This is a genomic window from Mannheimia sp. ZY171111, assembly GCF_017750945.1.
GTDB lineage: Bacteria > Pseudomonadota > Gammaproteobacteria > Enterobacterales > Pasteurellaceae > Mannheimia > Mannheimia pernigra.
Genome location: NZ_CP046532.1, coordinates 519,042 through 634,384 on the forward strand (window position 1 = coordinate 519,042; position 115,343 = coordinate 634,384).

103 protein-coding genes, 12 tRNA genes, 3 rRNA genes, 1 pseudogene and 2 riboswitches (2 of these 121 cut by a window edge) are annotated in these 115,343 nt (G+C 40.0%); of the genes and pseudogenes, 39 read left to right on the forward strand and 80 right to left on the reverse strand.

Features of this window, described 5'->3' with window-relative positions:
- The 3 genes from GM698_RS02405 to focA all read right to left on the reverse strand — a co-directional run.
- Positions 1-479: the beginning of a virulence RhuM family protein gene (locus GM698_RS02405; RefSeq protein WP_209289603.1), read on the reverse strand. Its footprint begins 547 nt before the window's first position; 479 of the gene's 1,026 nt are visible here — the first part of the coding sequence; it begins with the start codon at positions 477-479; its stop codon lies beyond the left edge, outside the window.
- A 152-nt stretch (positions 480-631) separates the two neighbouring features.
- On the reverse strand, positions 632-2,956 hold the full coding sequence (pflB, locus tag GM698_RS02410) for a formate C-acetyltransferase (protein WP_209289604.1): 2,325 nt from the start codon (positions 2,954-2,956) through the stop codon (positions 632-634).
- 85 nt (positions 2,957-3,041) lie between these two features.
- Positions 3,042-3,866 carry a formate transporter FocA gene (gene focA / locus GM698_RS02415; RefSeq protein ID WP_176807984.1) on the reverse strand — a complete coding sequence of 275 codons (825 nt, stop codon included), beginning with the start codon at positions 3,864-3,866 and terminating at the stop codon, positions 3,042-3,044.
- A 198-nt stretch (positions 3,867-4,064) separates the two neighbouring features.
- Here focA and GM698_RS02420 point away from each other — a divergent pair, with 198 nt between their 5' ends.
- The gene (locus GM698_RS02420; protein WP_176809677.1) at positions 4,065-4,559 is read left to right on the forward strand and encodes a YqaA family protein; all 495 of its coding nucleotides are present in this window, start codon (positions 4,065-4,067) and stop codon (positions 4,557-4,559) included.
- A 52-nt stretch (positions 4,560-4,611) separates the two neighbouring features.
- Here the strand turns inward: GM698_RS02420 and htpX are convergent, their stop codons facing one another.
- The gene (gene htpX, locus GM698_RS02425) at positions 4,612-5,481 is read right to left on the reverse strand and encodes a protease HtpX (RefSeq protein WP_176809676.1); all 870 of its coding nucleotides are present in this window, start codon (positions 5,479-5,481) and stop codon (positions 4,612-4,614) included.
- 296 nt (positions 5,482-5,777) lie between these two features.
- On the opposite strand from htpX, the gene GM698_RS02430 reads away from it, so the two are divergent.
- Together GM698_RS02430 and aspS are read left to right on the forward strand one after the other, a co-directional pair.
- The gene (locus tag GM698_RS02430; protein WP_176807982.1) at positions 5,778-6,689 is read left to right on the forward strand and encodes a lysine exporter LysO family protein; all 912 of its coding nucleotides are present in this window, start codon (positions 5,778-5,780) and stop codon (positions 6,687-6,689) included.
- A gap of 152 nt (positions 6,690-6,841) precedes the next feature.
- Entirely contained in the window at positions 6,842-8,617 is a 1,776-nt protein-coding gene (gene aspS / locus GM698_RS02435) for an aspartate--tRNA ligase (protein WP_209289605.1), read from the forward strand.
- A gap of 83 nt (positions 8,618-8,700) precedes the next feature.
- Here the strand turns inward: aspS and GM698_RS02440 are convergent, their stop codons facing one another.
- The gene (locus GM698_RS02440; RefSeq protein ID WP_209289774.1) at positions 8,701-9,540 is read right to left on the reverse strand and encodes a DUF72 domain-containing protein; all 840 of its coding nucleotides are present in this window, start codon (positions 9,538-9,540) and stop codon (positions 8,701-8,703) included.
- A gap of 79 nt (positions 9,541-9,619) precedes the next feature.
- Here GM698_RS02440 and GM698_RS02445 point away from each other — a divergent pair, with 79 nt between their 5' ends.
- From GM698_RS02445 to GM698_RS02455, 3 genes are read left to right on the forward strand one after another with little or no spacing between them, the layout of a single operon-like run.
- Positions 9,620-10,525 (forward strand): DMT family transporter, encoded by a 906-nt coding sequence (locus GM698_RS02445; RefSeq protein ID WP_236650880.1) that lies wholly within the window; start codon positions 9,620-9,622, stop codon positions 10,523-10,525.
- A gap of 39 nt (positions 10,526-10,564) precedes the next feature.
- Positions 10,565-11,023, forward strand: a complete 459-nt coding sequence (gene nudB, locus GM698_RS02450; protein WP_159631233.1) for a dihydroneopterin triphosphate diphosphatase — start codon at positions 10,565-10,567, stop codon at positions 11,021-11,023.
- 10 nt (positions 11,024-11,033) lie between these two features.
- Positions 11,034-11,774, forward strand: a complete 741-nt coding sequence (locus GM698_RS02455) for a YebC/PmpR family DNA-binding transcriptional regulator (protein WP_176807980.1) — start codon at positions 11,034-11,036, stop codon at positions 11,772-11,774.
- A gap of 49 nt (positions 11,775-11,823) precedes the next feature.
- On the opposite strand, the gene GM698_RS02460 is transcribed toward GM698_RS02455, so the two are convergent.
- The 5 genes from GM698_RS02460 to ugpB all read right to left on the reverse strand — a co-directional run bounded on the left by GM698_RS02460 (position 11,824) and on the right by ugpB (position 16,810).
- Complete coding sequence (locus GM698_RS02460; protein WP_176812294.1) at positions 11,824-12,573, reverse strand: glycerophosphodiester phosphodiesterase family protein; 750 nt, start codon at positions 12,571-12,573, stop codon at positions 11,824-11,826.
- A 19-nt stretch (positions 12,574-12,592) separates the two neighbouring features.
- On the reverse strand, positions 12,593-13,693 hold the full coding sequence (locus GM698_RS02465; protein WP_209289606.1) for an ABC transporter ATP-binding protein: 1,101 nt from the start codon (positions 13,691-13,693) through the stop codon (positions 12,593-12,595).
- Positions 13,694-13,710: 17 nt separating this feature from the next.
- The gene (ugpE, locus tag GM698_RS02470; protein ID WP_176812292.1) at positions 13,711-14,559 is read right to left on the reverse strand and encodes a sn-glycerol-3-phosphate ABC transporter permease UgpE; all 849 of its coding nucleotides are present in this window, start codon (positions 14,557-14,559) and stop codon (positions 13,711-13,713) included.
- A 2-nt stretch (positions 14,560-14,561) separates the two neighbouring features.
- The gene (gene ugpA, locus GM698_RS02475) at positions 14,562-15,437 is read right to left on the reverse strand and encodes a sn-glycerol-3-phosphate ABC transporter permease UgpA (RefSeq protein WP_209289607.1); all 876 of its coding nucleotides are present in this window, start codon (positions 15,435-15,437) and stop codon (positions 14,562-14,564) included.
- A 65-nt stretch (positions 15,438-15,502) separates the two neighbouring features.
- Complete coding sequence (gene ugpB / locus GM698_RS02480) at positions 15,503-16,810, reverse strand: sn-glycerol-3-phosphate ABC transporter substrate-binding protein UgpB (RefSeq protein ID WP_209289608.1); 1,308 nt, start codon at positions 16,808-16,810, stop codon at positions 15,503-15,505.
- A gap of 368 nt (positions 16,811-17,178) precedes the next feature.
- On the opposite strand from ugpB, the gene GM698_RS02485 reads away from it, so the two are divergent.
- Together GM698_RS02485 and ruvC are read left to right on the forward strand one after the other, a co-directional pair.
- Positions 17,179-17,712 carry a hypothetical protein gene (locus tag GM698_RS02485; protein WP_176807979.1) on the forward strand — a complete coding sequence of 178 codons (534 nt, stop codon included), beginning with the start codon at positions 17,179-17,181 and terminating at the stop codon, positions 17,710-17,712.
- 64 nt (positions 17,713-17,776) lie between these two features.
- On the forward strand, positions 17,777-18,355 hold the full coding sequence (ruvC, locus tag GM698_RS02490; protein ID WP_159629200.1) for a crossover junction endodeoxyribonuclease RuvC: 579 nt from the start codon (positions 17,777-17,779) through the stop codon (positions 18,353-18,355).
- 57 nt (positions 18,356-18,412) lie between these two features.
- Here the strand turns inward: ruvC and murA are convergent, their stop codons facing one another.
- The 7 genes from murA to mlaF all read right to left on the reverse strand — a co-directional run bounded on the left by murA (position 18,413) and on the right by mlaF (position 23,218).
- A complete protein-coding gene (murA, locus tag GM698_RS02495) occupies positions 18,413-19,690 on the reverse strand; it encodes a UDP-N-acetylglucosamine 1-carboxyvinyltransferase (RefSeq protein WP_176807978.1) in 1,278 nt (425 codons plus the stop codon).
- Positions 19,691-19,803: 113 nt separating this feature from the next.
- Positions 19,804-20,064: a BolA family protein gene (locus GM698_RS02500; protein WP_159629198.1), complete on the reverse strand. Its 261-nt coding sequence runs from the start codon at positions 20,062-20,064 to the stop codon at positions 19,804-19,806.
- Positions 20,065-20,088: 24 nt separating this feature from the next.
- Positions 20,089-20,412: a lipid asymmetry maintenance protein MlaB gene (locus GM698_RS02505; protein WP_176807976.1), complete on the reverse strand. Its 324-nt coding sequence runs from the start codon at positions 20,410-20,412 to the stop codon at positions 20,089-20,091.
- An 11-nt stretch (positions 20,413-20,423) separates the two neighbouring features.
- The gene (gene mlaC / locus GM698_RS02510; protein ID WP_176809673.1) at positions 20,424-21,059 is read right to left on the reverse strand and encodes a phospholipid-binding protein MlaC; all 636 of its coding nucleotides are present in this window, start codon (positions 21,057-21,059) and stop codon (positions 20,424-20,426) included.
- Between the two features lie 49 nt (positions 21,060-21,108).
- Positions 21,109-21,627, reverse strand: a complete 519-nt coding sequence (mlaD, locus tag GM698_RS02515; RefSeq protein ID WP_159629195.1) for an outer membrane lipid asymmetry maintenance protein MlaD — start codon at positions 21,625-21,627, stop codon at positions 21,109-21,111.
- Between the two features lie 21 nt (positions 21,628-21,648).
- The gene (gene mlaE, locus GM698_RS02520) at positions 21,649-22,425 is read right to left on the reverse strand and encodes a lipid asymmetry maintenance ABC transporter permease subunit MlaE (protein WP_209289609.1); all 777 of its coding nucleotides are present in this window, start codon (positions 22,423-22,425) and stop codon (positions 21,649-21,651) included.
- Complete coding sequence (mlaF, locus tag GM698_RS02525) at positions 22,418-23,218, reverse strand: phospholipid ABC transporter ATP-binding protein MlaF (protein ID WP_371739910.1); 801 nt, start codon at positions 23,216-23,218, stop codon at positions 22,418-22,420. Before mlaF ends, mlaE begins: the two co-directional genes overlap by 8 nt.
- 227 nt (positions 23,219-23,445) lie before the next feature.
- Here mlaF and GM698_RS02530 point away from each other — a divergent pair, with 227 nt between their 5' ends.
- Positions 23,446-24,840 (forward strand): Do family serine endopeptidase, encoded by a 1,395-nt coding sequence (locus GM698_RS02530; RefSeq protein ID WP_176807972.1) that lies wholly within the window; start codon positions 23,446-23,448, stop codon positions 24,838-24,840.
- A 131-nt stretch (positions 24,841-24,971) separates the two neighbouring features.
- On the opposite strand, the gene GM698_RS02535 is transcribed toward GM698_RS02530, so the two are convergent.
- Positions 24,972-25,130, reverse strand: coding sequence for a hypothetical protein (locus GM698_RS02535; RefSeq protein WP_176807971.1), 159 nt, complete (start codon positions 25,128-25,130; stop codon positions 24,972-24,974).
- A gap of 644 nt (positions 25,131-25,774) precedes the next feature.
- Between GM698_RS02535 and GM698_RS02540 the strand changes: the two genes are divergently transcribed.
- Positions 25,775-27,271 carry a SulP family inorganic anion transporter gene (locus GM698_RS02540; protein ID WP_176812835.1) on the forward strand — a complete coding sequence of 499 codons (1,497 nt, stop codon included), beginning with the start codon at positions 25,775-25,777 and terminating at the stop codon, positions 27,269-27,271.
- A gap of 72 nt (positions 27,272-27,343) precedes the next feature.
- Here the strand turns inward: GM698_RS02540 and GM698_RS02545 are convergent, their stop codons facing one another.
- Positions 27,344-28,213, reverse strand: coding sequence for a LysR family transcriptional regulator (locus GM698_RS02545; RefSeq protein WP_209289610.1), 870 nt, complete (start codon positions 28,211-28,213; stop codon positions 27,344-27,346).
- A gap of 148 nt (positions 28,214-28,361) precedes the next feature.
- Here GM698_RS02545 and GM698_RS02550 point away from each other — a divergent pair, with 148 nt between their 5' ends.
- The 4 genes from GM698_RS02550 (at position 28,362) to GM698_RS02565 (ending at position 32,224) form a co-directional block, all read left to right on the forward strand.
- A complete protein-coding gene (locus GM698_RS02550) occupies positions 28,362-28,664 on the forward strand; it encodes a hypothetical protein (protein ID WP_209289611.1) in 303 nt (100 codons plus the stop codon).
- Between the two features lie 117 nt (positions 28,665-28,781).
- The gene (locus tag GM698_RS02555; protein WP_209289612.1) at positions 28,782-30,344 is read left to right on the forward strand and encodes an Eco57I restriction-modification methylase domain-containing protein; all 1,563 of its coding nucleotides are present in this window, start codon (positions 28,782-28,784) and stop codon (positions 30,342-30,344) included.
- A 2-nt stretch (positions 30,345-30,346) separates the two neighbouring features.
- Complete coding sequence (locus GM698_RS02560; protein WP_209289613.1) at positions 30,347-31,114, forward strand: HincII family type II restriction endonuclease; 768 nt, start codon at positions 30,347-30,349, stop codon at positions 31,112-31,114.
- 162 nt (positions 31,115-31,276) lie between these two features.
- Positions 31,277-32,224, forward strand: coding sequence for a nitronate monooxygenase family protein (locus GM698_RS02565; protein ID WP_209289614.1), 948 nt, complete (start codon positions 31,277-31,279; stop codon positions 32,222-32,224).
- A 113-nt stretch (positions 32,225-32,337) separates the two neighbouring features.
- Here the strand turns inward: GM698_RS02565 and GM698_RS02570 are convergent, their stop codons facing one another.
- The 8 genes from GM698_RS02570 to nrfA form a co-directional block, all read right to left on the reverse strand.
- Complete coding sequence (locus GM698_RS02570; RefSeq protein WP_176809667.1) at positions 32,338-33,105, reverse strand: cytochrome C biogenesis protein; 768 nt, start codon at positions 33,103-33,105, stop codon at positions 32,338-32,340.
- 16 nt (positions 33,106-33,121) lie between these two features.
- Positions 33,122-33,535 carry a heme lyase NrfEFG subunit NrfF gene (nrfF, locus tag GM698_RS02575; protein WP_209289615.1) on the reverse strand — a complete coding sequence of 138 codons (414 nt, stop codon included), beginning with the start codon at positions 33,533-33,535 and terminating at the stop codon, positions 33,122-33,124.
- Positions 33,525-34,058 (reverse strand): redoxin family protein, encoded by a 534-nt coding sequence (locus GM698_RS02580; RefSeq protein WP_209289616.1) that lies wholly within the window; start codon positions 34,056-34,058, stop codon positions 33,525-33,527. Before GM698_RS02580 ends, nrfF begins: the two co-directional genes overlap by 11 nt.
- Positions 34,059-34,061: 3 nt before the next feature.
- The gene (nrfE, locus tag GM698_RS02585; protein ID WP_209289617.1) at positions 34,062-35,975 is read right to left on the reverse strand and encodes a heme lyase NrfEFG subunit NrfE; all 1,914 of its coding nucleotides are present in this window, start codon (positions 35,973-35,975) and stop codon (positions 34,062-34,064) included.
- A 147-nt stretch (positions 35,976-36,122) separates the two neighbouring features.
- The gene (gene nrfD, locus GM698_RS02590) at positions 36,123-37,091 is read right to left on the reverse strand and encodes a cytochrome c nitrite reductase subunit NrfD (protein ID WP_209289618.1); all 969 of its coding nucleotides are present in this window, start codon (positions 37,089-37,091) and stop codon (positions 36,123-36,125) included.
- Positions 37,091-37,768: a cytochrome c nitrite reductase Fe-S protein gene (gene nrfC / locus GM698_RS02595; protein WP_209289619.1), complete on the reverse strand. Its 678-nt coding sequence runs from the start codon at positions 37,766-37,768 to the stop codon at positions 37,091-37,093. Before nrfC ends, nrfD begins: the two co-directional genes overlap by 1 nt.
- Positions 37,768-38,424 carry a cytochrome c nitrite reductase pentaheme subunit gene (gene nrfB, locus GM698_RS02600; RefSeq protein WP_176812275.1) on the reverse strand — a complete coding sequence of 219 codons (657 nt, stop codon included), beginning with the start codon at positions 38,422-38,424 and terminating at the stop codon, positions 37,768-37,770. Before nrfB ends, nrfC begins: the two co-directional genes overlap by 1 nt.
- An 18-nt stretch (positions 38,425-38,442) precedes the next feature.
- The gene (gene nrfA, locus GM698_RS02605; RefSeq protein ID WP_176809662.1) at positions 38,443-39,927 is read right to left on the reverse strand and encodes an ammonia-forming nitrite reductase cytochrome c552 subunit; all 1,485 of its coding nucleotides are present in this window, start codon (positions 39,925-39,927) and stop codon (positions 38,443-38,445) included.
- Between the two features lie 301 nt (positions 39,928-40,228).
- On the opposite strand from nrfA, the gene ilvG reads away from it, so the two are divergent.
- The 4 genes and pseudogenes from ilvG (at position 40,229) to GM698_RS02625 (ending at position 44,564) form a co-directional block, all read left to right on the forward strand.
- Positions 40,229-41,881: an acetolactate synthase 2 catalytic subunit gene (gene ilvG, locus GM698_RS02610; RefSeq protein WP_209289620.1), complete on the forward strand. Its 1,653-nt coding sequence runs from the start codon at positions 40,229-40,231 to the stop codon at positions 41,879-41,881.
- A gap of 9 nt (positions 41,882-41,890) precedes the next feature.
- On the forward strand, positions 41,891-42,109 hold the full coding sequence (gene ilvM, locus GM698_RS02615) for an acetolactate synthase 2 small subunit (RefSeq protein ID WP_159629179.1): 219 nt from the start codon (positions 41,891-41,893) through the stop codon (positions 42,107-42,109).
- Positions 42,110-42,269: 160 nt separating this feature from the next.
- Positions 42,270-42,374, forward strand: a riboswitch (TPP riboswitch).
- Between the two features lie 63 nt (positions 42,375-42,437).
- Positions 42,438-43,249 (forward strand): annotated as a pseudogene (gene thiM, locus GM698_RS02620) (hydroxyethylthiazole kinase).
- Positions 43,242-44,564, forward strand: a complete 1,323-nt coding sequence (locus GM698_RS02625) for an MFS transporter (RefSeq protein WP_209289621.1) — start codon at positions 43,242-43,244, stop codon at positions 44,562-44,564. The pseudogene thiM and the gene GM698_RS02625 overlap by 8 nt, the downstream one beginning before the upstream one ends.
- 78 nt (positions 44,565-44,642) lie before the next feature.
- Here the strand turns inward: GM698_RS02625 and cytX are convergent, their stop codons facing one another.
- The 3 genes from cytX to sppA all read right to left on the reverse strand — a co-directional run bounded on the left by cytX (position 44,643) and on the right by sppA (position 49,430).
- Positions 44,643-45,815 carry a putative hydroxymethylpyrimidine transporter CytX gene (gene cytX / locus GM698_RS02630; RefSeq protein ID WP_209289622.1) on the reverse strand — a complete coding sequence of 391 codons (1,173 nt, stop codon included), beginning with the start codon at positions 45,813-45,815 and terminating at the stop codon, positions 44,643-44,645.
- A complete protein-coding gene (gene thiE / locus GM698_RS02635) occupies positions 45,808-47,337 on the reverse strand; it encodes a thiamine phosphate synthase (RefSeq protein WP_209289623.1) in 1,530 nt (509 codons plus the stop codon). Before thiE ends, cytX begins: the two co-directional genes overlap by 8 nt.
- A 60-nt stretch (positions 47,338-47,397) precedes the next feature.
- Positions 47,398-47,494, reverse strand: a riboswitch (TPP riboswitch).
- A gap of 79 nt (positions 47,495-47,573) precedes the next feature.
- Positions 47,574-49,430 carry a signal peptide peptidase SppA gene (sppA, locus tag GM698_RS02640; RefSeq protein ID WP_176812271.1) on the reverse strand — a complete coding sequence of 619 codons (1,857 nt, stop codon included), beginning with the start codon at positions 49,428-49,430 and terminating at the stop codon, positions 47,574-47,576.
- Between the two features lie 103 nt (positions 49,431-49,533).
- On the opposite strand from sppA, the gene GM698_RS02645 reads away from it, so the two are divergent.
- Both GM698_RS02645 and GM698_RS02650 read left to right on the forward strand, forming a co-directional pair.
- Positions 49,534-50,097 carry a nitroreductase family protein gene (locus tag GM698_RS02645; RefSeq protein ID WP_209289624.1) on the forward strand — a complete coding sequence of 188 codons (564 nt, stop codon included), beginning with the start codon at positions 49,534-49,536 and terminating at the stop codon, positions 50,095-50,097.
- Between the two features lies 1 nt (position 50,098).
- Positions 50,099-50,920 (forward strand): SDR family NAD(P)-dependent oxidoreductase, encoded by an 822-nt coding sequence (locus GM698_RS02650; RefSeq protein ID WP_176812269.1) that lies wholly within the window; start codon positions 50,099-50,101, stop codon positions 50,918-50,920.
- A gap of 40 nt (positions 50,921-50,960) precedes the next feature.
- On the opposite strand, the gene GM698_RS02655 is transcribed toward GM698_RS02650, so the two are convergent.
- The 3 genes from GM698_RS02655 to GM698_RS02665 form a co-directional block, all read right to left on the reverse strand.
- Positions 50,961-53,294 (reverse strand): Tex family protein, encoded by a 2,334-nt coding sequence (locus GM698_RS02655; RefSeq protein WP_209289625.1) that lies wholly within the window; start codon positions 53,292-53,294, stop codon positions 50,961-50,963.
- Positions 53,295-53,849: a type IV pilus biogenesis/stability protein PilW gene (gene pilW / locus GM698_RS02660; RefSeq protein ID WP_209289626.1), complete on the reverse strand. Its 555-nt coding sequence runs from the start codon at positions 53,847-53,849 to the stop codon at positions 53,295-53,297. It abuts the gene before it with no gap.
- A gap of 156 nt (positions 53,850-54,005) precedes the next feature.
- On the reverse strand, positions 54,006-55,166 hold the full coding sequence (locus GM698_RS02665) for a bifunctional tRNA (adenosine(37)-C2)-methyltransferase TrmG/ribosomal RNA large subunit methyltransferase RlmN (RefSeq protein ID WP_159629169.1): 1,161 nt from the start codon (positions 55,164-55,166) through the stop codon (positions 54,006-54,008).
- A gap of 253 nt (positions 55,167-55,419) precedes the next feature.
- Between GM698_RS02665 and GM698_RS02670 the strand changes: the two genes are divergently transcribed.
- Together GM698_RS02670 and GM698_RS02675 are read left to right on the forward strand one after the other, a co-directional pair.
- On the forward strand, positions 55,420-56,319 hold the full coding sequence (locus GM698_RS02670; protein WP_176807953.1) for a metal ABC transporter substrate-binding protein: 900 nt from the start codon (positions 55,420-55,422) through the stop codon (positions 56,317-56,319).
- Between the two features lie 7 nt (positions 56,320-56,326).
- On the forward strand, positions 56,327-57,070 hold the full coding sequence (locus GM698_RS02675; RefSeq protein WP_176807952.1) for a metal ABC transporter ATP-binding protein: 744 nt from the start codon (positions 56,327-56,329) through the stop codon (positions 57,068-57,070).
- Positions 57,071-57,143: 73 nt separating this feature from the next.
- On the opposite strand, the gene GM698_RS02680 is transcribed toward GM698_RS02675, so the two are convergent.
- From GM698_RS02680 to GM698_RS02690, 3 genes are all read right to left on the reverse strand, one after another.
- Positions 57,144-57,968 carry a metal ABC transporter permease gene (locus GM698_RS02680; protein ID WP_176807951.1) on the reverse strand — a complete coding sequence of 275 codons (825 nt, stop codon included), beginning with the start codon at positions 57,966-57,968 and terminating at the stop codon, positions 57,144-57,146.
- Positions 57,961-58,821 carry a metal ABC transporter permease gene (locus tag GM698_RS02685; protein WP_159629165.1) on the reverse strand — a complete coding sequence of 287 codons (861 nt, stop codon included), beginning with the start codon at positions 58,819-58,821 and terminating at the stop codon, positions 57,961-57,963. The genes GM698_RS02680 and GM698_RS02685 overlap by 8 nt, the downstream gene beginning before the upstream one ends.
- Positions 58,822-58,890: 69 nt before the next feature.
- Positions 58,891-59,676, reverse strand: a complete 786-nt coding sequence (locus tag GM698_RS02690) for a GDP-L-fucose synthase (RefSeq protein WP_176807950.1) — start codon at positions 59,674-59,676, stop codon at positions 58,891-58,893.
- 180 nt (positions 59,677-59,856) lie between these two features.
- Between GM698_RS02690 and GM698_RS02695 the strand changes: the two genes are divergently transcribed.
- The gene (locus GM698_RS02695) at positions 59,857-60,147 is read left to right on the forward strand and encodes a hypothetical protein (RefSeq protein ID WP_159629163.1); all 291 of its coding nucleotides are present in this window, start codon (positions 59,857-59,859) and stop codon (positions 60,145-60,147) included.
- 100 nt (positions 60,148-60,247) lie between these two features.
- Here GM698_RS02695 and GM698_RS02700 read toward each other — a convergent pair.
- The 7 genes from GM698_RS02700 to mfd all read right to left on the reverse strand — a co-directional run bounded on the left by GM698_RS02700 (position 60,248) and on the right by mfd (position 64,651).
- A tRNA-Gly gene (locus tag GM698_RS02700) sits at positions 60,248-60,323 on the reverse strand.
- A 19-nt stretch (positions 60,324-60,342) separates the two neighbouring features.
- A tRNA-Leu gene (locus GM698_RS02705) sits at positions 60,343-60,429 on the reverse strand.
- 38 nt (positions 60,430-60,467) lie between these two features.
- A tRNA-Leu gene (locus GM698_RS02710) sits at positions 60,468-60,554 on the reverse strand.
- An 18-nt stretch (positions 60,555-60,572) separates the two neighbouring features.
- Positions 60,573-60,648: transfer RNA gene (locus GM698_RS02715), tRNA-Gly, on the reverse strand.
- A gap of 30 nt (positions 60,649-60,678) precedes the next feature.
- Positions 60,679-60,765 (reverse strand) — tRNA-Leu (locus tag GM698_RS02720).
- An 18-nt stretch (positions 60,766-60,783) separates the two neighbouring features.
- Positions 60,784-60,859: transfer RNA gene (locus GM698_RS02725), tRNA-Gly, on the reverse strand.
- Between the two features lie 345 nt (positions 60,860-61,204).
- Positions 61,205-64,651, reverse strand: a complete 3,447-nt coding sequence (gene mfd / locus GM698_RS02730; RefSeq protein WP_209289627.1) for a transcription-repair coupling factor — start codon at positions 64,649-64,651, stop codon at positions 61,205-61,207.
- 162 nt (positions 64,652-64,813) lie between these two features.
- Here mfd and GM698_RS02735 point away from each other — a divergent pair, with 162 nt between their 5' ends.
- Positions 64,814-66,031, forward strand: coding sequence for an aromatic amino acid transport family protein (locus GM698_RS02735; RefSeq protein WP_176812833.1), 1,218 nt, complete (start codon positions 64,814-64,816; stop codon positions 66,029-66,031).
- A gap of 75 nt (positions 66,032-66,106) precedes the next feature.
- Here GM698_RS02735 and hutX read toward each other — a convergent pair whose 3' ends face one another.
- Together hutX and GM698_RS02745 are read right to left on the reverse strand one after the other, a co-directional pair.
- Positions 66,107-66,613, reverse strand: a complete 507-nt coding sequence (gene hutX / locus GM698_RS02740; protein ID WP_176807948.1) for a heme utilization cystosolic carrier protein HutX — start codon at positions 66,611-66,613, stop codon at positions 66,107-66,109.
- A 57-nt stretch (positions 66,614-66,670) separates the two neighbouring features.
- Positions 66,671-69,091 carry a TonB-dependent hemoglobin/transferrin/lactoferrin family receptor gene (locus GM698_RS02745; protein ID WP_238348741.1) on the reverse strand — a complete coding sequence of 807 codons (2,421 nt, stop codon included), beginning with the start codon at positions 69,089-69,091 and terminating at the stop codon, positions 66,671-66,673.
- Positions 69,092-69,249: 158 nt separating this feature from the next.
- Here GM698_RS02745 and hutZ point away from each other — a divergent pair, with 158 nt between their 5' ends.
- The 4 genes from hutZ (at position 69,250) to leuD (ending at position 74,958) form a co-directional block, all read left to right on the forward strand.
- Positions 69,250-69,768, forward strand: a complete 519-nt coding sequence (gene hutZ, locus GM698_RS02750) for a heme utilization protein HutZ (protein ID WP_176807946.1) — start codon at positions 69,250-69,252, stop codon at positions 69,766-69,768.
- A 150-nt stretch (positions 69,769-69,918) separates the two neighbouring features.
- Entirely contained in the window at positions 69,919-72,531 is a 2,613-nt protein-coding gene (gene pepN, locus GM698_RS02755; protein WP_176812264.1) for an aminopeptidase N, read from the forward strand.
- A 392-nt stretch (positions 72,532-72,923) separates the two neighbouring features.
- On the forward strand, positions 72,924-74,342 hold the full coding sequence (gene leuC / locus GM698_RS02760) for a 3-isopropylmalate dehydratase large subunit (protein WP_159630920.1): 1,419 nt from the start codon (positions 72,924-72,926) through the stop codon (positions 74,340-74,342).
- A gap of 13 nt (positions 74,343-74,355) precedes the next feature.
- A complete protein-coding gene (gene leuD / locus GM698_RS02765; RefSeq protein WP_159630922.1) occupies positions 74,356-74,958 on the forward strand; it encodes a 3-isopropylmalate dehydratase small subunit in 603 nt (200 codons plus the stop codon).
- 61 nt (positions 74,959-75,019) lie between these two features.
- Here the strand turns inward: leuD and GM698_RS02770 are convergent, their stop codons facing one another.
- From GM698_RS02770 to dusA, 3 genes are read right to left on the reverse strand one after another with little or no spacing between them, the layout of a single operon-like run.
- Positions 75,020-75,484, reverse strand: a complete 465-nt coding sequence (locus GM698_RS02770) for a hypothetical protein (protein ID WP_176807944.1) — start codon at positions 75,482-75,484, stop codon at positions 75,020-75,022.
- A gap of 28 nt (positions 75,485-75,512) precedes the next feature.
- Complete coding sequence (locus GM698_RS02775) at positions 75,513-76,019, reverse strand: DUF2301 domain-containing membrane protein (RefSeq protein WP_176809647.1); 507 nt, start codon at positions 76,017-76,019, stop codon at positions 75,513-75,515.
- Between the two features lie 18 nt (positions 76,020-76,037).
- Positions 76,038-77,015, reverse strand: coding sequence for a tRNA dihydrouridine(20/20a) synthase DusA (dusA, locus tag GM698_RS02780; protein WP_209289775.1), 978 nt, complete (start codon positions 77,013-77,015; stop codon positions 76,038-76,040).
- 354 nt (positions 77,016-77,369) lie between these two features.
- Between dusA and GM698_RS02785 the strand changes: the two genes are divergently transcribed.
- Together GM698_RS02785 and GM698_RS02790 are read left to right on the forward strand one after the other, a co-directional pair.
- Positions 77,370-78,347, forward strand: a complete 978-nt coding sequence (locus GM698_RS02785; protein WP_176807942.1) for a ribonucleotide-diphosphate reductase subunit beta — start codon at positions 77,370-77,372, stop codon at positions 78,345-78,347.
- Entirely contained in the window at positions 78,334-80,001 is a 1,668-nt protein-coding gene (locus tag GM698_RS02790) for a ribonucleoside-diphosphate reductase subunit alpha (protein ID WP_176807941.1), read from the forward strand. Before GM698_RS02785 ends, GM698_RS02790 begins: the two co-directional genes overlap by 14 nt.
- An 81-nt stretch (positions 80,002-80,082) precedes the next feature.
- Here GM698_RS02790 and nudC read toward each other — a convergent pair whose 3' ends face one another.
- The 5 genes from nudC to pepQ are packed head-to-tail and all read right to left on the reverse strand — an operon-like array spanning position 80,083 to position 84,171.
- Entirely contained in the window at positions 80,083-80,841 is a 759-nt protein-coding gene (gene nudC, locus GM698_RS02795) for an NAD(+) diphosphatase (RefSeq protein ID WP_176812261.1), read from the reverse strand.
- Positions 80,834-81,517 carry a pseudouridine synthase gene (locus GM698_RS02800; RefSeq protein WP_209289628.1) on the reverse strand — a complete coding sequence of 228 codons (684 nt, stop codon included), beginning with the start codon at positions 81,515-81,517 and terminating at the stop codon, positions 80,834-80,836. Before GM698_RS02800 ends, nudC begins: the two co-directional genes overlap by 8 nt.
- Positions 81,514-82,362, reverse strand: a complete 849-nt coding sequence (locus GM698_RS02805; protein ID WP_176809644.1) for a DMT family transporter — start codon at positions 82,360-82,362, stop codon at positions 81,514-81,516. The genes GM698_RS02800 and GM698_RS02805 overlap by 4 nt, the downstream gene beginning before the upstream one ends.
- Complete coding sequence (locus tag GM698_RS02810; protein ID WP_176807937.1) at positions 82,362-82,847, reverse strand: FxsA family protein; 486 nt, start codon at positions 82,845-82,847, stop codon at positions 82,362-82,364. The genes GM698_RS02805 and GM698_RS02810 overlap by 1 nt, the downstream gene beginning before the upstream one ends.
- A gap of 7 nt (positions 82,848-82,854) precedes the next feature.
- The gene (gene pepQ, locus GM698_RS02815) at positions 82,855-84,171 is read right to left on the reverse strand and encodes a Xaa-Pro dipeptidase (protein ID WP_209289629.1); all 1,317 of its coding nucleotides are present in this window, start codon (positions 84,169-84,171) and stop codon (positions 82,855-82,857) included.
- A 10-nt stretch (positions 84,172-84,181) separates the two neighbouring features.
- On the opposite strand from pepQ, the gene tusA reads away from it, so the two are divergent.
- Entirely contained in the window at positions 84,182-84,424 is a 243-nt protein-coding gene (gene tusA, locus GM698_RS02820) for a sulfurtransferase TusA (RefSeq protein WP_176807935.1), read from the forward strand.
- 56 nt (positions 84,425-84,480) lie between these two features.
- Here the strand turns inward: tusA and rraB are convergent, their stop codons facing one another.
- The 8 genes from rraB to GM698_RS02860 form a co-directional block, all read right to left on the reverse strand.
- Positions 84,481-84,903, reverse strand: coding sequence for a ribonuclease E inhibitor RraB (rraB, locus tag GM698_RS02825; RefSeq protein ID WP_209289630.1), 423 nt, complete (start codon positions 84,901-84,903; stop codon positions 84,481-84,483).
- Between the two features lie 14 nt (positions 84,904-84,917).
- Positions 84,918-85,529, reverse strand: a complete 612-nt coding sequence (gene yihA, locus GM698_RS02830) for a ribosome biogenesis GTP-binding protein YihA/YsxC (RefSeq protein WP_176807934.1) — start codon at positions 85,527-85,529, stop codon at positions 84,918-84,920.
- A gap of 1 nt (position 85,530) precedes the next feature.
- Positions 85,531-85,950: a DUF805 domain-containing protein gene (locus GM698_RS02835; protein ID WP_176809641.1), complete on the reverse strand. Its 420-nt coding sequence runs from the start codon at positions 85,948-85,950 to the stop codon at positions 85,531-85,533.
- Between the two features lie 299 nt (positions 85,951-86,249).
- A 5S ribosomal RNA gene (gene rrf / locus GM698_RS02840) occupies positions 86,250-86,365 on the reverse strand.
- A 181-nt stretch (positions 86,366-86,546) separates the two neighbouring features.
- Positions 86,547-89,447 (reverse strand): 23S ribosomal RNA (locus GM698_RS02845).
- Between the two features lie 217 nt (positions 89,448-89,664).
- Positions 89,665-89,740: transfer RNA gene (locus GM698_RS02850), tRNA-Glu, on the reverse strand.
- Between the two features lie 199 nt (positions 89,741-89,939).
- Positions 89,940-91,480 (reverse strand): 16S ribosomal RNA (locus tag GM698_RS02855).
- The 16S, 23S and 5S rRNA genes sit together here with 1 tRNA gene alongside, the layout of an rRNA operon.
- Positions 91,481-91,862: 382 nt before the next feature.
- Positions 91,863-93,266, reverse strand: a complete 1,404-nt coding sequence (locus GM698_RS02860) for a PLP-dependent aminotransferase family protein (protein WP_209289776.1) — start codon at positions 93,264-93,266, stop codon at positions 91,863-91,865.
- A gap of 235 nt (positions 93,267-93,501) precedes the next feature.
- Here GM698_RS02860 and pdxS point away from each other — a divergent pair, with 235 nt between their 5' ends.
- The 3 genes from pdxS (at position 93,502) to tal (ending at position 96,042) form a co-directional block, all read left to right on the forward strand.
- Positions 93,502-94,374, forward strand: coding sequence for a pyridoxal 5'-phosphate synthase lyase subunit PdxS (gene pdxS, locus GM698_RS02865; RefSeq protein WP_209289631.1), 873 nt, complete (start codon positions 93,502-93,504; stop codon positions 94,372-94,374).
- On the forward strand, positions 94,374-94,946 hold the full coding sequence (pdxT, locus tag GM698_RS02870) for a pyridoxal 5'-phosphate synthase glutaminase subunit PdxT (RefSeq protein ID WP_006248501.1): 573 nt from the start codon (positions 94,374-94,376) through the stop codon (positions 94,944-94,946). Before pdxS ends, pdxT begins: the two co-directional genes overlap by 1 nt.
- Positions 94,947-95,094: 148 nt before the next feature.
- Positions 95,095-96,042, forward strand: a complete 948-nt coding sequence (gene tal / locus GM698_RS02875) for a transaldolase (RefSeq protein WP_159629135.1) — start codon at positions 95,095-95,097, stop codon at positions 96,040-96,042.
- 54 nt (positions 96,043-96,096) lie between these two features.
- Here tal and GM698_RS02880 read toward each other — a convergent pair whose 3' ends face one another.
- The 5 genes from GM698_RS02880 to rlmKL form a co-directional block, all read right to left on the reverse strand.
- Positions 96,097-96,420 (reverse strand): DUF2322 family protein, encoded by a 324-nt coding sequence (locus GM698_RS02880; RefSeq protein WP_176812254.1) that lies wholly within the window; start codon positions 96,418-96,420, stop codon positions 96,097-96,099.
- Positions 96,421-96,581: 161 nt separating this feature from the next.
- Positions 96,582-97,724 (reverse strand): N-acetylglucosamine-6-phosphate deacetylase, encoded by a 1,143-nt coding sequence (nagA, locus tag GM698_RS02885; RefSeq protein ID WP_209289632.1) that lies wholly within the window; start codon positions 97,722-97,724, stop codon positions 96,582-96,584.
- 76 nt (positions 97,725-97,800) lie between these two features.
- Positions 97,801-98,595: a glucosamine-6-phosphate deaminase gene (gene nagB, locus GM698_RS02890; RefSeq protein ID WP_159629132.1), complete on the reverse strand. Its 795-nt coding sequence runs from the start codon at positions 98,593-98,595 to the stop codon at positions 97,801-97,803.
- Positions 98,596-98,756: 161 nt separating this feature from the next.
- Positions 98,757-99,236: a tRNA (uridine(34)/cytosine(34)/5-carboxymethylaminomethyluridine(34)-2'-O)-methyltransferase TrmL gene (gene trmL, locus GM698_RS02895; RefSeq protein WP_159629131.1), complete on the reverse strand. Its 480-nt coding sequence runs from the start codon at positions 99,234-99,236 to the stop codon at positions 98,757-98,759.
- A gap of 13 nt (positions 99,237-99,249) precedes the next feature.
- Positions 99,250-101,385, reverse strand: coding sequence for a bifunctional 23S rRNA (guanine(2069)-N(7))-methyltransferase RlmK/23S rRNA (guanine(2445)-N(2))-methyltransferase RlmL (gene rlmKL, locus GM698_RS02900; RefSeq protein WP_209289633.1), 2,136 nt, complete (start codon positions 101,383-101,385; stop codon positions 99,250-99,252).
- A gap of 193 nt (positions 101,386-101,578) precedes the next feature.
- Here rlmKL and narL point away from each other — a divergent pair, with 193 nt between their 5' ends.
- Positions 101,579-102,208, forward strand: coding sequence for a two-component system response regulator NarL (narL, locus tag GM698_RS02905; RefSeq protein ID WP_176807463.1), 630 nt, complete (start codon positions 101,579-101,581; stop codon positions 102,206-102,208).
- Between the two features lie 31 nt (positions 102,209-102,239).
- Here the strand turns inward: narL and GM698_RS02910 are convergent, their stop codons facing one another.
- From GM698_RS02910 to rbsD, 6 genes are all read right to left on the reverse strand, one after another.
- Positions 102,240-103,250, reverse strand: a complete 1,011-nt coding sequence (locus GM698_RS02910; protein WP_176812250.1) for a substrate-binding domain-containing protein — start codon at positions 103,248-103,250, stop codon at positions 102,240-102,242.
- Between the two features lie 32 nt (positions 103,251-103,282).
- Positions 103,283-104,203 carry a ribokinase gene (rbsK, locus tag GM698_RS02915; RefSeq protein ID WP_176812249.1) on the reverse strand — a complete coding sequence of 307 codons (921 nt, stop codon included), beginning with the start codon at positions 104,201-104,203 and terminating at the stop codon, positions 103,283-103,285.
- A gap of 84 nt (positions 104,204-104,287) precedes the next feature.
- Positions 104,288-105,166, reverse strand: coding sequence for a ribose ABC transporter substrate-binding protein RbsB (gene rbsB, locus GM698_RS02920; protein ID WP_176807466.1), 879 nt, complete (start codon positions 105,164-105,166; stop codon positions 104,288-104,290).
- A 21-nt stretch (positions 105,167-105,187) separates the two neighbouring features.
- Positions 105,188-106,156, reverse strand: a complete 969-nt coding sequence (gene rbsC / locus GM698_RS02925; RefSeq protein ID WP_176807467.1) for a ribose ABC transporter permease — start codon at positions 106,154-106,156, stop codon at positions 105,188-105,190.
- Positions 106,157-106,165: 9 nt separating this feature from the next.
- A complete protein-coding gene (gene rbsA, locus GM698_RS02930) occupies positions 106,166-107,662 on the reverse strand; it encodes a ribose ABC transporter ATP-binding protein RbsA (protein WP_176812832.1) in 1,497 nt (498 codons plus the stop codon).
- Positions 107,663-107,671: 9 nt separating this feature from the next.
- On the reverse strand, positions 107,672-108,091 hold the full coding sequence (gene rbsD / locus GM698_RS02935; protein ID WP_176807468.1) for a D-ribose pyranase: 420 nt from the start codon (positions 108,089-108,091) through the stop codon (positions 107,672-107,674).
- 293 nt (positions 108,092-108,384) lie between these two features.
- Between rbsD and GM698_RS02940 the strand changes: the two genes are divergently transcribed.
- Positions 108,385-108,645 carry a YfhL family 4Fe-4S dicluster ferredoxin gene (locus GM698_RS02940; protein WP_159629122.1) on the forward strand — a complete coding sequence of 87 codons (261 nt, stop codon included), beginning with the start codon at positions 108,385-108,387 and terminating at the stop codon, positions 108,643-108,645.
- 28 nt (positions 108,646-108,673) lie between these two features.
- On the opposite strand, the gene GM698_RS02945 is transcribed toward GM698_RS02940, so the two are convergent.
- Positions 108,674-109,564 carry a folate-binding protein gene (locus GM698_RS02945; RefSeq protein ID WP_209289634.1) on the reverse strand — a complete coding sequence of 297 codons (891 nt, stop codon included), beginning with the start codon at positions 109,562-109,564 and terminating at the stop codon, positions 108,674-108,676.
- A gap of 8 nt (positions 109,565-109,572) precedes the next feature.
- Positions 109,573-110,436, reverse strand: a complete 864-nt coding sequence (locus GM698_RS02950; RefSeq protein WP_176809632.1) for a YicC/YloC family endoribonuclease — start codon at positions 110,434-110,436, stop codon at positions 109,573-109,575.
- 281 nt (positions 110,437-110,717) lie between these two features.
- Between GM698_RS02950 and rph the strand changes: the two genes are divergently transcribed.
- The gene (rph, locus tag GM698_RS02955; RefSeq protein WP_176809631.1) at positions 110,718-111,434 is read left to right on the forward strand and encodes a ribonuclease PH; all 717 of its coding nucleotides are present in this window, start codon (positions 110,718-110,720) and stop codon (positions 111,432-111,434) included.
- A gap of 90 nt (positions 111,435-111,524) precedes the next feature.
- Here rph and GM698_RS02960 read toward each other — a convergent pair whose 3' ends face one another.
- From GM698_RS02960 to GM698_RS02985, 5 genes are all read right to left on the reverse strand, one after another.
- Positions 111,525-112,013, reverse strand: a complete 489-nt coding sequence (locus GM698_RS02960) for a transposase (RefSeq protein WP_176812248.1) — start codon at positions 112,011-112,013, stop codon at positions 111,525-111,527.
- Between the two features lie 668 nt (positions 112,014-112,681).
- Positions 112,682-112,757, reverse strand: a tRNA-Val gene (locus GM698_RS02970).
- 47 nt (positions 112,758-112,804) lie between these two features.
- Positions 112,805-112,880 (reverse strand) — tRNA-Val (locus GM698_RS02975).
- Between the two features lie 77 nt (positions 112,881-112,957).
- Positions 112,958-113,033, reverse strand: a tRNA-Val gene (locus tag GM698_RS02980).
- Between the two features lie 48 nt (positions 113,034-113,081).
- Positions 113,082-113,157, reverse strand: a tRNA-Val gene (locus tag GM698_RS02985).
- Positions 113,158-113,339: 182 nt separating this feature from the next.
- Between GM698_RS02985 and gltX the strand changes: the two genes are divergently transcribed.
- A complete protein-coding gene (gene gltX, locus GM698_RS02990; protein ID WP_176812246.1) occupies positions 113,340-114,779 on the forward strand; it encodes a glutamate--tRNA ligase in 1,440 nt (479 codons plus the stop codon).
- 77 nt (positions 114,780-114,856) lie between these two features.
- A tRNA-Ala gene (locus GM698_RS02995) sits at positions 114,857-114,932 on the forward strand.
- A gap of 242 nt (positions 114,933-115,174) precedes the next feature.
- On the opposite strand, the gene recN is transcribed toward GM698_RS02995, so the two are convergent.
- Positions 115,175-115,343 carry the 3' portion of a DNA repair protein RecN gene (recN, locus tag GM698_RS03000; RefSeq protein WP_209289635.1) on the reverse strand. Its footprint extends 1,511 nt past the window's final position, so only the last 169 of its 1,680 coding nucleotides appear in the window; its start codon lies off the right edge, out of view; its stop codon occupies positions 115,175-115,177.

The window sequence follows — 115,343 nt, forward strand, 5'->3', positions numbered from 1 at the left end:
CGTTCGGATAATCGAATTTCCCGAATGCGGGCGAGCTGTTCTTCAAAGTATTTTTTGCCTAAAATAGTGCCGTCATTTTTTAGCCGTTCATCGTCCATCGCAAAGCCTTTAATCGCAAAGCTCTGTACAATTTCAGTCGCCCATTTACGAAACTGTACTGCTCGCTCGGAATTAACTTTATAACCTACTGCGATAATGGCAGATAAATTATAGTGCTTCGTCTGGTAGTTTTTTCCGTCTTGGGCAGTTACTCGAAATTTTCGAGTAACTGAATTTTCATCTAATTCCTTATCAAAAAATATTTTTTGTAAATGGTAAGTAATAGTATGAGACTCTACCTCATAAAGTACTCCCATCATTTTTTGGCTTAGCCAAACATTTTCATCAGAGTAAATAGCATCAACTTGGCTTTCCCCTGTTGCCGTGATAAAGGTCAGATATTCTGCCACAGAGGAACGAATTAAATCTTGCTTAGACATCTCTTTCTCCCATATAGAACACTGTAATTATAAACAATATTTCTAAAGCTGTGTAAATGAATAACTATTTTTTCGAGCGAGATCACAAAAAAACCGCTTGTGGCATAAATGCCACAAGCGGTTGATTTTTCTAAAAGTTTTGCAAATTGCTATTACATACTTTCAGTAAAGGTACGGGTAATTACGTCCATTTGTTGCTCTTTAGTTAAAGAGTTGAAACGTACCGCGTAACCTGATACACGAATGGTTAATTGTGGGTATTTCTCTGGGTGTTCTACCGCATCTAATAATGTATCGCGATTTAATACGTTCACATTTAAGTGCTGACCACCTTCTACTGTTGCTTCGTGGTGGAAGTAGCCGTCCATTAAGCCTGCAAGGTTACGTTTTTGGGCTTCATAATCTTTGCCCAAGGCATTTGGTACGATTGAGAAGGTATAAGAGATACCATCTTTCGCATACGCAAATGGCAATTTAGCCACAGAAGTAAGTGAAGCAACCGCACCTTTTTGGTCACGTCCGTGCATTGGATTCGCACCTGGTCCAAATGGTGCACCGCTACGACGACCATCTGGGGTATTACCTGTTTTCTTACCATAAACCACATTAGACGTGATAGTAAGTACAGATTGAGTTGGCGTTGCATTGCGGTATGTGTTGAGTTTTTGAATTTTCTTCATAAAACGCTCAACTAAATCGACAGCAATTTCGTCTACACGGTTATCATTGTTACCAAATTGTGGATATTCGCCTTCAATTTCAAAGTCAGTCGCCACGTTTTTCGTCACACCAACCACTTCACCCGCTTTGTTTTTAATTTCAATATCACTGCGAATTGGTTTGACTTTCGCATATTTAATCGCTGAAAGTGAGTCTGCCGCAACCGATAATCCAGCAATACCACACGCCATCGTACGGAATACATCACGATCGTGAAGCGCCATTAATGCTGCTTCGTATGCATATTTATCGTGCATAAAGTGAATGATATTTAACGCCGTCACATATTGGGTTGCTAACCAGTCCATAAAGCTGTCTAGACGAGTCATCACGTCATCATAATCTAAATATTCACTTGTAATTGCTTCCGATTTCGGACCAATTTGTTCACCCGATTTCTCATCAATACCGCCATTGATTGCATATAGCAATGTTTTCGCTAAGTTTGCTCGTGCACCGAAAAATTGCATCATTTTACCCACAATCATTGGGCTTACACAGCACGCAATTGCATAGTCGTCATTTTGAAAATCCGGACGCATTAAATCATCATTTTCATATTGCACCGATGAGGTATCAATAGACACTTTCGCACAATAGCGTTTGAACCCTTCAGGTAATTGCTCAGACCAAAGAATGGTTAAATTTGGCTCTGGTGAAGGCCCCATTGTGTAAAGGGTGTGTAATATACGGAAGCTATTTTTCGTGACTAATGTACGGCCATCTAAGCCCATACCAGCTAACGTTTCCGTTGCCCACATAGGATCGCCTGAGAATAGTTGATCATATTCAGGAGTACGTAAGAAACGCACCATACGCAATTTCATCACTAAGTGATCAATTAATTCTTGAGCTTCTTGTTCGGTGATTTTGCCTGCTTTTAAATCACGCTCAATGAAAATATCTAAGAACGAAGATACACGACCGAACGACATTGCCGCACCGTTTTGCGACTTCACCGCTGCAAGGTACGCAAAATATGTCCATTGCACCGCTTCTTTTGCATTCGTTGCAGGGCCTGAAATATCAAAACCATAGCTTGCCGCCATTTCTTTCATTTTGCCTAATGCACGATGTTGTTCAGCAATTTCTTCACGAAGTTGAATGGTTGCTTGAATATCTTCGCCCGCTTCTAGGCGAGCTTGTAATGATGCAAACTGACGCTGTTTATCTTTCATTAAGAAATCTGCACCGTAAAGTGCCATACGACGATAGTCACCAATGATACGACCACGACCATAAGCATCAGGTAAACCAGTAATTACACCTGATTTACGGCAGCGTAAAATATCTGGAGTGTAAACATCAAATACGCCTTGGTTATGGGTTTTACGATACTCAGTAAAAATTTTCTCTACTTCTGGCTTTAATTCACGACGATAAACTTTGCACGAGCCTTTCACCATATTGATACCACCAAATGGCATAATCGCACGCTTTAAAGGAGCATCTGTTTGAAGACCCACGATTTTCTCTAAATCTTTGTCGATATAACCTGCTGCGTGAGAAGTAATGGTAGAGGGTGTATCGCAGTCAATGTCATACGGTTCGTGTGTTTTGTTTTCAACTTTGATCATTTCCATTACATCTGCCCACAATTTCTCAGTTGCGGGCGTTACTTCTGCAAGAAAAGATTCATCGCCTTCATAAGGCGTATAGTTTTTTTGGATAAAATCACGAACGTTTACTTCAGTTTGCCAATCGCCACCCGTAAAACCTTCCCAGGCTTTTTGTTGAGCGTCTGTTAATTGAGTCATTTTAAGTCCTCTTATTAGTAAGTAAAAATGGGTAACGGCTGATTTGCAAATTTTTCTCCAAAATCAACCGCTTGATTCTAAAATCCTAGTGTTTTCTAATGTACAAAAACCATTGCATTAAACCGATAAAGCATACACCACCAACAATATTACCTAACGTGGCAGGAATGAGATTTTTAAATACAAAGTGGTGCCAATCCAAATCAGCAAATTGTACTGGATCAACATTAATTGCCGCCCAAAACTCTGGGCTTGCAAAGTGAGAAATCGCCATTCCCATTGGAATCATAAACATATTCGCCACACAATGCTCAAAGCCTGAGGCCACGAACATTGCAATTGGCAACATCATAATAAAGGCTTTATCGGTTAGGCTTTTACCTGCATAAGACATCCATACCGCAATACACACCATAATGTTACAGAAAACACCCAAACAAAATGTTTCAAACCATAAATGATGAATTTTATGCTGTGCGGTATTTAAAATTACCAATCCCCATTGCCCTTTCGCCACCATAATCTGGCCGCTAAACCAAATAAGCAAGACAATAGAAATAGCACCAATAAAGTTACCAAAATAAACAACTACCCAATTTTTGAACATTTGCAGCCAATTGATTCTTTTACTTGCTCTCGCCACAATGGTAAGTGTTGAGGAGGTAAATAATTCTGCTCCAAATACTACGCACATAATCACACCAAGTGAAAACACCAAACCACCAATCAGTTTAGCCATACCCCACGGCATTTCACTCGCACCTACTTGGGTTGTGGTATAAAATACAAAAGCTATTGCAATAAAACCGCCTGCGGTAATCGCAGAAAGAAAGGAATATAATTGATTTTTTGTTGCTTTATAAACCGCACCATCTTCTGCGATTTTTGCCATTTCAGCAGGAGAAAACATCAGACAACCTTAAATACGAGAATTAAAAACGGATATATTTTGCAAGAATTATAGACGTCTTCAGTTGTTCTTTAAATAAAATCTTACGCAATCAGAGGTATTTCCACCTCTTTTTTTGATATAGAACAAAATCCTTTAAAAGTACAACATTTAATCAATTTTAAACAAACAATTTCTTAACAAATTAACAATAAATTTATGACAGGATACTTAACTTCATTTTTTAGTTTCTTTTTTTCTGAGCAAAATCAGTTAATCACAATGTTTTTCAGCGGATTACTTAGCTCAACACTCTTACCAGGAAACTCTGAAATTATTTTTACGACTATTGCAAGCCAGCACATTTTAGCAAATCAAACTATTTATTCATCTTCACTATTTGCTCTATTGAGTGTTGCAACAGTAGGAAATAGCTTAGGCAGCCTAATTACTTATGTAATGGGATTGCAACTTCCCTATCCGAAAAAAGCAGACAATTTTTATACACAATGGGCATTAGAAAAATGCAAGAAATATGGTGTTTTAGTTCTGCTTTTTAGTTGGCTTCCGATTGTAGGCGATATTTTCTGTGGCATTGCAGGTTGGCTACGGTTTAACCTCTGGCAAAGCATCATTTTGATTACGATGGGTAAACTACTGCGTTATCTGTTTCTACTGGCAACGCTTCGCCATATTTTGACGTATGTTTTATAAAGCAAAAGCGGTTGTTTTTTGCAAAAATTTTACTAAAAACAACCGCTTGTATTTATAAGCCTCTTAACGCTTCAATACGTTTTTCTAATGGTGGGTGGCTCATAAATAATTCTTTACCACGCACGCCATTAATCATAAACGCTGCGAGAGAACCCTGTAATTCTTGTGGCTCGTGAATACGTTGCAAGCGTTGTAAAGCAGCAATCATTTTCTCTTTACCCACTAATTGTGCAGAACCTGCATCTGCTCGGAATTCACGATAGCGAGAGAACCACATCGCAATCATTGTTGCAAGTACACCAAACACCATCTGTAATGCAATATCTACCACCCAAAACACTAGAGTGTTGGTACTTGAGTTGCCATTTTCATCACGAGAGCTTGCCGCAGCAGTGGAAATAATACGCGCTAAAAAAATCACGAATGTATTTAACACGCCTTGTAACAGCGTCATTGTTACCATATCGCCGTTCGCAATATGTGCCACCTCGTGTGCCACCACTGCTTCTGCTTCGTCTTGGGTCATTGAATTAAGCAAGCCAGTACTGACTGCAACTAATGAGCTCTTTTTTGTCGCACCTGTTGCGAATGCGTTTACATCTAAGGAATGGTAAATCGCAATATCTGGCATCGGAATATTCACTTGTTGTGCTTGACGTTGAACAGTATTGAATAACCATTGCTCTGCTTCATTACGAGGCTGTGTAATCACCTCAGCCCCAACTGAACGCAATGCCATTGATTTAGACAGAAATAACGAAATTAAAGACCCACTAAAACCAAAGACTAGAGAAAGCACTAAAATCCCAGCAATGCTTTGCCCTTGAATGCCTGTAGCATTAAAAATAATATTTAACACAATCCCTAAAACTAAGGTAATTGCTAAGTTAGTTAATAAAAATAGAATGACACGTTTTGCCATAATGTGTTAAATCTCCGAAATAATTAAATATATGATGCAATATTGCCTAACTAAGATAATGATTTTGTCAGCAATTTCAAGCAATTGTTCATAATTTTCCTCATCTTTAACGTTAGTTAATGAAATTTAACACTAATATTTAGTTCAATTCTAAATACCGATTTATCAAAAAGTATTGGTAAAAATTTCTGCAAAAATAACCGCTTGCAGCCTAAGTGTTGTATATAAAAACAGTTTTATTTTATGGTCTTATTGTTACAATTCCGAGCTTTCAATTTAAAAATAAGGATAAAAAAATGCTCTACGGTTTAGCGATTGTGCTGATTCCACTTTTCCTTGGTTACCTGGTTACACTTAAAAATCCTAGCTATTTAACTTTCGTCAATAAAGTGGTAAATATCTGTCTTTACCTTATTTTATTGGTAATGGGCATCTCGCTCGGTCAAATAGATAACATATTAACCGAACTCCCACAAATTGGCACAATAGCATTTAGTTTAGTCGCAATATTACTATTTTCAAACATCGTCGGTTTAGTGATTTATGACAAACTTCAACCAATGCAAAGAGTGCAAGTCAATCAGGATCAACTTCCATCTCGCCTGCATTTATTATTCGACTCCTTTAAATTAATTGGCGTCACCTTATTAGGCGGCATTATTGGCTATTTCACAAAAGGCTTAGTCAATTTTCCTTTATATGCAAGTACTTACGTTTTAGAAGTGATGATTTTCGGGGTAGGGATTCAGCTCCGTAACAGTGGCATTCCACTGCGTGAAGTATTTTTCAACAAACGCGGCATTTACACTTCAATGGTGATGATCCTAAGCTCTATCATTGGTGGGGTTATTGCCTCATTTTTACTCAATATTTCACTCGCGAAAGGCTTAACCTTTGCTTCTGCATTTGGCTGGTATTCCCTTTCAAGCGTATTAGTCAATGATGCTTGGGGCCCGATTTACGGCAGTATCGCCTTTTTTAACGATATTTCGCGTGAGATTTTATGCCTGTTTTTAGTGCCACTTTTTATGCGACAATTCCCCTCCACGGCAGTTGGCATTGGCGGTGCAACCTCGCTGGATTGTATGCTCCCAATTATTCAAAAATCAGGCGGCATTCAAATTGTGCCATTGGCGATTAGCTTTGGGTTTATTGTGAATCTTGCTGCACCGCTCCTACTGGCGATTTTTATCGGGCTGGAAGGATAGCAACAAGCGGTTGTTTTTCACTAAAAAATTGCAAAATTTCTATGAAAAATCACCGCTTGTATGTTTTTATTTCTCCTTTTCACACTAATTTCCGCTATAATTCTCAGGTTTTCTCCGATATTCGGGCAACCATTTTCAAAAGGATAATTTATATGATGCGTTCTCACTACTGCGGCAACCTAAACCGCACTCACGTTGGGCAAGCCGTAACATTAAGCGGTTGGGTTCACCGTGTTCGTAACCTTGGTCGTTTTATTTTTATGCAAATTCGTGATCGTGAAGGCATTGTGCAGGTATTTTTCGATGAGAAAGACGAGGCACTTTTCAAACAAGCCTCAGCGTTACGGTCAGAGGCTTGCGTACAAATTCAAGGTGAAGTGATCGCTCGTGATGAATCGCAAATTAACAAAGAAATGGCGACGGGTGAAATTGAAGTCTTGGTGAAAAATTTAGTAGTGTATAACAACGCTGAAGTGTTACCGCTTGACTTCAACCAAACCAATACCGAAGAACAGCGTTTGAAATACCGCTATTTGGATTTACGTCGCCCTGAAATGGCAGAAAAACTCAAAACCCGTGCCAAAATCACGAGTTTCGTTCGCCGCTTTATGGACGACCACAGTTTCTTAGATATAGAAACCCCAATGCTCACCAAAGCCACCCCTGAAGGTGCGAGAGATTACCTTGTGCCAAGCCGTGTGCATAAAGGCAAATTCTATGCCTTGCCACAATCGCCACAGCTTTTCAAACAGTTGCTGATGATGTCAGGCTTTGACCGCTACTACCAAATCGTAAAATGTTTCCGTGACGAAGATTTGCGTGCAGACCGCCAGCCGGAATTTACCCAAATCGATGTGGAAACCTCATTCCTCACAGCCGAAGAAGTGCGTGAATTAATGGAAGAGATGATTCGTGGCTTGTGGTTAGACCGCTTGAACGTGGATTTAGGCAAATTCCCAATGATGACGTGGGCGGAAGCGATGCAGCGTTTCGGTTCAGACAAACCAGATTTGCGTAACCCATTAGAAATGGTCGATGTGGCGGATATTTTAAAATCGGTCGATTTCAAAGTATTTAGCGGCCCAGCGAACGATCCGAAAGGGCGTGTTGTCGCTCTTCGTGTACCAAATGGGGCATCGCTTACGCGTAAAAACATTGATGATTACACCCAATTTGTTGGCATTTACGGGGCAAAAGGCTTGGCGTGGTTGAAAGTGAATGACGTAAACGCTGGCTTAGAAGGCATTCAAAGCCCGGTTGCGAAATTCTTAAACGAAGAGGTGTTAAAAGCCTTATTTGAACGTTTAAATCTGCAAAAAGATGACATCGTGTTCTTCGGTGCAGACAGCTGGAACGTGGCAACCAACGCCATCGGGGCATTACGTTTGAAAGTGGGCAACGACTTAGGCTTAACCGACACCAAAGCGTGGAAACCGTTGTGGGTAGTTGATTTCCCAATGTTTGAGCGTGATGACGAAGGCAATTTATCTGCAATGCACCACCCATTCACCTCGCCGAAAGATTTAAGCCCAGAAGAACTGGTAAAAGATCCTGAAAATGCAGTGGCAAATGCGTACGATATGGTGATCAACGGCTACGAAGTGGGCGGTGGCTCAGTGCGTATTTTCAGCCAACAAATGCAACAAACCGTGTTCAACATTTTAGGCATTAACGAAGAAGAGCAACAAGAGAAATTCGGCTTCTTATTAGATGCGTTAAAATTCGGCACCCCGCCACACGCAGGTTTAGCGTTCGGTTTAGACCGTTTAACAATGCTAATTACCAGCACCGACAACATTCGTGATGTGATCGCTTTCCCGAAAACCACCGCAGCAGCGTGCTTAATGACCGAAGCGCCAAGCTATGCAAATCCGAAAGCGTTGGAAGAGTTGGCAATTAAGGTAAAAGCGGTCGAAAAAGCACAATAATTTGCAAATTGTTTATTACCCAGCACGAGCCGTGCTGGGTTACGCATCATTGAGCAGCTTTGCTGCTCTTTTTTCTTTTTGGGTTAAAACAAACTCTGTTGTCCTAGCAAATGTTCCGGCACAGGTTTTATCTGAAATCCTTTCTCCGCCAAAAAGCCTTTTAGCGTTTGGATATTATAAAATGCGTGGCTTTTAGTGGTGTTTTCAAAGTAGAGATAGAGCCTGTCGAACTCGGCTTTTCGATGAAACAGCAAATCCGCCAAACCGTTCAACTCTTCGTCCGAATAACGATAATCGTGGCGTTCTGCCGCACTTTGCCCTTTCCACCAATCAGGGTTGCGTCCGTGTAGCCGTAAATAAGCAATGCGTTGGTTGGCGAAAAAATGAAACGCAGGCAAGCCAATATTCTGCGGATAATCCACATTGCACCAAATCAGATTTGAGCTGTTTGCGAAAGTGTCAAACACAGGCGAAATATGCCAACTTGGGTGTCGGAACTCAATTGCAAGCGGTTGATTTTCAAACCATTTTATCAATTCGACCAAATAACGGCGATTGGGTGGCGTGCGTTCAAATTGGGCGGGGAATTGAATAAACAAATTCGCCAGCACATTTTGCTCCATAAGCGGTTGCAACGCATTCAAAAAGGCTTGAGCCTGCTCTAAAGTTGCCGTGCGTTGGTGGCTGAAATCTTGGTGTAATTTCGCTGAAAAATTCAGCCGCCCTTCCGCTTTTTGCACCATTCCCTCAAAGGCTTTCTGCCCGATAGGAGCGTGGAAGGTGCTATTGATTTCAAGCGTATCGTAATGCTGGCTGTAAACCGCCAGAAAATCCTCTTTTTTCGTGCCGAAAGGATAAAGCGTGCCAAGCAGATCGGTGTCGGCATAGCCGCCTGTGCCGATGTAAATATGAGGTAAAGTCATCATTATTCTTGCCAAAATTGTTTTGGCAAATTTTAGAGCTTTTTAGACCGCTTGCAAACCGCTAATAAAGGAGTAAGATTTGGCTATCTGTTCTTATTTTATCATTGTTATGTGGATTTGCTTTACCTTACTGGCAGCTATCGCACAAGCGGTTCGCAATGCTTTTCAAAAGCAACTTAGCCTAAATGTGCCTGTATTGGGCGTCACGCTGGCTCGTTTTTTCTATGCCGTGCCTTTAGCAAGTGGCTATTTATATTTTTTGTACCAATATGATGAAACGCTCAATATTCCTGACTTTCCGCCACTGTTTTTTGTGTATGCGATAGCCGCAGGGCTAGCCCAAATTATGGCAACCTCTCTAATGGTTAAGCTCTTTCACTTAAAAAATTATGCTATCGGTGTTGGGCTTGCGAAAAGTGAGGCAGTTTGGGCAGCCTTACTTGGCGTAATATTTTTTGGCGTCACAATCAGTGGTATTGGGTGGTTTGGCGTCATTCTCGGCGGTGTCGCAATCTTTTTAATGACAGGCAGTAGCAATTTACGCCAGCTTTCGTGGAAAACGCCGTTGCTCGGCATTGGTAGCGGTTTATGCTTTGCCCTCACCTCCCTTTGGGTACGAGAAGCTAGCTTACAACTTCATAGCCACTATTTATTTTCTGCCGCTTGGGTACTTTTTGCTGTTATTACGTTTGAGGCGGTGGTACTTGTGATCTATTTAGCACTTTTCCAACGAGATACTCTCGCTAAATTTTTCCGCTTGCCTAAACTGGGCATACTCACGAGCCTATTTTCCTTTCTGGGATCTTTCGGCTGGTTTAATGCAATGAGCTTAAACCACGTTGCCTTTGTAAAAACCCTCGGGCAAGTGGAAATTTTCTTTATTTTAGGCATTTCCTACTTTATTTTTAAAGAGCGGCTGAAAATTCAAGATTTTGTAGGGCTGGTGCTAGTCGTTTTCGCGGCGGTTCTTGTTGTTCTTGGGTAATATTACAAGCGGTTAAAATCACTAAATATTTTGCAAATGATGAATTATAAAAATCCTAATAGCGTGTTAGTTGTCGTTTATGCTAAAAATACTCATCAAGTATTGATGCTACAACGTAAAGACGATCCTGAATTTTGGCAATCCGTAACAGGCTCTATCGAAATAGGCGAAAAACCGATTGAAGCCGCCGAACGTGAAGTGTTTGAAGAGATTGGCTTGCCAGTTTCCCATTTGCAAAATTCAGAGAAAAAACAACCGCTTGTTGATTGCCAAAAGCAGATAGAATTTGAAATTTTTCCGCATTTTCGGTATAAATACGCACCGAATATCACACATTGTGTCGAGCATTGGTTTTTGTTACCGCTTGAAAGTGAACAAGAGCCGATTTTAAGCGAGCATTTGGCTTACCGTTGGGTTTCGGTTGAGGAAGCGGTCGAAATGACGAAATCCCCGAACAACGCACAGGCGATCAAACAATATCTAACAACATTAAAATAAGGAAAACAAAATGGCAGGCCATAGTAAGTGGGCAAATATTAAACACCGCAAAGCAGCACAAGATGCACAACGCGGTAAAATTTTCACAAAATTAATTCGTGAATTAGTAACAGCTGCAAAATTAGGCGGAGGTGATGTGAATGCAAACCCTCGCTTACGTTCAGCCGTTGATAAAGCGTTATCAAGCAATATGACGCGTGATACCATCAACCGTGCAATTGAACGTGGTGTAGGCGGTGGCGATGACACCAATATGGAAACCAAAATCTACGAAGGTTACGGCCCAGGCGGTACAGCGGTGATGGTGGAATGTTTAAGCGATAACGCCAACCGCACCATTTCACAAGTTCGCCCAAGTTTTACCAAGTGCGGCGGCAACTTAGGCACCGAAGGTTCTGTAGGTTATCTGTTCAGCAAAAAAGGCTTAATTTTAATTGCTTCTGGCGATGAAGATGCTTTAACGGAAGCGGCAATCGAATCTGGAGCTGATGATATTCAAGTTCAAGAAGACGGTTCATTTGAAATCTACACCGCTTGGGAAGATTTAGGCGATGTGCGTGATGGCATTGAGCAAGCAGGTTTTAAAATTGAATCTGCAGAAGTCACAATGATTCCATCAACCACTGTTGAACTTGATGCGGAAACTGCCCCAAAACTACTTGATTTAATCAATCGCCTTGAAGATTGCGATGACGTGCAAAACGTATACCACAACGGCGAAATCAGCGATGAAGTAGCGGCGTTGCTTTAATCAAATATAAAAAATAAGGGCTAATCTAGATTAGCCCTTATTTTTCAAACTAATTTTTATCGAGATATAATTTCGCCAATTGCATATTATCCGTAATAATACTATCTACCCCGTTTTCAAATAATGTTGCCACTTCTTTCTCTTCATTTGCCGTATAAACCATTACAAACCGTTGAATTTTATGGCATTTTTCAACAAGCTCTTTGGTCACAATTTTATAATTTAGCACAAAACCACTACACGCCAATTCACTTACCGTTTCCCAAGCAGAATCTCGCCACTTCTCCAATAGCAATGCTCTTGGAATAGAAGTGTGTGCATCATAAGCCCCTTTGAGGGCATCTTCACTAAATGAGGAGAGCAAAAGCGGGCAATGTTCTTTGCTTTCAGCATTTACAAATTGCTCAAGAAATTTGGCACACGCCATACCTGTTTTATAATCTTGGTTAGGATTTGGCTTAATTTCTACATTCAAAAAACAGTTATTTTCCAATACAAATGGCACTATTTTCTCTAATAATGGGATTGATTCTTGCTGAAATTCACGGCTAAACCAACTGCCAGCATCAAGCTGATTTAAGGTTTGCCACTCAATTTTTGCACTGCCTTTTCCTGAAGTAGTTCTGTCTAAAGTATCGTCGTGTAATAAAAATAGCTGTTCATCTGCAGATAATTTGGCATCGCATTCAAACATCTTATAGCCGTGTTGCAAGCCAAGTTGGAAAGCAGCGAGTGTATTTTCAGGTGCTTGGTTGCCACCACCTCGATGGGCAATCAGTTTTGGATATGGGTATGACATAAAATCCTTCTCTATTTTTTTATTCTTGGCGTAAACCCGTTATCGAATTAAACCAATGTAGTTGTGATAAATCAGCTTCAATATGGAATGTGTCAGAAATTTCGTGATGTAATAAATCTGTACGAATTTGATTGTAGCGAATAATTATCGGCTGCTGCCCTAATTTGCCGTAAATTAACTGCTCAGAACCTAATAATTCACTAATAGAAATTAAAGCGTCCCAACTATGTTCTGTTTTGTTTTCCACCAAAGTAATATACTCTGGTCGAATGCCTAAAATCCAATTCCCGCCACCTTGTGCTTTAATACTACTTGGCGCAGATACACCTTTTAGTAATTGCCCATCACAGTAAACATCGTTGCTTTTCACTTCAACATTTAATAAATTCATTGCAGGTAAACCAATAAAGTTAGCGACAAAAATTGAAGCTGGGCGAGAGAAGATATTTTCTGGTGTATCAAATTGCTCAATTTTGCCTTTATTCATCACAATAATGCGATCCGCCAGTGTCATTGCCTCTGTTTGATCGTGGGTAACATAGAGTGAGGTCACCCCAATTCGATTATGACGACGGCGAATTTCCAAACGGGTTGATGTGCGTAATTTCGCATCTAAATTTGAGAGTGGCTCATCAAATAAAAAGAGAATGGGTTTACGTACAATGGCTCGCCCCATTGCAACACGCTGTCTTTGACCACCGGATAACTCTTTCGGTTTTTTATCTAAATAAGCCTCGAGCTCTAACATTTTGGCAGCCTCGTTGATGCGTTGTTCAATTTCAGTGGTAGGCATTTTGGCAAGTTTAATGCCATAAGCCATATTTTCACGCACTGTCATATGTGGATAAAGGGCGTAGTTTTGAAACACCATTGCGATATTGCGTTGTGAAGGCTCTAATTGCGTAACATTGCAATTTCCAATCAAAATATCACCGCTTGTAGGCGTTTCTAAACCGGCAATAAGGCGTAATAGCGTAGATTTCCCACAGCCAGACGGACCAACCACGACAATAAATTCCCCTGCCTCTACTTCTATATTGATACCTTTTAAAATCAAATCTTGCGGTTTTTTTGCCGTTCCATAATGTTTGGTAATATTTTTTAATTCAAGTGTTGCCATAAAATTTCCTTAAATTATTATTTTTCTGAATCAATTAGTCCTTTCACTAACCATTTTTGCATCAATAAGATCACAAGGGTTGGTGGGATAAGCATCAATATCACGCTTGCCATCACTACATTCCAGCTAATAGGCCCGCCGCCTGTATCCAGCATTTTTCGCACGCCGATACCCAACGAGAACATATCTTCGCTGGTGGTCATTAATAGTGGCCATAAATATTGGTTCCAGCCATAAATAAATTGGATCACAAACAATGCTGCAATACTTGGAATAGAAAGTGGCACAAGAATATCTTTAAAGAATGTCATTGCCTTTGCTCCGTCCATTTTTGACGCTTCCAATAACTCTTGCGGCACGGTAGCAAAGAATTGGCGGAATAAAAATGTTGCGGTAGCAGAAGCAATTAACGGTATGGTTAAACCTGCATAACTATTAATTAAATGCAAATTCACCACCACTTCATAAGTTGGGATAATTCGAACCTCAACTGGTAACATCAGCGTGACGAAAATCAGGATAAAAATTAACCCTCTCAATGGGAAACGGAAGTAAACGATTGCAAAAGCAGAGAGCAAAGAAATCGTGATTTTCCCCACAGCGATGAGCATTGTCATCACAAAGGTGACCCAAAGCATTCGAGAAACCGGCAATGCGGTGGCTGAAAATTCGCTCCCCCAAAGGGCGGTCGTATAGTTCTGAATAATTTGATCGCCCGGCAGAAGTGAAATCGGTACGGAAATCACATCCGTTTCCGTATGCGTAGAAGCTACAAATGCCAAATAAATCGGAAAACAGATAAGTAATACCGCAATCCATAAACTGCAATGGGAAAAGAAATTCAACCAAGGACGATTTTCAACCATTTTTAATGCCCTCCCTTTTTATCCATATATTTAAATTGCACCAAGGTCAGCAATAATACAGCTGTCATTAAAATCACCGATTGTGCTGCGGAACTGCCGTAATCCATCGATTTAAAACCCTCTACATAAATACGATATACGAGTGTCGATGTGGATTTACCCGGTCCGCCTTCTGTTAAAGAATCAATAATGGCGAAAGTATCAAAGAACACATAAACAATATTAATGACACAAAGAAAAAAGGTTGTTGGCCAAAGTAGCGGAAATTGAATGGTAAAAAAGCGTCGCCAAGGGCCTGCACCGTCTATCGCAGCGGCTTCAATCAGTGATTTAGGAATCGCTTGTAAGCCTGCATAGAAGAATAGGAAATTATAAGAAATTTGTTTCCAGACTGAGGCTAAAATCACAAGCCACATCGCCTGTGAATCATTCATTTGGTGGTTCCACTCAATGCCGATTTGCTTTAATGCATAAGCAATCACACCAAAAGAGGGAGAAAACATAAATGCCCATAAAACACCCACAACAATAGGTGAAACCGCATAAGGTAAAATTAAAAAAGTGCGGTAATAAACAGCACCTGTTGTGATGCGATACATAAAAAAGGCGAGCAGCAAGGAAAGTACTAACGCAAGTAAGGTGACCCAAAAGGAAAAGTAAATGGTGGCATAAACTGATTCCCAATAGGTTGGATCATTCCATAAACGTTTGAAATTATCGAATCCTACCCAGTAACTGGTTATACCAAACATATCTTGCATTTGAAATGATTGGTATAACGCCTGTATTGCAGGCCAGTAGAAAAAAATGCCAATAATCAATAATTGGGGCAATAACAGTAACCACGATAAAAAACGATATCCTGTATATCTTGTCATAGTTATTATTCCTAGAAATAAATATACTCTCCCACCCAATATCGATGGAAGAGCAATAGTCGATATTATTTATTTACATTTCTAAATCTTTCTAGTAGCTCATTACCACGCTTAACGGCATTATCCAGTGCTTGTTGAGCGGTTTTCTTACCCGTCCAGACTTGTTCTAGCTCTTCATCAACAATCGTACGAATTTGCGGCATATTACCTAAACGGATACCACGAGTACGCTCAGTTGTTTTACGAACCATTTGTTCTACAGGCACATCTGTCCCTGGGTTTTGTGTGTAATACCCTGATTTTTCTGTGATTTCATAGGCTTTCAACGTAACTGGCAAATAACCTGTAGTCATATGGCTTTTGGCTTGTACTTCAGGTTTAGAAAGGAAGTCAAAGAATTGTGCAATACCTTTGTAGTTAGAGTCTGGCTTACCTGCCAATACCCACAAACTTGCACCACCAATCATTGTATTTTGAGGAGCGGCTGCAACATCATCGTAATATGGTAGAGTTGATTCACCGAAAGCAAATTTGGCATCACGTTTAATGCCTGAATAAGAGCCTGACGAACCGATGAAAATCGCACATTCGCCTGAAGCAAATGCAGGTTGAGAGCTACTTTCACGCCCTTTATAAATAAACAAGTTGTTTTTTGCCATATCCGCTAAGTTATCAATATGGCGAACGTGTAATTCAGAGTTAAAGGTTAATTCTGCATCTAAAGCGTCAAAACCATTATTTTTAGTTGCAAAAGGAACATCGTGCCACGCAGAGAAGTTTTCTAATTGCGTCCAGCCCATCCAAGACACGGTTAAAGGACAAGTGCTACCAGACTGTTTTAATTTTTCGGTGACCGCACGAACATCTTTCCACGTTTTTGGTGCTGTTTCAGGGTCTAACCCTGCTTTTTGGAAAGCATCTTTATTGTAATAAAGCACAGCTGTCGAACTGTTAAAAGGGAGAGAGAGCATTTCGCCATTTGGGGCAGTGTAATAGCTACTTATAGCTGGAATATAATCTGACGGGCTAAACTTCAGGTCGGCATCTTTCATAATTTGTGTAACAGATTTTGTCACCCCTTTTGCATAGATCATTGATGCAGTACCGACTTCATACACTTGTAGAATATCCGGTGCATTACCAGCTCTTACTGCAGCAATTCCCGCCGCCATCGCCTCAGGGTAAGAGCCTTTAAAAACAGGCACAACTTTATACTCTTTTTGGCTATCATTAAATTCTTGTGCTAAACCATTTACCCAATCATTTAATGCCCCTCCCATTGAATGCCACCATTGAATTTCTGTCGCAGCATACGCTGGGGTTCCTAATGTGATTGCAGTGATTAATGCTGTTTTAGTCAATAAGCGTTTCATTTAAACCTCGCTATGGTTGATAGGTTAATTAAGCATTGTGCATTTCGCACACCAGGAAAATAGCAAAGATTTATGACAGTTTTATGACAGTTTTATGACAATACAAAATATTCATTTATTTTTTTAATTGAAGATCTACAAGCGGTTAAAAAAGTAAAATTTTTTGCAAAAGAAATTATTTATAAATCCATAAAATAAAAATAATAAAATCAAATAGTTATAACTTATATGCGAAATTAGGTTTATGTTTAGCGATAAAATAAATGAACTTTTATAAAAAAATCTATACTAATTAAACGAAGCTGTTGCTTCTATATATTAAAATTACTTGTTGCTTCTATATATTAAAATTACTTAAGGAGAAAACTATGAAATTAGTCAAATTCGTTCCTGCTCTAGCAGCAACTTTAGTATTAGCCGCTTGCTCTAATGCGAATAACCAGGTAGTTCCTCAACCAACAGTAGATCCTGTAGCAAAAGTAGCAGATCAAGCAATTCAACAAGTAAATGATATTGCAGGTAATGTCACTCATGGAGTTGCAGCTGTTAAAGTAGAAAAAGCAACTGATTCCTCAAAATCAATTGTATATCGTTGCCAAAGTGGTAAATGGGTAACAGCAAATTATGTTTTCCAAGGCGAAGAAGCTAAAGCCGTAAACATTCTGTTACAGAACGGTCAAAAAATACAAAAAATCCCTACGTTAACACGTGATGTTGCAAATAAAGACTTTACATCATTTAAGTCTGATCGTTATATTTGGAATGTTTCAACTGGATTTATGCTATCAAATGCAACCGACGAAACTACTGGTATGCTCACGAAGCTAGGAAAAGAAACAGATGAAATCCTTGCAAAACTTTGCGATGTTGATAGCAAATTAACGAAAAAATTAAATAAATAAGAATTGATTAATTCAACCATAAGCGAGAAGATATACCTTCTCGCTTATTTTATTTATAACAGAAATGTCTATTATTTTAGGAATTGATCCTGGCTCTCGGGTAACAGGTTATGGTGTCATTCGCCAAAAGGGGCGGCATCTAGAATATCTTGGAAGCGGTGCAATTCGCACAACAGCTGACGATTTACCTACCCGCCTTAAACGTATTTATGCTGGCGTGAGCGAAATTATCACCCAATTTCACCCAGATATGTTTGCAATTGAGCAAGTCTTTATGGCGAAAAACCCCGATTCAGCTTTAAAACTTGGGCAAGCACGGGGCACTGCGATTGTAGCGGCAGTTAATCACGATTTGCCAGTCTTTGAATATGCAGCAAGACTCGTGAAACAAACAGTTACAGGGATTGGTTCAGCAGATAAAGTGCAGGTTCAAGATATGGTAACGCGAATGCTACAACTTTCTGCCCAGCCACAAGCTGATGCCGCTGATGCGTTAGCAATTGCTATTACTCACGCTCATTCTATACAGCACTCATTAATTGTGGCAAAACAAAGCCAACAACGTGTAAATAGTGAGAAAGAGCAAATTTTGGCTCTAATAAAAACTCGTTATAGTAGAGGAAGATTTAGGTTGAAAGCATAATTAAAAACCGCTTGAAAAAATACTAACAAGCGGTCTTCTTTTCAGGAAATGTTGCAATTACTCATCTTCAGATGGCGTGGAAAATCGTTCTATTCTTGCCCCAAGTCTGCGTAATTTTTCTTCAATATGTTCATAACCCCGATCGATATGATAAATGCGATCAACAATAGTTTCACCATTTGCAATACAACCTGCCAATACTAAACTAATTGAAGCACGAAGATCGGTTGCCATCACTTCTGCTGATTTTAATCGATCTACACCATAGCAAATCGCGGAGTTGCCTTCAATTTCAGCTTTAGCTCCCATACGAATAAGCTCTGGAATATGCATAAAACGGTTCTCAAAAATCGTTTCAGTAATACGACTTGTACCATCTGCTACCGCATTTAACAACGTAAATTGAGCTTGCATATCTGTTGGAAAACCTGGATGTGGCATTGTACGGATATTCACTGCTTTCGGGCGACGACCAAATGAATCTAGTGTGATGGTATCTTCAGTCACATCAATTTGCATACCCGCCTCACGTAATTTTTCAATTACTGCATCAAGCGTATCTGCTTTAGTACCGCGACAAGTAATGTGGCCGCCCGATACTGCTGCTGCCACTAAAAAAGTACCCGTTTCGATACGATCTGGCACTACGCTATGCTCACAGCCGCCTAAATGTTCAACGCCTTCAATCGTGATCATATCGCTACCTGCACCAGAAATTTTTGCACCCATTGCATTTAAGAAATCGGCAGTATCCACAATTTCTGGCTCACGTGCGGCATTTTCAATTACAGTAGTCCCTTTTGCAAGGGTTGCAGCCATCATCACTGATAAGGTTGCCCCTACGCTTACTTTATCCATATAAACTCTGGCACCGTTTAAACGCCCACGAGAGGTTGCTTTTACATAGCCTTCATCTAATTCAATTCTAGCGCCCATTTTCTCTAAGCCAGAAATGTGCATATCAACAGGTCTAGCACCAATAGTACAGCCACCTGGCAATGAAACTTGTCCAACTTGGAAACGTGCAACCAACGGTGCTAATGCCCAAATAGAAGCTCTCATTGTTTTGACTAATTCGTATGGTGCAACGTAGTTATTAATGTTACTTGCATCAATATATACAACGCCTTTTTCTGCTTTCTCAACCATCACGCCTAATTGGCGTAAAATTTTAAAAGTGGTATCAACGTCTTTTAAATCAGGTACATTTTTTAATGTCACCGGTTTTTCAGCTAAAATAGATGCAAATAAAATAGGCAGGGCTGCATTTTTGGCACCTGAAATATCTACCGTTCCACTCAGAGAGAATGGCCCGTACACACGAAATTTTTCCATTTGGGAGTCCTAAATTAAGAATATGTAAGTGGTAACGAAATACAAGCGGTCATTTTTGTCTAGAAATTTGCAAAAAAGATGAATTTTTTAACCGCTTGTCAAAATATTATCCATTATCCTACCATATTTAGTAAACGCTCAGTTTTCCATTTTTCTGTACTGAATACTTTGATCGTTAATGCGTGAATTTCATTTGTAGTGAAATAGTCTGATAATGGTGCATAAACAGCTTGCTGCTGTTTTACTTTTGAAAGTGAAGCGATGCTATCACTGACGACAATAACGCCAAAATGTGCATTTTCGCCTTGTGCATACACCTCCGCTACATCGGTTAAGCTTTGTTTTAAAATTTCTTCAATTTGTGATGGGGTCATTATTAAGTCCTAATTTCTAGTTCTCTAAATAATAAATTGCTCAAACCAATCGTTTAAATCGTACAGTTCTGCTAATGTTCTCACAGAATCTGGTGTATGGATTAAGCTATTTGGTATGATTTTATGATAGTGATTTAATAATTCAGCAAGTAATGTAAAACCAGCAGAATCAACACGCGTGATCTCTTTTAAATCCCAATACAATCTTTGAGTAGTTTTAGGAGATAAAAAAGAAGCACGTTGCTCCCACAATGGAAGCAACGTGTCACGAGTTAATTCGCCCGATAGTTTCACAAAAAGACTTTCATTGTTTTGCTGAACATCCCATTGTAATTTTTTTTGCGGCATAACTAAGCGACTTATTTTAAGATAATAGGCTGTTTTGCTGATTGAGCAACTTGAGCAGTTAAAGCATCAATACCTTTTTGACGAATAACACCTGCCCATTCATTTTGTTTAGTTGCAACCATACTCACGCCTTCAGCAGCCATATCGTATGCTTGCCATTCACCTGTTCTACTGTTTTTACGCCATTTAAAATCTAATTTAATTGGCTGTGCAGCACCTTTTCCTGCTACATTCACACGAATGCTTACAATTGATTTACCATCAACTGATTTTGGGCTTTCAATTTGTACATTTTGACCTTGATATTGAGTTAATACTTGTGCATAAGATTGCTCGACAAATTGACCAAATGCGTTAAAAAAGGCTTCTTTTTGTGCATCCGTTGCAGAAGATAAATTTTTACCTAATACTAACTGACCTGCATATTTAACGTGGACGTATGGCATTAAATCGTTACGCACGATAGTACGCAAATATTCAGGATTTGATTTAATTTTACTTTGATTGCTTTTGATATTACCAAATAGTTTATCTGCTGTTTGTTGCATTAATACATAAGGACTTGTTTCCGCAAATGCAGAAGTTGAGAATAAGGCAGAAACTGCCACTAAACCTGTTACGATAATTTTTTTAATGTTTTTTAACATTATTGATAATCTCCAAACTCTAAATTAGAGGTTATTGTTGTTAGGTTGATTATTCTGCCGTGACAGAATCAACCGCTTTTTCACCTTCAATTTTATCTGACTTTTTATCGCCATATAAAAACTGACCGATTAAATCTTCCAACACCATTGCAGAATTAGTATCCACAAAAGTATCACCCTCTTTCATTATTGCGGTTTCGCCTTCAATCATAAAGCCGACATTTAACGCAATATATTGTTCGCCTAATAAGCCAGAGGTTTTAATTGAAAGCGTGCTGGTATCTGGAATTTGGTTAAAATTCTCATTCACAGCTAAGGCAACTTTAGGCGTATAGCTTTTCTTGTCAAGAGAAATATCTGTAACTCTCCCTACTACTACACCACCCACTTTTATTGGCGAACGTACCTTTAGTCCACCAATATTGTCAAAAGTTGCATAAAGCGTGTAGGTTTTCTCACTAGCGAAACCTTGCACATTTGCCACTCTTAAACCTAAAAAGACAAGAGCTGCTAACCCTAGTAGCACAAATAACCCTACCCAGAATTCATATTTAATTGATTGACGCATTGTCTATTCCTTTTACTAAAATCAACCACCGAACATAATCGCAGTTAAAATAAAATCTAATCCTAAAATCACAAGTGATGCATTTACCACGGTTTTTGTTGTTGCTTGGCTAATACCTTCTGAAGTAGGTATACAATCATAACCATTAAATAAAGCAATCCACACTATAGCAAAGGCAAAAATAATACTTTTAATGAAACCATTAACTAAATCGCTAGCATTAACAGAACTTTGCATTACAGACCAAAAACTTCCACTATCAACACCTTTCCAGTCGACGCCAACAAGCGAGCTTCCCCAAATACCAATTGCGGTAAAAATGGCGGCCAAAATAGGCATTGAGATTACTCCAGCCCAAAAGCGAGGTGCAATAATTCTTCTTAATGGATCAACGGCCATCATTTCAAGGCTGGAAAGTTGCTCTGTCGCTTTCATTAAACCAATTTCTGCTGTTAATGCTGAGCCAGCTCGCCCTGCAAATAATAAAGCGGTAACTACAGGCCCTAATTCACGCAATAGCGAAAGCGATACTAACGTCCCCAAACTGCTTTCAGCGGCAAAATCTGTTAATACCACATAACCTTGCAAACCTAACACCATACCGATAAATAAACCCGAAAGCATAATAATTAAAAGCGATTGCACCCCTAGTGCATAAAGCTGCTTAATCAATAACGGTTTGTGTTTTCTAAATTCAGGCTTACCAATTAATGCCCCCCATAACATAAAAGCTGAACGCCCAAACGTACGGATAAAATTAATAACACAAATCCCAACAGAGCTAATAAAATTAACCATTAAATAGCTCCTCCGTATAATCTTTAGCCGGGTAGTGGAAACGCACGGGGCCGTCAGCTTTACCTGCTAAGAATTGCACTACTTGTGGATCCTGGCTTTCGAGTAACATTTCTGGTGTTCCTTCTGCAATAATGCGTTTATCCGCCACAATATAAGCATAATCCGCAATACTTAGCACCTCTTTTACATCGTGAGATACAACAATAGAGGTGAGATTTAATGCCTGATTTAACTCTTTAATTAACTCTACAATCACACCCATACTAATCGGATCCTGTCCTGCAAAGGGTTCATCATACATTATCAAATCAGGATCTAGTGCTATCGCACGAGCAAGTGCGACACGACGCGCCATACCACCAGATAATTCGGAAGGCATTAGACTTGCCGCGCCCCGAAGCCCAACGGCTTCTAGTTTCAACAGCACTAATTTTCTAATTAGCTCTTCGGGCAAACAAGTGTGCTCACGAATAGGGAAAGCCACATTATCAAATGTAGAAATATCGGTAAATAACGCACCTGATTGGAACAGCATTCCCATTCTCTGGCGAATTTCATAAAGCTCTTTATTATTTGCTTTACAAATATCTCTGCCATCAAACAATATTTCGCCTGATTCAGGTAAAATTTGACCGCTAATTAAGCGTAACAACGTAGTTTTACCTATTCCAGACGGCCCCATAATGGCAGTTACTTTACCTTTTTGCACTTGCAAATTGAGATTGTCATAAATCACTCGGCTCCCTCGTTTAAAGGTCAGATGCTTTACTTCAACCAAATTTTCTCTAGACATCAAAATAGGACTCAAATTAACAAAATTGGTGTATGGTCTATTAAATTTAACCGAATGTCAAAAAACTTTTAAATAAGCTTGCAAAATTATTCTGACAAGCGGTCGATTTTCATAAAAATTTTGCAAATTGATGAACTGAAAAAAAAAAGCTTTGTCTTAGTAAACACGAGCTATTTCACTCGTAAATTATAAAAACGCAATAAATAGATATGAGGAACATATACAATATGAATAACACTCTCAAAAATTCATTTTTCAGCGCCATAATTTTAGGTTCAAGTATTACCGCCATACCAATGGCTGCACAGGCTACATTACCAATACAAGTAAATGGACAAGCACTGCCTAGCCTTGCGCCAATGTTAGAAAAAGTTCGCCCTGCCGTGGTAAGCATTGCAGTTGAAGGTAAAACACAAGAAGATTCTCGCTACACACGTGAAATTCCACCCGAATTTGAATTTTTCTTCGGACCGAATGCCGATCTATTCGGTAACCGTTCATCTGCTCCTCGTCACTTTCGTGGTGTAGGCTCAGGTGTTATCATCAATGCAGAAAAAGGTTATATCATTACGAATAACCACGTTATTGATAACGCAGATAAAATGACCGTAAAACTCGAAGATGGTCGTGAATTTAACGCAAAATTAGTCGGCAGCGATCCACTTTCAGATGTCGCATTAGTTCAGATTGAAAATCCAAAATACCTCACTGAAATTAAATTTGCTGATTCTGACAAATTACAGGTGGGCGATTTTACTGTAGCCATTGGTAACCCATTTGGCTTAGGACAAACCGTAACATCAGGCATTGTTTCTGCACTGGGTCGCTCAACTGGCAAATCCGATGAAGGATATGAAAACTATATCCAAACTGATGCTGCAGTCAATCAAGGTAACTCAGGTGGTCCGCTCATTAACTTAAATGGTGAATTAATCGGTATCAACACGGCAATTATTTCGCCAAGTGGCGGTAATGCTGGTATTGCTTTCGCAATCCCTAGCAATATGGCAAGTAGTCTTGTGAGCCAAATTATCGAATTTGGTGAAGTGAAACGCGGTATGCTGGGTATTAAAGGCGGGGAGCTAAATGCGAATCTAGCGAAAGAGTTTAATATTTCAACGCAACAAGGTGCTTTCATTAGTGAAGTATTACCAGACTCTGCCGCAGCCAAAGCTGGCTTTAAAGCTGGCGATGTGATTACTGAAATTAACGGTCAAAAAATCCATAGCTTCAGCGAATTGCGGGCTAAAGTGGCAACCTCTGGTGTTGGCAAAGAACTCGAACTAACCTATTTACGTGACGGAAAACAAGCCAAAACAAAAGTTACCCTACAATCAGACTCAGAAGTGAAAACCACAGCAGAAAACATTATTCCTGCATTAAAAGGGGCTACGTTTAACAACTATAACTCAAAAGGGGTTAAAGGCGTTGAAATCTCAAGCGTAGAAAAAGGTTCTATTGCTGAAATGCGTAGCTTGAAAAAAGGTGACATTATCATTGGCGTAAACCGTCATTCAGTCGAAAACATCGCTGATTTACGTAAAATTTTAGATGCTAAACCATCCGTAGTTGCACTAAACATCTTGCGTGACGGTGGCAATTTCTATGTGATTTTACAATAAATCATAGTGAACTTATAAGGTGGGCTTATCCCACCTTATTTTTTGCTTAAAGTAATTTACTATTCATAAAATCCAAAAACTCCCACATAAATACCGATTGTTCGCGATCCTTGATAGACAGCAAACCACGTCTAAATTAGACGTGCCTCCTCTACCAAGCCATATTCACCAATCAAACAATGTTCCATTGAGCGTGAAAGCACGAAAGCCACTCCAATACCTCGTCCATTTTTACCGTATTTTTCAATGATATACACATCATTAATGACAAAAGTGTAATTTCTAACCACTTACAACTAACCTTATAATTTGGCTCGCCAATTAAAAACACTAAACAACTTATCCAAAGGGAGTATGGTCTGGAATACGGTTACCACAAGCACATCTGACACCGCCACATGCTGACAAAATACAAATTCACGCCATTAGCATTAGTGTGATTGGCGGGAGAAAATCGCTACTTTATACGGTCAATCACAATGTCTTTGAAAAAAATCATCCGTGTAACCATTGAGATTTTTTGAAGTGAATGCCAATGCTGCCACGCTGGCCATCACTTGACTAAGCAAACCACATTGCTATTTGCTATGGCGTATTTGAAAGTTTGCACTGGGCGGATGACAAGCTGTTAAGACAAATTATCACATCACCACCATCAACCCCGACAATTTGGCAGCAACACCCGTTTACTTAAGGCAAATATACGTAAGATTTGAGTGACGTCTCTACCGTATTGCATCGAGGTATGACTTATTTAAACTCTTTTTATCGCGATAAAATAGCATATTTTGAAGTAAAATAATGACGATTTAAAACATCATTTGCAAAAAGGTAAGTGGTGTTTTTTATCATTTAAATCAAACCAAAAGCTGTGTTACAATCGATTTTTTTGACAATTTGGACATCTATTTTGACAGCATTTTCTGCTTTTTCTATTAAACATTTCTCGCAAAACTGGCTTGCCAATCCTAGAGCAGATATTTTATCAGGACTTTCGGTGGCGTTGGCGTTGATTCCAGAAGCTATTGCTTTTTCTATCATTGCAGGGGTTTCGCCACAGGTGGGCTTGTATGCGTCTTTTTGCATTGCCATTGTGATTGCCTTTTTTGGCGGTCGCCCTGCGATGATTAGTGCCGCTACAGGGGCAATGGCATTAGTGCTGGCAAGTCTGGTTAAAAATCACGGTGTGGACTATATGCTTGCCGCTACACTTTTAACAGGCATGATTCAGATTGTAGCAGGCTGGATGAAACTAGGCAGTTTGATGCGGTTTATCTCGCAGGCGGTGATGATTGGTTTTATCAATGCTTTAGCGATTTTGATTTTTTTGGCACAGTTGCCCGAATTAAACCCCAATTTAGCAGGCGTGTCGTGGCAAACTTACGCCTTAACCGCCTTGGGGTTGTTAGTGGTGTATGGTTTTGGTTATTTACCCAAAATTGGCAAATTAATACCGTCGCCATTGGCAACGGTGGTGCTGGTTACTTTAGTGGCGGTAGGGCTTGGCTTTGATGTTCGCACGGTGGGCGATATGGGGCAGTTGCCAGACAGCTTGCCTGCGTTTTTGTTGCCGAATGTGCCGTTTAATTTGAACACTTTGTGGATTATTTTGCCCTATTCATTGAGCCTTGCAGCGGTGGGATTGTTAGAATCGTTATTGACCGCCAATTTGCTTGATGAAATGACCGAAAGCGACAGTAACAAAAACCAAGAATGCCAAGGGCAAGGCATCGCCAACATTGTCAGCGGTCTGTTTGGCGGTATGGCAGGCTGTGCGATGATTGGGCAATCGGTAATTAACATCAAATCTGGCGGACGCACCCGACTTTCTACGCTGATGGCAGGCATATTTTTGTTGATTTTGGTGGTGTTTTTGGGTGATTGGATTAAAATTATTCCAATGCCTGCACTAGTTGCCATTATGATTATGGTGGCTCTTAGCACCTTTAAATGGCAGTCCATCAAAGAGCTAAAAACGCACCCTTTGGGCTTTAATGTGGTGATGATAACCACCGTTGCTATTGTGGTGTACAGTCATAATTTGGCTTTGGGGGTGTTTTTTGGGGTGTTGTTGTCGGCGTTGTTTTTTGCCAATAAAATTGGGCGTTACATGAAGGTGCTAAATTTGCCTACCGCAGATGAGAGCGATTTGGCGTATGGGGTAACAGGGCAGGTGTTTTTTGCATCAACCGATGATTTTATCGCCAGTTTTGATTTTGATAAAAAAACCGTCAAAACCGTGAGCATTGATGTCAGTCTCGCCCATTTTTGGGACATTTCGGCGGTCAGTGCCTTGGATAAAGTGGTAACACGCTACAAAAAACAAGGGGCAAGCGTGCAAGTTTTTGGCTTAAACGAAGCCAGCAAAACGCTGGTGGATAATTTTGGCAAATCAGACAAAGACGATGTGGATATTTTAGATACGCATTAATGCCTATTTTGATGATGGGTTGCTTTAAAAAATAAATACCGCCCAAACTTTCATTTGGATGGTATTTTATGTTCAGTCAGTCTGAATTTCATCCAATACAAATTCCACAAAGGCTTTGACAATGGCAGAGCGATAACGATGGGCGGCGTACAACATAAACACTTCAAAAGCAGGGGCATCAAATTGGGGTAAAATCTCCACCAAATGCTTTTTGGCTATCCATTCATCAGCGGTAATAGCAGACATTTGTCCGATATATGAGCCTTGCAAAATCATATATTCCACCGCATAGCTGTCATTGCTGGCAAATGCTATCGGCAAGGCAATTTTTGCTTTGTTCATTTGAATGACCATTTCGCTTTCGCCATTTTTTGCCCAACTGGCAATGGGATAATTTGCCAAATCGGATATAGTTTTTGGTGTGCCAAGTCGTGCCAACAAATCAGGACTTGCCACCCATTTGGTGCCAAGCGTCAATACTTTTTTGGCAATAAAATCATCACCGTGCAAGTCGCCAATGCGAAACGCCACATCAATACCGTCATTTGCCAAATCCAAATAGCGTTCGGTCAGCGTACAATGAATGTGAATGTGGGCAAATTGCTGTTGAAACTTGCCAATCCACCAAAGCACAGGCTCAAAAGCAGGCGGTGCTGAAATGCGTAACACGCCTTTTAAATTCTGTTCATCATCAAGAAGCACTTGTTTGGCATTTAACAAATTGTCAATAGGCAAATGCACTTCGTCATACAGTTTTTGCCCTGCCATTGTGGGCTTAACGCCTGATTTTTGGCGGTCAAACAGTTGAATTTGCAAGGATTTTTCAAGCTCACTGATTTGACGGCTGATAGTGGCAATCGGTACGCCTGTGCGTTCGGACGCTTTGGAAAGCGAGCCTGTTTGGACAATGGCGACAAATAGATGTAGGGTGTTGAGATTCATTGGTTTGACTGTTTAAACATTTGGGTTATTTTAGCAGGTTTTAATTTACATTTGCATTTTTAAAAACCACCTTTCCAAAAACCGCCATTCAATTCCCAATTTTAAAATTTTATAATACGCTCATTGTAATCAATTCAATGAGCGTAATATGATGAAAACAATCCTAAAATCAACAGCCCTTGCGTTGGCATTATCTTTATCTTTTGGCAATGTGGCAACCGCCAAAACGCCCAAACCGCTTGTTAAGGTCAGTCTATCAAAATCGCTTGTGCAAACAATCAAAACCCAAGACGGCTTTTCGCTTGCCCCTGACAGTCAAATGGGCGTGCGTGAATTTGTGGAAAAAGTCGTGCCGATTTTGCAGGAGCGGGGGATTTATCATACCGATTATGAAGGCGATACGCTAAGGGAGCATTTGGGCGTGCCGTATCAGTATGGATTGAAAGGTTAAGGGAAAAAGAGAAAACACCGTTTGGGGAAGGCAGGCGGTGTTTTTGGCTGATTGAAAATGGATTTTAGGCTTTAAAAATGTTATAATTTGGGTATATTTGTTGATTTTAAATAAATTATGAAAAACGCTTACGGTCAATACTTTACTCCCAAAATAATGGCAGATTTTATGGTGCGATTAAGTAATGCACCCAAAACCGCCCAAATACTAGAACCGTCTTGTGGTGAAGGGGTTTTTATAAATAGCTTAACAGAATCTGGATTTAAAAATATTACTGCTTATGAAATTGATGAAACTTTGAATAATATTTATCCAGTTTGTTACCATAGTTTTATTTCTACAAACATTCAGGACAAGTTTGATTTAATTATCGGCAATCCGCCATATATCCGTTGGAAAAACTTAGAAACGCATTTAAAAGATGAGTTATCACATAATGAATTGTGGCAAAAATATTGTAATTCTTTATGTGATTATCTTTATATTTTTATTATAAAATCAATTTTATTATTAAAAGAAAATGGTGAGCTTATTTTTATTTGCCCAGAATACTGGCTGAATACCAATCACGCTCAAAAAATGCGTGATTTTATGTTGGATAATGGTTATATTGAACAAATCATATCTTTTAATGAAAGCAAAATATTTGATAAAGTAACTTCATCAAATATTATTTTTAAATACATTAAGTCAGAAAATAAAAATAATCAAATCGTTAAAATTACAAGATTAACCAAAAACAAAAAAATTACGCCAAAATTTTTAGATGATATTCTTTATCAAAGAACGACAGAAAATGTGGTTTATTTTGAAATAGAACCATTTAAAAAAAATCAAATTTGGTCTTTAAAACCCAATAACATTAAACAACAACTTTCTAAGTTTGAAACAATGTGCCTTACAGAAAATTCAGCAAAGGATTTATTTGAAAAAAACATCCAACTTATCACCCTAAAAGATGTATGCGATATTGGTAATGGAATGGTAAGTGGACTAGATAAAGCATTCCAGTATTCATTATCGGAATTAAGTCATTCGGAAAGTAATAGCTTGATTCGTGTCATTAAAGCTAAGAATTTAATGCCTTTTATTGCGAGCAATGAAACGCCTTATATTTTTATTGATGCAAATATTAGTGAACAAGAATTTCAAGAAAATTATCCTAACTTTTATAGCCATTTACAAAATTATAAAGATGATTTAAATAATAGATACCAGTACAACAAGAACATTCCTTATTGGCAATGGGTGTTTTTGAGAAACTATAAATTATTTTCTCAAAAACAAAAACGCATTTTTGTGCCTTGTAAGGAACGAATTTCTCACAAAAATTATTTTCGTTTTGCATTGGTTGATGAATATTTTTATCCAACCCAAGATGTTACTGCTATTCTTAAAAAAGAAAGCACTCGTGAAAGTATAGAATACATTACTGCTTATCTTAATCAACCCATTATCTTTCAGTGGTTAAAGTACAATGGTGTATTAAAAGGAAATATTGTGGAATTCTCTGAAAAGCCATTAGCAAGTATTCCATTTAAAACAATAGATTGGCATAATGATAGTGAAGTTGAATTGCACGATGAAATTAGCCAATTAACTCGTAACTTGATTCAAAATAAAGACATTTCATTGTCCAATGTTATTCAATCTAAATTTCAGCAACTTTTGCAGGTTTAATAATGATTATTGATTTTAATGATTTAAAACCAAAATTGATTGGTTTATCTGTTCCAAGACCGCTAAGCGGAACATTATCTGGTCATTCTGCTGGCGAGCCTTTTGATAAATTAGTATATCAAAAGATTAAAGACAACTTTCCCAATAATACATTTAGACAATTTGAATATCTAAATGATTTATTCAGTAAAAATCCAATGGTCATTGGATTGGAAGCAAGATTAGCATTATTCCATTCTCCTACGATTATGTTTCTATTAAGTCGTGGTAAGGATGCAATGGATAAGTGGAGTATAGAATCGCCATTTGAAGAAAAACAAAATGACACAGCAGACATATTGTTGGTTAAAGATAATTTTTATCAAATTATTGATATTAAAACCAGAAATCTAAGTAAAAAAGCCCAAGCTCCTAATATCATATCTTCCTATAAATTGGCTCAGGTTTGTGCCAAAATGATTGATAATCAGGAATTTGATAATTTTACTATTAACTACCTTGAAATAGATTGGAATTTAGATAATGATAAATTAGTTTGTCAAAACGTGCATTTTATGGATTTATTTAAATCCGACCCCAGTTCATTGTATATTAATTGGGCAGCTGCAATGCAAATTCAATTTCACACTTGTGATATGGAGCAAGGCTTTTCGGATACAAAAGAGCAATGGGCAAAATCTTATTTAAAACATTTTGTTGAACAAGCCAAACGCCGCGCCAATGAAATGATAAATAAATTTGTTACGCCATTTGAAAAATATCTTGACTGAATAATTTATGCACCGTTTGAATTTTCAAGCGGTGTTTTTTATTGGAAAACTGACAAAATAATCTTTCCATTTTTAAAAACCAACTTTCCAAAAACCGCCATTCCATTGCCAATTCTAAAATTTTATAATACCCCATTCCATTTATTTTAAAGAGAAAATTTTATGAACCGTATCACCCAAATCCTAAACATCAAACACCCCATTGTCCAAGCCCCAATGTCGTGGCTGACGGACGCGCATTTGGTGGCAAGCGTGGCGAACGCAGGCGGACTGGGCTTTTTGGCCCCACACGCAGGGCAGACGACCAACCCAAGCTCCAACGAAGAAGTTTTAGAGCGTATGCGTAACGAAATCCGTAAGGTCAAAGCCTTGACCGACAAGCCCTTTGGCGTGCCGTTTATGCTGTCTTATGATTTGTCGCTCATTCCCTTGATGGTGGATTTGTTGATTGACGAGAGCGTGCCTGTGGTGCTGGACAACGGCTGGCTTGACCCTGCCATTTACGCCAAACTCAAAACTGCGGGCATCAAAATCATCTGCCGTCTGCCCAATCCCAATTTGACCGATGCCCTAAAAGCCCAAAAACTTGGGGCGGATATTTTGGTTTTGACAGGCTTTGACGAAGGTGGCACTTTGCCGATGAAAGAAGTGGGCAGTTTTAGCGTTTTGGCAGAGTTTGTCGGTAAGGTGGATTTGCCCATAATGCTTGCAGGGGGCATTGGCGACAAAAAAGCGGTGCAAGCAAGTTTGGCACTAGGGGCAGAAGGTGTGTGGGTTGGCACAGCGTTTATCGCCACAACCGAGTGCCGCAGCCACCAAAAAGTCAAAGAATGGATTGTGGGTGCAACCGCCAATGACCTGCTACTGTTTCGCACCGAGCCGTATTATTACCGCTCATTGCCAACCACACTTGCCCAAAAATGCTTTGAACTTAGTGAAAATGGGGCAAGTCGTAGCGAGATTGCAGTCGTTATGAACGCAGGCACGGGAATGCGTTTGGGTATGCTAGAAGGCGATTTTGATAATGGCTATGTGTCGGTGGGTACAGGCATATCACAAATTGACAAAATCAAAAGCGTACAAGAATTGATTGATGAATTGATGAATTGATGAATTGATGAATTGATGAATTGATTTTCAAAATAAAACATCGTTTAAATAGGAATTTAGACGCTGCTTTTTGTTCGTCATGTTCAACATCTCTAGAAAAATACCACTTATATTTATTTTCCTTGTTGCCCTTCCAAGATCTGCCTCGTCATCTCCATACTTTGAATGATGGCTCGGCGATTAATTGCATTATCGTTTCCATCTAACACTTTTCGCCAATAATCTAGTGCTTGTTGGTAGTTATTATTTAAAAAGCCATCTGAAGCTCGTAACAACAAACTGGCACTTTCATTTTTATCTAAGCTCAATGCTTCATCAATCATTGCACTGATTTCTTTGTTCATTTTCTGCCCATTATCATAATAACGAGCCGTTGCGACTGCACCTAAAATCGCCGCTTTTTTACCGAGTAGTTTTTGAGCATTGTCATAGCAAACTAAGGCTGAATCGAAGTCATTACTTAACACATAAGCCTGCCCTAGCTCATACCACAAGTCGCCATTATTGGGGTTCTCTCTTAACTGATTTTGTAGGCTGATAATGTAGCGTTCATTTTTTGACGTGCCGTGAGCTTCGTTCACTTGTTGCTGAAAATCTTTGTGGACGTTCAAGCCTTCTTGTACAACTTGATAACGCCCTGAGAAACTATAGTAAGCAACGCCTAACAATAAAATTGCAAGAAGTGAAAGTGTTGTCATTCTAGCAAGCGGCCGCTTTTTAGCATTATTTTGCAACTCACTTTGTTCAAATTGAGCTTTCTCGAACTGGTAACGCTGCTCTGCCTCACGCTCATATTCTTGCTTCACATCATCTGCAAACTGTTGAGCAAATTTGACCGCTTGTTGGTAATTTTCTCTGCTTAATTGATCGCGACTTTCCATTATATTTACTCTTATTTCATTTCTTTTTTCGGGTTCGCCATAAAATGGCAAGAAATAACAAACTAAATAGCCCAACAGGTAAACCCCAAAGTACCCAAGTTTGTGACGTAAGTGGTGGGTTATAATTTACAAAATTACCGAAGCGGTCCGTCATAATGCGGATAATTTCCTCATTGCTTTTCCCCTCACTCACCATTTCATAAACTTCAATCCGCAAGTTATAAGCTGCGGTCGCGTTCGATTCAACCAAATTTTGGTTTTGGCACTGTAAGCAGCGTAAAGCGCGAGCAAGTGAGATTGCCCTCACTCGGTCTGCCTCATTTTTAAATTGAAAGGTATCCACCATATCCGCTTGAACTATGGCAGTCATACCAAATACAAGCGGTAGAATTAGCCAAATTTTTTGCAAAAATGACCGCTTACTTTTCATTACGTAGCACCTCTAACTTTGGCAAAAAATCTTGGGCAAAATCCGGGTTGTAGCCTTTTTGCTGGTAACGCACCACGCCGTTGCGATCTATCAAATAAGTTGAAGGTGCTGAAGAAACCTTAAGCGTTTGAATTAAAACGCCTTTTTCGTAGTCATCAATAATTAGGCTAAACGGATTTCCCCAATTTTCTAACGCTTTCAGTGCATCATTTGGGCGATCGCTGTAGGTTAAGCCGACAATCGGTACGCCTCGCTGTTTTAGTTCTAACAACATTGGAAATTCTTTAATGCACCAAGTACACCAGCTCGCCCACACATTGAGAATATAAGGCTCTTTCGGTAGGCTGTTATTGTTCAAATGGGCGTTGCTATCGAGCAAATTCTTGCCCACAAATTCTGGAAATGGCTTGCCCTGCCAATCTTCCGTTGGAGAAAGGGCATCTTTATTTATGAGTGGAACAGAAAGAAAGCCTACAATGGCAATCAGGAGACACAGCGGAATCAGTAAAAATATTTTCTTCATTTTTTAGTCTTTATTTGAAAAAGAGGGTATGCAATACCCCAACAACGCCAGCAATGCACCTAAAATCATAATCAGCCCACCAAGCCACAGGGCTTGTACATAAGGCTTGTAGTGTAGGCGGAAAGCATATTCTAGGTGACCAAATTTATCGCCCATTACAATGTAAATGTCGTCCAAATAGTGGTGGTATAGCCCTACTTCTGCCATTGTCATCGTACGAACATCATAATATCGTCTTTCTGGCATCACATTAGCGAGAGTTTCACCTTCTTTACTAATCGAGAAAACGGCTTGCTCAGCCGTGTAGTTTGGACCAATTAAATCATTGTAATCTTCATATTTGAAAGTATAACCTGCTAATTCAGCCTGCTCACCTACTTTTAAGCGAACGCCGATTTCATCGCCGTAATAACTGTTCATCATTGCTCCAACCACGCATACTGCAAAGCCAATGTGAGCTAATCGCATTGCAAGCGGGCGGATTTTAAACATAAATCGCAAATAAGGAATGTGGGTTAGAATAATCCAGATCGCAAGGCTTATAAACACAATTGGCAATAACACCAACTCAAAATGCGGTCGGGTGGAAATAGAATGATAAATCAGCCCTATAGCGATAGCAACTGCCGCTGGAAATAGCCATAATTTCACTAAAATTTGTTTGATTGGGATCTGCTTCCAACGCAACGCAGCCGCCAAGCCCATTATCATCAGCAGCAATAAAGCAAGAGGGGCAAATACACTATTGAAATAAGGTGCTCCAACTGAAATTGCCCCCCAGTTCATCATAGTGAAGATCATCGGGTAGAATGTGCCCAATAACACGACGCAAGCAGCTACACTGAATAAACCGTTAATCATCAGAAAGGCGGTTTCTTTTGACAGCAAATTAAACTGAACTTTGCCTTGCCATAACGTTGCTCTAAATGCAAAAAGTGCTAAGGCGATAAAGCTGAGGCTGAAAAATAATATCAGCAACGCCATTCCACGATCAGGATCAATGGCAAATGCGTGAACAGACGTTAAAACACCAGAGCGAACAATAAATGTGCCTAATAAGCTCAATGCAAAGGCAAAAATAGCGAGTAAAATCGTCCAGTAATAGAACACCCCACGCTGCTGGCTTACAATTAAACTATGCACAAGGGCAGTACCTAACAACCAGGGCATTAATGAAGCATTTTCAACAGGATCCCAGAACCACCAGCCACCCCATCCTAGTTCATAATACGCCCACCAAGCCCCTAAAAGGATTCCCGCAGTAAGAAATCCCCACGAAATCATCGCCCACGGGCGAATCCAACGCATTATGGCAGCATCCATTCCACCTGAAATCAACGCTGCGACAATCATCGCAAAGCTCACTGCAAAGCCAACATAGCCTAAATAAAGCAACGGAGGGTGGAAAATCAAGCCAATATCTTGCAACATTGGGTTGAGATCTCGTCCTTCTGGCGGCGGTGGAAAGCCTCGTTCAAAAGGATTAGAGACAAATAAAATAAAAAGCAAAAAACCAAGTGAAATTAGCCCAAGCATTACTAAGGTTCGATGAGCAAACAAGCGGTCAATTTTTGCGGAAAATGTGCAAAATACGGCTGACCAAAGTACTAACGCCATAAGCCAAAACAGCATTGAACCTTCATGTCCACCCCAAGAGGCTGCAAATTTAAAAAAGTGAGGAAGTTGGCTATTAGAGTGAGCAGCAACATAAATCACGGAGAAATCATCAGTTAAAAAAGCATAAACTAAGGCAAAAAAGGAAATGCTTATGAAAGCAGCTTGCAAATAGGTAAACAAAGGCGATAACGCCAGCCAATCATATTGCTTACGAACTTCGCCCCATATCGCAAAACTGATTTGAAAAATGGCAGTAATCGCTGCCAATAAAAGTGAAAAATAGCCCAGTTCAGGTAGCATAAATTATCCAAAAAATAACCGCTTGTGAAGAAAAATTAGCAAAGAATATAATATACGCTCAAGTAGATTCCCCTCTTTAGCAAAGAGGGGAGCGAGATCTCAAAAAAGAACTAGCTCCCATAACAATGATTTTATTCAACGTTGCCTTTAGCTTGCCACAGTAAGCTGCCCTGCGTAAAGAATAAAGTAACGTAAACAGAGTACGCCGATTAAATCGAAAACAGAAATCAAGATAATAAATTTTACGTTATGCTTTAAGCGATGGCTGCCAAAAATATTGGCAATCAGCGGAATGGCAATACCGATGAGCATTACACCAATCCAGAACACAATGCCCCAAAAACCACTCAGTGCATTCGTTAAAGCAAGTGATTTATCTGCTCCACCAAAGTGTAATCCTACGAAGAACGCAACAATTAAGCCGAGTTCCGTTACCATAATAGGCACTTCAAATTTGTGCATAAAGTAAATTTCGTGGCTTTCACCTGATAATTTGCCAGCCAGTAGCACCATTAAGAATGTTGCTGCAATACCCGATGATGCACCAGAAGCTAAGAATAACGCTGGCAATACAGGGTTATTTAACATTGGGTAACTAATTAACGCTGAAAGTAGGAAACCTGTATACGCCCCGAGTACAGCGGCTAATACAAATAAGATAAATTCAATCGGTTTTAGGAGTTTTGCCTCAAGCGTATCAATCCAACCTAACAATAATTTTAATGATGGAAGATAACGATTGATAAAAACAGCCACCCAATCTTTAAACATAATAGCAATCCAAACAAGCAAGACGGCCATATAAAGTTGGAATAACATTACCCCCATAGACATTACCGATGTACCACTGTAGTTAAACATTAACTTCCAGAAGGTCCAAGGCTTTGTTAAATGAAAAATTAATAACGTTAAACCAATTAATGTTGGCAATATGCCAAGTATTGCGCCACTACGAATAATCCAGTTCTGGCTCGGTTTTTCCAGTTTGGCTCCGCTATTACGGTAAGCAATCGCTAACTGAACTGCTCCTGATGAAATACCCAGTAAGAACAAGTAAATAGCAATTGTGCCGTCCCAAACAAGATTTGGGGTTTGGAAAGGGACATATTCATTCATTATCTACGCTCTCCTTTACCAAATGGAATGTGATATAAGTTAGGCTCTGTGCCTAATGAGATCTTGGTACGATAAACAAAATTTTGTTTCACTTTATGGAAAATATCGCTATTTGGATCATTCATATCACCAAAAGTTAAGGCTTTAGTCGGACAAACCTCAACACAGGCTGGTTGTTTACCCTCTGCTAAGTTAGTATCACGGCAAAAGTTACATTTATCGGCAGATTTTTTCTCAGGATGAATAAAACGAACACGGTACGGGCAAACCGCAATACAATATTGACAACCTACGCACAAATCTGCATTTACATCAACAATCCCAGTTTCAGAATCAATGAATGATGCACCTGTTGGGCAAACACTCACACAAGGGGCATGAGTACAATGTTGGCAAGATTGACGGAAAAATTCATATTGTACATTTGGAAATTCACCAAATGGCTCGCTACGAATAATTTCTAAACGAGATACACCTTCAGGCACCTTATTCGTAGTACGGCAAGCGTCCATACAAGCGGTACAACCAATGCAAGCAGTTTCATCGTGTACCATCGCATAGCGAATTTTCTTTTGTTCTTTCTCAGTAGCAAGAGTTATAGAGGTGGCAAGCCCTGTGCTTGCCACAACTGCGATAGCACTAGCCCCTGAGATGAAATCTCTACGGGTGCAAGTCATTATTTCGCTCCTTTTGCTTCTCTAGCTTTCATTTCAGGATTTTTGAATTCGCCTGAATGAATTTTGGTATGACAATCCGTACAAAGTTTAATGCGATCTTTTTCAGGAATGCCTTTCATTGGATCTTTTTCTGGGTGAATCTCGTGACAGTTTGTACAAGTAATTTTAGTTGCGTGTGTGTCGTGAGCCCAGAATTTCTCACGTAATTTCTCTGGAGTATGACAAGCTACACAAACTTGGTTTTGTTCATTAATAGAACGCTCAAGATCTGCATTACTTGCTTTACCGTGAGGGTTAAAACGCATGACATCTTTTACTCCTTTACGGTGGCTTTCAGACATATTGCCGTGGCAGCTCACACAAGTAAGTTGCTCACCAGTATTCGGGCTTTTCACCTCTTTTTGGAAATGTTTTCCTGCGTGATGGAAAGGTTTACCCGTTGCATTAGCAGATTCGTGGCACTGAGTACAATATTTGTTTGGGTCACGTCTTGCATCAGTCGCAATTTGTGCATCATCCACTTTTTCTGATTGCCAAAGTGGCTTTGGTTGTTCAGGCATTACCGCATTTGCACTAGAAATTGCAAAAAAAACTGCAAATATGACCGCTTGTACTGGGGCAATTAATCGCCCCGTTTTTAAGATTACATTTTTCATAGTTCACCTCAAGCTACATTATTTTGTATCTGCTTTTGGTGCATCTTCTGCTGGCAACAAGCCTTTCGCACGAGCTTCTTTTTCCCATTGTGGAACAACAGTTTTTAAGAATTCATCTTTCGCGGCTTGATCTTTTGGAATATCTAAACCAATTGCTTTTTGAGCTTTCTCTTTAGTTGAGATATCAGGAATTGCAACAGGCGTTGCTACACCGTGTTTCGCTAGTACCACACCAAGTGCCGCACGCGCATCTGCTGCACGATCAATACCCGTTGCAATAGTGCGTAACATAACATCTGGTGCGTGGAAGTGATTACCGTGACCTGCAGCTGAATAGTCCCAACGCCATTGGGCATGACGAATTGCAGTTAAAATGTCTTTCATCTCATCTTGTGTTGCCCCTGCGTCCCAAGCTGCTTTCGCTTCAAAATGAGCTTTCACTAATTGATCTTCTAAACGGATCATTGTCTCTTTAACATCATGTTTATACTCTTTAACACGTTTTTGTAATGTTTCCTTACTTTGCTCGTGGCAAGTCTTACAGGTTGATTCAAAGTTATCAAATGGATTACCGATTTTATGATCAGTATAAACGTTACCCTCTTTATCTTTCACTTTAGGCATATGGCAGTCAATACAAGTTACGCCGTTTTTGCCGTGAGTACCTTGTGACCAAACTTCAAAATCTGGATGCTGTGTTTTTAACATCGGAGCTTTAGATAAAGCGTGAGTCCAGTCGGTAAAATTGATTTCATCATAATATTTCTCGATGCTATCCACATCTACGCCGTTTTTCCAAGGGAAAGTAACATCTTTCTTATCTTTAAAATAGTATTCCACGTGGCAGTTCGCACAGACTGCTGGGCGTTTGCCGTGTTTGTCTAACTCTTCAAATTTCCAGCCGATAGTATTTAAGGCACGCAATACGTGAGGACGAGCTACTTGTAACGCTGGTTTACCTTGTTTAAATTCTTCTGAGTTAGTATCGTGGCAGTCAGCACAGCCGATAGAATTCACGATTTCTGAACCATATTTTGCCCATTTAGGATCAAAATAACCACGCTCACCTTTCTCTTCAATTAAGCGGGCGACATCAGGGCCTTTACACGTCCAGCAAGCCATTGGCTGTGGACCATCATTTTCATCTTTTGGTGCACCAGTACGCAAAATATCACGCACATCAGTAATCGCATAATAGTGACCACGGGGTTTGTTATAGTCTTTAGAGAAGGCATAGCCTGCCCATAACACCACATAACGTGGATCTGCTGCTAATGCACTACCACGATCTGTTGATTCGGAAGTTGCTTTCCAAGAGTTATATTGCAACGGATATTTTTCTGCAAAAGTATGGTTTGCAGAATTAATTGTTACCCCTAATTTTTCGTGTTTAAGTGCTTTATCTGTTAAAGACTCTTTTTTTGCTTCTTCAGCTAAAGCTGGTTGTAAACACCCCAATATTGAAATTGTCACCGTTATTAGGCTTTTTGCTAAAAATTTCATTTTGGTTCTCCCACTCAGATAAAAATCATCAAAAATATAAATAAGGATTTTGCCTATTAAATTAATAAGGAAATCCTATAACTCATTTGGGAGAATATTCAATTTAAATCAACTCGACTATCTCAAAGTGAAGATTTATTGAATTAAATCAATAAAATCCTGAAAAAATACCTCTTAATGGTTAATTTAAAATCTAAAAAGCACTTTTATTTAGTGCAAAAATAGAGTTTAAAAAATGATAAATTTATGGTATCTATACAGCTCATTTTTACATAATAAAAAATCTCAAGGACACAACATAATGAATGGTGCAAGATTAATTACTGAAAGCCTAAAAGCTCACGCTGTGACCACGATTTTTGGCTACCCAGGTGGTGCAATTATGCCCACCTACGATGCCATCTACGACTCAGGTTTAGATCATCTGCTCTGTCGCAATGAACAAGGTGCAGCAATGGCGGCGATTGGTTACGCACGCTCAACTGGCAAAGTAGGCGTTTGTATTGCCACTTCAGGACCAGGTGCAACCAATCTAATTACTGGCTTAGGTGATGCAGCCTTAGACTCCATTCCTGTCGTTGCAATTACAGGGCAGGTTGCCAGCCACTTAATCGGTACCGACGCTTTCCAAGAAGCTGATGTGTTAGGCTTATCACTTGCTTGCACCAAACATAGCTTCATCGTACAGAATATTGAGGAGCTTCCTGAAATTTTAGCCCTTGCCTTTCAAATTGCCCAAAGTGGCAGACCTGGCCCAGTTCTAGTTGATGTACCACGTGATATACAATTAGCCACAACGAATGCTAAGCCTATTGTCTATGCCAAAGAAAAAGCCTCTGCACAAAATAAAACACAATTAGCACAAGCTAAGCAACTATTGCTAGAGGCAAAAAAACCTGTACTTTACGTTGGTGGTGGTGTGGGTATGGCAGAAGGCGTACAAGCGGTCAGAAATTTTGCAAAAATTGCAAATATCCCCTCTGTTTCCACCCTAAAAGGCTTAGGCACAATTGATCCAACCGATCCGCTTTATATGGGAATGATCGGAATGCACGGCACAAAAGCTGCAAACTATGCAGTACAAGAATGTGATTTACTGATTGCCTGCGGTGCACGTTTTGACGACCGTGTAACAGGTAAATTAGATACTTTTGCCCCACACGCAAAAGTCATTCATATTGATATTGATAATGCGGAAATCAATAAACTACGCCAAGCACAAATTGCGTTAAAAGGTGATCTAATTGAGGCTGTAAATAGCTTAGCTCAGCCATTAAACATTGATTTATGGCGTGACAATGTGCGTAATCTCAAGCAGCAGTTTGATTTCCAATATCAAGAAAATAGTGGTGAAGGACATATTGATTCTACGGCGTTGTTGCACACTCTTTCAGAGCGTAAATCTCCAAATAGTGTAGTCACAACAGACGTAGGGCAGCACCAAATGTGGTCGGCACAACACCTCACTTATAATGATCCGAAAAACTATATCACCTCAGCTGGTTTTGGTTCAATGGGATTTGGTTTACCTGCTGCAATTGGAGCCCAAGTTGCTCGCCCTAATGACCAAGTGATTGTCATTACAGGTGATGGCTCAATTATGATGAATATCCAAGAACTTGGTACAATCAAGCGAGCTAATTTACCTGTTAAAATTTTACTGTTAGATAACCAACGCTTAGGTATGGTTCGCCAATGGCAATCGCTCTTCTTCCTCGGTCGCCACAGCCAAACAATTTTAGACGACAATCCCGATTTCGTTATGCTCGCTAAAGCCTTTGATATTGAGGGCGAACGTATTGAAAAGGCTTGCGAAGTTTCGGACGGAATTGACCGCTTGTTAAATGCCAAAGGGGCATATTTACTTCACGTTTGCATTCCACAAGAAGAAAACGTTTGGCCACTTGTTCCACCTGGTGCTTGTAATGCCGATATGCTAGATGATGATATATAGGAGAACCAAATGGCACACTATCAATTAACGATTAAAGCGAACAAACGCCCAGAAACCTTAGAGCGTATTTTGCGTGTGATCCGCCACCGTGGATTTGAGGTGAAAAGTTTGAATGTCGAAGAAAATGATACCGTATTTGACTTAAAACTCACCCTAACCAGCCAACGCCCGCTTTCACTATTAACTCATCAATTAGACAAATTGTTTGATGTGATCGAAATCAACTAATCTTTTTAATACCGTGTAGAAAATACACGGTTTTTTTCGCTAAAAACTGACCATTCTCTCCTCAGAACAAATTGTTTAGCAAGCCGTGCCGAAAAATGGCTTAGAAACAAAGTAGCGATAATCTACTTTACAACCCTTTTTTTAAAGATTATATTAGCCACTCATTTAGTCGGGGTGCTTGCCTTATACCCATAATGCAAGCTGAGAAATACCCGTTGAACCTGATGCAGTTAGCACTGACGTAGGAAACTAAAAGCAAGCCAAATCTCCGCTGTTCATTCCCCGTTTGTGTTGGTGCGTTTCTTTTTTCAACCTTGAGGAATAAACGATGACCAAATCATTTCAACCACGCTTTTTGCAAAAAATTCGGCAAAATCGACCGCTTGTTCACAACATTACTAATATTGTTGCAGCCAATTTTTCCGCCAATGGCTTATTGGCTCTCGGTGCTTCGCCAATTATGGCTGCAGCCATTGAAGAAATGGAAGATATGCCTAAACTAAGTTCTGCCTTGGTAATCAATATCGGCACATTAATCGGAAAAGAAATCGATGCAATGGTGCTTGCTGGCAAAACGGCCAACCATTTAGGTATCCCTGTTCTACTCGACCCTGTGGGCGTTGGGGCAACATCATTTCGTCGCCAAACCGTTGAAACGTTACTAAACGAAATTCAATTTACCGCTATTCGAGGTAATGCCGGGGAGCTAGCAACTATCGCAGGAGTAGATTGGCAAGCCAAGGGTGTTGATGCTGGAGAAGGCTCACACAATATGGTAGAAATCGCCAAACAAGTTGCTAAACGCTACCAAACCCTAATCGCCATCAGTGGTGAAGCCGATGTAGTAAGCGATGGCTTACGCACAGTTTTAGTGAAAAATGGCAGCCCAATGTTCCCACAAATTACGGCTTCTGGCTGCTTACTCAGTGCAGTATGCGGAGCATTTTTAGCCGTAGCAGAAAAAGATCAATACTTTAATTCACTGATTGAGGCTTGCACTGCTTATGCCGTTTCTGGCGAAATTGCCGCCAATCTCTCAAATCAACCGAGTATGGACAATTTGCCGTTAATCTTTTAAATGAATTAGGCGCTTTAACAACAGAAGCCATCACACAATATGCAAAGGTGGAATATGTCTAATACTCATCACACACAATCAAGCCCAGCAAAAGTAGCAATTGCCTCAATGGTCGGTACCGCGATTGAATATTTTGACAATTATATTTACACAATGGCAGCCGTACTGGTATTTAATGTACAGTTTTTCAATAGTGATGACCCTGTATCAAACCAATTAATGTCACTTTCTGTGCTAGCTCTTGCCTTTTTCACTCGCCCGATGGGATCAATTCTTTTTGGACATTTTGGCGATAAATATGGCAGAAAACAAACACTTATCGCCTCGCTCCTGTTAATGGGATTATCCACTGTAGCTATCGGCTTGCTACCAAACTATGCTGCAATTGGTATTTGGGCAACGATCCTGCTCTGTTTGTGCCGTATAGGACAAGGTTTGGGCTTAGGTGGCGAATGGGGCGGTGCAGCCTTAGTTGCAACTGAACACGCACCGAAACACAAGCGGGCATTTTTTGGCATTTTTCCGCAAATGGGAGCGCCAATCGGCTTATTGTTAGCCAACGGAGCGTTTTATCTCGTAAACCTAATTTATGGCGAGCAAGCCTTCCTCGACTGGGCGTGGCGGATTCCATTTGTAGCGTCTATTGTGATGATTTTTATCGGCTTATACATCCGTATTAAAATCAGCGAAAGCCCAATTTTTCTGAAAGCGGAGCAACAAGGAAAAAATCACCACACACCGCTGAAAACATTATTTAGCAAGCATTTCAAATCCTTTATTATCGGCGTACTGATTGCGACTGCTGGCTATGTTCTATTCTATATTTTGGTTGCCTTTACTCCCATTTTCGTGAAAAGTCCTGTGGCAATTTCTAAGGCTGGCTATGCAACAGGCTTAGGCTTGCCTGCCAATCTCTACACCAAATATTTACTGATTACTTCGGTAATTTTTGGTATCGCCATTTTCTTCTCTGGCTTATATTCCGACCGCATTGGTCGCCGATTATTACTACTGATTGCCACTGGGGCAACAGTAATTTACGGTCTCAGTATGCCCTTCTTCTTAGAAAACGGCACACCAATCTCGATCTTCATTTTCTTGAGCATCGGAATGATCTTAATCGGCTTAAGCTTCGGTCCAATGGCAGTCATCTTACCTGAATTATTCCCCACTGAAGTCCGCTACACAGGGGCATCGCTTGCTTATACCACCGCGGGTATTTTAGGGGCAAGCGTATTCACCATTGTGGCAGTGAAAATTAACGAAAACTTCGGCTTATTTGGGGTTGGAGGCTATTTAGCCGCCGCTTCATTACTCAGCTTCTGGGCATTGTGGCAAGTTCACGAAACCAAAGATTTGGAATTAGCGGAAATTTAACCCACAAAAATAAGGGCAAACTCATCTGTTTGCCCTCATAATTTGCAAAAATTTAGCTAAATTTAACCGCTTGTATCGCTATTTTATTCGCTTTCGTACAATAATGGTTGCCATAAAAATCACTAACATCACAGGAATTGTTAAGCCAAGCGGCAAATGTACGTGATTGTAAGAGAGAATGTGATAGAGCAAAAAGCCTGTAAACCATAATCCACAAGCAAGCCAATCCATTTTTGCCTGTAATTCGGTACGTTTTAGTACGAAGAAATCCGCCATTTGCACGGCAATCATTGGAGCAAAAACAGAGCCAATCAGAAGCAGAAAATTCTCATATTGCGTAACGGGTAAACTCAAGGCTAACAACGTGCCAATGAGCGTCACTGCAATGGCTGTCGGCGTTTCTTTCAGCTTCGCACTGATATTGCTAGCACTCACCCCTGCGGAGTAGGCATCAAGAAAAGTAGTCGTTACGGTAGATAAAATCATCACCACAATACCTACCAAGCTCATTCCTGTCAGCAAAAGCATTGGCGCAATTTCGCTTTGCCCAGTAAACAGCACCATTCCCAAACCAAGAGCGTACATCCACCCACTGGTCAGCAAATAGCCTACGCTTGCGAAAAAGGTAGCGGCAAATGGCTTTTTCGCCTTGCTGGTATAGTCAGAAACCAGTGGCAACCAAGAAAGCGGCATAATAGTAGCAAGTTCAACTGCTGTGCTAAATGGCATTTCGCCCGAAATAGTGGAATTGGGTTGCCCATTTAGTACTTTCACGCTTAGCCATAACGTCAATCCAAACATTGCGATGAGTGTGGCGAGTTTAGATTTTCCCAGCTGATTTGAGCCTGTGAATAACCATAAAATAATCAGCACACCAAGCAAGACAGCCCAAAGGCTAAAAGCGGAAAATCCCCATAACGCCAAACTTAACGCATTGCTGATTTCAGCTCCTGTGTAAATCATAATTGCCGTCCAGCCAACAAGTTGCAACACATTGGCAAGCGAGAAAAACACTGAGCCTTTACCAAAGGAAATTTGTACCGTTTGCATCGCATTTTTTCCCGTTTTCGCCCCGATAAAGCCAGCCGCAAAAAATAAAATACCGCCTAGCAAATGCCCAAGTATAATTGCTAGCAAGCCTTGCCGCCAGCCGAGCGGTGCAATCCAAGTGCCAACCACAATTGCACTGGCACTAATGCCTGCCCCAGCCCAAATTAATCCGCTGTTAAGCGAGCTAAGAGTTCTACTCATTGACACCTCCATTTGCAAATTTTTCTAGATTTTTGACCGCTTGTTGCCACGCTTCCGCCTTGGTAATCGCACTCACCACCGCCGCACTGCCAACACCACAGCTCATCACCTGTTTGATATTTTTTTCAGTAATACCACCAATCGCTACCGTTGGCATCCGAAGTGGAGCAACCAAATCGACATAATTCACCAAGTTTTTCAAGCCCTGTGGTTGTGAATACATCGCTTTAGTTTGGGTTGGGAAAACGTGCCCAAAAGCGATATAAGAAGGCCTCACTGCTAAGGCTCGCATAATTTCAAAATAGCCGTGGGTGGAAACGCCAAGTCGCAACCCAGCTTGTTGAATTGCATCAAGGTCTGCAACGGCCAAATCTTCCTGCCCCAAATGCACGCCATAAGCCTGATATTTCACCGCAAGCTGCCAGTAATCATTCACAAACAGCCGCACATTATGTTGTGTGGCAAGTGCGACAGAGCGAGCAATCTCCTTTTCAACGTCTGCAAGCGGTTGATTTTTCACTCGAATTTGTAAAGTTTTTACCCCCTCTAAAATCAAGCGTTCAATCCACTCAAAGCTCTCAACAACAGGATAAAGCCCAAGCTGATAATCCGTCGGGGCAAACCCATTTTTTGGCAATGCTAACGGGGCATAAAGCAGTTCAGTTTCTGGGAAGAAATGAACATCGGTTGGATAGCCCGTGTGGCATAGTGAACTTAATGCCGTTTGCCCTTTGCCTTCTTTTTCTGATAAACCTTTTTGCAGATAAGCGGTGGCAACGGTGATGGAATCAGGCAAATCAAAGCCTTTTGCTAGCATCGCACCAATCGCTGAAGCAAAAGTGCAACCTGTTCCGTGATTGTTTACACTTTCTAAACGAGGGTGATGAAATACATAAATTTCCTTTGGTGTGAGCAGATAATCGCTCACTTTCTCGTTCTGCCATTCAAAGTGCCCACCTTTTGCCAACACTGCTTTTATGCCTTGTTGGAAGAGGGTTTGAGCAGCAGTTTTTACATCCTCAAAAGTAGTAATTTCCGTTTCGCTGAGTAAAGATAACTCCGTACCGTTTGGAGTAATTAAATCGACCAATGGATAAAGTTGTTGTTGCACCACGGGCAGTAAAAGGCTTTCCGACAAAGCTTGTCCACTGCTGGCCACTGCTACAGGATCATAAACTATAAAGCAATAACTTTCACTTTCTTTCCTAATTTTTTGAATATACTCACACAAAATCTCTACTTGAGATTGTGAGCAAAGCAAGCCAATTTTAATCGCATTTGGATAGCCTTGAATGAGCAACGCCTCAAACTGCTGGCGAAAAGTATAATCATCAACTGGCGTCACACAAAGCACACCGTGTGGATGCTGAGCGGTCACAGAGGTCACCACCGAACAGCCGACTAAATTGAAATCGTGAAAAGTGTGTAAATCAGTCTGAAGCCCAGCCCCAGCACAGCTGTCTGAGCCTGCAACCGTCCAGATAACCTTTGATTGTTGATGGGAATGATTAGAAATAGACATCGCAAAATCCTCTTTTAACGTTAGGGTTTGCTTGTCAGAGATGTGGCAATAGGCAAAAAATTGATGTTGAAACTTGTTCCCTACGCAGGTTCTAACCTACAGGTTCCACGGATCTCGCTTTTGCGATCTCAGCCTTACGGCACTCCGACAAGAGTTTTTAGTATAGCTTACAAGCGGTGATTTTCCACAAAAAATTTGCAAAATTATCTGGAAAATGTACCGCTTGTAATTAGCAGTTAATTTATCTTCCCGCAATTTAAACAATAGAGATACATCTGTGTTGGATCATTAAAGCGTGAAAGCATCTCGACTTGGTGTTGTGATTGTTTCAGCACCGGCACATCGAGCCAGCTGGTTAGGCTAACTTGTAACTGCGTTTTAAAATCTCTTGCTAAAGTACCAAACAAACTTTCATCTTGCTCTGCAAACCATTGCACGCCAAATTGCTCAACTTTCGCTTTGCTTTGCGCTTCACGTTTTTGGTTGATTAACTCGGATAATGTATCAAAAGCAACATTAAAATTGCCTAATTCATCAACTAAGCCGTATTTTTTTGCATCAACGCCTAACCAAACTTGCCCTTGAGCAACTTTATCCACCGCTTCTTTTGACATTTTTCTGCCACGAGAAACAAGTTCTAAAAAGCGGTCGTAGCCGTTTTCAATGGCTATTTGCAGCACTTCGCCTTGTGCTTTCGGTAAACGTTTTAAGCCGATTGGCTCTGCCAGTGGTGACGTTGCAATGCCATCTTCATTTACACCTAATTTTTTAGCCGTTTTCTCAAAAGTTACAGCTAAACCAAAAATACCAATTGAGCCTGTAATTGTATTCGGGCTGGCGATAATTTTATCGCTGGTTGCAGCAATCCAATAACCACCTGAAGCCGCAACTCCGCCCATTGAAGCTACAACGGGTTTTCCTGCTTTTTGGAATTCCTCAACCTCTTGACGAATAAGTTCCGATGCCACTGCACTACCACCTGGGCTATTTATACGCAAAATCAAGCCCTCTACGTTTTTATCTGCTCTAGCGTCTTGCAGTAATTTAACGATAGTTTCACTGCCTACGCTCATTTGATCGCTCTCACCCGTCATAATTGAGCCTTCAACATTCACTACCGCAATTTTAGGCACGTTTATCTCTTCAAATCGGTCGTTCAGCTCAAGGAAGTAATCCAGAAATTCAATGTGGTTATAATCCCCTTCATTATTTTCTCCAAAATGTTCAATCAATTTTGATTTACGCTCTTGATTAGACACTAAGTGCGTTACCCATTTTTGCTGTAAAGCAAACTGTGCATCATCACCTTTCGCTGCCTTATATTTTTCAATATAAGTGTCAGGCGATAAATTAATTTCTTGTGACTCCACTTTTCGATTTTGAGCGATCATATCTACCATTTGCTGCCAAGTGCCATTTAACCAGCCACGTGCATTTTGCTTCGCTTCTTCAGACATATCATCACGAATAAAAGGCTCAACCGCTGATTTATAAGTGCCAACACGGAAAATATGCGGCTCAGCTTCAATCTTGTCTAACAAGGCTTTGAAGTAAGTATTGGAGTAACTCAAACCTTGTAATGCAACAGCCCCAACCTTGTTTAAATAAATCTCATCAGCAAAAGTAGCTAAATAATATTGCTTTTGTGAATACTGCTCGCCAATTGCAATCACTGGCTTACCCGATTCTTTGAAAGCATTAATCTCATTACCGATAAAATCCAAAGAAGAAAAATCAGCATTTCTCAAATTGTGTAAATCTAATACCAAGCCTGTAATTTGCGGATCATTTTTTGCTTTTCTAATCGCTTGAACCACATCAAAGGTTGAAATTTTAACAGATTCTGTTCCACCTAATTCATAGCGGATCAAGCGGTAAAAATCGGCAAATTCTTCACGATTATCCGCCAAGTAGCCATCTAAATTTAAACGTAATGCCCCTTGAGTAAAAACCGGCTTCTGTATATTTTGAGAAGAGGCCATAAAGCCTACGATTGGGATTAATAATAGAATAAATAAGATAAAAAAGAGATTAATAACACACTCTCTAACGCAGAGAAACATTCGATAAATCGCTTTTAGAACATTTAACATCGGAAATTCCTAAAAATAAAACAGTCTGCACAGTATAAAGCAATCACGGAATGAATAAAATATGCTATTCTTGAGCAAAAGAAGTTCATAAAAGGTGATCTTTATGCAAATCTTAGATTTATTACATCGTCGTCGCTCTAGTAAAAAATTTGGCAATACAGCGCCAACACCAGAGCAACTCAAGCAAATTTTAAAAGCTGGGCTACGAGTCCCCGATCACGGTCATTTAAAGCCTTATCATTTTGTAGTCATAGAAAAAAGCGGTATGCCTCAACTCTGTGAGCTTTTCAAAGATGCCGTAGCAGAATTTGAAATGGGCGAAGATCGCCTAAAAAAAGCAGAAAAATTGTCTAATCAAGCCCCTGTAATAATTGGCGTGATCGCAAAACTGGATCATAACATTGCCAAAGTCCCAGCTTGGGAGCAAATGATAACTGCAGGATGTAGCGGTTATGCCATTCAATTGGCAGCAAATTCATTAGGCTTTGATACCGTTTGGATTACGAACAAATGGGTAAACGGATCGGCTCTTCGCTCTGCTTTTGGCTGCCAAGAACAAGACAAAGTCATTGCCTTAATTATGATTGGCTCACCTGAAGAAGATGGGCAGATTTCTCTGGCACCAGAAAGTGATAATTTAGATGGTTTTGTAAGCTATATTAAATAAGATGAAAACAATTTTAATCACAGGATGCTCTTCTGGTATTGGATATGCTACAGCACAGCACCTCAAAAAATTAGGCTGGCGAGTGATTGCCAGTTGTCGCAAGCCTGAAGATGTGGCTCGCTTACAAGCAGAAGGCTTCGATTGCCTTTTGCTTGATGTAACCAATTCAGCGCATATCCAAAATGCTTTTGATTATGTGCGTGCAAGCGGTCAATTAGATGCCATTTTTTGCAATGCTGGCTATGGTCAGCCTGGCTGTGCAGAAGATGTGCCACGAGAGGCGTTGCGTGAAATTTTTGAAACGAACGTATTCGGAACGTGGGAAATAATTAATCAGGCGATGAAAATTTTCCGCTTACAAAACCACGGCAGAATTTTAATCAACAGCAGCATTTTAGGCTTTGCCGCAATGCACTATCGTGGAGCTTACAACGCCACAAAATTCGCCTTGGAGGGGCTAGCGGATACGCTCAGATGTGAACTACACGGCTCAAATATTTATGTGTCGCTAATCGAACCTGGCCCGATTCAAAGCAATTTCCGCCCAAATTCGGTGGAAAAGCTCAAACAATATATTGATGTGGAAAATTCCTATCACAAAACGCTAAACCAAACTCAATACCAACGCTTAACCACAAAAGGCAATGCGAATCCATTCACGCTACCAGCCTCTGCCTGTGCCGAGGCTTGCTTAAAAGCCTTAAATGCTAAAAAACCAAAAGCACGCTATCAAATCACCTTTCCCACCAAGCTTTTCTGGTGGTTACGACGAATTTTACCCACAGCGGCTTTTGATTATATGAATCGGAAGTTTGGGGGATAACTTATCATCGCCCAATAGCATTTCAGCCTAATCAATTTCCTTACTTCTTCCAGCCTTTCAACGCATCGGCAAAGGCATTGTTGCCAAAAGAACTGCGGCTATCATTTTGCAAGCGGTCATTTTTTTGCGTTTTTTTGCCAATTTCGGGGGAATTTCGACCGCTTGTAGGTTCTGATCTGGTTGGTTTATCATCTAAACGCATTGTAAGTGCAATACGTTTTCGAGCCACATCAACCTCTATCACTTTAACTTTCACCACATCGCCTGCCTTCACCACCGAGTGCGGATCTTCCACAAACGAGTTGGAGAGCATTGAAATATGCACCAAACCATCTTGGTGGACACCAATATCCACAAAGGCACCGAAGTTTGCCACGTTAGTTACTGTGCCTTCTAAAATCATTCCTGCTTTTAGGTCGGAAATGTCTTCCACACCGTCCATAAACACAGCGGTTTTAAACTCTCCACGAGGGTCACGCCCTGGTTTTTCCAGCTCTTTGAAAATATCGTTCACGGTTGGCAAGCCAAACTGTTCATCTACAAAATCTTTCGCATTCAGCGAGTGGATTTTCGAGCCGTTACCCATTAATTCTGCCAAGGTGGACGTAGTCGCCTGTAAGATTTTTTCCACAATTGGGTAAGCCTCTGGATGAACGCTTGAGGCATCTAACGCATTTTTTCCACCAATAATTCGCATAAAACCAGCACACTGCTCAAAGGCTTTAGGCCCTAAACGAGGGACTTTTTTCAACTCAGAACGGCTATTGAAACGTCCGTTTTCATCACGGAACGCCACAATATTTTGAGCCAGCGTTTTTGTCATTCCAGCTACACGGGCTAATAGCGGAGCGGAAGCGGTATTGAGATCTACGCCTACCGCATTGACACAATCTTCCACCACAGCATCTAATTTACGAGCCAGCTGGGATTGGTTCACATCGTGCTGATACTGCCCAACGCCAATTGCTTTCGGCTCAATTTTTACCAATTCAGCCAATGGATCTTGCAAACGGCGAGCAATCGATACCGCACCTCGCAAAGAAACATCGAGGTTCGGAAACTCATTTGCTGCAAATTCAGAAGCAGAATAAACGGAAGCACCTGCCTCACTCACCACCACAGTTTGTGGTTTGTTTTCTTTAATTTCCTTAATCACCTCTTTGGCGAAACGCTCGGTTTCTCGGGAAGCCGTACCATTACCAATCGCAATTAATTCCACATTGTGCTTGTTAATGAGCGTGAAAATTGCCATTTGAGCTTCTGCCTCTCGCCCAGTGTGTGGATAAACGGTTGCAGTATCTAATAATTTACCCGTATTATCCACAACGGCCACTTTCACTCCCGTACGCAAACCTGGGTCTAGCCCCATTGTATTTCTTGCCCCAGCTGGTGCTGCCATCAGCAGAGCAGAAAGATTGCGAGCAAAGACATCAATCGCTTCGTCTTCAGCTTTTTCACGCAAACTGCCCATCAGTTCAGTTTCTAAATGCAGAGCGGCTTTGATTTTCCACGTCCACGCAATCACCTGCTCACGCCATTTGTCAGCAGGTTGATTATTGAAAATAACGCCTAAATGTTCACGGATAATTGTTTCACAATGGCTGGTTTTGCTCCCCTCTTCAGCGTCAGGATCCGCATTTAACGTTAGCGATAAAATGCCTTCATTTCTCCCACGGAACATCGCTAACGCTCGGTGAGAGGGTACCGTTTTAAACGGCTCACTATGGGCGAAATAGTCACGGAATTTCTCGCCCTCTTGCGCTTTCCCCTCAATCAATTTAGATTCAAGCGTAGCGTAAGCGGTCAAATATTGGCGGAGTTTTGCAAGTAGCTCAGCATCTTCTGCAAAACGTTCCATTAAAATATATCTCGCCCCATCTAACGCTGCTTTCGTATCAGCTACGCCTTTTTCAGCATCCACAAAGTTTACCGCTAAGGTTTCAGGATCTTGTTTCGGATCGTTCCATAAGGTTTCTGCCAATGGCTCGAGCCCCGCTTCAATTGCAATCTGCCCACGAGTACGGCGTTTTGGTTTGTAAGGCAAATAGAGATCTTCTAGCTCCGTTTTGCTTTCACAATGCAGGATTTTGTCACGCAACGCATCAGTGAGTTTACCTTGCTCGTCAATGGATTTCAGAATGGTTTGACGGCGGTCGTCCATTTCACGCAAATAAATTAAGCGAGTTTCAAAATGGCGAAGCTGGGTGTCGTCTAAACCACCAGTGACCTCTTTACGATAGCGGGCAATAAATGGAATGGTATTCCCTTCATCTAATAGACGAATGGCGGCTAAAATTTGATGAGATCCAACATTCAGCTCATTAGCAATAATATGGCTAATTTGAGTATTTAGCTCATTGGTTATTTCGGTCATTTACTTTCCTTTCAATAAAATTGCTCGTTGTTTGTCTAATTTTTCGAGCTTAGTTAAGGTTTCCGTTATTTTATTCAGATTCGGCTCTTTTTTCGCACATAAAATGATGTTTTCTAAAGTATCTGCCTGATGATAATAAGGTGCTTCGCTTTCAACTGCTTGTTCAAATTGATGATAAGCTTGCTGAAATTGACCTTGCTTACATAAAAAAGTACCGTAATTATTTAAAACATCAGGTCGATTTTTACTTAAATTTAGGGCAGTTTGATAGGATTTTTCAGCATTTTCAGTATCCCCTGTTTTTTGATAATAGTACGCCAATACCGAATAAGGTAGATAATCCTTTTCATCGTGAATCAGGGCTTTATCAATATTTTGTTTCGCTTTGGGGAAATTGCTCTGCTCTAAATAAGCCAAAGCAAGATTAATGCGAGCTTTCACCGCTTCCGATCGATTAAATTCTGCGTCAGAGGAAGGATGAAAGCGAGAAGAACAAGCTGCTAATAAAAATAGTATTATACAAGCGGTTATTTTTGAGAAAAATTTTGCAAACATAGTGTTCTCCTACAACAAAGGGGTTAATTTTACTGTTCCACAAAAGCTAAGACTAGCGATTTTCTTCAAGAAAGGAAATTTTTTATATGACTTTTTCGACGCAGATCACAAAAAGAACGAAGGCAGGAAAACCTGCCTTTCATTTTAAATGCAAATTTATTGCGTTCTGACCTCAATTCCTTGTCCAAATTTACGTTTTTCAAGGGTGCGTTTGGTGCGGTCAATCACATCACCAGCCAGCTGTCCACAAGCCGCATCAATATCATCGCCTCGAGTTTTACGCACAGTGACAGTAAAGCCGTATTCCATCAATGTTTTTTGGAAGCGATCTACACGAGAGTTTGAACTCTTGCCGTACGGCGCTTCTGGAAATGGATTCCAAGGAATCAAGTTAATTTTACACGGCGTATTTTTTAACACCTCCGCAAGCTGATGAGCATGGTCGGTGCTGTCGTTGATATGATCTAACATTACATACTCAATAGTGACTTTACCGTGGTTAGCATTTGATACCTCAAGGTATTTGTTCACTGACTCCATCAACATTTTGATGTTATATTTTTTATTAATTGGTACTAAAACATCACGCAATTCATCGTTTGGTGCGTGGAGTGAAATCGCTAACGCCACATCTATTTGCTCACGCATTTTATCTAATGCTGGCACAACCCCTGAAGTTGAAAGCGTTACACGGCGTTTTGATAGACCGTAAGCGAAATCATCTAACATAATTTCCATTGCTGGAATCACATTATTCATATTCAATAATGGCTCACCCATACCCATCATTACGACATTAGTAATAGGGCGAACACCCGTCACACCAAAATTGCCGATGATTTTAGAAGCACGCCATACCTGCCCAATAATTTCTGAGACAGTTAAGTTGCGGTTAAAACCTTGCTGAGCAGTTGAGCAGAAAGTACAAGCCAATGCACAGCCCACTTGTGAAGAAACACAAAGGGTTGCACGATCATCTTCTGGGATATAAACAGTTTCGATTTGCTGCTCCCCCACTTGCATTGCCCATTTAATTGTTCCGTCTGCCGAGCGTTGTTCTACCGCCACCTCTGGTGCTTTAATTTCAGCAATACATTTTAACTTTTCACGTAATACTTTATTGATATTACTCATATTGTCGAAATTTTCTTCGCCAAAATGATAAATCCATTTCATCAGCTGATCGGCCCGAAACGGCTTTTCACCCATTTCAGCAAACAGCTCGCGCATTTCTTGGCGATTTAAATCTAATAAATTAATTTTCTCTTTTGGTTGCTCTACTGAGCCACAATCAGGATTAGTGATTTGTTCTGACATAAAGTTTGAAAGCCTCGTTATTACACGGTTTGTGGCAAAAGGTTAGTTTTGCGAGAATAATTTCAAAGGGTGTTAATTCTACTGATTCTTGCCAATTTAGGCTAGTTATTTTTTCTTAACGCAACAGCGAATATACGCTTGTTAAACAGGAAAAATATAACCTTATAAAAAACAAGCCTATTTACATTCAAGCCAATGATCTATAGAATATGCCACGATAATAATCATTCTCAACAAAATAAGGAGGCTGAAGATGAAATTATCAAAAATCAAAAAAGCTCTCGTATTAACTTTAGGATTTAGCTCAGCCATTGCAATGGCTGAACCATTCAAAGTTGTGACTACATTTACCGTAATTCAAGATATTGCCCAAAATGTTGCGGGCGACAAAGCAGTGGTAGAATCCATTACCAAACCTGGAGCGGAAATTCACGATTATCAACCCACACCTAAAGATATTGTAAAAGCCCAAAAAGCGGACTTAGTCTTATGGAACGGAATGAACCTTGAGCGTTGGTTCGAGCGTTTTTTTGAAAATGTGAAAGGTAAGCCAGCTGTTGTAGTCACAGAAGGTATCGTTCCAATGCCAATTACAGAGGGCGAATACAAAAACTTACCAAATCCACACGCTTGGATGTCTACTGACAATGCGCTTATTTACATTGAAAACATTCGTGCAGCTTTAGTAAAATACGACCCTAAAAATGCCGAAACTTACAATGCGAATGCAGCAGCTTATGCTCAAAAAGTAAAAGGCATCGCCGAACCACTTCGCCAGCGTTTGGCATTTATTCCCGAGCAACAACGCTGGTTAGTGACTAGCGAAGGGGCATTTAGCTATCTTGCCAAAGACTATAACTTAAAAGAGCTTTATTTATGGGCAATCAACGCCGAAGAGCAAGGCTCACCAAAACAAGTTAAAAAAGTCATTGATGGCGTAAAAGCAAATAAAATTCCTGTTGTCTTTAGTGAAAGTACTGTTTCAGATAAACCCGCTAAACAAGTGGCAAAAGAAACTGGCGCATTATATGGTGGCGTAATTTATGTGGATTCGCTTTCAGAAAAAGACGGCCCTGTACCAACCTACTTAGATTTGCTGAATGTGACCATCAGTACGATTGTTGAAGGTTTTGAACGCAGTAAAAATAACTAGAGTTAAAATGACAACACATTCAACCTCCATTTCCGTCGAAAATTTATCTGTCCGCTACAACAACGGGCATATTGCTTTGCACAATGTTTCATTCCATCTTGAAGATGGTACTATTTGTGCATTAATCGGTGTAAATGGAGGGGGTAAATCCACTCTTTTTAAGAGTTTAATGGGGCTAGTAAAACCGCTTACAGGCTCCATTAAACTTGGTCAATTACCTATTTCCAAAGCCTTAAAGCGAAATTTAGTCTCTTATGTGCCACAAAGCGAAGAGGTTGATTGGCAATTTCCTGTTTCTGTTTATGATGTCGTGATGATGGGGCGATACGGCTATATGAATTTTTTGCGTATTCCTCGTGAAATTGATAAACAAAAAGCAGAACACGCAATGGAGCGCGTCGGCGTTTTACATCTTAAAGCACGACAAATTGGCGAACTTTCTGGTGGGCAGAAAAAGCGTGTATTTCTCGCTCGGGCCCTAGCTCAAGAAAGTAAAATCATTTTGTTAGACGAACCCTTTACGGGCGTTGATGTAAAAACTGAAAATGCGATTGTTGAACTTCTTAAACAACTAAAAAGTGAAGGGCACTTGATTTTGGTCTCCACCCATAATCTTGCAAGCGTACCGAGCTTTTGCGATCAGGTGTTAATGATTAACCGCACGCTACTTGCAAGCGGTCAAATTGAAGAAACATTTAACAATCACAATTTGGAAAAAGTATTTGGCGGTTTATTGCATTATCAAAAATAACACAGATAAATAAAAAATAGGGAGGCAGATAACAATGCACTCCCTATTTTTTTATACGTTACATTAACTTGACTTAGCCAACAACTCGGGAAGATCGAGAGTAGAGAGCAAAACTTAATAAAAAAATAATCGCTTGCACTAAAATAATTGTTGGGCCTGTGGCAGCATCAATATGATAGCTTAGCAACGTGCCAAATACCGATGAACCAACCGAAATCAATAATGCAATCATCAGCATTTTATCAAACCGCTTTGTCAGCAAATACGCCGTAATTCCTGGCGTGATAAGCATAGCAACCACTAAAATTACCCCAACTACTTGCATCGCACTGATAATGGTTAAAGCAAGTAGCGATAATAATCCATAATGTAATAATTTCACTGGTAAACCAACCACTTTTGCCTGATTCATATCAAAGCAATAGAGTAAGAAGTCTTTGCGTTTAATTAGCATCACACTGAAAGTGAGCAATGTAATCACGAAAGTTTGGATTAAATCGCTTGTGGTTACCCCTAATAAATTTCCAAATAAGATATGGGTTAAATGCTCACCAGTGTTGAATCCAGTAAATAAAATAATCCCAACGGCAAACATTCCTGAGAAAACAATGCCCATTACCGTATCTTCTTTTAAACGGCTATTTTCCTTTAAATAACCAACCGATAATGCACAAAATAAACCTGAAGAAAAAGCGCCGATAGATAGCGGCAACCCTACAAGTGAGGCAATCACAACACCAGGAAGCACCGCGTGAGAGATTGCATCGCCCATTAACGACCAACCTTTGAGCACTAAATAACAAGAAAGTACCGCACTCACACTCGCCACTAAAATCGCAGTAATTAACGCAGTTTGCATAAACTCAAATTGCAAAGGTTCTAAAATCCAATTAAGCATTTTTTACCTCTACATTTAATAATTTACGCTTTTGTGTGATTAAGCCATATTTCGGAGCAAAGCAAAATGCCACTAGGAAAATCAACGTTTGCAAACAAACAATCACCGCTCCTGTTGCACCATCTAAAAAATAACTTAAATAAGCACCAAAACCTGAAGTAAGTGAACCGATTAGCATTGAAATCATCATCAATCTTGGAAAGCGATCCGTTAATAAATACGCTGTCGCCCCTGGCGTAACTACCATAGCAATCACTAAAATTGCCCCAACGGTTTGCAGAGCAACCACAACGCAAGCACTTAATAATGTAAAGAAAATCACTTTATAGCGAAGCGGAGAAAGCCCTACCGAAAGTGCGTGATGCTCATCAAAAAAGACCAATAATAAATCTTTCCAAAACAGCACCAGACCAAGCAGGGATAATGCAATAATGAATACAACTTGCCATAAATCCTCATCCGCAATGCCCAAAATATTCCCCATTACAATTGAATTCACATCAACCGAAGTTGGGTTAAGCGAGACAATAAACATCCCTAATGCAAAAAAAGTAGTAAAAATAAACCCGATAACCGCATCTTCTTTAATTTTCGTGAGGCTTTTTACCCAAAGAATGGATAATGCAGCCAAAATCCCTGAAAAAAACGCGCCAACGGCATAAGGTAATTTCAGTGCATAAGCAATCGCAACACCTGGCACTACAGCGTGAGATAAGGCATCACCAATCAAAGACCAGCCTTTTAACATTAAAAAGGCGGAGAGAAACGCACACACAAGTCCGACACCCACACTAACAAAAATCGCTTTTTGCATATAATTGTAGGCAAAAGGTTCTAATAAAACATCAAGCATAACATCCTAAAAAGTTGTTGATAATAGTTCGCATATCCTAACACATAAACCACTTTTTATGTATGAGTTTTACTCAATATCCAGCTTAAAATCGTAAGGATTCGGATAACGATAAACAAACCCTAACTCCGCACAAATCTTTTCTGCCTTAACAATTCTTACAAGCGGTCGATTTTCTTGAGAAAATTGCAAATCACCCAAATCAAAACGCTTCGCCATTTCGCTATAATACGCCTGACGAGTTGGATGCTGCTCAGCACACAGATGAAAAAGACGTTTACCATTTGGCTTTGCCAAAAGCAAAGAAATAGCCGCAATGCAATCGTCCAAATGCACTAAATTCACTGGCTGTTCCGCACCACTTAAATTTTGTTTGCCCGCTAAATAAAAAACAGGATGTCGCGTCTTACCAACAAGCCCTGCTAGCCTCAAAATATCGCAATGAATCGGCAAACTGAGCAACCACTTTTCCACTCTAGCTAAAAGAGAACTTAGAGCAATTTCTGAGTTTTCATCAAAAATGCCCGACTCCATTGGCAACACAGAGGTTGAGCTGGTAAAAAGGATATGCTTTAAACCATTTTCTATTGCAACCGAAACTAATTTTTGAATCCCTGAAAGATAATTTTCATGTGCTATTTTTGAAGGAGGTAACGCAATTAACATAGCCTCAGTCGCTAACAAAGGCTCAAGGTCATTACCAATGATCAGATTATTCAAATCAAGCGGATAACATTCAATTAGCATATCAGACACGACTCTTTTCGAGCCAACCACGTGCCAGCCCTCTTTTTTCATCTGTTCTGCTAATGGCAACCCAAGCCAGCCTAAACCAATAATTGTCAGTTTTTTCATTTTTACGTATTTATTTAAAATCCAAACAGGTAATACCAGTTAATTAGCAAACACAAAATTGCTCAAAAAAAAAAACAATCATGTATAATGCTTCCGTAACTTAGAAATAGCGTTACTTCATAAGCTATCAGCCAATCATCGGCTATTTTGCTTAATTTTACAAATTAATATGAGGATTTTATGAAAAAATTAACACTCGCACTCTTTATCTCTGGTTTTGCATTATCAGCACAAGCAAGTGAATATCCTGCTGAATGTAAAGAATTAATTGACTTAACTTTTGAAGCAGCTGAACTACAGCCAGAAATCAAAGCACAATTAGGTATGACTAAAGAAGATATGTTAAAAGTATCTGAAGATGCTTGGAAAACGATGAGCGATGCAGACAAACAATCTGCACTTGCAGGCTGTAAAGCTGCTGCAGGGCAACAAAAACAAGTTATTGAAGCATTAAAAGCTCAGAAGAAATAATATTTCAAATCAAATCCATGCTACGGCATGGTTTTTTATTTCTCAATAAAATTGAGCTACAAAAAAAGCACCTCACGGCGCTATCTGTTCTTTTTAGGATTGGAGCGGGAAACGAGGCTCGAACTCGCGACCCCGACCTTGGCAAGGTCGTGCTCTACCAACTGAGCTATTCCCGCATATTGACTATTATCGAAATGGTGCCCGAGGCCAGACTTGAACTGGCACGCCCCGAAAGGCGAGGGATTTTAAATCCCTTGCGTCTACCGATTCCGCCACTCGGGCTCCGATAATAAGTTATTTTTTAATTTTGTTTTTCTAAATGGTGCCCGAGGCCAGACTTGAACTGGCACGCCCCGAAAGGCGAGGGATTTTAAATCCCTTGCGTCTACCGATTTCGCCACTCGGGCGACACGATATAGAAAAATTGGAGCGGGAAACGAGGCTCGAACTCGCGACCCCGACCTTGGCAAGGTCGTGCTCTACCAACTGAGCTATTCCCGCAAATTTAGTTTAAATTGTTGATTTTCTAAATGGTGCCCGAGGCCAGACTTGAACTGGCACGCCCCGAAAGGCGAGGGATTTTAAATCCCTTGCGTCTACCGATTCCGCCACTCGGGCGACACGATATAGAAAAATTGGAGCGGGAAACGAGGCTCGAACTCGCGACCCCGACCTTGGCAAGGTCGTGCTCTACCAACTGAGCTATTCCCGCATTTAAAAACGCTACGAACTTCGTAGCGTCTCAACTGGTGCATATTCTATGGATTTCCGATTTAATGTCAAATAAATTTAGTGGAAATCTGTAAAAAATGGTTTAAGTGGCGAAAAATAGTGCTTTTTTGTAAAATTTTTACGAAATTTGACCGCTTGCAACTCTCAATATGCCAACTAGCACGCTTTGATGCTGAATTTAGCATTATGGCGTTCTCTTTCACTTTTCGGATCTGAGATGGCTAGATTTTGGTGCGAAACATACCTCTTATTATGGCTTCATTATTTTTCACTGACTTTTTATTTTCACAGTTGCAAAATTTTAGTGAAAAATCACCGCTTGTTGCTACTCAGCGACTTTTGCTAACAGTTCCGCCACGAATGCTAAACGTTCAGCGTTATCTTCTAATGATTTACTAAACCTAAATTTTAGTGGACCGTCAAATTTATAGCACCCCTTATCTGATTGAATTAACTGTAAAAATTTCATCGGATCGGGTTGTGCCGTTGGTTTAAACTCAAGGTAGCCACCGTTGATGCCTGCATCAATTTTCTTCAAACCAAGAGGTTGGGCGGCGAGCCTGAGCTGGGTGATCGCAAACAGGTTTTTGGTTGCCTCAGGCAGCAAACCGAAGCGGTCAATTAACTCCACTCTGAGATCGTTGAGATTTTGCCGATTTTCTGAACTTGCGATCCGCTTGTAGAATGAAAGTCGCATATTCACATCTGGCAAGTAATCATCAGGAATTAACGCTGGTACGCGTAACTCAATATCCACTTGATTTTGGGTGATTTCGTCTAGGCTTGGCTCACGCCCTTCCTGCAAGGCTTTGACTGCATTTTCGAGCAAGTCCATATAGAGCGAAAAACCAATGCTCTCAATCTGCCCACTCTGCTCACTACCTAACAACTCACCTGCCCCACGGATTTCTAAATCGTGGGTGGCAAGCGCAAAACCAGCACCGAGATTATCAATAGTACTCATCGCCTCCAAACGTTGCATCGCATCTTTGGTAATCAACTTAGGCGGCGGCGTGAGCATATACGCATAGGCTTGGTGATGAGATCTGCCAACTCGTCCACGCAGTTGGTGAAGCTGTGCCAAACCAAATTTATCTGCCCGTTCGATAATAATAGTATTGGCGGTTGGTACATCAATCCCTGTTTCAATAATAGTTGAGCAGACAAGCAGGTTAAAGCGTTGATGATAAAAATCACTCATCACTCTCTCCAACTCTCTTTCTCGCATTTGACCGTGCCCGATAACCACTCGTGCCTCTGGCACTAATTCGGATAATTTCTCTGCACAGTTCTCTATCGTTGCCACATCGTTATGCAGATAATAAACCTGCCCACCGCGTAAGATTTCCCGCAAGATTGCTTCACGGATTATGGATTCATCGTTTTGGCGAACAAAGGTCTTAATCGAAAGTCTGCGAGCAGGCGGGCTGGCAATAATCGACAGATCTCGCATTCCATTTAACGCCATATTCAAGGTTCTCGGAATTGGCGTAGCGGTCAGCGTTAGAATATCGACATTTGCTCTCAGCTGTTTAATCTTCTCTTTTTGACGCACACCGAAACGGTGCTCCTCATCAATCACCAACAATCCGAGATCATAAAATGCCACATCATCTTGCAGTAGCTTATGTGTACCAACTAGAATATCAACCTTACCTTCCGCTACTTTTTGCAAAATCACTTTCTGCTCTTTAGCGGTCTTAAAGCGAGACAACACCTCAACATTTACTGGATAATTAGCAAACCGATTTTTAAAATTCTCGTAATGTTGTTGAGCAAGTAACGTGGTTGGGGCAAGAATGGCAACCTGTTTATGGTTCATCACAGCCAAGAAAGTAGCACGAATCGCCACTTCAGTTTTACCAAAACCAACGTCACCACACACCAGCCTATCCATTGCTTTCGCTTGGCACATATCGCTAATCACAGCGTTGATAGCCATTTTTTGATCGTCCGTTTCTTCATACGGGAAAGAAGCACTGAACTGGTCGAATTCCGTTTTATCGTATTGGAAAGCAAAGCCTGTTTGGCTCTCACGCTTGGCATAAATATCAAGCAGATCGGCTGCCACATCACGAATTTTCTCCGCCACTTTCTGGCGAGTTTTCACCCAAGCCTCACTGCCTAATTTGTGCAACGGAGCAGTTTCCTCAGTTCCGCCGATATAACGGCTAATTAAATGCAGTGAGGCAACGGGCACATAGAGTTTGGCATCATTGGCGTAATGCAATACCAAATATTCCGCTTTCATCCCGCCAGCGTCTAACACGGTCAAACCGCCATAGCGACCTACGCCGTTTTCTAAATGCACGACTGCTTGCCCGATTTTGAGTTCTGCCAAGTTGCGAATCAGCGTGTCAGGATTAACGGTTTTGCGGTTCTTCTCACGGCGATTCTGTTGGACTTTTTCGCCAAGAAGATCCGTTTCGCAAATTATTGCTAAATGTTGACCGCTTGTTTCAACCATAAATCCTTGATCCAACGACGAAATCATCAATGCAAGCGGTGGGATTTCATTGGAAATTAGCGAAATTTGTTGTGGCTTCACCCCAATCGGTGCGAGCAATTCGAGTAAAGTTTCCCGCCGCCCCTCGCTCTCCACCGAAAACAGAATATTGCCGTTGAATTTCTGGCGGAATTGTTGGAACGCCGCAAACGGCTCTTTCGCTCCCGATTGAATGGCAAGCTCTGGCAAATTAGCCACATTTGCATTCATTTTCGCTGCAGATTGACGGATTTTTTCTGCTGTTATCGTAAGTCGTGGATATCCTTTCAACCTACGATTTATCTCATCAATCGTAAACCAAAGATCGCTCGGTGGCAGTAACGGACGCATTGGATCCACACGGCGGCTCTCATAACGATTTTGCGTATCTTGTTGAAATTGCTCCGCTTTTTGTTGAATATCAGCAAAAGTGATCAAGAGCGTATTGCTAGAAAAATAGTCAAATAGGCTTGCCATTTCAGCAAAAAATAGTGGTTGCCAATATTCGATTCCTGCATTCAAAATACCTTTACTTACCTGCTGGTAGATATGCTCTGGCTCACGGCGTATTTCACCGAAAGTTTCTCGGAATTTGGTTCTAAAATGCTCGATCCCATTACTATCTGTTGGGAATTCGTGGGCAGGTAATAAATTGATTTCGGCGATTTCTGCTTTAGTGCGTTGATTATCCACATCAAAAGTACGGATTGAATCAATTTCATCATCGAAAAAATCAAGCCGAAATGGCTCGTCTGCCCCCATCGGATACAAATCTAAAATGGCACCCCGAACCGCATATTCACCATATTCCAATACTTGATCCACCGCACGATAACCTGCATTTTCCAGTTGTAAACGGAGATGTTGAATCGAAAAGCGGTCGCCTTTTTTAATTAGCAGCACATTGTTGCTTAAGTAGCTCGGCGGACAGACCTTCTGCATTAAGGTATTGATTGGCAAAAGGAAAATCTGCTTTTTACCCTGTTGTAATTCAAACAATGCTGATAAGCGAGTAGAAATAATGTCTTGATGCGGTGAGAAATTATCGTACGGCAGCGTTTCCCAATCAGGGAAAAGTTGCACAGGTAATTCTGCAAACTGTGGCAACGACTTCTCTAAACGCAACGCAGTGCGAGTATCTGGCGTCACGACTACCGTTAAGCCGTTAAAGGCTTGAGCAGCTTGGCTAATAGCTAATGTATCAGAATGCCCGACCAAATTGCCAAGCGTTTGATGATCTTGAAAATTGCCATCTGATTTTGGCAAAGAAAATGAAATTAGAGACATACAAGCGGTCTATTTTTGCTAAAAAATTGTAAATTGGCGTTAGTTTACTAAAGCAAGCTTGATTGTGCAAAAATAAGCTGAATAATTATTCTATCTTGCCCAATAGCATTGCTTAAAATTTCTGATAAAATACGTTCCTTTTTAATTATATTAAACACAATGATGAAAAATAAAATCTTAGGCAGTGCATTAATGATTGCGGGCACAACCATTGGTGCAGGTATGCTTGCAATGCCACTCACCTCTGCGGGTATGGGGTTCGGTGCAACGGCTTTATTACTAATTGGGCTTTGGGCATTATTGGCTTACACTGGTTTATTGTTTATGGAAGTGTATCAAACCGCTCCACAAAAAGATGCTGGCGTGGCAAGCCTTGCTGAGCAATACTTCGGCATAATGGGACGTGTGCTGGCAACCTTTAGTTTATTAGTTTTACTATACGCGTTACTTTCTGCTTATATTACAGGTGGTGGTTCGTTACTTGCGGGTATTATGCCTGAAATAGCAGATGCTGACATGAAACTTAAAATCAGTATTTTAGCCTTTACTGTCGTATTAGGTGCTTTTGTGGTTATCGGGGTAAAATCCGTTGATGGTTTAACCAGGGTATTATTTCTTGGAAAGATCGTCGCTTTTATCGCCGTATTAATGATGATGCTGCCAAAAGCTCAATTAGAAAACTTAACTGCCATTCCGTTAGATAATTTACTGGTGATTTCTGCTGTGCCTATTTTCTTTACAGCATTTGGTTTCCACGTCATTATGGCAACAATTAACACCTATTTAGATGCAGATATCGGTAAAATTCGTAAATCAATTTATATCGGTACAGCTATTCCATTAGTTGCCTATTTATTGTGGCAATTCGCCACACACGGTGTATTAAGTCAAAATGAATTTACCACCATTCTTATGCAAGACCCGACATTAAATGGATTAGTTACCGCAACCAGCCAAATTACAGATAGCACAGTTTTAGGCGAAATGGTTCGACTATTCTCTGTACTTGCTCTCATTACCTCATTCTTAGGCGTATCTATGGGTATTTTTGAAGGTATGAGCGATTTATTAAAACGATTAAATTTACCGGCTAACCGTTTATGGTTAACTATTGCCACTTTCACCCCACCGCTGTTATTTGCACTGTTCTACCCAGATGGTTTTATTATGGCATTAGGTTATGCTGGGCTACTCTTTGCATTCTACGGTATGATTTTACCCATCGGTTTGGCGTGGAAAGCACGCAGCCAGCACCCAAATCTACCTTATCGAGTAATCGGTGGTAATTTAGCCTTAGTGGTTGCATTAATTGCTGGTATCATCATTATGATTATTCCATTTTTAATTCAGTTAGGTTATTTACCACAAGCTATCGGCTAACCAATGAGAAAGGCTGCGAAGTTGCAGCCTTTTTAACAATGACAAGCGGTCAAATTTCATTAATTTTTTGCAAATTTAGCCAATTAATTTATATAAAGCCCTGATTTGTTCTTCTTTTAATGCACCGCCTACTTTTTCTCTACCAACAAAAATCTTAAACATCGCATTGCCTTTCTTGTTAATAAAAATCAGGGAAACGGTACGCTTGCCCATAAATTGTCTATCAAGCAAGTAGATTTTGGCACAATTTTCATAACGTAAATGCCCTTGTAAGCCACCGCTTTCTTTATGTTCAAAATTGTAAAATCCACGCGAAATTGAACCGCTTGGAAGCTTACCAACAAACTCTACAATCGCATCTTCCGTATGCACAATAAAAGTGATTGAATCGTCCCACTCGTGAATGTCTTGTAGAATTTCAGCAAAACGCTCTCCACCTGTTACTTTAAGCATATCCGATGGTAGGCTAAGCATTACCTCTTCCAGCGAGCATTGATATTTCGAGGCAACCATCTCTAAAATTTGAGCTGGATTTTCTTTTAATTCATTACGTAAAGCTATTTGTTGTTCTGGTAATAACATAAATTCTTCCTAAGAAAAGAGAGCCTTAACCTAAAGCTCCCTTTATAAAATAAATAATTAGAAACGATACTCAAAACTTGCTGAGAAATTCCGTCCTGGCTCGTAGTAGCGTTGCAAACCTGGATAACCACCATATTTGTGGTTTTCACGAACGCCGACAGAATTAACCGCACCACCCGTTGTATTTAAACCACGTAATGTATCCCAAGTGTGATATTTACGGTTAAATAAATTGTAAACACCCGCACGCAAAGTAATATTTTCTGTTGGTTTATAAAAACCATATAAATCAACGATAAAAGCTTTTGCGTTTAAATGCTTCCATTTATCTAAACTTGTTTCGTGAGCATATTCGGTACAGCGAACCTCATATTCATTCCCCCAATATGGATAGTAAGGATTTGGGGTTTTCTGCTCTTTCACACATTTTTCTGGTAATGTTTTAAAATATTTTGCCTCTTTCGCTTTTTTCGCACCTAAAAACGTTAAACGCGAGAAGATGCCCCACTTACCCTCTGGTTGCTCATAATCTAAACCAATAACAGCTTTGATCGGCTGAATAGAGAGTAAATCGGCTCCATTTGACATATTTCCCTTGCTATAACCTAATGAGCCAAATAGCTTCCAACCCTCAGGAATAGATATAGCAGAATTCAAATTCCATTTACCCGTTACTTCTAGACCATAGATTTTCGCAGCGTCTATATTTTGCATTTGTTGAACAGGTCGCCAAAACTCTTTGCCATAAGCCTGATAAACATCCCAAGTTTCTTGCTCCCATAAAAAATCTTTATACTTTGTATGGTGCAAATTCACGGAAAATTGCCCTGCATTACCTTGCCCTTGCAGGCTTAAATTTTGGGTTAAACTATGTTCCGCTTTTAAGTTGGGGTTTGACATCCACGCTCCAGCAGCATTATTTCGATAATCGAAATACATTTCTGATGCATTTGGTATACGAAAGCCAGTGCCAATATTATAAGCCACTTTCCAAATATCATTAACTTGCTTTTCTAAGCCTGCAGTCCAAGTTATCTGGTTAAATTTAGCATTCTCTGTTTTGACACAATTTTGACATTTTAAGCCGGCAAGTTCCTTTTGTTCGTATTTCGCCCAGTCATAACGAATACCGACTTTCGCTTCCCAATTATTGGTTAAGTCTATAATGTCTTGTAATAATAAATAATCTTGCTTGCTTTTAATTGGGTGCATCATTGTTGAATTCGGCAAATGCGACCAAGCACCAGATACATAAACTGAGTCTTTATGTAGCACATCAAAATTTCTTTGTGCTGTTGAGGATTTGAATGAGAATTGATGAGTTGATTTACCCAATTCTAAAACTTGGCTGTCTATACGGAAGTTTAAACGTTTTAATTCTGTACTAAAAATACGAATATTCGTATCACTAGGCATTCGTTCTTGAGCTGGCGTCCATTTAGTTGCAGGCTCTGCTCGCTTTCCTTCATAGTTATAAGCTGATGTTTCTGTATCTTGATAATCTATATCAGCTTTTACGGAAGCAATCCACTTAGACTCTGGGAAAAATTCATAAAATACATTGACAGTATTACGCTTACTACGATCTTCCGCCTCACGCCAATATGAACTTAAATAAACGGCAGAATCCTCAATAATATAATTATTGTTATTTTGACCACTATACGAAATACCAATACGATGTTTATCGTTAAAACGGTAAGCAAATTTTGCCAAGTAACTATGATTTTTATGAGTAGAATCATCAGGCGTTTGTTTACTTCTACCAATAGTTCTGGTGTATAACGAATCTTCAGGAATTGTATAGCCGCCAGCACTTTCCATTTCATGACCATAACGATTTGAGTATAATAATACAGCTTCTGCTTGCTCACCTAAATACCCAACACCGAACGTATTTATCCATTCATTATTACGAGTGGCATAACCTGTACGATAAAAAGCACCAAATTTATTGCTATGACGCACAATATCATCAGCCTCAAGTGTCCGATAATTAACCCCGCCTCCCAAGTGTCCGCTACCTTGATTAAAAGAATCTGCTCCTTTTGATACTTCAATAGTACGAACTAACTCTGGATCAATAGATTGACGAGACGTATTTAAATTACCATAACGTTTATAAAGAGAATTTTCCTCAGAATCAGGCAGTGCTACTCCATCAATACTTATTCCAATACGATTATCCTCAACTCCGCGAATAGCAAATCCTTTTTGATGCCTACCTTGATTGACAACCCCAACATCAGGGCTATAGCGAACTATATCTCGATTATTTTGAATAAGTTCTTGTTGAATTGCTTCTTTCGCTTTTCTCTCTAATGACGCTTTAACGTCTCCTTGAGCTACAACACGGATTTCAGATAATTCCGCAACCTCTTTAGCATACAACGTATGCGATATCAAAATACTATTTATGCTTAAAGCTAACAGACTTAACTTTAATTTATGTTGGTTCGCAGAATAATGAATAAACAAAATCGTTCTCCTTAAGTAAATATTAATCAATTTTTGATTATTAAATATATTATCAACGACATCAATCTTGCAGTCAATAATGATTATCATATTGCTTTATAGGTTTAAGTTAATTTATAATTCCTCAAAATAGTTAAAAGACTTAATAAGGAGACATAATGACAACAAACCGTCAAGAAGTATTACAAAATCGCTTAGGACCTGAAATCGAAGATTTAAAACAGCAAATTAAGACCATTGTAATGGCAACACTAGATAAAGATGGCACACCAAATGTAAGCTACGCACCTTTTGTCATTCATAACGGCGAATATCAAGTGCTTATTTCTACCATTGCTCGTCACGCACGTAATTTACTTGAAGTACCAAAAGTGTCTCTTATGCTCATTGATGATGAGAGCAAAAGCCGCGAAATATTTGCTCGTCGCCGTTTAACCTTTGAGGCAACAGCCAGAATGATTACACGTCAAGAAACGGAATGGCAAACAGCAATTGAAGCATTAAAAAACCGCCACGGTCATTTAGTTGATGAGCTAGCCAAGATGCAAGACTTTACCTTATTTAGTTTTAAGCCTATCTCAGGATTATTTGTAAAAGGCTTCGGCAAAGCATTTGATGTGGGAGCTGATGATTTAATCAACTTAGTACATCTCGATCAAGGGCATCAAAACATATAATACTCATATTCTCCCAAACGGCTATAAATCAATATTTATAGCCGTTTCATTTTATACAAGCGGTCATATTTCTTGGAAAATTTGCAATGATTTTAGTACAATAGCCCACACAACTTTATCGGCAAAAATGCCAATCAAAAAGGAAATCCTATGCAACCTAAAGCAAAATTCAGAAAAGATTACAGAGCACCAGATTTCACCATTACTGATATTTATCTCGACTTTCAGTTAGATCCTGAACGCACATTAGTCACCTCAACATTAACCATTGAACGTAAAAATGTTGAAGCAACTATGCTTAAATTAGACGGACATAGTTTTGATTTCCTTTCTATCAAATTTAATGGCAAGCCGTTTTCTTGTTACCAAAAAGATGATGAATCTTTAACGCTAAATTTAGCAGATATGCCTTCTGACCGTTTCGAGCTACAAATTGAAACAGCCTTAAATCCTGCACAAAATACCTCTCTACAAGGTTTATATCAATCGGGCGATGGGCTTTGTACACAATGTGAGGCTGAGGGTTTTAGACAAATTACTTATATGCTTGACCGCCCGGATGTACTTGCAAAATATACAACAAAAATTACCGCTAGTAAGAGTAAATATCCCTACCTACTTTCAAATGGTAACCGCATCGCACAAGGCGAGCTAGAAGACGGTAAACATTGGGTAGAATGGCAAGATCCATTTTTTAAACCAAGCTATTTATTTGCATTAGTGGCAGGTGATTTCGATCTTCTAGAAGATAAATTTATTACCAAAAGCGGGCGTGAGGTTAAATTAGAAATTTATGTGGATCGTGGCAATTTAGATCGTGCCCCTTGGGCGATGGAGAGCCTAAAACGCTCAATGAAATGGGACGAAGACCGCTTTGGTTTAGAATACGATTTAGATATTTATATGATTGTTGCCGTTGATTTCTTTAATATGGGAGCAATGGAAAATAAAGGCTTGAATATTTTCAACTCTAAATTCGTATTAGCCAAACCAGAAACTGCAACGGATAGTGATTATTTAGATATTGAGGCTGTCATTGCCCACGAATATTTCCATAACTGGACAGGCAACCGCATTACTTGCCGTGATTGGTTCCAATTAAGCCTAAAAGAGGGATTAACCGTCTTCCGTGATCAGGAATTTACCTCTGATTTATGGGATCGCTCAGCAAAACGTATTGAAGATGTGCGTTTACTGCGTACCGTACAATTTGCAGAAGATGCCAGCCCAATGGCACACCCAATTCGCCCAGAAAAAGTCATTGAAATGAATAATTTTTATACCGTAACCGTGTATGAAAAAGGCGCAGAAATTATTCGTATGATCCACACACTACTAGGCGAAGACAATTTCCAAAAAGGAATGAAGCTATATGTGGAAAGACACGATGGTTCAGCCGCAACTTGTGAAGATTTTGTGAAAGCAATGGAAGAGGCTTCAGGCATTAATTTAGCACAATTCCGCCGTTGGTATAGCCAATCAGGTACACCCGAATTAACTATTTCGGATGAATATGATGAAACACATAAAACCTATCGCTTACATATTTCGCAAATGACACCGCCAACGCACGATCAGCTGGAAAAATTAAACTTACATATTCCACTGAAAGTAGCATTATATGGCGAAAATGATGGAAAACCCATTCCATTACAAAATGAACTATTAAAAATAAGTAATGTGTTAGATATCATTGCAGAACATCAAACCTTTGAGTTTCATCATGTCACACAACGTCCTGTGCCTGCATTATTATGCGACTTCTCCGCTCCAGTACGTTTAGATTATAACTATACTACTGAACAACTTTTAACTTTACTCAAATATGCTGAAAATGATTTTGTTCGTTGGGACGCTGCACAAATGCTCTACACTAACGAGCTGCGTGAAAATTTAAGCCGTTATCAGCAAAGTCAGCCGTTTAGCTTCTCGGAGGGTTTAGTGGATGCCCTCACTTTCGTGTTAGATAATTCAGCAACTTCGCCTGAATTAACCGCACTAACACTGACACTGCCAAAAGAAACCGAATTTGCAGAATCATTTAAAAACATTGACCCTATAGGTATTGCTCTTGTGCGTGAGTTTATGCAACATTCGATTGCTCAAGCACTACAAGATAAATTATTAGCCGTGTACAACCAAAACAAATGTAGCGATTACCAAGTGGTTGCCAAAGATATTGCTAAACGAGCCTTAAATAATGTTTGCTTAAGCTATTTAGCCTTTACCGACTTAGGCAATCCCCTTGTACATAAACACTACCGTAATGCCAATAATATGACCGATACCCTAGCTGCACTACAAGCTGCGAGTAAAGCTCAGCTTAGTTGCCGTGACACATTATTAACTGACTTTGAGGAAAAATGGAAACACGACAGCTTAGTAATGGACAAATGGTTTATGATTCAAGCTACTCGGCCAGATAAAAACGTATTAGCGATTGTGCAAGATTTAATGAAACACCCAAGTTTTAATTTTAACAATCCTAATCGCTTGCGTTCATTGGTAGGAGCATTCTGCAGCCAAAACCCGAAAGCCTTCCACGCAATTGATGGTTCAGGCTACCGCTTCTTGGTAGATACGCTGATTAAACTCAATGAAAGCAACCCGCAAGTGGCAGCACGTTTAATTGAGCCACTCATTAAACTCTCTCGCTATGATAATCAACGCCAAACCCTAATGCGTCGTGGGTTAGAACGTTTACGTGAGATGGACAATCTCGCTCGTGATTTATTTGAAAAAATCGACAAGGCATTAGATTAAATCAGCAATACCATAATACAAGCGGTTAAATTTCTAAAAAAGTTTGCAACTTTTTGAATAAATTTAACCGCTTACTTATTCATCTCTCATCTAATATAAAAATTGGCTAAAAAACACCAAAGAAAATAGCACTATAAACTCTCATAATAACTAGATAACTTACTACAATCACTCAATCATTTAGCATAAAATGCTAAAAATTACTCATTAAAGCTATTTTTAGCTTTATCTAGCAGAATAAAAATCCTTAATTTTTGTCAAAATACTGTTTTACTTTCGTTTTTTTAGTCGCTATATTCATATTCATCATTAACAAGCGGTCGATTTTGCTAAATTTTTTACAAAAATCACCGCTTGTATTACAAAATTATCCTTTTAAGTGGGAACATTTTATGCAACAAGCCAGAACACTATATCAAAAGCTTTTCGATTCACACGTTGTGTATGAAGCTGAAGGCGAAACGCCAATTATCTATATCAACCGCCATCTCATTCACGAAGTGACCAGCCCTCAAGCTTTTGATGGCTTACGTGTTGCTGGGCGTCAAGTTCGCCAAGTCAGCAAAACATTTGGTACGATGGATCACAGTATTTCTACCCAAGTGCGTGATGTGCAGCAGCTTGAAGGGCAAGCAAAAATCCAAGTATTAGAATTAGAAAAAAACTGTGAAGAAACAGGGATTTCATTATTCGACATTACCAAAAAACAGCAAGGTATTGTGCATGTTATGGGACCTGAACAAGGCTTAACCTTACCAGGTATGACCATTGTATGTGGCGATTCTCACACAGCGACTCACGGTGCTTTCGGTGCATTAGCATTTGGTATCGGAACCTCTGAAGTAGAGCACGTTTTAGCGACCCAAACCTTAAAGCAAACCCGTGCGAAAAGTATGAAAGTAGAAGTGCGTGGCAAAGTCAACCCAGGTATTACCGCAAAAGACATCGTACTTGCGATTATCGGCAAAACGACAATGGCAGGTGGTACAGGCTATGTGGTTGAGTTCTGTGGCGAAGCCATTCGAGATCTTTCAATGGAAGGTAGAATGACGGTATGTAATATGGCAATTGAGTTTGGTGCAAAAGCGGGGATTGTTGCCCCAGATGAAACCACTTTTGCTTACTTAAAAGATCGTCCCAATGCACCAAAAGGCAAAGATTGGGACGATGCCGTCGAATATTGGAAAACCTTGAAAACCGATGAGGGTGCCGTTTATGATGCGGAGGTGATTTTAGAAGCCAAAGATATTGCACCACAAGTCACTTGGGGAACAAACCCAGGACAAGTTATCGGGATCAATGAAGTCATTCCTAACCCTGAAGAAATGGCAGATCCTGTTACTCGTGCTTCAGCAGAAAAAGCATTGGCTTATATTGGTTTAGATGCTTATACAGATATGAAAGATGTTGCTGTTGATCAAGTGTTTATCGGCTCTTGCACCAATGCTCGTATTGAAGATTTACGTGCTGCGGCTGCGGTGATGAAAGGACGCAAAAAAGCAGATAATGTAAAACGTATTCTTGTTGTACCAGGCTCTGGCTTAGTGAAAGAGCAAGCTGAAAAAGAAGGATTAGACAAAATCTTTATTGAAGCAGGGGCAGAATGGCGTAATCCAGGTTGCTCTATGTGCTTAGGTATGAATGATGACCGTTTAGGCGAATGGGAGCGTTGTGCTTCGACGTCAAACCGCAACTTTGAAGGCCGTCAGGGGCGTAATGGTCGCACCCACTTAGTTAGCCCAGCAATGGCTGCAGCTGCTGCTGTATTCGGTAAATTTGTTGATATTCGTAACGTTTCATTAAACGCATAAATAGGAGGAAAAAATGGCAGGTATTAAACAACATTCAGGCTTAGTCGTTCCTCTTGATATAGCGAACGTGGATACTGATGCAATCATTCCAAAACAGTTTTTACAAGCAATTACCCGTATTGGATTTGGTAAACACCTTTTCCACGAATGGCGTTATTTAGATGCAGAAGAGACACAACCAAACCCTGATTTTGTGCTGAATTACCCACAATATCAAGGTGCAACCATTTTACTTGCGCGTAAAAACTTAGGCTGTGGATCTTCGCGTGAACACGCCCCTTGGGCATTAGCAGATTATGGCTTTAAAGTGATGATTGCCCCAAGTTTTGCAGATATTTTCTATAACAACAGCTTAAACAACCATATGCTTCCAATCAAATTAACGGAAGAAGAAGTGGAAGAAATCTTCCAATGGGTGTGGGCAAACGAGGGCGAGCAAATCCACGTCGATTTAGAAGCAATGACAGTGACCGTTGGCGAAAAAGTTTATACTTTTGAACTAGACGAATTCCGTCGCCACTGTTTGCTAAACGGTTTAGATAATATTGGTTTAACACTCCAACACGAAGCGGCAATTTCTGCTTACGAGCAAAACATTCCAGCGTTTTTACGCTAGTTTAAACCATAAAAAATGGCTAGCATTTTCTACGCTAGCCATTTTCTTCTTTTGCTAACTTCTATCTTTCTCGACACTCCAGCCAAGGCAAACTATTTTTATAATAAATTGACTTAAACTTATGAGCGACTAGATCTACATAGCTCCCTTCAATTGGCTGATAAGAGCGATAACGCACCTCAAACTTGGTTGATCTCGCATTCAAGCTGATATTCGCAATATGATCAAAAGGATATGCTTTTCCGCCATCAAGTTGGAAATAGATCCCAAAATTCTCTTGCTTACGGCTCTCAGACCAAAGTGGAAAATAAGTCGCTAGATAAGAATTGCCACCTGTCGCAAAATTCTTACAGTAATAGCTATATCGCTTATAGTTTTTCGGATTATTTAGCTCTGCTTGGCTGATATTCTCTTTTAAATAACTTACCTGTGGCTTTTGTTGCGTTGTTTTTTGTTGCTGTGATGGCGTACAAGCAAATAAGCCAACTACCGCGGCTGTTATTAAGGCAATTTTAAATTTGTGCATAAAAATTCCACTAAAATCATATAAAAACTTACACCTGATATTTGCTTTTATCGCCAATATCAAAATGCAGCGGCATTCGCCATTTCTGAACGCTCAATACTAAAAGTAATACCCCACAAGTAATGCTAAGAATTTGAACTAATAAAGACCACTCTAACATAAATGCTACCCACAAAGCGGTAACTAATATTGGCTGAAAATTCAAGCCAAATATTCTAAAGCAGAAATACTCTTTATAACTTAATCCACCAATAACCAACAGCATTGCCCCTAGGGCTAATAGCGGTAAATTAGTGATATAACAAAGTAACCCTAACCACGCTGAAAATTGAAAAATCAGACGGAATGTTTTGTCATAAAGATGTAATGATGAAGCCAGCATTGTACCAGCCATCAATAAACCCAATTGCGCCGTGGATGTGTAATAAGGCAACGAAAACAACATTAATGTCGCTAACACAAAACCGCTACGGTAAATAATAACGGTCAAATAATCCCAAAAATCCATAGGCGATTTAATATGTGGATCTGCCATAATGTCTCCTTTAAAAAGTTAGCTAATAAACGCAAGAGCTTGCTCAACCACTTCTACGCCAGCACCTTGTTTAGTGGCATTTTCACTGAGATGTCGCCGCCATTGCCTTGCACCTTTACAATTTTGAAATGCTCCGAGCATATGGCGAACAATGTGGTTCAAATAAACGCCTTTAGACAGTTCTCGCTCAATATAAGGGAACATTTTTTCCACAGCTTCTTTCGCGGTGACAAGCGGTCGATTTTCACCAAAAATTTGCGAATCAATTTTGCCTAATATGGATGGATTTTGATACGCCTCACGCCCAATCATTACTCCATCAACAAATTGCAGATGGTGCTTAATTTCTGCAATCGTTTTGATCCCACCATTAATAGTAATATTGAGATGCGGAAAATCACGTTTAAGCTGATAAACACGTTCATAATCCAGCGGTGGAATTTCACGGTTCTCCTTTGGGCTTAAGCCTGTAAGCCACGCTTTACGGGCGTGAACAATGAAATCATTGCTATAAGGTTGTATTTTTTCAATGAAATCACAGAGAAATTCATAACTATCTAGCTCATCAATCCCAATACGATGTTTAACGGTAACAGGAATTTCTACCGCATCTTGCATTGCCTTAATGCAATCCGCGACTAAATCTGCTTTTGCCATTAGACAAGCCCCAAACATACCATTTTGCACACGGTCAGAGGGGCAACCTACATTCAAATTCACTTCCGCATAGCCTCGCTCTTCCGCCAACCTCGCACAATGAGCAAGTTGTGCAGGATCGCTTCCACCTAATTGCAATGCAACAGGATTTTCATTTCTATCGTATTCGAGTAAATCATATTTAGCGTGAATAATCGCAGGAGAAGTGATCATTTCCGTATAAAGTAACGCATATTGACTAAATTGACGATGGAAATAACGGCAGTGGCGAGTTGTCCAATCCAACATTGGTGCAACTGAAAAGCGTCCACGATAAAATTGTTCAGTATTCATATTCATAAAATCAAAAAAGCGGTTAAAAAGAGTAAAATTTTCTAGAAAAATGACCGCTTGTAGCCAATAAAAACAGGCAGCTATCATACTCTAAAAAACCCACTAAACATAGCTTCACCAAAGCTTATTGAATTTAACTATGCCATTTTAAAAGAGAATAAAACACAACATATAGTAGTTAGACCACAATTTAGACACAATATATTGACAAGAAAATTTACAAAACTATTTTCCTTTATAAATCAAACAACTAACAAAAACAAACTAAAAAGCGCAATTGTCAAGTCTTGTCTTCTAACTTTTTTTGCATACAATCATCTCTCAGATTGATGATTAAAATTTAAGATAGAGCCTAAGAATATGTCTAGAAATCTTTTCCAAAAACGCTTAAATATTAAGCCGTATGAGTATCCTGAGCTTCTTGAATTTAAAGATGCTATTCGCCACTCTTATTGGTTACATACCGAGTTTAACTTTACTGGCGATATTCAAGATTATCGTACGACTATTAATGATCACGAGCGTCACGTACTCACGCGTGCAATGCTTGCCATTTCCCAAGTAGAAGTAAATGTAAAACGTTTCTGGGGTGAGTTATACCGTTATTTCCCTAAACCAGAAATGGATGATGTAGGTGGTACTTTTGCAGAAAGTGAAGTGCGTCATAAAGATGCTTACTCATTCTTATTGGAAAAGCTAGGCTTAAACGATATGTTTAGCCAAATTCACGAAATTGAGCCATTAATGAATCGTATTCGTTATATGGAAAGTTTTATGAAAGATAAAGATGCAGGCAAAGGCGAATTTGTTTTATCGTTGGTGCTATTTTCTTTATTTGTCGAGCATATATCATTATTCGGACAGTTCATTATTATGATGTCTTTTAACAAGCATAAAAATCTCTTTAAAGGCATCTCAAATGCTGTTGAAGCAACCTCAAAAGAAGAAGAAATTCACGGAAAATTTGGTATTGCGTTATACGAAATTTTACGCGATGAACATAATGAACTTTTCACACCAGAATTTTTTAAAGATTTAGAAATCCTTGCTACTCAAGCATTTGAAGCTGAGCGTAGTATTTTAGATTGGATTTTTGAAGAAGGCGATTTAAGCTTTATCACCAAAGCAACGGTAGAAAACTACATTAAAAATCGCTACAACAATTCTCTCAGTATTTTAGGTTTAGAACCGCCACATAATATCGATCCTGAATTGTTAAAAGAAACTGAATGGTTTGATATCGAAATTCTTTCAACCAAAGAAACGGATTTCTTTAATAAACGTAGTACCGATTATTCTAAAAAAATGAAGCAGATTACAGCAGATGACTTATTTTAATACCGACCGCCCAGACTTCGATTGGCTTAATGAAGACAGCCGTTTATTCTTACAACGTGGCTATTTATTGGAAGGCACGACCGCATTAGATCGTATTCGTTTTATTGCCGAACACGCAGAACGAAAACTTGGCATTGAAGGCTATGCCGATAAATTTTATCACTATATGGCAAAAGGGTACTTTTCTCTTTCGTCACCCATTTGGTCAAACTTCGGTTTAGATCGTGGCTTACCTATCTCTTGTTTTGGCAGCTACATTGGCGACTCTATCCACGAAATTATGGTAACAACCGCTGAAGTAGGGATGATGAGCAAAATCGGTGGCGGTACATCAGCCTACTTTGGGGATATTCGTCCACGTGGTTCTTTAATTAAAAATAACGGTAAGTCCGACGGTTCATTTAACTTCAGTAAATTATTCGATACGGTAATTGATGTTATTTCTCAAGGCACCTCTCGCAAAGGTCAATTTGCTGGTTATATTGATATTGAGCATGGCGATATTGATGAATGGTTAGATATTCACACTGAAGGTAATCCTATCCAATTAATGTACTACGGTGTGTGCGTTGGCCACGATTGGTTAGAATCTATGAAAGCAGGCGATCCATACAAACGTCAGCTTTGGGCAAAATTATTGCAACGTAAAACTGAAACCGGTATCCCCTATTTATTCTTTAAAGACAATGCAAACGCAGGCAGACCTGATGTCTATAAAGATAAAAATATGACCATTCACGCATCAAACTTATGTACTGAAATTATGTTACCATCAAGTAACGATGAGAGTTTTGTATGCTGTTTATCTTCAATGAACCTACTCTATTTTGATGAGTGGAAAGATACTGATGCACCAGAAGTATTAACTTACTTCTTAGATGTGGTAATGAGCGAATTTATTGAGAAAAGTAAATCGGTTCCATTCTTAGATCGTGCAAATCGCTTTGCAGTTCGCCACCGCGCGTTAGGGTTAGGCGTTCTGGGCTGGCACAGCTATTTACAAGCTAATAATATTGCCTTTGATAGCTTCCAAGCAATGCAAAAAAATAATGAAATTTTCAAAACGCTGCAAGAAAAAACCTTAAAAGCGTCACAAGAACTTGCACAACGGTTTGGAGAACCAGAAATTTTAGAAGGTTATGGTCGTCGCAATACAACATTAATGAGTATCGCCCCAACTAAATCAAGCAGTTTTATTTTAGGCAGTGTTTCTCCTTCGGTTGAGCCATTTAAATCAAATTACTATGTAAAAGATTTAGCGAAGATCAAAACCGTCTATAAAAATCCGTTCTTAGAAAAATTACTACAAGAAAAAGGGCTAGATACGGAAGAAATTTGGGAATCGATTTTACGTAATGATGGATCTGTTCAACATTTAGCACAGCTTTCCGATCATGAAAAAGAGGTGTTTAAAACTTTTGCTGAAATCAGCCAATTAAGCATTATTCAGCAAGCCGCTCAACGCCAACAATATATCGATCAGGGTCAAAGTATTAATCTGATGATTCACCCCGCAACACCAGCACGCGATCTGAATCAACTATACTTAACCGCTGAAGAGTTAGGCCTAAAATCCATTTACTACCAAAACTCAATGAGTGCAGCTCAAGTGTTTAACCGCAACTTACTAAGCTGCTCAAGTTGTGAAGGGTAATTAAACTTAGAAAAAGAAATGCTGAATAATGAAAGTTATTCAGCATTTTTTACCACAGTGCAAATAATAATTTTTCCTACTTTACTCTTCTCTACACAACTTCAATGTTGCTTGAATTAACTCAAAAGCAATTGTGCCTTTTTGTGGAATTTCAGGTAATAACTCATCGCAGTCAAACCATTTCGCATCACAAATCTCTTCCTCTTGTAAGATAATTTCACCACTCTCATAGTCTGCTAAAAAACCAAGCATCAACGAATTAGGAAACGCCCAAGGCTGGCTACCAAAATAACGCACATTTTTGACTTTCAAACCTGTTTCTTCAAATATTTCTCGATGAACCGCATTTTCCACAGACTCTCCAGCCTCAACAAAGCCAGCTAACGTCGTATAAATAGTGCCTTTATGCCGCAAATGATTTGCCAGTAGAATTTGTCTGCCTTTACGTATAGCGACAATAATGGAAGGGCTAATAGTTGGATAAACCCGATTACCGCAAGTATTACAACAAATAGCAATTTCATCCTCTGCCAATACCGCCTTCTCCCCACATTTACCACAAAATTGATGGGTATGAAAAAAATGATTTAACGAAGCAGCCCTATGCAATAAATGCCCCAGCTCAATCTCTCGCCCAATTTGTGTTCTTAAATAGGCAAATTCTCTTTCACTATCTATTTCTAATGCTTTAACTAAATAAACAGGCAGATTTTGATAAAATCCTATCGCTAATTTCTCACGCTCACTCAAGCCAAACTCTTCTGCAAAACCACAAGGAATTTCACCTTTAACCAAAGCAATATCAAAATCTTTAACAATAACCCAATACCCTTTATTCATCTTTCAATCCTAATTGCTTGAATAATTTACGTTTTTCGCTTTCCGATAGAATGCGGTATTCTCCGCTGTTTAAATCCGCTAATTCAAAATTGCCTAATCCAACACGAATTAAACGTAAAGTTGGAAAACCGATATGTGCCGTCATTCGTCTGACCTGACGATTTTTACCCTCATAAATACTCAGCTCTATCCAACTGGTTGGAATCGTTTTCCGCTCACGAATTTTAGGGGCGGTTTGCCAATTATAGTGAGGCTTGGCTATTGTTTTTGCTTTAGCGGGCTGCGTTAAACCATCTTTTAGGGCCACACCTTTTTCTAATTTAGCTAAATCTGCTAAGGTTGGCACGCCTTCTACTTGCACCCAATAGATTTTCTGTTTCTCAAATTTTGGGTGTGATAAACGATGTTGAAGTTCTCCATTATTGGTTAACATCAATAAACCTTCGCTATCTCTATCTAACCGACCAACGGGGTAAATAGTTGGAATTGGAATAAAATCCTTTAACGTTTTTCGCCCCTGCTCATCGGTAAATTGAGTTAGCACGTCATAGGGTTTATTAAATAACACGACAATGGTTTCGGCAAAGGTAAGCGGTCGTTTTTTAGCATTTTTTTGTAAATTTTTAGCAAAATTTGACCGCTTGTTTATTGCTCTTTTAAAAGTGGGTTGCTTCATTTTTTCAAATTTGCCCAAGCAACAGAAAGTAAAATAATCGCACCACCGATAATCATTCTAAAGGTTGGCATTTCACCGAAACAAATCCACGCAATCACAATAGCATACACGGGTTCTAACGAAATAATCATTGAAGCGGTACGAGCATTAATAGTGTCAAGGCTTGAAATAAAGAGCGTATAAGCAAACGTGGTACATAAAAAACCGACACAAAAAATCCAAAACCAATCTTGGGCAGAAACCTGAGGAAATTCAGTGATAGAAAAAGGAAACAGCAAAAGCGTTGCAAAAATATATTGCCACCAACTTGACTGTACGCCCGAAATTTTACTCATCGTATTACGGTTAAATACCGCTAAAATACCATAAACCAATGCCGATAAGATGCCCCAGAGCAAGCCTTGCGTTGCTTCATTACCAAAGGTAAATTCAGGAGTGACTAAAATCAAGCCGATAGTGATCGCAATCAGTAGCACCACCTCACGAAAACGTAATTTCTCACGGAAAAATAAACTTTCAAATAAGGCAACAAAAGCAGGAAAACTGGCAAAACCAAGCGTTGCTACAGCAACTCCACCAACTTTAACCGCAGTAAAAAAAGTAACCCAGTGGGCAGCTAGCAAGCCACCCGATACGGCTTGTTGTCCAATTTGCTTGAGATTTAACTTTACAAGCGGTTGTTTTTTCCATAAAAAATACAAAGAGATCATAGCAAATGCAATCATCACTCGCCCTAGTACAATCGTTTCCGCAGAGCTTTGAATTAATGCACCAAAAATACCTGAAGCACCAAAAAATACCGCTGTGCAATGTACTTTTAAAAGAGCAAGTGTTCTTTTATCCATTATTTGATCCTTTTATTTTCATCTTGCGGTTCTGGTTTACGTTCAAATTCGGCATCGAACGTGTTGTTATCTGGGCTCGATTGTGAATGAAAATGAGTGTTTTGTGAGGTAAAACGCATAAAAAGTTTATTTTTCACTCGATTAATTACAAAGTCTTGAATCAGTTTTCGACTAAATGGCAAAACGCATAAAATTGCCAAAATATCACTTAAAAATCCAGGAATAATCAATAAAATACCCGCAAAAACAAACATTATCGAATTACTCACCGCCTGCGTTGGCATTTTGCCTTGGCTAAGATCCTGCTTAATTGAATAAAGGGTGTAAATACCTCTTAATTTCACAAACCATAAGCCCAGAAAAGAGATGGCGACTAACAATAAAATAGTAGGTAGCACGCCAATTTCTGAACCTATACTAACTAGAAGTGAAATTTCACCATAGATATAAAAGAAAACACCAAAAAGGATAATTAAAATAGGCATTATTTCCTCACACTTTTAATTCTGCTTTTGCGGTTAGGTTTTCCGCACCTGAGGCTCTTATTACAATATTATCTTCAGTACGAATTCCACCGAAGCGTTTAAAATCTTCAATTTTCTGCCAGTTAAAGGCTGACGAATAACGACTATTTTTCCAGCTATTAAGCAACATATCAATAAAATAGAAACCAGGCTCAATCGTCAACACCATATTTTCTTGTAAATCACGAGTGCAACGCAGACTTGGATAAGCTTCTGGTGGTGCTTTGTGGCTGCCTCTCAGATTTTGTTGAAAGCCACCAACATCGTGAACCTGAATACCTAATAAATGCCCTAAACCATGCGGGAAAAAGGTTCGGCTGATACCTTCTTCAAAAATCTGTTGTGCCGATAAATGAATAAATTGATGTTCAGCTAAAAGCTGAGAAATCATCTGCTGCATTCGAGTATGGTAATGCAAGTAATTGATACCAATAGATAACTCAGCAATAATATCTAACTTAAATTTGTCCATTTTAGCGACTAATTCGGCAAATTCTGATGAACTATCAAAGGCATAAGTTCTAGTCAAATCTGAAGCATAACCATTTACCGTTGTACCTGCATCAATTAAAAAACTATAGCGTTTTGTGTTGGTATCAAAATCCAAAGCAGTATAATGCAATACCGCACTGTGATAATTAATCGCCATAATATTGCCATAAGGCACATTTAACTCTGACTGCTTCGTCGTCTTCAAATATTCAAGGTTAATTTCAAACTCACTTTTGCCTGCAAAAAAGGCCTCTTTAGCGGCTTGATGGCCTTTCAACGCAGAAAATTGGGCTTGGTAAATGCTTTCAATCTCAAATTCAGTTTTCATCGAACGCTCGAAATTGAGTATATTCAATATTTTCTGCGGATTAATTTGGCTAAAACCGAGTGAATTTGCCAATCCAACATCTTCTCCAATAAAGGCACAAGCGGTCGGATTTGGGATAAATTTTGCAATTTCCTGTTCAGATTTCAATAAAACCCATTCAAATTCGTCTGCAAAAAAAGAATCTGTTGGTACTTTAGGGGTAGAAACCCAATAATCTTCAGGAGCATAAAAGTAGATTTTCGGCTTATTTTTACCATCTAGGCATAACCAACAATTTTCAGCTTGGGGATAAGGGAAAAAGTAATTAAAATAAGGATTAATTCTAAAAGGGGCTGTTTGATCGTCTAAAAACCAGGTTTTTGCTTTGCCCGAATAAATCCATAAGCCATCTAAAAAGGCTTTTTCAAGTATGTCTTGCACCACTTTTTGCAAGCGAGAGATATGTTCAGAGAATAATGTTTTCATAGGAAATAGAATGAATAAGTTAATTGTAAATAGAGAATTGGATACTTTGGGGCTACGTTGCCCTGAGCCTGTTATGCTAACACGTAAAACAATCCGTATGATGAAAGATGGTGAGGTTCTGCATATTATCGCTGATGACCCAGCAACTACCCGTGATATTCCAAGCTTTTGCGAATTTATGGATCACCAACTTCTTCAAAAAGAGATTTCGTCTTCTCCCTATCACTATTGGATAAAAAAAGGATTAGAATAAAAAATACAAGCGGTGAAATTATGCAAAAAATTTACATTATTTTACCGCTTATTATTTTAATGAAGATTCAGCTCATCATAGTCTTCGTCATCAAAAAACTCGCCATCATCACCATACTCATCTTCATCAGCATTTGGATCTTCAAAGTAAGTTCCCCAACCTTCATATTCCGCACCTGCTTTTTGAATTAGTGGCAGCAATTCTTTTTGCTGTGCAGTAATTAAATCCGCATTTAAGTTAATTTCACTCACAATATCGCAGACAAAAATGACTTTTCCATTCTCTTCTTCCACCTCTTCAGCTTCCGAAATTTCATAACCAAGTTTATAGGCATCAACGACTAATTTCTCTAATTTATCAAAATCACGGTGTGCAACGTGATGCTCAATAATATATAAAGCATCAGGATCTGAGCCATCTTTTAATAAATTCTGAATAATTTCATTAGTTTCAGCTTGTAATTGTTCTAAATTATACATACTCAATTCCTCAATTATTCTATGCTTAGTACAGGAGCAAACCAGCTATCTAATTTAGCAGAGAGTTTATCCACACCAATTTTACTTAATGCTGAGTAAGACTCAACTTGAATATCCCCTTGGAAAGGTAAGATTGCTTCTCGTACCATTTTAACTTGTTTCGAGCGAGCAGATTGGCTTAATTTATCCGCTTTGGTTAATAGTAATAGAACCGGTAAATCTGCCGAAACTGCCCATTCAATCATTTGTTGATCCAGATCTTTCAACGGGTGACGAATATCCATCAAAATCACCACACCACCTAAGCATTCTCGGTTTTGTAAATACTCGCCCAAAGCTTTTTGCCATTGAATTTTCATCTGCTCTGGAACAGCCGCATAACCATAGCCTGGTAAATCCACTAATTTACAGTTTGGTTCAACTCCAAATAAATTAATTAGTTGAGTTCTTCCTGGTGTTTTTGAAGTTCTAGCTAAACTTTTTTGGTTGGTTAAAGCATTTAATGCCGTTGATTTGCCTGCATTTGAACGTCCTGCAAAGGCAATTTCCACCCCTACATCTTCAGGCAAATGACGAATATCTGGTGCTGAAGTTAAAAAATGGGTTTTATGATAATTTAATTTCATTTTATTCTCTTAATTTAAACGATAAGCCTCGCTCACCGTATTTATTGGGATTTCGATTTCCTTTAAAAACACCCCATTCTAATAGGAGGATCATAGTAATAACGGCAGGCATTACATTCCCCAACAATATCTGCATTATGCCTTGTGTATAGAGTGATGCTAAATAACAGATAATTGGTACAAGCACCATTAAAAGAGCTTGGCCTGAACGATCTCTATCATGTAAGCGTTTAACAATAATTGCAGATAAACTAAAAACTGAAATCCACAGAGGAAGAAAACTTAAAAAGGTAAAATTAGCTAAATCAACCATAAAAATAACGGCTATTAATAAAAAAACAAAGTTAATTAACAAACCTATCCAAAAACCTCGTCTGTTTAATCTACCTTTAAAGCCAAAAAGTACATTATACCAAAGCATATTTATCCTAAAGAGAAATCTAATTATTCAAACAAAATCAATATATTGGAGTCAAAAATACGGCTTCATTCTATCAAATATTCACTTTCTTTAATATAGCGTTACATCTCTAAATTTGCATTTTCAATCTCACACGCCCAGACCGCAAGTATTGCTACAAGCGGTCATTTTACTTATATTTTTTGCCATTTTAGCTTTTTTGCTTTTTTGCTTTTTTGCTTTTTTAAAAATGAAAAAGCAAAAACCTCAAGCCTATCACTAAGCTTGAGGTTTTTGCTTTGTTTGAGATTTAAAATAAGCCCCGACGATGCCCTACTCTCACATGGCGAATCACCACACTACCATCGGCGTCACTGCGTTTTACTTCTGAGTTCGGTATGGAATCAGGTAGAACCACAGCACTATTGTCGTCGGGAAAATCTTGTTGATTTTCTGTCTTTCTATTTTTTGTTCTTTAATCTAAAAACAAGCTGTTGATTCTGAGTTTATTTATTTATTTTCTGAGTTTATTTGTTTGCCTTTTTTGTTTAGTCTTTACTTTACGTTACTTCGCTTCGTGCTTTCTTATTTTTTCTATAAAAACACTTGAGCGTTGTATAGTTAAGCCTCTCGGGCAATTAGTACACATTAGCTCAACGTATCGCTACGCTTACACATTGTGCCTATCTACGTCGTAGTCTCCAACAACCCTTACAGTCTTATAGACTGGGAGAACTCATCTCTTGGCAAGTTTCGTGCTTAGATGCTTTCAGCACTTATCTCTTCCGCACGTAGCTACTCGGCAATGCGTCTGGCGACACAACCGAAACACCAGCGGTGCGTCCACTCCGGTCCTCTCGTACTAGGAGCAGCCCCAACCAATTCTCCAACGCCCACGGCAGATAGGGACCGAACTGTCTCACGACGTTCTAAACCCAGCTCGCGTACCACTTTAAATGGCGAACAGCCATACCCTTGGGACCTACTTCAGCCCCAGGATGTGATGAGCCGACATCGAGGTGCCAAACACCGCCGTCGATATGAACTCTTGGGCGGTATCAGCCTGTTATCCCCGGAGTACCTTTTATCCGTTGAGCGATGGCCCTTCCATTCAGAACCACCGGATCACTATGACCTGCTTTCGCACCTGCTCGACTTGTCTGTCTCGCAGTTAAGCTTGCTTCTACCATTGCACTAACCTGACGATGTCCGACCGTCATTAGCAAACCTTCGTGCTCCTCCGTTACTCTTTGGGAGGAGACCGCCCCAGTCAAACTACCCACCAGACACTGTCCGAGTACTCGTTCCGAGTACTTCGTTAGAACATCAAACGTTAAAGGGTGGTATTTCAAGGACGCCTCCAACAACACTAGCGTGTCATCTTCAAAGGCTCCCACCTATCCTACACATCAAAATTCAATGTTCAGTGTCAAGCTATAGTAAAGGTTCACGGGGTCTTTCCGTCTAGCCGCGGGTACACCGCATCTTCACGGCGATTTCAATTTCACTGAGTCTCGGGTGGAGACAGCCTGGCCATCATTATGCCATTCGTGCAGGTCGGAACTTACCCGACAAGGAATTTCGCTACCTTAGGACCGTTATAGTTACGGCCGCCGTTTACTGGGGCTTCGATCAGGAGCTTCTCTTTCGATAACACCATCAATTAACCTTCCAGCACCGGGCAGGCATCACACCCTATACGTCCACTTTCGTGTTTGCAGAGTGCTGTGTTTTTAATAAACAGTTGCAGCCAGCTGGTATCTTCGACCGGTTCAACCTTCATCCGCGAGGGATTACAATCTACGCCGGCGCACCTTCTCCCGAAGTTACGGTGCTATTTTGCCTAGTTCCTTCACCCGAGTTCTCTCAAGCGCCTGAGTATTCTCTACCTGACCACCTGTGTCGGTTTATAGTACGGTTTAGTGTAATCTGACGCTTAGTGGCTTTTCCTGGAAGCGTGGTATCGGTTACTTCAACTCCGTAGAGTCTCGTCATCACTTCTCGTTGTTAATAGAAGACCGGATTTGCCTAATCTTCCCAACTACCAGCTTAAACAGGGTAATCCAACACCCTGATAACCTAACCTTCTCCGTCCCCACATCGCAATTACACCAAGTACGGGAATATTAACCCGTTTCCCATCGACTACGCTTTTCAGCCTCGCCTTAGGGGCCGACTCACCCTGCCCCGATTAACGTTGGACAGGAACCCTTGGTCTTCCGGCGAACGAGTTTTTCACTCGTTTTATCGTTACTTATGTCAGCATTCGCACTTCTGATACGTCCAGCAAGCCTCTCGACTCACCTTCTTCCGCTTACAGAACGCTCCCCTACCCAACAATGTTTCCATTGATGCCGCAGCTTCGGTGACTAGTTTTAGCCCCGTTACATCTTCCGCGCAGGCCGACTCGACTAGTGAGCTATTACGCTTTCTTTAAATGATGGCTGCTTCTAAGCCAACATCCTAGCTGTCTAAGCCTTCCCACTTCGTTTCCCACTTAACTAGTACTTGGGGACCTTAGCTGGCGGTCTGGGTTGTTTCCCTCTCCACGATGAACGTTAGCACCCACCGTGTGTCTCCTATGCATTACTCTTCGGTATTCGCAGTTTGCATCGGGTTGGTAATCCGGGATGGACCCCTAGCCGAAACAGTGCTCTACCCCCGAAGGTATTCACATAAGGCTCTACCTAAATAGATTTCGGGGAGAACCAGCTATCTCCCGGTTTGATTGGCCTTTCACCCCCAGCCACAAGTCATCCGCTAATTTTTCAACATTAGTCGGTTCGGTCCTCCAGTTAGTGTTACCCAACCTTCAACCTGCCCATGGCTAGATCACCGGGTTTCGGGTCTATACCTTGCAACTATACGCCCAGTTAAGACTCGGTTTCCCTACGGCTCCCTTATTCAGTTAACCTTGCTACAAAATATAAGTCGCTGACCCATTATACAAAAGGTACGCAGTCACAGAATAAATCTGCTCCCACTGCTTGTACGCACAAGGTTTCAGGTTCTATTTCACTCCCCTCGCCGGGGTTCTTTTCGCCTTTCCTTCACAGTACTGGTTCACTATCGGTCAATCAGGAGTATTTAGCCTTGGAGGATGGTCCCCCCATCTTCAAACAGGATATCACGTGTCCCGCCCTACTTGTTGTGAGCTTAGTACCACGGAAATATTTTCGAGTACGGGATTATCACCCTCTATGATTGAGCTTCCCAGCTCATTCCTCTAATAAATCCGCTATTACTCACTGGCTCTTTCGCGTTCGCTCGCCGCTACTAACGAAATCTCGGTTGATTTCTTTTCCTCGGGGTACTTAGATGTTTCAGTTCTCCCGGTTTGCTTCACTTGCCTATGTATTCAGCAAGTGATAGTAGATTCTTCATCTACTGGGTTTCCCCATTCGGACATCTTGGATTAAACGCCTCTTATCGACTCATCCAAGCTTTTCGCAGATTAGCACGTCCTTCATCGCCTCTGATTGCCAAGGCATCCACCTTGTGCGCTTAGTCACTTAACTATACAACCTCAAATGTTTTTGTTTTTGTATTTCAATCAAAAGGAAAGAAAAAACAACATAACAACACATTTAAAGTCTGTTTTAAACTAAACACTTAGCTGCTTTTGTTCAGCTAAGATTTTATTACATACTCAGACTTTCTTTCGAAAATCTCTCAGTTTTTCAGCTTGTTTCTAAATTTTTAAAGAACATTAAGACAATAAAAATCATCTTTAAATGGCGTCCCCACGGGGATTCGAACCCCGGTTACCGCCGTGAAAGGGCGATGTCCTAGGCCTCTAGACGATGGGGACATCATTTAAAGATGCTTTCCTTTTGCCAGTTGAGCGTTAAGTATTTTAGCGATTTTGCAAATTTCTGCAAGATTTTAACCGCTTGAATGCCTAACTTTCATTCATCTCTGTCCTGTCTACTCTATCAAACAATCTGTGTGAACACTTGCTGTCGTCGCGACGCTAAACTCTCGCCTAGCTTCGCGCTTGATTTTTTTGGTAAGGAGGTGATCCAACCGCAGGTTCCCCTACGGTTACCTTGTTACGACTTCACCCCAGTCATGAATCATACCGTGGTAAACGCCCCCCTTGCGGTTAAGCTATCTACTTCTGGTACAACCCACTCCCATGGTGTGACGGGCGGTGTGTACAAGGCCCGGGAACGTATTCACCGCAACATTCTGATTTGCGATTACTAGCGATTCCGACTTCATGGAGTCGAGTTGCAGACTCCAATCCGGACTTAGACGTACTTTGTGAGATTCGCTCACCATCGCTGGCTCGCCGCCCTCTGTATACGCCATTGTAGCACGTGTGTAGCCCTACTCGTAAGGGCCATGATGACTTGACGTCATCCCCACCTTCCTCCGGTTTATCACCGGCAGTCTCCTTTGAGTTCCCACCATAACGTGCTGGCAACAAAGGATAAGGGTTGCGCTCGTTGCGGGACTTAACCCAACATTTCACAACACGAGCTGACGACAGCCATGCAGCACCTGTCTCAGAGCTCCCGAAGGCACTCCCATATCTCTACAGGATTCTCTGGATGTCAAGAGTAGGTAAGGTTCTTCGCGTTGCATCGAATTAAACCACATGCTCCACCGCTTGTGCGGGCCCCCGTCAATTCATTTGAGTTTTAACCTTGCGGCCGTACTCCCCAGGCGGTCGATTTATCACGTTAGCTACGGGCACCAAGCTTAAAGCCCAATCCCCAAATCGACAGCGTTTACAGCGTGGACTACCAGGGTATCTAATCCTGTTTGCTCCCCACGCTTTCGCACATGAGCGTCAGTACATTCCCAAGGGGCTGCCTTCGCCTTCGGTATTCCTCCACATCTCTACGCATTTCACCGCTACACGTGGAATTCTACCCCTCCCTAAAGTACTCTAGACCCCCAGTCTGAAATGCAATTCCCAGGTTAAGCCCGGGGCTTTCACATCTCACTTAAAAGTCCGCCTGCGTGCCCTTTACGCCCAGTTATTCCGATTAACGCTTGCACCCCCCGTATTACCGCGGCTGCTGGCACGGAGTTAGCCGGTGCTTCTTCTGTCGTTAACGTCAATCGCCGATTCTATTAAAATCAACGCCTTCCTCGCGACCGAAAGAACTTTACAACCCGAAGGCCTTCTTCATTCACGCGGCATGGCTGCATCAGGGTTCCCCCCATTGTGCAATATTCCCCACTGCTGCCTCCCGTAGGAGTCTGGACCGTGTCTCAGTTCCAGTGTGGCTGGTCATCCTCTCAGACCAGCTAGAGATCGACGGCTTGGTGAGCCATTACCTCACCAACTACCTAATCTCACTTGGGCTCATCTTATGGCAGGTGGCCCGAAAGTCCCACCCTTTCCTCCTTAGAGATTACGCGGTATTAGCGACCGTTTCCAGTCGTTATCCCCCTCCATAAGCCAGATTCCCAAGCATTACTCACCCGTCCGCCACTCGTCAGCATTAGTACAAGTACTAACCTGCTACCGTTCGACTTGCATGTGTTAAGCCTGCCGCCAGCGTTCAATCTGAGCCATGATCAAACTCTTCAATTAAAAGTTCAATCGCTCAATAAACTGCTTAGCTAAAGTTCACTTCAACTTCTAAACTTAACTTAAGTCAAGAAATCAAAAATAATGAATTTCTAGTTATAAGCACCTATTAAGACTTCAAGTTTTAAAATATTTTTTAAATCAAGTCTATCAACAAGTGCCCACACAGATTGTCTGATAAATTGTTAAAGAACAAAACAAAACGACGCACCGTAATCAACATCTAATCATTCACAACAGTGCGTCGTTGTGTGCCGTGCATTATACGCAAAACAAAATGTCTTGCAAGGAGAATTTGATAATATTTTGCAAAAATCACTAAAATAATTACCGCTTGCGTGTTTTTAAGCCAATTTGCTAAAAATTAAAGCAGTTTTGATGCTTGTTATTCGTTGTCCAAAATTTTTTTCAGGCTCTCCGCTACATAATTAATCTGATCATCTTTTAAGTTAGAGTACCCAATTATAAAAGCATTTTGCTGAATTTGAGATTTATCTTGATAATAAGCAGACAATGCGACAAATTTTATACCTTGTTCTTCTGCTGCCTGTAAAATTTGCCTTTCTGTTAATGTTGTATTTAGCTGTACAATGAAATGCAAGCCTGAATGTTCTTCTTTTATTGCAATCTTTTCTGCTAAATTGCCTTGCTTGAAAGCTTTTAGTAATTTATCCCTCTTTTTTTGATAATACGCTCGCATTCGATTGATATGCTTTTCAAAATAGCCTTGTTGAATAAATTCTGCCAAAATATATTGCTCAAAATTGGAAACGGTAGAAGCATAAAACCCTAATTCCTGCTGAAAACGATTCAGTAATTCTGGTGGCAAAACCATATAGGCAATTCGTACAGTTGAAGAGAGCGTTTTAGAAAAAGTATTCATATAGATAACTCGCCCGAGCATATCAATAGATTGCAATGCAGGAATTGGTTGTCCTACAAAACGAAATTCGCTGTCGTAGTCGTCTTCTACAATATATCTTTCAGCTTTTTGTGCAGCCCAAGCTAACAACTCATAACGTTTGGCAATCGGCATTACGTGTCCTGTCGGAAAATGGTGTGATGGCGAGGTATGTATCACGTCCACATTCTTTGAATTTAACTCATCAATTGGAAACGGCATTGACACCGTGTCTGTTGATAAGCGATAGCTGTGATAAATTCTACGTAATTTATCATAACTGGGCTCAGTTAGTGCATAATGTTTATCTAAGCCTAGAAGCTGAATGAGCAAACCGTAAAGAGACTCCGTACCCGCTCCAATAATAATCTGTGCTGGATTAACGATCATTCCTCTAAAAGCTCGCAGATGATTGGCTATCGCACATTTTAATGTCCATACTCCCCCACTCTCAGCACGCTCCATTAGCTCACTTTGGTGTGTTTTCAGCACTTCGCGTACTAATTTTGTCCAAACCGAAAACGGAAAATTTTCTGCTAAAGTCTGTCGATTAGTTAAATCTGCCTGCCATTTTTTATTTTTCTCATACTGTTCTGAACTGATTTTTTGTAGCTGAACTGATATGTCTTCCTTTTTCTTTGGTAAATTTAAGGCATTTACAAAAAAGCCTTTTTTAGGCTGAGCATTCACATAACCTTCTGCTACTAACTGCTGATAAGCTGTTTCCACTGTCATTACTGAAATGCCTAAATGCTTTGCAAAAACACGTTTAGATGGCAGTTTATCCCCTGCTATAAGTATGTTGCTTTCAATGTCGTTTTTTAGAAAACGGTAAAGTTGCTCATAGAGAGCTGTGCCTTCTTGTGTGTTAAAAGTGTAGGTAAGCATAATCTGACATGATAAGAAAAACATAAAATGGTCATTCTAAACAGTTCAGATTAAATTACAATACATACTGTTTCCTCACTCAAATTGGCTGAGTGTATTTAAATTGGTAGATGTATTTTTATTGAACACTCGCATCCAGCGAATATAAAAATAAACTTAATGCCGAGCTAATCGAAACTACGAAAAAATTCAGCAATCTTGTTCAATTATTCAACAATTAGAAGGAAAAAGTACAATGACTAATCGCTATGATTTAAACAGACAACTTGCTCAAATGTTAAAAGGCGGTGTAATTATGGATGTAACTACCCCTGAGCAAGCCTGCATTGCGGAAGAAGCTGGAGCTTGTGCAGTAATGGCACTAGAGAGAATTCCTGCAGATATTCGTGCAGCTGGTGGCGTTTCTCGTATGAGTGATCCCAAGATGATAAAGAGTATCCAAGCAGCGGTATCCATTCCTGTAATGGCGAAAGTACGTATTGGACACGTTACAGAAGCACAAATCCTGCAAGCGATCGAAATTGACTATATTGACGAAAGTGAGGTGCTTTCTCCTGCAGATGATACCTTCCACATTAACAAGCGTAAATTTGAAGTGCCATTTGTATGTGGTGCAAAAAATTTAGGCGAAGCTCTACGTCGTATTAATGAAGGCGCTGCTATGATCCGTAGTAAGGGCGAGCCAGGAACAGGCAATGTGGTGCAAGCAGTACATCATCTTCGCAAAATGAAACAAGAAATTGCCCGCTTGGTTTCACATACCACAGATGAACTTTATCACGTAGCTAAAGAGCTCCAAGTACCATTTGATTTAGTACAATATGTACATCAGTACCAAAAATTGCCTGTTGTCACCTTTGCTGCTGGAGGTGTTGCAACCCCTGCCGATGCTGCATTGATGATACAGTTAGGTGCAGAAGGAGTCTTCGTTGGCTCAGGTATTTTCAAGTCAGGCGATCCTGCTAAACGAGCACGAGCTATTGTACAAGCTGTTACCAACTACAACGATCCTAAATTACTTGCGGAGCTTTCTGAAGATTTAGGTGAAGCAATGGTAGGAATTAATGAGCAAGAGATTGAATTGCTAATGGCAGCAAGAGGTGTCTAATGAAAATTGCTATTCTTGCTCTGCAAGGTGCATTTAGCGAGCATACTGATAAACTCCAGCAACTAGGGGTAGAAAGTATGGAAATTCGTCAACTTGCTGATTTAAACCAAGATTTTGATGGTCTGATTTTACCTGGTGGCGAATCGACTGTTCAAGGTAAATTATTACGTGAATTAGGCTTGCTTGAGCCGCTTCGTCAAAAAATTTTAAATGGCTTGCCAACGCTTGGAACTTGTGCGGGTTTAATTTTGCTTGCGGAAAATTTGGTAAACGACGATAAAAAACATTTGGCTACTTTGCCTGTAACAGTGAAACGTAATGCTTACGGAAGGCAATTAGGCTCGTTTTTAGTAGAAGAAGAAGTTAAATATCTCGGTAAAATTCCGCTCACATTCATTCGTGCGCCTTATATAGAAAGTACTGGAAAAGATGTGGAAATTTTAGCCAAGATAAGCGGTAAGATTGTCGGAGTAAAATACCAAAATCAGATAGGCATATCCTTCCATCCCGAAGTGAATAATGATTTAAGTTTTCACCGCTATTTTGTGGAAATGTGCCGAAAAAATAAGTAAAAGAAAAGGGGCTATTGCCTCTTATTTTTTATACTTTTTTAGAAAAAGTAGTTTTGAATAAAAAAATACTAAAACTCTATTTCCCTTATGTTATTATTATAGTAACTTTTACTACTATTTATTTCACAATCAAAAAAGGAATCAGACTATGAGCCAACTTGACACCTTAAGCAAAATGACCGTTATCGTTGCTGACACTGGCGATATTGAAGCAATCAAACTTTATAAGCCAAAAGATGCAACAACAAATCCGTCTTTAATTTTAAGTGCATCTGCATTACCACAATATGCTCCATTAATTGAAGAAGCAATTAATTACGCAAAAGCACAAAGTAGCGATAAAGATCAACAGTTAGTTGATGCTGAAGATAAATTAGCGGTAAATATTGGTTTAGAAATCTTAAAACTTGTACCTGGACGTATTTCTACAGAAGTTGATGCTCGTTTTTCTTATGATACTGAAAAAACCATCGCTAAAGCACGTAAATTAATTGGATTATATAACGATGCAGGCATCAGTAATGATCGCATTTTAATTAAAATTGCCTCTACTTGGCAAGGTATAAAGGCAGCAGAACAGTTAGAAAAAGAAGGCATTAACTGTAACTTAACGTTATTATTCTCTCAAGCTCAAGCTCGTGCGTGTGCAGAAGCAGGGGTTTACTTAATCTCTCCATTTGTTGGTCGTATTTTAGACTGGTACAAAGCTCACGAAAGTAAAGAGTATGCTCCAGCTGAAGATCCAGGTGTAATTTCAGTAACCAATATCTACAATTACTACAAACAACACGGTTATGACACTATTGTAATGGGTGCAAGTTTCCGTAATGTAGGAGAGATCATTGAGTTAGCTGGTTGCGACCGTTTAACCATCTCACCACCGTTATTAAAAGAGCTACAAGAGAGCGATGAAAAATTAGTTTGCAAGCTAGATTACAAAGGTGAAATCAAGCCTCGTCCAGAAAAAATGACAGAAGCAGAATTCTACTGGGAGCATAACCAAGACCCAATGGCAGTGGAAAAATTAGCTGAAGGCATTCGTAAATTTGCGATTGACCAAGAGAAGTTAGAAGCAATGCTTGCTGAAAAACTGTAATATGTAAATATAAACCCCGCTTTAAATAAATGTTAAAGCGGGGTTTATATTTAATTAAATTTTTTGTTCTACAACTGGCTCTAAAACCAGCTGTAAATCGTTATCAATAACCTTGAATAATAAATCAATATTTGGATGTTTGCCTATATGGGTTCTCGCCTCTTCAGTATGCTCTGCAAACCATTCAAGACCTTGCTGTGCAGCATTCACATCTAACTTTCCTTCAAATTTTTCGTAAAGTGCGTAATAGAGTCTTAGTGAGCCTAGTTTTCCTTCAATGGCTGGAATATGTTGCATCACCTCACCACTATTAATAACATCTAAGCCTGAAAGATGATCGATGGTCGGAAAAGTCGCTAAGTAATCTTTAAATTGCATTTGGTTCTCCCTGATAAAGATAAAGGCAGATACTACATCTGCCTTTTGATTATATGCTATTATGATTAAAGTTTATAGCTTAAAGATCCGTTAATTATACAAGCGGTCGAATTTGTTCAATTTGTTGTAAACAGTTCCACTAATTTTACTGGCGATTAAGATTAATTCCAATGTAACTTGCCATTTACGGCAGTACCTTTCACACTGAACTGATTATCAAAAATAGCTAAATTAGCGATCTTACCTACACTCAATGAGCCAAGTGTATCTTCAACGCCAATCGCTCTTGCTGGATAAAGTGTACTCATTCGAATGGCTTCATTAAGACTGATGTTACAATGTTGAACAACATTACGGATTGACTCAATCATGGTAATGGCTGCACCACCTAAAGCCCCAAATTCATCGTAGCATTTTCCATCTTTTACCGTTATTTTTTTACCGATAAAGATGAATGAGTCAATATTGCTCCCTGCTGCTGCCACCGCATCGCTCACAATTAATAATTTATCGCCTTTTGCTTTTTTCGCAATACGAATATTGCCCCATTCAACGTGTAAACCATCGCAAATAATGCCTGCATAAATATCGCTATCAAGCACTGCACCTACAACACCACCTTCACGCCCAGAGCTAACTGGTGACATCGCATTATGCAAGTGTGTAGCAAAAGCAGCTCCCTCAGCAATACGCTCTTTGGCTTTAGCATAAGTTGCGTTTGAATGCCCAAGTGAAACGATAATACCTGCCTCATTAAAGCGTTTAATATAATCAGCCGCTGGGTTTTCCGCCGCAATCGTAATTTTGGTAATAACATCACCATTGGCACAAAGAAAATCGAGCATTTCAGGGCTGATATCGCGAATAAATTCAGGACGGTGGACCCCTTTCTTCTCTACACTTAGATAAGGTCCCTCAAAGTGTAAGCCTAACGCCTGGTTTTTATGTTTGGATAAATACTCTCTCATAATAACCACCGCTTGCTTCATACCTTCATCAGGTGAAGTAATAAAAGTGGGCAAGTAGCTGGTTGTACCTGAACGCAAATTGGTCTCCTGCATAATTTCAAGAGTACGAATAGTAATCTCCTCATTAAACATCACACCACCACAGCCATTGAGTTGCAAATCAATAAAACCTGCCGATAAATTTACGCCACCTAAATCAATTTTTTCTAAATATTGGGGCAAATCAGCCTCAAGAGTAATCGCTTCAATTTTATCGTCTTTTACCACCAGAGCGTGTTGATACAATACCTGTTCGCCAGTGTAAATCACACAATTTGTTAAGGCATAATGATTCATATTTTGTATTCCTTTAAATGACAACAAGCGGTTATTTTCGCAAATTTTTTTGCAAAAACAACCGCTTGTAAAATAATTAACGCACTACATTTTTCTCTAACTCTTTGAAATATTTAACTGTTTTTACTTTCAGCTCTTGGGTTGCTGGCTCATCACACACCACAATACCACGACGATGTAACTGTAAGCAGCTAATAGTCCAAAGATGATTTACCGCACCTTCCACACAAGCCTGCAATGCTAACGCTTTGTGATGGCCTGTAACTAAAATCATGACTTCTTCTGCATCAAGCAATGTGCCTACACCCACTGTTAAAGCAAATTTTGGCACTTGGCTTACATCATTATCAAAAAAGCGAGAGTTGGCAATACGAGTATCTTCCGTTAATGTTTTGATACGAGTACGAGAAGAAAGTGATGATGCAGGCTCATTAAATGCAATATGGCCATCTACTCCCACTCCGCCCATAAAGAGATGAATTTTACCGTAAGAACGGATTTTTTCTTCATAACGCTCACATTCTGCATTCACATCTTCAGCCATACCGTTGAGGATATTGATATTTTCAAGTGGGATATCCACGTGATCGAAGAAATGCTTAAACATAAAACTGTGATAGCTTTCAGGATGATCTTTCGGTAAGCCAACATATTCATCCATATTAAAAGTAACCACATTTTTGAAACTCACTTCACCTGCTTGGTAAAGTTTAATTAACTCTTTATACGTTTTTTCAGGTGTACCACCCGTTGGTAAGCCAAGTACGAAAGGTTTCTCTTTAGTTGGTTTAAAAGCATTTATACGATCAACAATATAACGAGCAGCCCAAACGCTGACATCACGATCCGTTTCTAGTGGTATTAAACGCATAGTATCTCCTTGATTTTTAAATTAACACTTCATTTTTTATTATTTTAATGAAATATCGCTTCAAATTCTATTTTTTATCTGTTTTTTGTGATCCAGATCACATAAAATTTAAGCGGTTTAATTTCTACAAAATTTTGCAAAAATTAAACCGCTTGTCATAATTAAATTGACTGTGCCGCCACCGCATTCTGATAACCAAATTGTCGCCACGCCTCATAAACCACTACCGCAACTGAGTTTGATAAATTCATACTGCGACTGTCTTTACACATTGGAATGCGGATTTTTTGTGACATCGGCATTTCTGCTAGCAACGGTTTTGGAATGCCTCTGCTTTCTGGCCCGAACATTAAGAAATCACCCAATTCATATTTCACATCGCTGTGGTTTTGCTCTCCACGCGTAGTGAGTGCAAATAGGCGTTTTGGCTTAGCCCGTGCTAGAAAGTCTTCAAAATTTTTGTATTTTTGGATATCGACAAATTCGTGATAATCCAAGCCCGAACGGCGTAATTTTTTATCATCCCAGCCAAATCCGAACGGCTCAATCATATGTAAACGAAAGCCACAATTTGCACAAAGGCGAATAATATTCCCGCTGTTTTGTGGGATTTCAGGTTCATATAAAACAATGTCTAACATTTTAAATTCAGTCTTATAAATTCTTTACAATCCAACAATTATGAATCTGCGGATTGCGTTCAAAATCGAGCGGTAAGGTTTTATGAGAAATGTTTTCTGCCGTTAAACCTAATTCCGCCAAGCCGTCAAAATCCATTTTGAAACCACGTTTGTTGTTCGAGAACACGATAGTACCATCTGCGGTTAAAATGCGTTTGAGCTGCGTCATCAGATTGATGTGATCTCGTTGTACGTCCCAACTGTTTTCCATTCGTTTTGAGTTAGAAAAAGTGGGCGGATCCACGAAAATCAGCTCAAATCGCTCACGACATTGTGCAAGCCATTGCAAACAATCCGCTTGATATAAATGATTATGGCGAAGCGACAGGTTATTCAGCTCTAAATTCTGTTCCGCCCAATTCAAATAGGTTTTCGACATATCGACCGTGGTGGTAGATATTGCTCCATTTAATGCTGCGTGAACCGTTACCGAGCCAGTGTAGGCAAATAGATTGAGGAAAGTTTTTCCTTTTGCCATTTCGCCGACCATTTTGCGAGTGAATCGATGATCGAGGAACAAGCCTGTATCCAAATAATCGGTTAAGTTCACCCACAGTTTCGCACCATACTCATTTACATAGAAATAGTCGCCTTTGTTCGCTAATTTTTCATACTGGTTTGTGCCTTTTTGTTTTTGGCGAACTTTCAGTACCAATTTGTTTGTTTCCACACCGGTTACATAAAGCGTTGCTGAAACCGCATCAAGCAAGCGTTGGCGTGCCTTTTGCTCATCAATATTTTTCGGGGCTTGATACTCTTGTACCACAATGTGATCGCCATATCTATCTACTGCTAAATTATATTCAGGTAAATCTGCGTCATACAAACGGTAGGCATCAATACCCTGCTGCTTTGCCCATTTTTCGATTTTTTTGATGTTTTTGGTAAGGCGATTTGCAAAATCAGGTGCCACTTGAGTACTTTGCTCAAATTGCACATTTTCATCAAAATCTGACCGCTTGTTAGCATTTTCGCTAATCAGATAATTTTTCTGAATGCAATCCAAAGGTCCGTTTTTCGCTTTAAATTGACGAGCAGAACGCAAACGCAAGCAGTTAAGTAACTCTGGCTCACCACTGAAAATGGAGGCATTCCAACCTGCAAATTGTTGTTTTAAACGCTGCCCGAATACCGAATAGAGGGCGATTAACGCAGGGGTTGTGCCTAAACGTTCGCCGTACGGTGGGTTACAAATCACGGTGCCAATTTGATCTGGAATTGGATTCTTCAATGCCGCTACATCACCTTGTTGCCAGTGAATTAAATGATCCACCCCTGCATTTTTAGCGTTTTGTTTAGCTTTGACAAGAACACGGTGATCTAAATCAAAACCATAGAATAGCGGTTCAATTTCATCATTTTTTTGCAAAAATGCCTCATCTAAAACCTCACGCCATAGTGCTAAATTATGCCCTTTCCACGCGTTAAAGCCCCAATGTTTACGGTGAAGTTGCGGTGCAATATTCCCCGCCATTTGTGCCGCTTCAATTAATAACGTGCCAGAACCACACATTGGATCAACTAACGGCGTATCTTTTTTCCAGCCCGAACGTAGCACAATCGCAGCAGCCAAAGTTTCACGCAAGGGGGCTTTACCCGTCTCTTCACGGTAGCCACGAATATGTAACGCATCGCCACTGAGATCCAGTGAGATCACCACATTCTCACGATCCAAATAAACGTGAATCCGTACATCGGGGTGAACTTTATCCACCGTTGGGCGAGCAAAACCCTTACGCTCAAAATAATCCACAATACCATCTTTTACACGCATTGCACCAAATTGGGTATTGCGGATTTCTCGATTCGTGCCATTAAAGTCAATATAAAAAGTATCACGAGGGTCGAATAGATCTGCCCAACTAAATGAAACGATGGAGGCATATAAATCACTATCGCTAAAAATTTTCGTATTGATTAACGGCAATAAAATACGAGAGGCAAGGCGGCTATGTAGCAATGCCTGATAAGCCCCTTTTAGACTGGTGGTAAAATGCACCCCGCCTTGAGCTACTTTGCATTCCGCATTGCAAATTTGCTCTAGCTCGGTTTTGAGCATTTCTTCAAAACCTCGTGCAGCGGTCGCAAAATAAGTTGTTTGATTTGTCATTTTTGGTTACTCAAATAAAAATATCGCCACATTATAGCCGAACAAGCGGTCTTTTTCTTGCAAAGTTTTGCAATTTCTTGATGAATTAAAACTTAGCCAAGATCAAAAAAGAGCGTTTTTTTAAAATCATAACCTTGCTATTTTAGAGTAATAATTGCAGAATGAGCCGATTATGGAAAGAAAGGAGAAAGAAATGACAACTCCAACGAATATTTTATTAATTGACGACCATCCACTTATGCGTCAAGGTATGCGTCAATTATTAGAACTAGACGATCAGTTTACAGTAATAGGCGAAGCCAGCAACGGCACAGATGGCATTGAACTGGCATTACAGCTTGAGCCAGATGTGATTATCTTAGATTTAAATATGAAAGGAATGTCTGGATTAGACACCTTACGCTCATTAAGAGCACAAGGCGTAGATGCTCGTATTATCGTGCTAACAGTTTCTGACGAGCAATCAGACATATTTGCGTTAATGGACGCTGGTGTTGATGGCTACTTATTAAAAGATACCGATACGCCAGAATTGCTAGATAATATCCGCAGAGCTACCGCAGGCGAAGTGGTATTAAGCGAAACTGTTCGTCAGCATTTATTAAACCGCCAACCAGAAAATGATCCTCTTAGTTGCTTAACCGACCGTGAACTTGATGTTTTACAATGGATAGCAACAGGTATGTCAAACAAACAAATTGCAGCCCAACTCTTTATTTCGGAAGAAACAGTAAAAGTACATATTCGCAACTTATTACGTAAACTGAATGTTCACTCTCGTGTAGCGGCAACCGTTCTCTATTTAGAGCAACAGAAAGGCTAAAATAGATGATAAAAATACTGCATAAGATAAATTATGCAGTATTTTTATTTATAGTAAGAATTGAGTCTCTTAACACCAATTTAGGCTCTAACATAATGGTTTGAAAATCGCTAGATGGTGAGCCGATCCGCTTTAACAACGTTTCAACCGCAAGTTGCCCTAATTCCGCCTTAGGCTGACTAATCGTACTCAATGGTGGAGAAAGGTATTTCGCCAGCTCAATATCATCGTAGCCGATAATTGAAATATCTTGCGGTACGCTTAAACCGTGCTGCCAAATAGCTTGGTAAGCTCCCACAGCAATCGTATCACTACAAGCGAAAACTGCGGTCGGTTTTTCTGCTTGATCAAGTAATTGATTCATTGCCTCAATGCCACTGGCAAAATCAAAATGCCCCCCAATAATCCAATTTGGATTCAGCGGAATATCCGCTTCCATTAAGGCTTTTTTGTAGCCCTCTAAACGGTTTTGGGCGAGGGATTTTTTGATATTACCCGTGATAATGCCAATTTTTTCATGCCCAGCCTCAATCAAGGTTTTTGTTGCAAGATAGCCACCAGATATAGAATTTTCAAAGATTTTATCGGCATTTAGTTCAGTAAACCACCAGTCCACCACCACAAGTGGCAGCGGGATATTTAGCCGTTCGCTATTATTTGATCTCGCATCACCACACATTAGCAATAAGCCATCTACTTTGCGTTGAATTAGCGTTTGTATATGGTGCTGTAAACGCTCAGCATCTCCATTAGTAGTAGCAATAATCAAATTATAGTGATGTTGCTGGCAATAACGCTCAACGCCAGCCATCACCTCCGCAAAGAAAGGGTTGCTAGTTGTGGTGACTAACATACCTATCGTTTTGGTCTGATTAACTTTTAAGCTACGAGCCAATGCAGAGGGCATATAATTTAGCTCTTTTACTATCGTTTGAACTTTTTCTCGAATTTCCTCACTCACAAAGCGGCTGTTGTTAATTACGTGAGAAACCGTCGAAGTTGAAACTTTCGCTAGCCGAGCAATATCTTTCATTGTTGCCATTTGCAAAAATTTCCTAAAAAAACAACCGCTTGTTAGTGTTGCTGGCTGAGAAAATCTAAGGTTTCTTGGCGAGTTGGAATCGATGACTGAGCACCTTTTCGCGTGACACTGATAGCTGCTGCTGCGTGTGCAAAACGAATCGCCTCATCAAGTGGCTTATCTTCCAACATTGCGGTAACCAATCCACCGTTAAACGTATCGCCTGCGGCGGTAGTATCTACTGCATTTACACGAAAACCCGCAACGATTTCCCCTTGCCCATTTTCGCTAACGAACACGCCTTTTGAACCCAGTGTAATCAGCACTTTTTGAATGCCTTTTTGATGAAATATTTGAGCAGCTTGTTTCGCACTTGCTTCATCAACGACTTTTATACCCGTTAAAATTTCCGCCTCTGTTTCATTTGGGGTAATCATATCTAAAAGGCTTAATAATTCATCAGGTAATTCTCTGGCTGGTGCAGGATTAAGCACAACTTGCGTGTTGCTGTTTTTAGCGATTTTTGCAGCTTGAATAATAGCTAATAAAGGCGTTTCTAACTGCATTAATAAATAATCAGCTTGTGCAATTTCCGATTCAAATTCAGCCACAACCGCTTCGTCTAAATAACCGTTCGCTCCAGCTGAAATCACAATGCTATTTTCACCAGATTCCGCAACTTGAATCATCGCAATACCTGTCATTTCATTTGCTATCGATTTGATCGGGCGAGTATTAATACCGTCTTTCTCGAACTCAGTTTTCATTGCTTTACCGATGTCATCATCGCCAATACAGCCAATAAAAGACACTTTTGCCCCAAGCCGAGCTGCCGCCACTGCTTGATTCGCCCCTTTACCGCCGTAAGCAATGTGGTAACTATGCCCCGTGAGCGTTTCCCCTGGTTTAGCAAAGTAGGGAACGGAAATCACGTGATCAGCGTTAATGCTACCGAGAACGGTGAGTTTTTTCATAGTAAGTCCTTAGTTGCCAATATTTGCCCAGCACGGCAAAGCCGTACTGGGTTACGCATAATTCAGCCCCGCTAGGCTAAGCAATTATTTTGCAATAACTTTTAAATCAACAGGAATTTTTGCTTCCACTTTTTCGCCTTTAATCACTTTATTGGCAGTTTCCACACCTAATGCACCAATTAATTCTGGTTGTTGAGCAATAGTGGCGGCTAATTTACCACTTTCTACTGCTTTCACACCATCATCTGTACCATCAAAACCAACGATTAACACATCTTTCTTAGCTGCACTCACTGCACGTAATGCACCTAATGCCATTTCATCATTTTGTGCGAAAATCGCTTGTACATCGCCTTTGCTTGATAATAAATTTTCCGTTACATTCAAGCCTTTTGTACGATCAAAATCAGCGGGTTGAGATGCTAATACATTGAATTTATGCGCATCAATCGCTTGTTTAAAGCCCTCTCCACGCTCACGTGCAGCTGATGTACCCGCAATTCCTTCTAATTGGATAACTTTTGCGCCTGCACCCAATTTTTGTGCGATAAAATCACCTGCCATTTTACCACCTGCTACGTTATCTGATGCGATGTGGCTGACTACATCTCCTTTGGCTGCACCACGATCTAATGTAATTACAGGGATGTTATTACGATTTGCAATTCTCACTGCATTTCCAACCGCTTCTGAATCTGTTGGGTTAATCAATAACACTTTAGCCCCACGCACGGTTAAATCTTCCACGTTAGAAAGCTCTTTTGCTGGGTCATTTTGAGAATCCAGCACCACTAATGTGTAGCCTAATTCATCCGCTTTCTTTTGAGCCCCATCTTTAAGGCTCACGAAAAATGGATTATCTAAAGTTGATACCGCTAATGCGATTGTCTCTTTCGCTGAAGCAGTTGCCGCTACAGAGAAACTCAACATAATAGCTGAAGCGAGCGTTGTTAATTTTTTCATAGAAATCTCCTTTGAAGATGATTATACTTTTTTAGTGCCTAAATAATTATCAGCTAATACTGCTGCTAAAATAACCAATGCTTTAGCAATCATCTGATAATACGAAGAAATATCCAATAAATTGAGTGCATTATTTAAGAAACCGATAATCAATGCCCCAACTAATGTTCCCATTACACGTCCCTTACCACCCATTAGGCTGGTTCCACCTACAACAACCGCAGCAATAGCATCCAGTTCGTATGAAACCCCAGCCGTTGGTTGTGCAGAAGAAAGACGCGAAGTGATAATTAAGCCTGCTAGTGCAGATAAGAAACCACTTACAGCAAATACGAAAATCTTGATTTTATTCACGTTAATGCCAGAAAGTCGGGTAGCAGATTCATTACCACCTAAAGCGTAAATATAACGACCTATCGGTGTGTGTTTTAAAATATACCAAGCCACAGTAAATACAACTGCCATAATCCAAATAGGAAAAGGAATGCCAAATAAATACCCTGTGCCAATGAAAGAAAACGCGTCTGCTTGGTCAGAAAAACCGGTGCTGATTGGTCGTCCGTCTGTATAAACCATTGTTAAACCACGTAATAACGTCATTGTCACTAAGGTAGCAATAAAGGCTTGCACTTTGCCTTTTGCCACAATCACGCCACTCATACCGCCAAAGGCTGTTCCTAGTAATAAAACTAATGGAATGACAAGGAAAATCGGCATTTCCGACCCCACTAATGAGGCTGCCACTGCACCTGTTAATGCCAAAACCGAACCTACTGATAAATCAATCCCTGCAATTAAGATGACAAACGTCATTCCCACCGCAATAATCGCATTCACAGAAGTTTGACGTAGAATATTTAAAATATTGTCCACGCTGAAGAAATCAGGGTTAATCATTGAAACAATGATGATTAAAATAAATAACGCGACAAAAGAACGTTGCTCTATTAAAAATCTACTTAATTGAAATTTATTTGTTTGAGTTGTCATAAAAACACCTTAATTTAACGCTATATTTTTGCCGATAGCTGCTGCCAATAATTTTTCTTGGCTTGCTTCTTCACGAGTAAATTCTGCACTAATCCTACCTTCACGCATCACTAATATGCGATCGCTCATACCAAGCACTTCAGGCATATCAGACGAGACCATCAAAATACTTAATCCATCTTTTTTAAACTCATTGATTAATTGGTAAATCTCTTTTTTCGCACCAACATCAACACCTCGAGTAGGCTCATCTAAAATCAATACATTTGGGCGAGTCATCAAACCTTTGGCTATTGCAACTTTTTGCTGATTACCGCCAGATAGCAACCCAATTTGTTGATCTTGGCTTGGCGTTTTGATATTAAACATCTCGATAAAATCATCCACTGCCCGTTTTTCTGCATCCTGTCGGATAGAAGCCCCTTTTGAAAAATGATCTAAAGAGGTTAAAGACATATTTTCTTTCACCGACATTCCCAAAATCAGCCCATCGCCTTTGCGATCTTCAGAAATATACACAATGCCGTTATTCAGTCCATCTTGCGGACAGCTATTTGAAATTGCCTTGCAGTTTAACTCAATCGTGCCAGCGGTTTTAGATAACGCACCATAAAGCACCTTCATTAACTCAGTACGCCCTGCTCCCATTAAGCCAGAAATACCCACAATTTCACCTTTATGTAGTTGGAACGACACCTCGTTCACGCCACCGCCCGTTAAATTTTTCACATTGAGTAATAACTCACCACGAGGTTGCTCCAAATGAGGATATTGTTCTTCTAAACGACGTCCAACCATCATTTCAATTAATTTATCTTCATCAAGATCAACAACTCTCTCCTCGCCGATAAATTGCCCATCACGAAGTACCGTTACATCATCACAAATCTCAAAAATCTCTTTCAAGCGGTGAGAAATATAAACAATTCCACGATTTTCCGCTTTAAGCTCACGAATGACTTTAAATAACGCTTCGGTTTCGGTGTCAGTTAAAGCATCGGTCGGCTCATCCATAATAATCACTTGAGATTCAAAACTAAGGGCTTTAGCAATTTCAACCATTTGCTGCTCACCAATCGATAATTCCGAGCAAAGCTGATGGCCACTATGTTTCACGCCAAGTCGAGCAAGTAATTTGTCCGCTTCTGCGTACATTTTCTTCCAGTCAATTGCTCCCCACGCGTGCCTAAATTCACGCCCGAGGAAAATATTTTCTGCAATAGTTAAATTGCCCACTAAATTCAGTTCTTGATGAATAATGCTAATGCCTGCTTCCTGCGAATTTTTAGGGCCTTTAAAAGCAACCTCATTGCCTAAATAATGAAGTGTGCCTGCATCTTTGCTATAAATACCCGTTAAGACTTTCATTAACGTGGATTTACCCGCTCCGTTTTCACCCATCAATGCCATCACTCTGCCAGCATACACCGACAAACAAGCATTGCTTAACGCTTTCACCCCAGGGAAAGATTTATCAATCCCGCTCATTTTTAACAAGGTTTCCATCATTCCACCTTAAAACGGTACGCCCGAATATAAAATGATGTTGGCATAAGGTGAACATTCCCCTGTACGCACAACGGCTTTACTATAGTGTGTCTGTTCTTTGAACATCTCGTGATCTACATAATCAATTTGAATTTGATTGTTTTGAGCTTGCTCCAATTGGTTTAAACGAGCTAATAAAGCGTCTAAAATTTGTGGATTTTTCTGCTTAATTTCTTCCGCAATCAGCACTCTCTCGACGAAAAGTTCGCTAACTACCACATCAAAAGTCTGTAAAAAACTCGGTACACCTGCGGTTAAAGCGAGATCTATTCTCTCCACACCATTTGGAATAGGTAAGCCTGCATCACAAATAGTTAAACTATCAGTATGCCCAAGTGTAGCAATGCTATGTGAAAGCGGTGCATTAAGATTTATCGTTTTTTTCATCTCAACCTTCCTTTATCTCGCTTGATTATGCTTGGAAAACAGTCCATCGAAACGTTTCGATAACATCATAAAAAATTTTTTCTCCGCAATAAACAACCAAATTGCAAAAATGTGAAGTAGTTCAAATTTTTTTGCTTTATAATAGGCAACCTTGAATGACAAGCGGTCAACTTTGCAAATTTTTTTGCACAAACGCTTGCGTTTGAACATCGGCTTTTGCCGATGGCACGAAGTGCGAGCGAAGCGAGTAAATCTAACCGCTTGTTTGATTTTTATTTTCTCAACACAAACTTATGGCTTTACTGATTACCCACAAATGTACTAACTGCGATATGTGCTTGCCCGAATGCCCGAATGATGCCATTTCGGTAGGCAATGATATCTATGTGATCGACCCCATACTTTGTACAGAGTGCGTTGGGCATTACGATAAGCCAACCTGCCAAAAAGTTTGCCCAATTACAAATTGTATTGTGAAAGATCCCGACAATCAGGAAACTGAAGAACAGCTTTGGGAACGATTTGTAATGATTCATCACCCAGACAAAATATAAAACGGTCATATTACTATGACCGCCTCTTTTACTCGCTTTCTTCTAAACTATACGGCAATTTTATCACCTGCAAATTCACACCCTTTACTCTAAATTGAGCGTCGGGTTCTACATCTTTATTCAGCACAGCTTGAACCCATAAAATATTATCGTGTATTGCACTGTCTAATATCGTTCCTGTGCTTTTCCAGTTTTCGCCTAATTGCATTTCCACTGCCGAACTCGGTTCAGGCAAATCCACATCGCCTTCAAACTTGCCCGCAAGGGTAAATAACGCTCGTTTATTCGCCCCACGATATTTGGCTCGGGCTACCGTTTCCTGCCCGATATAGCAACCTTTAGTGAAAGAAATCGCATTTTCCAGCAACTGTAAATTGGCCGCTTGAGGAATAAGTTCAAACTGATTTTCTTTCAACAAAACAGGAATACCATCTTGAATGTCCATTAATGCCCAGAGGTTTTCATCGCCATTTGGCTCAAGGTTTTCACCCCAAACAAAGGCTCGCTTTTGCCCTTGACTAAGCGTTAAAGCGGTCATATTTTCAGATAATTTTGCAAATGCTTCTTCGCCGACAATGCCGTAAATTGGGGTATCTAGCTCGGTGAAAGTCACTTTAGAGAACACCGCATATTTTTTTAATTGAGTAAGTGCTTCGGGCAATAAGCTGATGTGAATAATCGCCACAAATTTATCGCTTTTAGCACGGTATAATCGCAATAACGCACTCATTTTGCCTTTCGGATCGCAATGGCAGGTTAAAGTGTGGCTGCCTACTGCAATTTTTGCCACATCGCAGGTTAGTTGCCCTTGGAGATATTTCTCCGCATCTGCTCCTGCAATGTCTATTAAGCGATACTGAAAAAGTTGCACGCAGAGATTTGGATAAGCGTGACTAACTTGGTTACAACTCAATTTCATCGATTTTCCTACTCCAAATTCTGAATTTGCTCACGCATTTGTTCAATTAACACTTTAAGCTCTACCGCCGAATTAGTCACTTCCGCATTAATCGATTTTGAAGCGAGGGTATTCGATTCACGGTTGAGTTCTTGCATCATAAAATCTAATTTACGCCCCACGGCTCCGCCTTTCTTCAGGACGTTCGAGGTCTCTTTCACGTGCAGTTGCAAGCGGTCTAATTCTTCCGCCACATCAACACGCTGGGCAAGCAACACCATTTCTTGCTCTAAGCGTTGCGGTTCGAGCTGTAAATTCAACTCATCAAAACGCTGCTGTAAGCGATCTTTTTGCCATTGCAGAATTTCAGGCATTAACGCTTGTACTTTGGCTGCTTCAGCTGAAATTGCTTGCAAACGTTGCAAAATCAGGGCTTGTACGTTCTCACCTTCTCTTGCACGCATTGCGATAAAATCCGCCAAAATCTGCTCAAAACCGACTAATAAATCTTGTGCAATTTGATCTAAATCTTGACTTTCATTATCTACCACGCCTGGAAAACGAAGCACATCCACTAAGTTTATCTCACCTTCATTTGCGGTGTCTTTTAGCCATTTTAATGATTGAACCACTTGCGTTGCATAGGCTTTATTTAACGCAATTTCACTATTTTGCGTTTTGCTTAAATCAATACGCAAGCTACATTCAACTTTGCCACGAGTTAAGGCTGCACGTAAACGCTCACGCAAAGTCATTTCTAAATTGCGAAACTGCTCTGGCAAGCGAAAATAGGTTTCTAAAAAACGTTGATTTACCGAGCGAAGCTCCCACACTGCATTGCCCCACTCTTTTTTGATCTCTAAATGAGCAAAGGCTGTCATACTATAAATCATTATTATTCCTCATATGATATACCCCTCTCTCCTTGTGGGAAAGGGACAGATTTTCCCTAATTAGTAAAAAGTTCAGAAGAAAAATCAGGGAGAGGGGGAAATTTGCAAAAAAGTGAACAAAAATAACCGCTTCCCCCTCTCTCTGCTCGTTTCACTGAACTCCTCAACAAGCGGTCTCTCTCCCATAAGAGGAGAGAGCAAAATAGACTTGATAAAGAAAACTCACATTCTACTGTTTTCTTTGTTAAAATGGTAAAAATTTTAGCAAAAAGGAAAAGGAAATGCGTCCAAATAATCGAGCAAATAACCAAGTGAGAGAAATTAAAATTACCCGCAACTACACACGTTACGCTGAAGGTTCAGTCTTAATTGAATTTGGTGAAACCAAAGTGCTATGTAACGCAACGGTGGAGGAAACTGTTCCTCGCTTTTTAAAAGGTCAGCAACAAGGTTGGGTAACCGCAGAATATGGTATGTTGCCACGAGCAACCCATTCCCGCACCCAACGTGAAGCCGCAAAAGGCAAACAAGGCGGACGCACAATGGAAATTCAACGCTTAATCGCCCGTTCTTTGCGTGCGGTAGTAGATTTAAAAACTTTAGGCGAACGCACAGTCACGGTTGATTGTGACGTTATCCAAGCAGACGGCGGCACTCGCACCGCATCAATCACCGGGGCGTGCGTAGCGTTACACGATGCAATGAACAAATTAGTGGCGAACGGCACACTCAAAACCAATCCAATGAAAGGCTTAGTCGCCGCAATTTCCGTCGGCATTGTCGAGAGCGAAGCGGTATGCGATTTAGAATATGTGGAAGACTCCAACGCCGAAACCGATATGAATGTGGTGATGGTAGAAGACGGTCGTTTAGTAGAAGTACAAGGCACCGCAGAGGGCGAGCCGTTCTCTCACGAAGAATTACTCACTTTATTAGATTTAGCGAAGCAAGGGATTAGCCAGCTCGTTGATGCTCAACGTAAAGCGTTGGCAAAATAATATTTGCAAATATTCGGCAAAAAATAACCGCTTGTTGATCTGCTCCCCAAAAGTTGGACAACCAAACCAACTGATTAAGGTGCAGATTTTTTAGGCATATAGGACAAAATAGTTGGTTTTTCTCCACTTTATATGCCAATAGGACAAAACAGTTGGTAATGAATATTTTTGATTATTCTTACCAACTCTTTTATTTAAAAAATCCTTAATAAACAATATCTTATGCTTCCTCGTTAAACCACTATATGGACACAATTTATCTTTTAACTCTTTAAATAACCCTTCTATCCGATTTGTGGTCTTTTCTATATGAAGCTCAAGGTGTTTTTCATAGGTAAATAGATAATCAAAATAACGATTAATACTCGCCAATGCACTCCTTACATTCCGATGTTTATAGGGATATTTTCCTTTTTCATTCACTTTGTCTGAACGTGCATTTAAAAAATCTTGATGTTTTATTTTCCAATAATGGATTTTTAAATAAAATTCATTTTTTGAGCTTGTTTTTAACGTTTTAATAATTGATTTCAATTCTCTACCAGCGTGAAATTGATGTTTTTTCCTTAACGCTCTCATTACAATCGCGACTAAGTGAAATTGACACATTTATGTTGGTGTATTTAGCATATCCCTTAACAAACCACGCCTACCATCACAAGTAATTGATTGAATTATATAGCCTTTTTCTCTGAGTTGATTTATTGCTTTCTTGTAGTAAATGTCTTTTTCTGTTTTCACAATTTGATGATAAATCACTTTTTTAGACCGCGAATCGACAAATAATCACACCAAAATCTCGATGGAAAAATGTGGTATCTATAATTAAATTGAGATATTTATGCCCAGGGGAATTTAATAAAGAGGTAGGGGCTTTCTCTAAATATCGGCGTATTGTTCGAGTGGAACAATGATATTTATCGGCTAATTGTTGTTGCGTTTGTTTTCCAACAGAATAATCATACCAAATTAATTCAGCATTTAATTTTTGTTTGAAGGTAAATGATTTATTACAGTTTAAACATTTGTAGCGTTGAGTATTATTTTGAGTGCCATATTTCTGGATTGGGGAATAGTGGCAAAAAGGACAGTTTTTTGTTCATTTTTCAAAAAACAGGGCTTAAAGCCTTGTACTATAAGGCTTTAAGCCACTTTTTACCAACTATTTTTCCTATATGCCAATTTATTTTCTTTTGGGTGGTAACTTAAAAGAGATATCTATTTAATCTAGTAAAATAAGACTAAATTGGTGGGCGATACCGGTCTCGAACCAGTGCCCCCCTCCTTGTAAGGGAGGTGCTCTCCCAACTGAGCTAATCGCCCTTCAGATACGAAAATCGTAATGTGAGGTTTATGATTTTAGTCTTAAGTGGTGGGCGATACCGGTCTCGAACCAGTGACCCCCTCCTTGTAAGGGAGGTGCTCTCCCAACTGAGCTAATCGCCCACTTTAAACATAAAAGCATGCTTATGGAAGACTTAAAATCATAAGGGAATTTGAAAACAGAACACTTAAAGTTGAAGTGGTGGGCGATACCGGTCTCGAACCAGTGACCCCCTCCTTGTAAGGGAGGTGCTCTCCCAACTGAGCTAATCGCCCGTTTTCAAAAATTAGATTGTCACAACATCGGAACACTTAAAATTAAAGTGGTGGGCGATACCGGTCTCGAACCAGTGACCCCCTCCTTGTAAGGGAGGTGCTCTCCCAACTGAGCTAATCGCCCGCTGTTGTGGAAGTGAATTATAGAGATTTTTGCTCTTTCGTCAAACGCTTTTTACGCTTTTTTCCTTGTTTGCTGATTTTTTACCCCAGAAAATTAATTTTTTACTATTATTCACCCTCAAGCGTAGTAGAATAGACAAGTTTTTCTTCAAAATTTACAAATAATAAATTAGGCAATATAAAATGAAAATTGAAACCCTTTTCCCTTTAGATTCAAACATAAAAGTCCGTACTCGTTTTGCACCAAGTCCAACAGGCTACTTACACGTGGGCGGTGCAAGAACCGCTCTTTACTCTTGGCTATACGCAAAACATAATCAGGGTGAGTTTGTGCTTCGCATTGAAGATACCGATTTAGAACGCTCTACTCCTGAGGCAACAGCAGCTATTCTTAAAGGAATGGAATGGTTGAATTTAGCCTGGGAGCACGGCCCATATTTCCAAACAAAACGTTTTGACCGTTACAATCAAGTAATCGATCAAATGATTGAAGCAGGTACAGCATATCGCTGCTACTGCTCAAAAGAGCGCCTAGAAGAATTACGTAATACTCAAGAAACCAATAAAGAGAAACCTCGTTATGACCGTCGCTGTTTAGAAGAGCATTCACATTCAGTTGATACCCCACACGTTGTGCGTTTTAAAAATCCTCAAGAAGGTTCCGTTGTATTTGATGATGCCGTTCGTGGTCGTATCGAAATCAGCAATAGCGAATTAGATGACTTAATTATTCGCCGCACCGATGGCTCACCAACCTACAACTTCTGCGTAGTAGTCGATGACTGGGATATGGGAATTACTCACGTGGTTAGAGGCGAAGATCACATCAACAACACCCCTCGCCAAATCAACATTTTAAAAGCGTTAGGTGCTCCAGTACCGACCTATGCTCACGTTTCTATGATCAACGGTGATGACGGTCAGAAATTATCCAAACGCCACGGTGCAGTGAGCGTAATGCAATATCGTGATGATGGTTATTTACCTGAAGCATTAATCAACTATTTAGTTCGTCTAGGCTGGGGACACGGCGACCAAGAAATTTTCTCTCGTGAAGAGATGATCGAATTATTTGATATTCACTCTGTAAGCAAATCAGCCAGTGCGTTCAACACCGAAAAATTGCAATGGCTAAACCACCACTACATCCGCTCATTAGAGCCGAGCTATGTGGCGAAACACCTTGAGTGGCATATGCAAAATCAAGGTATTGATTACCAAAATGGTGTGGCGTTAGAAGAAATCATTCCTGTTTTAGGCGAGCGTGCAAAAACATTGAAAGAATTAGCCGCCAACAGTCGTTATTTCTATGAAGAGTTCGAGGCTTATGATGAAAAAGCGGTAGCCAAAAACTTCAAAGCCGAAGCGGTTGCGCCACTTGCAAAATTATTGGAAAAACTGACCGCTTGCACGGATTGGACGGTAGAAAATATTCACGATGCAATGAATGAAACCGCAGCTGAATTGGAAATCGGTATGGGCAAAGTTGGTATGCCGTTGCGCTTAGCAGTAACAGGGTCAGCACAATCTCCTTCTATGGATATTACAGCAAAATTAGTGGGTAAAGAGAAAACCTTGGCTCGTATTGAAAAAGCAATTAGCTTCATTCAAGCAAATAGTTAGTTTTTAATCAATTGGCTTTATCGTTATTTAAAGCCATTGACATATTAGAACAGAAAGCATATTATTCCGCCCATATTGGGGGTATAGCTCAGTTGGGAGAGCGCTTGCATGGCATGCAAGAGGTCATCGGTTCGATCCCGTTTACCTCCACCAAATAAATAAATTCAGTTAAATTCATTTGAACTGAAACCACTTCAGAAGCCTTGATTTTCAAGGCTTTTTTCATTTCTAATGCGTTCGTTTGCATTCAGTTGACGATGTAAAGTAGTATCCAAATCAAACCCAACTTGTTGGCTTAATAGATAAACCCTTAAGTAAGTGCATTTACAAAAATGAAAGAAAAAGGCTCTTGATAAATGTAGATGAAGCGATTCTTTTTAGTCACTTCTTAGCGTTCAGGTATTCTCTGATAGCTTTAACATTTCTTCGGCGTTTGCTAATACTGTTTCTGTAATTTTACTTCCACCGAGTAATTGAGCTAATGCTTGAACACGCTCATCCTCTGAGAGGAGAAGCATTTGTGTTTCAGTCTGGTTATTTTCAACATATTTTTGTACATTGAAA

Excerpts from the sequence above, each read along its gene's own strand:
- GM698_RS02770 (WP_176807944.1), bottom strand. The coding sequence starts at position 75,484 with ATGCACAAATTTAAAATTGCCTTAATAACAGCCGCGGTAGTTGGCTTA.
- GM698_RS02430 (WP_176807982.1), top strand. The coding sequence starts at position 5,778 with ATGCTCTACGGTTTAGCGATTGTGCTGATTCCACTTTTCCTTGGTTAC.
- nrfE (WP_209289617.1), bottom strand. The coding sequence starts at position 35,975 with ATGCTACCTGAACTGGGCTATTTTTCACTTTTATTGGCAGCGATTACT.
- cytX (WP_209289622.1), bottom strand. The coding sequence starts at position 45,815 with ATGAGTAGAACTCTTAGCTCGCTTAACAGCGGATTAATTTGGGCTGGG.
- leuC (WP_159630920.1), top strand. The coding sequence starts at position 72,924 with ATGCAACAAGCCAGAACACTATATCAAAAGCTTTTCGATTCACACGTT.
- GM698_RS02800 (WP_209289628.1), bottom strand. The coding sequence starts at position 81,517 with ATGAAGCAACCCACTTTTAAAAGAGCAATAAACAAGCGGTCAAATTTT.
- GM698_RS02735 (WP_176812833.1), top strand. The coding sequence starts at position 64,814 with ATGAAAAATAAAATCTTAGGCAGTGCATTAATGATTGCGGGCACAACC.
- GM698_RS02685 (WP_159629165.1), bottom strand. The coding sequence starts at position 58,821 with ATGCTTGATGTTTTATTAGAACCTTTTGCCTACAATTATATGCAAAAA.
- GM698_RS02460 (WP_176812294.1), bottom strand. The coding sequence starts at position 12,573 with ATGTCATACCCATATCCAAAACTGATTGCCCATCGAGGTGGTGGCAAC.
- nrfB (WP_176812275.1), bottom strand. The coding sequence starts at position 38,424 with ATGAAAAATGTAATCTTAAAAACGGGGCGATTAATTGCCCCAGTACAA.
- rbsB (WP_176807466.1), bottom strand. The coding sequence starts at position 105,166 with ATGAAAAAATTAACAACGCTCGCTTCAGCTATTATGTTGAGTTTCTCT.
- gltX (WP_176812246.1), top strand. The coding sequence starts at position 113,340 with ATGAAAATTGAAACCCTTTTCCCTTTAGATTCAAACATAAAAGTCCGT.
- GM698_RS02455 (WP_176807980.1), top strand. The coding sequence starts at position 11,034 with ATGGCAGGCCATAGTAAGTGGGCAAATATTAAACACCGCAAAGCAGCA.
- narL (WP_176807463.1), top strand. The coding sequence starts at position 101,579 with ATGACAACTCCAACGAATATTTTATTAATTGACGACCATCCACTTATG.
- GM698_RS02665 (WP_159629169.1), bottom strand. The coding sequence starts at position 55,166 with ATGTCAGAACAAATCACTAATCCTGATTGTGGCTCAGTAGAGCAACCA.
- GM698_RS02950 (WP_176809632.1), bottom strand. The coding sequence starts at position 110,436 with ATGATTTATAGTATGACAGCCTTTGCTCATTTAGAGATCAAAAAAGAG.
- aspS (WP_209289605.1), top strand. The coding sequence starts at position 6,842 with ATGATGCGTTCTCACTACTGCGGCAACCTAAACCGCACTCACGTTGGG.
- focA (WP_176807984.1), bottom strand. The coding sequence starts at position 3,866 with ATGTTTTCTCCTGCTGAAATGGCAAAAATCGCAGAAGATGGTGCGGTT.
- mlaC (WP_176809673.1), bottom strand. The coding sequence starts at position 21,059 with ATGTTAAAAAACATTAAAAAAATTATCGTAACAGGTTTAGTGGCAGTT.
- murA (WP_176807978.1), bottom strand. The coding sequence starts at position 19,690 with ATGGAAAAATTTCGTGTGTACGGGCCATTCTCTCTGAGTGGAACGGTA.
- nrfF (WP_209289615.1), bottom strand. The coding sequence starts at position 33,535 with ATGAAAAGTAAGCGGTCATTTTTGCAAAAAATTTGGCTAATTCTACCG.
- GM698_RS02550 (WP_209289611.1), top strand. The coding sequence starts at position 28,362 with ATGATGAAAACAATCCTAAAATCAACAGCCCTTGCGTTGGCATTATCT.
- GM698_RS02570 (WP_176809667.1), bottom strand. The coding sequence starts at position 33,105 with ATGGAAAGTCGCGATCAATTAAGCAGAGAAAATTACCAACAAGCGGTC.
- GM698_RS02645 (WP_209289624.1), top strand. The coding sequence starts at position 49,534 with ATGCAAATCTTAGATTTATTACATCGTCGTCGCTCTAGTAAAAAATTT.
- GM698_RS02690 (WP_176807950.1), bottom strand. The coding sequence starts at position 59,676 with ATGAAAAAACTGACAATTATTGGTTTAGGCTGGCTTGGGTTGCCATTA.
- GM698_RS02785 (WP_176807942.1), top strand. The coding sequence starts at position 77,370 with ATGTCTAGAAATCTTTTCCAAAAACGCTTAAATATTAAGCCGTATGAG.
- ugpA (WP_209289607.1), bottom strand. The coding sequence starts at position 15,437 with ATGACAAGATATACAGGATATCGTTTTTTATCGTGGTTACTGTTATTG.
- dusA (WP_209289775.1), bottom strand. The coding sequence starts at position 77,015 with ATGAATATGAATACTGAACAATTTTATCGTGGACGCTTTTCAGTTGCA.
- hutZ (WP_176807946.1), top strand. The coding sequence starts at position 69,250 with ATGACAACAAACCGTCAAGAAGTATTACAAAATCGCTTAGGACCTGAA.
- pepN (WP_176812264.1), top strand. The coding sequence starts at position 69,919 with ATGCAACCTAAAGCAAAATTCAGAAAAGATTACAGAGCACCAGATTTC.
- nrfA (WP_176809662.1), bottom strand. The coding sequence starts at position 39,927 with ATGAAATTTTTAGCAAAAAGCCTAATAACGGTGACAATTTCAATATTG.
- mfd (WP_209289627.1), bottom strand. The coding sequence starts at position 64,651 with ATGTCTCTAATTTCATTTTCTTTGCCAAAATCAGATGGCAATTTTCAA.
- GM698_RS02910 (WP_176812250.1), bottom strand. The coding sequence starts at position 103,250 with ATGGCAACAATGAAAGATATTGCTCGGCTAGCGAAAGTTTCAACTTCG.
- GM698_RS02465 (WP_209289606.1), bottom strand. The coding sequence starts at position 13,693 with ATGGCAACACTTGAATTAAAAAATATTACCAAACATTATGGAACGGCA.
- GM698_RS02485 (WP_176807979.1), top strand. The coding sequence starts at position 17,179 with ATGAAATTAGTCAAATTCGTTCCTGCTCTAGCAGCAACTTTAGTATTA.
- GM698_RS02680 (WP_176807951.1), bottom strand. The coding sequence starts at position 57,968 with ATGCTTAATTGGATTTTAGAACCTTTGCAATTTGAGTTTATGCAAACT.
- leuD (WP_159630922.1), top strand. The coding sequence starts at position 74,356 with ATGGCAGGTATTAAACAACATTCAGGCTTAGTCGTTCCTCTTGATATA.
- GM698_RS02675 (WP_176807952.1), top strand. The coding sequence starts at position 56,327 with ATGACAACACATTCAACCTCCATTTCCGTCGAAAATTTATCTGTCCGC.
- pflB (WP_209289604.1), bottom strand. The coding sequence starts at position 2,956 with ATGACTCAATTAACAGACGCTCAACAAAAAGCCTGGGAAGGTTTTACG.
- sppA (WP_176812271.1), bottom strand. The coding sequence starts at position 49,430 with ATGTTAAATGTTCTAAAAGCGATTTATCGAATGTTTCTCTGCGTTAGA.
- GM698_RS02655 (WP_209289625.1), bottom strand. The coding sequence starts at position 53,294 with ATGACCGAAATAACCAATGAGCTAAATACTCAAATTAGCCATATTATT.
- GM698_RS02835 (WP_176809641.1), bottom strand. The coding sequence starts at position 85,950 with ATGCTTTGGTATAATGTACTTTTTGGCTTTAAAGGTAGATTAAACAGA.
- tusA (WP_176807935.1), top strand. The coding sequence starts at position 84,182 with ATGAATAAGTTAATTGTAAATAGAGAATTGGATACTTTGGGGCTACGT.
- trmL (WP_159629131.1), bottom strand. The coding sequence starts at position 99,236 with ATGTTAGACATTGTTTTATATGAACCTGAAATCCCACAAAACAGCGGG.
- pilW (WP_209289626.1), bottom strand. The coding sequence starts at position 53,849 with ATGTTTGCAAAATTTTTCTCAAAAATAACCGCTTGTATAATACTATTT.
- tal (WP_159629135.1), top strand. The coding sequence starts at position 95,095 with ATGAGCCAACTTGACACCTTAAGCAAAATGACCGTTATCGTTGCTGAC.
- htpX (WP_176809676.1), bottom strand. The coding sequence starts at position 5,481 with ATGGCAAAACGTGTCATTCTATTTTTATTAACTAACTTAGCAATTACC.
- GM698_RS02860 (WP_209289776.1), bottom strand. The coding sequence starts at position 93,266 with ATGCTTACCTACACTTTTAACACACAAGAAGGCACAGCTCTCTATGAG.
- GM698_RS02545 (WP_209289610.1), bottom strand. The coding sequence starts at position 28,213 with ATGAATCTCAACACCCTACATCTATTTGTCGCCATTGTCCAAACAGGC.
- ugpB (WP_209289608.1), bottom strand. The coding sequence starts at position 16,810 with ATGAAACGCTTATTGACTAAAACAGCATTAATCACTGCAATCACATTA.
- rlmKL (WP_209289633.1), bottom strand. The coding sequence starts at position 101,385 with ATGACAAATCAAACAACTTATTTTGCGACCGCTGCACGAGGTTTTGAA.
- GM698_RS02505 (WP_176807976.1), bottom strand. The coding sequence starts at position 20,412 with ATGCCGCAAAAAAAATTACAATGGGATGTTCAGCAAAACAATGAAAGT.
- GM698_RS02530 (WP_176807972.1), top strand. The coding sequence starts at position 23,446 with ATGAATAACACTCTCAAAAATTCATTTTTCAGCGCCATAATTTTAGGT.
- rph (WP_176809631.1), top strand. The coding sequence starts at position 110,718 with ATGCGTCCAAATAATCGAGCAAATAACCAAGTGAGAGAAATTAAAATT.
- GM698_RS02560 (WP_209289613.1), top strand. The coding sequence starts at position 30,347 with ATGATTATTGATTTTAATGATTTAAAACCAAAATTGATTGGTTTATCT.
- GM698_RS02810 (WP_176807937.1), bottom strand. The coding sequence starts at position 82,847 with ATGCCTATTTTAATTATCCTTTTTGGTGTTTTCTTTTATATCTATGGT.
- GM698_RS02440 (WP_209289774.1), bottom strand. The coding sequence starts at position 9,540 with ATGACTTTACCTCATATTTACATCGGCACAGGCGGCTATGCCGACACC.
- ilvG (WP_209289620.1), top strand. The coding sequence starts at position 40,229 with ATGAATGGTGCAAGATTAATTACTGAAAGCCTAAAAGCTCACGCTGTG.
- GM698_RS02880 (WP_176812254.1), bottom strand. The coding sequence starts at position 96,420 with ATGCAATTTAAAGATTACTTAGCGACTTTTCCGACCATCGATCATCTT.
- rbsA (WP_176812832.1), bottom strand. The coding sequence starts at position 107,662 with ATGGAAACCTTGTTAAAAATGAGCGGGATTGATAAATCTTTCCCTGGG.
- rbsC (WP_176807467.1), bottom strand. The coding sequence starts at position 106,156 with ATGACAACTCAAACAAATAAATTTCAATTAAGTAGATTTTTAATAGAG.
- GM698_RS02805 (WP_176809644.1), bottom strand. The coding sequence starts at position 82,362 with ATGGATAAAAGAACACTTGCTCTTTTAAAAGTACATTGCACAGCGGTA.
- nrfC (WP_209289619.1), bottom strand. The coding sequence starts at position 37,768 with ATGACTTGCACCCGTAGAGATTTCATCTCAGGGGCTAGTGCTATCGCA.
- ruvC (WP_159629200.1), top strand. The coding sequence starts at position 17,777 with ATGTCTATTATTTTAGGAATTGATCCTGGCTCTCGGGTAACAGGTTAT.
- GM698_RS02650 (WP_176812269.1), top strand. The coding sequence starts at position 50,099 with ATGAAAACAATTTTAATCACAGGATGCTCTTCTGGTATTGGATATGCT.
- mlaF (WP_371739910.1), bottom strand. The coding sequence starts at position 23,218 with ATGTCTAGAGAAAATTTGGTTGAAGTAAAGCATCTGACCTTTAAACGA.
- GM698_RS02790 (WP_176807941.1), top strand. The coding sequence starts at position 78,334 with ATGACTTATTTTAATACCGACCGCCCAGACTTCGATTGGCTTAATGAA.
- pdxS (WP_209289631.1), top strand. The coding sequence starts at position 93,502 with ATGACTAATCGCTATGATTTAAACAGACAACTTGCTCAAATGTTAAAA.
- mlaD (WP_159629195.1), bottom strand. The coding sequence starts at position 21,627 with ATGCGTCAATCAATTAAATATGAATTCTGGGTAGGGTTATTTGTGCTA.
- GM698_RS02420 (WP_176809677.1), top strand. The coding sequence starts at position 4,065 with ATGACAGGATACTTAACTTCATTTTTTAGTTTCTTTTTTTCTGAGCAA.
- hutX (WP_176807948.1), bottom strand. The coding sequence starts at position 66,613 with ATGTTATTACCAGAACAACAAATAGCTTTACGTAATGAATTAAAAGAA.
- nudC (WP_176812261.1), bottom strand. The coding sequence starts at position 80,841 with ATGAATAAAGGGTATTGGGTTATTGTTAAAGATTTTGATATTGCTTTG.
- mlaE (WP_209289609.1), bottom strand. The coding sequence starts at position 22,425 with ATGGTTAATTTTATTAGCTCTGTTGGGATTTGTGTTATTAATTTTATC.
- GM698_RS02625 (WP_209289621.1), top strand. The coding sequence starts at position 43,242 with ATGTCTAATACTCATCACACACAATCAAGCCCAGCAAAAGTAGCAATT.
- rbsD (WP_176807468.1), bottom strand. The coding sequence starts at position 108,091 with ATGAAAAAAACGATAAATCTTAATGCACCGCTTTCACATAGCATTGCT.
- GM698_RS02945 (WP_209289634.1), bottom strand. The coding sequence starts at position 109,564 with ATGAAATTGAGTTGTAACCAAGTTAGTCACGCTTATCCAAATCTCTGC.
- rbsK (WP_176812249.1), bottom strand. The coding sequence starts at position 104,203 with ATGAAAAAACTCACCGTTCTCGGTAGCATTAACGCTGATCACGTGATT.
- GM698_RS02500 (WP_159629198.1), bottom strand. The coding sequence starts at position 20,064 with ATGACCCCATCACAAATTGAAGAAATTTTAAAACAAAGCTTAACCGAT.
- GM698_RS02960 (WP_176812248.1), bottom strand. The coding sequence starts at position 112,013 with ATGAGAGCGTTAAGGAAAAAACATCAATTTCACGCTGGTAGAGAATTG.
- GM698_RS02775 (WP_176809647.1), bottom strand. The coding sequence starts at position 76,019 with ATGGCAGATCCACATATTAAATCGCCTATGGATTTTTGGGATTATTTG.
- GM698_RS02555 (WP_209289612.1), top strand. The coding sequence starts at position 28,782 with ATGAAAAACGCTTACGGTCAATACTTTACTCCCAAAATAATGGCAGAT.
- GM698_RS02670 (WP_176807953.1), top strand. The coding sequence starts at position 55,420 with ATGAAATTATCAAAAATCAAAAAAGCTCTCGTATTAACTTTAGGATTT.
- pepQ (WP_209289629.1), bottom strand. The coding sequence starts at position 84,171 with ATGAAAACATTATTCTCTGAACATATCTCTCGCTTGCAAAAAGTGGTG.
- nagA (WP_209289632.1), bottom strand. The coding sequence starts at position 97,724 with ATGAATCATTATGCCTTAACAAATTGTGTGATTTACACTGGCGAACAG.
- GM698_RS02695 (WP_159629163.1), top strand. The coding sequence starts at position 59,857 with ATGAAAAAATTAACACTCGCACTCTTTATCTCTGGTTTTGCATTATCA.
- nagB (WP_159629132.1), bottom strand. The coding sequence starts at position 98,595 with ATGCGTTTAATACCACTAGAAACGGATCGTGATGTCAGCGTTTGGGCT.
- yihA (WP_176807934.1), bottom strand. The coding sequence starts at position 85,529 with ATGAAATTAAATTATCATAAAACCCATTTTTTAACTTCAGCACCAGAT.
- thiE (WP_209289623.1), bottom strand. The coding sequence starts at position 47,337 with ATGTCTATTTCTAATCATTCCCATCAACAATCAAAGGTTATCTGGACG.
- GM698_RS02940 (WP_159629122.1), top strand. The coding sequence starts at position 108,385 with ATGGCTTTACTGATTACCCACAAATGTACTAACTGCGATATGTGCTTG.
- GM698_RS02580 (WP_209289616.1), bottom strand. The coding sequence starts at position 34,058 with ATGAAGAAAATATTTTTACTGATTCCGCTGTGTCTCCTGATTGCCATT.
- nrfD (WP_209289618.1), bottom strand. The coding sequence starts at position 37,091 with ATGAATGAATATGTCCCTTTCCAAACCCCAAATCTTGTTTGGGACGGC.
- pdxT (WP_006248501.1), top strand. The coding sequence starts at position 94,374 with ATGAAAATTGCTATTCTTGCTCTGCAAGGTGCATTTAGCGAGCATACT.
- rraB (WP_209289630.1), bottom strand. The coding sequence starts at position 84,903 with ATGTATAATTTAGAACAATTACAAGCTGAAACTAATGAAATTATTCAG.
- nudB (WP_159631233.1), top strand. The coding sequence starts at position 10,565 with ATGAATTATAAAAATCCTAATAGCGTGTTAGTTGTCGTTTATGCTAAA.
- ugpE (WP_176812292.1), bottom strand. The coding sequence starts at position 14,559 with ATGGTTGAAAATCGTCCTTGGTTGAATTTCTTTTCCCATTGCAGTTTA.
- ilvM (WP_159629179.1), top strand. The coding sequence starts at position 41,891 with ATGGCACACTATCAATTAACGATTAAAGCGAACAAACGCCCAGAAACC.
- GM698_RS02565 (WP_209289614.1), top strand. The coding sequence starts at position 31,277 with ATGAACCGTATCACCCAAATCCTAAACATCAAACACCCCATTGTCCAA.